The organism is Streptomyces chromofuscus, assembly GCF_015160875.1.
Taxonomy (GTDB): Bacteria; Actinomycetota; Actinomycetes; order Streptomycetales; family Streptomycetaceae; genus Streptomyces; species Streptomyces chromofuscus.
The window spans coordinates 3551556-3665479 of record NZ_CP063374.1 but is presented as its reverse complement, the minus strand read 5'-3'; the positions used below and the strand labels follow the sequence as shown (position 1 = coordinate 3665479).

The following is a 113924-nucleotide window of genomic DNA, read 5'->3' as shown; positions in this document are numbered from 1 at the left end:
GTCTCCAACTCTCCAGTACGGGCGCGAGCTTCCCGAAGCCGTCCGTCAGCGCCCCGAGCGCCGCGCCGATCCGCCAGGCGGCGCGGTCGCGCGGGCCGACCGGGTTGGAGACCGCGCGCAGCTCCAGCACGGGCGTGCCGTGCGCGGCGGCGGCCTCGGCGACGCCGAAGCCCTCCATGGCCTCGGCGAGGGCGCGGGGGTGGCGGGCGCGCAGGGCGGCGGCGCGGGCGGCGGTGCCGGTCACCGTGGACACGGTCAGGACCGTGCCGGGGCGGGCCCCGGTGGCGGTCGCGGCGTCCCGTACGAGTGCTTCCGGTGGACGGTGGGTGACGGTCCCGAAGCCCAGCTCGGTGACTGGAACGAAGCCTTCGGCGGTCTCGGCGCCGAGATCGGCGGCCGTGATCTCGTCGGCGACGACGAGCGAGCCGACGGGCGCCTCCGGGGCGAAGCCGCCCGCGATGCCGGCGCTCACGACCAGCGTGTAGGGCCTGCCGTGCAGGGCCGCGGCGGTGAGGGCGCTCGCGGCGCGGGCGGCGGCCAGGGCCGGGCCCACGCCGGCGGCTAGCAGGTCGGGGCCGGCCGGAAGGCGGTGCAGGACGGCGCCCTCGCCGGGGAGCGGGACCTCGGTGGCGGCTCCCGGGAACGCCTGCGCCACCGCGTCCCGTTCGGCGGGGACGGCGGTGGCTACGAGGACGTGTGGGACGGACCCTGCGGGGGACGTGGTCAGTCTTCCTTCTTGAGCTTGAAGGACCACAGGCCGGTGACCGCCTGGCTGTCCTTCTTGCCGTCGCCCGCCTTGATGGAGACCAGGGTGGTGTCGCCCTGTGCGCCGTACTGGGCGTTGAAGAACGCGTTGCCCGGGATCGTGCGGTAGGTCTTGTCGCTGTCGTCGGTCACCGGCTGACCGTTCAAGAGGATCGTCCAGCGCTCGTCGGCGACCTCGGGGTCGACGCCGAAGCCGATGGTCTCGTCCTGGCCGACGCTGATCGACTTGATGTCCTCGTTCTGCAGGCACTTGGTGAGGTCCGCGGGCTTGAGGACGTCGCCCTCGCCGCCGCAGGTGGCCTCGGCGCTGACCGAGGAGCTGCCGACGGTGACGGTGGCCATGGGCGTCGGCTTCTCGCAGGCCGACAGGACGAGCAGTCCGGCGGAAACGGCGCCGGCGGCGGCGACGGCGCGGCGGCGTCGCACAGCGGATTGCATGGTCATGGCCGAAGGCTATCGGGCACGTCCAGTCCCCTTCCCATGCGGGGTGCGGGGCGTGCCGCGTGTCAGGCCACCCGCGGACGGGTACGGCCGCCGTGGCGGGCGGAGCCGAGCAGGCCGCGCACGGTGGTCAGCCAGCCGGCGGCCAGTACGGTGGCGGCCACCGACATGCCCAGGGTGCCGTTCAGCGGCAGGGCGATGCCGATCGCGCCGCCGAGCACCCAGGACATCTGCAGCAGCGTTTCCGAGCGCGCGAACGCCGAGGTGCGCACCAGCTCGGGCACGTCCCGCTGGATCAGCGCGTCCAGCGACAGCTTGGCCAGCGCCTGCGCGAACCCGGCGACCGCTGCCAGGCACGCGACCAGGAACGCGCTGAAGAACAGCGCCGCCGTCACCGCGACCGCCAGCTCGACCGCGACGACCGTCACGATGATCATCTCCGGGGCCCGTGCCTTCAGCCACGCCCCGACCGCCGTGCCGAGCGCGTTGCCCACGCCGGCCGCGACCGCCACCATGCCCAGCGACACCGCCGCGCTCTGCCCGCTCAGCGGATGCTCGCGCAGCAGGAACGCCAGGAAGAAGATCAGGAACCCGGCCAGGCAGCGGATCGCCGCGTTGACGGCCAGGGCGTGCGTGACCGCGATGCCGACCGTGCGCAGGCCCGGGCGTTTGACCGGCTTGCGGTGCGGGCCGTGCAGATGCGCCTCGTCCGCCGCGAGCAGCGCCGTGTCCTCGCCCTTGGCCGAGTCGACCTTGTGCGGCAGGGAGAAGGAGAGCACCGTGCCGGCGACGAAGATCACGAAAGCGCCGTACAGCGGCCAGCGCGGACCGAGGACCTGCAGTCCCGCCCCGATCGGCGCGGCCACACCGGTGGCGAGCAGGCCGCCGAGGGTGACCCGGGAGTTGGCCTTCACCAGGGAGAAGCGGGGTGGGAGCAGACGGGGCACGACCGCGCTTCTGACCACGCCGTACGCCTTGGACGCGACCAGCACACCGAGCGCCGCCGGGTACAGCTCGATGCCGCCGGTGATCACCGCTCCGGACAGCACCAGCGCGAGCAGCGCCCGGGCCAGCATCGCGCCGGCCATCGCCGCCCGCCGGCCGTGCGGCACACGGTCGAGGAGGGGGCCGATCACGGGCGCGAGGAGGGTGAACGGCGCCATGGTGATCGCGAGGTAGAGGGCGACGCGGCCGCGGGCCTCGTCGGTGGGGACCGAGAAGAAGACGGTGGAGGCCAGCGCGATGGTGATCATGACGTCGCCGGCGCCGTTCACCGCGTGCAGTTCGATCAGCTTGCCGAGGCCGGACTCGCCGGCGCCGTGCGCGTGCGTGGCCTTGCGGATGCCGCGGGCGGTTCCGGTCACCGGGAAGTGCAGGGCACGCGCGATCGGGCGGAGCCGGCCGCCCGTGCGGTCGGCTCCGCCGCGTCGGTTGTTCCCCTTGACCCCACCCGTCCCGGAGGTGCCCTGGGGCGACCTTGCGGTTGCCACGACGTTCATAGTGCCCCGAGATGGGCGTCGGTAGTGCGGTTCCGGCGCGTATGGACGCGCGCTTCGTGGCGATCATGTCCCGTCGGTGTAGGCCCAGCGGCGGTGAAGGGGTAGCGTGCGTAGCGCGCCGTGGCGAACGTTCTCGGCCGCGCGCCTTCCGGCCATCCCGCAGAATGGATGACACACAGGTGCGCCCGAGCGCGACAGGGCGCGGACGTCGACGCGGTCCCCAGGTCCGCTCCGTCCGCCCCGTCGCCTTCCGGCAGGCGCACTGAGAGACGGCGTAGGAGAGAAGCGATACCTGTGAGCGCAGCGACAACGCGAAGCCGCACCCCCGACCGCCTGTGCGCCGAGGCCGTCGACCTAGCCCGCGCCGCGGCCGAGGAGGCCGCCGCGCCCGGCGTCGTCGGGGAGCACGTCGAGGTCGCCTCCGAGGGCGATCGCGTTGTCACGCACTTCTTCGAGTGCAAGGAGCTCGGGTACCGCGGCTGGCGCTGGGCCGTGACCGTGGCCCGCGCGTCGCGCGCGAAGGTCGTGACACTGGACGAGGTCGTGCTGCTGCCCGGCCCGGACGCGCTGCTGGCGCCGGAGTGGGTGCCGTGGAGCGAGCGGCTGCGGCCCGGCGACATGGGGCCGGGCGATCTGCTGCCCACGGACGCCGAGGACCTGCGGCTGGAGCCGGGCTGGTCCGGCGAGGAGGAGCCGCCGCCGAACTCCGCGGTCTCCGCGGACATGGCGGAGCTGGTCGAGGCCGAGGACGCGGAGGTCACCGCCGGACCGCCGGCCACGCTGCCGACCGCTCCCACGCGCGGCTCCATCGCGGCGGTCGCGGAGGAACTGGGCATGCGGCGGGCCCGGGTGCTGTCGCGGTACGGGCTGCACGTGGCCGCCGACCGCTGGGAGGAGGCGTTCGGGGCGAAGACGCCGATGGCGCAGGCGGCTCCCGCGGCGTGCGTGTCGTGCGGCTTCCTGGCGCCGATCGGGGGCTCGCTGGGGCAGGCCTTCGGGGTCTGCGCGAACGAGTTCTCGCCGGCCGACGGCCGGGTGGTGTCGCTGACGTACGGGTGCGGCGGGCACTCCGAGGCGGCGGTCATGCCGAAGCCGCCGCAGCCGGCTCCGCCGGTGATCGACGAGACGCGGGTGGATCCGTTCCCCCTGCGGCCGGCGCGGGATTCGGGCTCCGTGCCGGACGTCTCCGACGAGTCGGCCGCCGAGTTGGGGCATTCGTAGGCGCGCGGACGCGCTGGGGGCGCTGTGCCCGGGGCCGCGCCCCCGGACCCCTCGTCCGTCGGCCTCCGGCCTCGTATGCGTACGCCGGGCGGGCTGCGGAGTGGGGTGGGTGGCGGCGTCCGGGGCTTTCGTAGGCGTTCGGACTGCGGTGGGGGTTGCCGTCCCCCGGGGCTGCGCCCCGGATCCCTCGTCCGTCGGCCTCCGGCCTCGTATGCGTACGCCGGGCGGGCTGCGGAGTGGGGTGGGTGGCGGCGTCCGGGGCTTTCGTAGGCGTTCGGACTGCGGTGGGGGTTGCCGTCCCCCGGGGCCGCGCTCCCGGATCCCTCGTCCGTCGGCCTCCGGCCTCGTATGCGTACGCCGGGCGGGCTGCGGAGTGGGGTGGGTGGCGGCGTCCGGGGCTTTCGTAGGCGTTCGGACTGCGGTGGGGGTTGCCGTCCCCGGGGGCGCGCTCCCGGACCCCCGTCGGCCTCCGGCCTCGTCTTCGAACGTCGGCGGGCCGGCGGTGTGGCGGCGTTTGGGGCGTTCGTAGCGTGTGTGTCGCGCGTGGGCCCCGTCCCCGGGGGTGCGGCCCTGCCCCTGCCCCTGCCTCCGGCATCGTCCGCGAACGCCGGGCGGGCTGGACGTGCGGTGGGCGGCGACCGCGTCCTGTGACGGCGGGCCGGCGTGGTCCGAAGGGGCTGTGGCGGGGATGACGGGTCGGCTCGGGCGGTGCTGAGCGGCGCCGTCGGGCGAAGCGGTCCCGCCGAGACGGCGAAGCCACCGTCGTCGCGTGCTCGCGATACCTTCTCCTCACGGCGATGAGGAGAGTGAACCGTGAGCAAGTTCGTGCGGCCGGCGGCCGAGGGAGCCGATCCGTTCGGGACCGCCCGTCTGCGGCGCGGGGTGCTGGACGCGTGGGCCACCAGCCCGGCGCGGTTCCGCGAGGACGCCAACGCCGAGGAGGACCTCGTACTCGGCGGCTACCGGGACCGGCTCGTCGTCGAGCTGGCCCAGAACGCCGCCGACGCGGCCGCCCGCGCCGGCGTGCCCGGCCGGCTGCGTCTCACCCTCCGCGACGGGGTCCTGGCCGCCGCCAACACCGGCGCCCCGCTGGACGCGGCCGGCGTCGAGTCGCTGGCCACGCTGCGGGCCTCCGCCAAGCGGGACACCCCGTCGATCGGCCGGTTCGGCGTCGGCTTCGCGGCCGTGCTCTCCGTCACCGACGAGCCCGCCGTCGTCGGCCGGCACGGCGGTGTCCGCTGGTCCCTCGCCGAGGCCCGTGACCTGGCCGCCGAGACCGCGCGGCACAGTCCCGGCCTGGGCGACGAGATCCGCCGCCGGGACGGTCACGTACCCCTGCTGCGGTTGCCGTTCGCCGCCGAGGGCACCGCGCCGGACCCGTACGACACCGTCGTCATCCTCCCCCTGCGCGACACGGCCGCCGCCGACCTCGCCGAGCGCCTCCTGCACGCCGTCGACGACGCCCTGCTGCTCACCCTGCCGGGACTGGAGGAGGTCGTCGTCGAGATCGGCGCGGACGCGCCCCGCACCCTGCGCCGCAGGGCCGAGGACGCGCTGACCGTCGTGGAGGACTCGCGGGACGGCGCCACCCGCTGGCGCACCGCCGCCGCGCACGGCCTGCTCTCGCCCGAACTGCTCGCCGACCGGCCGGTCGAGGAGCGGCTGCGCCCGCACTGGTCGGTCACCTGGGCCGTGCCCGTGGACGACGACGGCGCCCCCGCACGCCCGCGCACCAGCCCCGTCGTGCACGCCCCCACCCCCAGCGACGAGCCCCTCGGCGTGCCCGCCCTGCTCATCGCGTCCTTCCCGCTGGACACCACCCGGCGGCACGCCGCGCCCGGCCCGCTGACCGGCTTCCTGGTCGAGAAGGCCGCCGACGCCTACGCCGAACTGCTCGCCGGCTGGCGGCCGGTGACCGAGGGGATCATCGACCTCGTGCCCGGACCGCTGGGCAAGGGCGAGCTGGACGGGGCGCTGCGGCAGGCGATCCTTCAGCGGCTGCCGCGCACCTCCTTCCTGCCTCCGGCCGGTACGGGCCCCGACGAGGACCTGCCCGAGTCGCTGCGGCCGCGCGACGCCGAGGTGGTGGAGGGCGCCGGCGCCGAGACCGTGCGCGTGCTCGCCGAGGTGCTGCCCACCCTGCTGCCCGCCGGGCTGGAACGCCGGGTGGAGCTGCGGACGCTGGGCGTCGCCCGGGTGCGCCTGAGCGACGCCGTCGACCGGCTGGCCGGGCTGGAGAAGGAACCCGGCTGGTGGTGGCGGCTGTACGACAGCCTCGCGGGCGTCGACCCCGACCGGCTCACCGGCCTGCCCGTGCCGCTCGCCGAGGGCCGGACCAGCATCGGGCCCCGACAGGTACTGCTGCCCACCGCCGACACGGCCCGCATCGAGCCCGAGACGCTCGCCCGGCTCGGCCTCAAGGTCGCCCACCCGGACGCCGCGCACCCGCTGCTGGAGAAGCTGGGCGCGCTGCCCGCGACGCCCCGCGCGGTCCTCACCACGCCGCAGGTGCGTGCCGCCGTCGCCGCCTCCCTCGACGACGAGGGCGGGACGTCCTGGGAGGAGGACACCCTGGACGCCGAGGAACTGGCGGACACCGTCCTCTCCCTGGTCCGCGACGCCGGTCTCGAACCCGGTGACGAGCCGTGGCTCGGCGCCCTGGCCCTCCCCGACGAGGAGGGGGAGCCGGCGCCCGCCGGGGAGCTGGTCCTCCCGGGCAGTCCCTTCGCGCAGGTCATGCGTGAGGGTGAACTAGCGGCGGTGGACACCGAGTTGGTCGACCGCTTCGGCGAACAGCCGCTGGCCGCCTGCGGCGTGCTGGCCGGCTTCGCCCTCGTCCGGGCCACGGACGTCGTCCTCGACCCGGACGAACTGGAGCCCCGCGAAGGCGACTACGCCGAGCCGGACGACCCCGGCCTGCTGGACGCGGTGGACGTGTGGTGCGAGGACATCCTCGACCGCTTCCCCGACTCGCCGGTGCCGCCGGTCGCCACCGAGCTGGTCGCCGTACGGGACCTGGACCTCGTGGACGACGACAAGTGGCCGCAGGCCCTGGCCCTGCTCGCCCGGCCCCCGCTGCGGGACGCGCTCACCCAGCCGGTGCGGATCCTGCTCCCCGACGGCACGCACGAGGTCGTACGGCCGTACACGGCCTGGTGGCTGCGCGGGCACCCGGTGCTGGACGGCCGCCGCCCCGCCGGTCTGCTCGCCTCCGGCGGCGACCCGCTGCTGCGCGGCCTGTACGACGAGGCCGACGCGACCGGTTTCGACGACGAGCAGGTCCTGTGGGCCCTCGGCGTGCGCACCTCGGTGGCGGCCCTCCTCGACGAGCCGGGCGGCGCGGCCGAGCTGCTGGACCGGCTCGCCGACCCCGACCGGCCGGTCACCGGGGCGCAACTGCACGCGCTGTACGGCGCGTTGGCAGAGCTGGACCCCGAGCGGGTGACGCTCCCGGACGAGCTGCGCGCGGTCGTCGACGGCCGGGTCGAGGTCGTGGACGCGGCCGGCGCGGTGGTCGTCGACTCGCCCGACCTGCTGCCCTTCACCGAGGGCGTGCCCCTGCTGCCGGTGCCGCCGGACCGGGCGGCCGATCTGGCGGAGCTGTTCCAGGTACGGCGGCTGAGCGAGTCCGTCACCGGCGGGGTCGACTCCGAGGGCACCGAGCACGACGTGCCGGAGGCGGTGCGGGTGCTGCTGGGGTCGCGGACCCCGGACACGTACGTCGAGCACGAGGAACTCGTCGTGGACGGCGTGGAGATCGACTGGCGGCTGACGAACGACGGCGTCCTGCACGCCGCGACCCTGGAGGGCGTCGCGGCGGGCCTGGCCTGGGCGGCGGGCCAGTGGCCACGACGGTTCGAGGTGGCGGCACTGCTGGAGGACCCGTCGCGGACGCAGGAGTTGGCGCGCGACCGGTGGTTCGACTGAGCACGGACCTCGTGCCGCCGACCCGGCGGTTCCTGGGGCATGCGCCACGGAGGTGAAGGGTTCCGCGTGCCTCCTTCACACGTCGTACAACCTTTGAGGAAAGGCGCGGGTCTGATCGCGTGAGTCAACAGACTCCACGATCGCTCGGGTCTCGCCGCGCTCACGAGCCGCGCAAGGAACGAAGGGCAGCGAGGCCCCTCTCCTCATGGGGAACGCATGCGTATACGAGCCACTGTGGCCGCCGTCTCCGGCGCCCTGGCCCTGTCCGCCCTCACCGCACCGCTCGCGCAGGCCGACGCGCAGGGTCCCGACCTTGACCGGCCGAGCGTCGCCGAGCGCTTCGGCTCCTCCACCGCCAAGCCGACCTCCCAGGTCACCACGGCGGCGGCGCCCACCGTCACCAAGGTGACGGTGAACAACGCCAAGAACGTCGTCGTCGGCACCGGCACCAAGACGTTCAACGTGTACGTGCAGGCCAGCCACCCGAGCGGCATCGCGGACGCCTACCTCGACCTGTGGCACGGCACCGACCCGGCGCTCGACCTCGACGGCTGGCTGCCGCCGAACGAGGAGGTCGCCTCGTGCACGGCCAACAGCGCCACCACGTCGACCTGCAAGCTCAGCATCACCGCCACGGCCGGGCTGAACAACGAGGGGGTGGGCGACCTGTACGCCAACATCCTCGCCGGCACCTGGCACGTCGCCGTCGGTGTCCAGGCCAACGACGGTGAGTTCTTCTACACCGACTTCTACAACACCCACAAGGTCCAGCGCTTCTCGGTGCTGACGGTCAACGCCTCCCCGGAGCCCGTGGTCAAGGGCGGCACCCTCACCGTCAGCGGCAAGCTGACCCGTGCCGACTGGGCGGCCCGCAAGTACGTCGGCTTCAGCGGCCAGAAGGTGGCCCTGCAGTTCCGCAAGGCCGGCCCCACGAGCTACGCCAACGTCAAGGGCATCACGTCCGCCACGGGCGGCGCGCTGAAGACCACCAACAGGGCCTACTACGACGGCTACTGGCGCTTCAACTACGCGGGCATCCCGAGCACCGGCGCGGCCGTCGCCGCCGGTGACTACGTCGACGTGAAGTAGCCGACGCCGCTCCACCGGCCCCGGAAGCCGTCCGGGGCCGGTCCCGTTCTCCGCACCGGACCCCCTAGCCGCGGGTCGGGAAACGGCGGTCGACCCACCTCCACAGGATCTCCAGGGCGACCGCCGCGACGCCCGCGATCCCCACTGCGATCCACGGCACCGTCATCCCGACCAGCCTCAGCGCGAAGAAGTCCTGCAACCACGGCACCACCAGCACCAGGACGAACAGCGCCCCCATCGCCGCCACCAACGCGACCCGCCACCACGTGTACGGCCGGGCGATGATCACGAGCACCCACATCGCGATCAGGAACAACGTCAGCGTCGCGGCGCTCGTCTCCGCCGCCAGCGCACCGGGCCCGGTGTAGTGGTGGCGGGCGAACAGATACGTCGCGAAGGTCGCCAGCGCGGCCAGCACACCCCCGGGGATCGAGTACCGCATCACCCGCCGCACGAAGGCGGGCTTGGCCCGTTCCTTGTTGGGCGCCAGGGCGAGGAAGAAGGCCGGGACGCCGATCGTCAGCGTCGACAGCAGCGTCAGATGCCGCGGCAGGAACGGGTACTCGACCTGCCAGCACACCACCAGGATCGCCAGCAGCACCGAGTACACCGTCTTGACCAGGAACAGCGTCGCCACGCGCGTGATGTTGCCGATGACCCGGCGGCCCTCCGCCACGACCGACGGCAGCGTGGCGAAGCTGTTGTTCAGCAGCACGATCTGCGCCACCGCCCGCGTCGCCTCCGACCCCGAGCCCATCGCGACCCCGATGTCGGCGTCCTTCAGGGCGAGCACGTCGTTCACCCCGTCGCCGGTCATCGCGACCGTGTGCCCGTGGGACTGGAGCGCCCCGACCATGTCCCGCTTCTGCTGCGGGGTGACCCGCCCGAACACCGTGCCCCGGCCGAGGGCCTCGGCCATGCCGTCCCGGTCGGCCGGCAGCCGGCGCGCGTCCACCGTCGCACCGGCCAGCCCGAGCTTGCCGGCGACGGCCCCGACCGACACGGCGTTGTCGCCGGAGATGACCTTGGCGCTGACGTTCTGCTCGGCGAAGTAGCGCAGGGTGTCGGCGGCGTCGGGACGCAGCCGCTGTTCGAGTACGACGAGGGCGGCGGGCTTGGCGTCCCGGGCGACCTCGGGGGAGTCCAGGTCGCCCGAGACGCGGGCCAGCAGCAGCACCCTCAGGCCCTGCTCGTTCAGCCGGTCGGTCTCGGCGAGGGTCGGGTCGTCCTCGCGGAGCAGGACGTCGGGGGCGCCCAGCAGCCACGTACTGGACTCGCCGTTGCCCTCGCTGAACGACGCGCCGCTGTACTTGCGGGCGGAGGAGAAGGGCAGCGCCTCGACGCAGCGCCACTCCTCGGCGTCGGGGTAGGCGTCGATGATCGCCTGCAGGGAGGAGTTGGGGCGCGGGTCGGACTCGCCGAGGGCGCCCAGCACCTGCCGTACGTACGCCTCGTCGTGGGCGTCCAGCGTGCGCAGCTCGGTGACGTCCATGCCGCCCTCGGTGAGGGTGCCGGTCTTGTCGAGGCAGACGGTGTCGACGCGGGCGAGGCCCTCGATCGCGGGCAGCTCCTGGACCAGGCACTGCTTGCGGCCGAGCCGGATCACGCCGATGGCGAAGGCGACGGAGGTGAGCAGCACCAGGCCCTCGGGGACCATGGGGACGATGCCGCCGACGGTGCGGGCGACGGAGCCCTTGAAGTCGGTCTGCTTCACCACCAGCTGGCTGATGACGAGGCCGATGGCGGTCGGGATCATCATCCACGTCACGTACTTGAGGATCGTGGAGATGCCCGAGCGCAGCTCGGAGTGGACCAGCGTGAACCGGGACGCCTCCTCCGCGAGCTGGGCGGCGTACGCCTCGCGCCCCACCTTCGTCGCCTGGAACGCCCCGCCCCCGGCGACCACGAAGCTGCCGGACATGACCTGGTCCCCCGGCCGCTTGACCACCGGATCGGCCTCACCGGTGAGCAGTGACTCGTCGATCTCCAGGCCGTCGGTCTCGACGCACACCCCGTCGACCACGACCTTGTCGCCCGGCCCGATCTCGATCAGGTCGTCCAGCACGATCTCCGCCGTGCCGACCTCGGCGGCCACCCCGTCGCGCCGCACGGTCGGCCGCACCTCGCCGATCAGGGCCAGGGAGTCCAGGGTCTTCTTCGCCCGCCACTCCTGGAGGATGCCGATGCCCGTGTTGGCGAGGATGACGAAGCCGAAGAGGCTGTCCTGGATCGGCGCGACGACCAGCATGATCGCCCAGAGCACACCGATGATGGCGTTGAACCGCGTGAAGACGTTGGCGCGGACGATGTCGGCCATCGACCGGCTGCTGCGCACCGGCACGTCGTTGACCTGCCCGCGCGCGACCCGCTCGGCGACCTCGGCGGCGGTCAGCCCGGTCGTGGGCGAGGGCGCGCGCAGGGGTTGCGCGGGAAACAGACCGGCGCCCGCGTCGATGTGCGTCATGCATTCGACGGTACGTGCGGATGTGGGCCTTCACCCCCCGAGTGCGGTGAAGATCCGACTACGGAAGGACGTTCGTAGTGCCTTGGCAGGACGGGGCTCCCCGTGGGCCGGGCGAAGGGCTACGGCGCCGGGGTCGTCCGCTCGCCCGCGACCGCCGCGCGCTTGATGGCGGCATCGCGCCTGCGCACGTACCAGATGCCGATCAGGCCCAGACCGCCGCCGGCCAGGCAGGTCCACAGCCACCAGGTGTGGCCGTGCTCGTCGTACCAGCCGTAGAAGGGCAGCTGGGCCACGAAGAGGACGAACCAGAGGATCGTGCCACCGGTGACGGTGCCGACCACCGGGCCTTCCAGGGGCTCCGGCGCCTCGTGCTTGGGGGTCCACTTCGCCATGGGCACAGCTTACGAGGCGGTCGCCCGGGGTGGTCGGGCGCGGGGGCGGGCCGGTGCCGGCCCAGGCGTCTACGCGCGGAGATGGCCACTTCGGCCCTCATATGTTCATACTGAAGCCGTTTGCCTTTGACCGGTTCTGTTCGTAGGAAAGACCAAATGCCCACCTCGGCCTCCCCCAAGGCACCCGCGCCCGAGCAGCCGGGCGGCGCGCCCGCGTACGGCGCCCTCGACCGCTACTTCAAGATCTCGGAACGCGGCAGCACCCTCGCCCGTGAGGTCCGAGGCGGCTTCGCGACCTTCTTCGCGATGGCCTACATCATCGTGCTGAACCCGATCATCCTCGGCAGCGCGAAGGACATGTACGGCAACCAGCTCGACAACGGACAGCTGGTCACCGCCACGGCGCTCACCGCGGCGTTCACCACCCTGCTCATGGGCGTGATCGGCAACGTGCCGATCGCGCTGGCCGCCGGCCTGGGCGTCAACTCGGTCGTCGCGCTCCAGCTCGCCCCGCGGATGTCCTGGCCGGACGCGATGGGCATGGTGGTGCTCGCCGGCTTCGTGGTGATGCTGCTGGTCGCCAGCGGTCTGCGCGAGCGCGTGATGAACGCCGTGCCGTACGGCCTGCGCAAGGCCATCGCGATCGGTATCGGCCTGTTCATCATGCTGATTGGTCTCGTCGACGCCGGTTTCGTCTCCCGCATCCCGGACGCCGCCCAGACCACCGTCCCGCTCCAGCTCGGCGTCGCCGGTCACCTCAACGGCTGGCCCGTGCTGGTCTTCGTCCTCGGTGTGCTGCTCACGCTGGCGCTCATCGTGCGCAAGGTGCCCGGCGCGATCCTGATCTCGATCGTGGCCATGACGGTCCTCGCGGTGATCGTCAACGCCGTCGCCACGGTTCCGTCCTGGGGCCTGACGACGCCGAAGTGGCCCGGCAACCCCGTCGCCACCCCCGATTTCGGCCTGGTCGGCCAGGTCAGCCTGTTCGGCGGCTTCGCGAAGGTCGGGGTGCTGACCGGCATCCTGTTCGTCTTCACGGTGCTGCTGTCGTGCTTCTTCGACGCCATGGGCACGATCATGGGCGTCAGCGACGAGGCCAAGCTGACCGACGCCCAGGGGCAGATGCCGGGCATCAACAAGGTCCTGTTCGTCGACGGCATCGCGGTCGCCGCGGGCGGTGCCAGCTCCTCCTCGGCCGCCACCTGCTTCGTGGAGTCCACGGCCGGCGTCGGCGAGGGCGCCCGCACCGGCTTCGCGAACGTCGTCACGGGCGGGCTGTTCGCCCTGGCGCTCTTCCTGACGCCCGTCGCCACCATGGTCCCGTCCCAGGCGGCCACGCCCGCGCTCGTCGCGGTCGGCTTCCTGATCCTGGCCGGTTCGATCCGGGAGATCGACTGGGACGACTACACGATCGCCATCCCGGCCTTCGTGACGATGCTGATGATGCCGTTCACCTACTCGATCACCAACGGCATCGGCATGGGCTTCATCGCCTTCGTGGTGCTGCGCCTGGCCTCGGGCCGCGGCCGGGAGGTCCCGGCGGCGATGTACGCCGTGTCGGCGGTGTTCGCCTTCTACTACCTGATGCCGGCGCTGGGTCTGACCTGAGCCGCGGGGTGCCCTGCCGCCCCGGTCAGGTGACCCCGTAGAACCGCTCCGTCTCCTCGACGGCGGCCTGGAACCGCTCGTCGAAGTCATCGCGCATGAGCGTCCGGACGACATAGTCCTGGACGCTCATGCCGCGTTTCGCGGCCCGGTGCCGCAGGCGTTCGAGCAGGTCACCGTCTATTCGCAGGCTGAGCACACTGGTCCCCATGCACACGAGGGTCGGGTGCGCTCCGGGCCGGCGGGTCACGTTCCGCAGCTGGATCACCCGTATGGGTGAAGCCGGTGGTGCGTGGCGCGTGTCACGTGCTTTCAGGCGTGTCGCGAGTGTTCCTTAGCGAGGGTAATGAGGTAAGCTAAAGAACATGCCGGACCTTACCCATGGCGACGACGCGGCCGCCGTGAACTCCCTGCGATCGGCCGTGATGCGGCTGTCCCGTCGGCTCAAGCACCAGCGGGTCGACGAGTCACTGAGCCCGACCGAGATGTCGGTCCTGGGCACCCTGGCCCGCTGCGGCACCGCCACCCCGGGCGAACTCGCCCGCAAGGAGCACGTGCAGCCGCCGTCGATGACCCGCATCGTCGCGTTGCTGGAGGCCAAGGGGCTGGTCAGGCTGGAGCCGCACCCCGAGGACCGGCGCCAGAAGGTCGTCACCCAGACGGAGCGGGCCGAGGCGATGCTCGAGGAGAGCCGTCGCAAGCGGAACGCGTTCCTGGCCTCGCTGGTCGAGGACCTCGACGAGGACGAGTGGGCGAAACTGCGCGCCGCCGCCCCCGTGCTGGAGAAGCTCGCGCACCTGTGACCGCACCGCTTGAGGAGGCGAACCCTTTTGAGTACGGGACCCGGAGCAGACTCCGCCCCCGCACCGACCGCCCACGACCCCCGGCCCATCCCCGAAACCCCCGCCGGGGACACCCGTAAGTCCTCGATGTTCAGCTCGCTGCGCATCCGCAACTACCGCCTGTTCTTCCTCGGCCAGGTCGTCTCCAACACCGGCACCTGGATGCAGCGCATCGCGCAGGACTGGCTGGTGCTCAGCCTCACCGGTTCCGCCACCGCCGTCGGCGTCACGACGGCGCTGCAGTTCCTGCCGATGCTGCTGTTCGGCCTCTACGGCGGAGTCCTCGTCGACCGCCTCCCCAAGCGCCCCGCGCTCATGGTCACCCAGACGGCGATGGCACTCACGGGCCTGGCCCTCGCCGCCCTGACGCTGACCGGCCATGTGCAGGTCTGGCACGTGTACGTCGCCGCCTTCGCGGTCGGCCTCGCCACGGTCGTCGACAACCCGGCCCGCCAGTCCTTCGTCAGCGAGATGGTCGGCCCCGACCAGCTCCAGAACGCGGTCAGCCTGAACTCCGCGAACTTCCAGTCCGCCCGCATGATCGGCCCCGCCGTCGCCGGCGTCCTGATCACCGGCGTGGGCACCGGCTGGGCGTTCCTCCTCAACGGCCTGTCCTACGTCGCCCCCCTCGTCGGCCTGCTGCTGATGCGCCCGCGCGAACTGCACGCCGTCGAGCGCGCGCCGCGCGGCAAGGGGCAGCTGCGTGAGGGCCTGGCGTACGTCGCCGGGCGCCCGCACCTGGTCTGGCCGATCGTGCTGGTCGGGTTCATAGGGACGTTCGCGTTCAACTTCCCGGTCTACCTCTCCGCCTTCGCGGGGGAGGTCTTCCACGTCGGCGCGGGCACCTACAGCCTGTTCAACACGCTCATGGCGGTCGGCTCGGTGACCGGCGCGCTGCTCGCCGCCCGCCGGGGCACGGCCCGGATGCGGCTGCTGGCAGCGGCGGCGCTGGTCTTCGGGACCGTGGAGATCGTGGCCGCGGTGACCCCGTCGCTGTGGCTGTTCGCCCTGCTGATGATCCCGCTCGGCGTCTTCGGCATGACGGTCAACGTCACCGCCAACACCGGCATCCAGATGGCCACCGACCCGGCGATGCGGGGCCGCGTCATGGCCCTGTACATGATGGTCTTCCTGGGCGGCTCCCCGGTCGGCGCCCCGGTCGTCGGCTGGATCACGGACACCTACGGCGCCCGCGTCGGCCTGGCGACCGGCGGCGCGGTCGCGGCCCTGGCCGCCCTCACCATCGGCCTGATCCTGGCTCGCGCCGGGGGCCTGCGGCTGTCGGTGGGCTGGCACCACGGGCATCCAAGGGTGCGCTTCGTCCCCCGTGAGCGGCAGGAGCAGCTGGCGCCGGCGGCGTGATCCGGCGGGGTCGGCCGCCGGTCAGTCCCGCGGGAACTCGTCGGTCTTGAGGACGAGGCCGACGACGGTGCCGGTCAGGTCGATCTCGTCGCCGAAGGGGAAGGTCACGTGTCCGTGGTACTCGCTGTCCTTCGGCAGGGTGTGCAGGTGCCACTCGCCCTTGTACGGGTCCACGATCAGGTACACCGGCACTTCGGACTCGGCGTAGGCGGTCTTCTTGGCGCCGTAGTCGTTGATCGCGGTGCCCCTGGAGATGACCTCGACGACGAACTCGACATCCTTGTGGTGCCAGCGGCCGTTGTCGTCCTCCTGCGCGCCGTCGGCGACCAGCGTGACGTCGGACGCGAACCCGTTGAGGTGGCCGGGGTAGTCGATGCGCACGTCGGACAGCAGCCGGGTGCGGGGGTACTTGGTCCTCAGCTGGTCGTAGACGGCTGCGATGATCTGCCAGTGAGTGCCGCGCTGCGGTGCCATGCAGATGTTCCCCCCGACGATCTCGGTCCGGTATCCCTCGGGGATGGGCATCTTCTCCAGCCACTCGAACATCGTGTCGAGCGTGAGCTCGTCGCCGCTGTCGTGTGCCATCTCGATCCTGTCTTCGAGGACGGTCATCGTGGCGCTCCTCCCCGGCTGCCGCTCACCCGAGTGCAGCCGCGCGGTACAACGATACGCACGGTGACGGGGACACGCCCGGACGTGTGGACGCGCCCGTGCAGACTGGCCCCATGAGACTCTTCGCCGCCGTACTGCCCCCCGAGGACGTCGCCCACGAGCTGGCCTCGGAAGTGGCCGCGTTGAAGGGGCTGCCCGGCGCCGACGGGCTGCGCTGGACCGGCCGGCCCGGCTGGCACTTCACGCTCGCCTTCTACGGAGAGGTCGACGAGGACCTCGTACCGGAGCTGTCGGCCCGGCTGGAGCGGGCCGCGCGGCGGACGCCGGCGTTCGAGCTGGCCGTGCGGGGCGGGGGCCGGTTCGGGCAGGGGCGGGCCCTGTGGGCCGGGGCGGAGGGCGACCTCGCGACGCTCCGGCTGCTGGCCGAGCGGGCCGAGGCGGCCGCGCGGAAGGCGGGGCTGGAGATGGGGGAGCACCGGCGGTACAAGGCCCATCTGACGCTGGCCCGCAGCCGGGACGCCAGGGACGTGCGGGCGTACGTCGACGCGCTGGCCGGGTTCACGAGCCGCACCTGGACCGTGGACGAGCTGGCACTGGTGCGCAGCAACCTGCCGACGTCCGGGGTGCCGGGCGAACAGCCCCGCTACGAGGCGGTCGCCCGCTGGCCGCTGGGCGGCGCCGGTTAGTCTCGGTACGTGGACCCGAAAACCCGGAACCGGATCATGGCCGGTGCGCTCGTGCTGATGTTCGTCGTCGTGGCCCTGGCCTCGGCCGTCAGGTAGCCGTCGGCGAACGGCATCCCGGGCGCGGGGACCGCGGACCGCCGGACGGTCGAGGGCCGTCCACGGCCGGTCACGCGGTCCCCGCGCCCCTGAGGTCGCCCACCGCACGCTGACGGCGGTGACTACCAGGCGAACGCCTCCGGCGACGGACCGGGACCCGGGAAGATCTCGTCCAGCCCGGCCAGCAGTTCCTGCGACAGTTCCAGCTCGACGGCGCGCAGCGCGGAGTCGAGCTGCTCGACGGTGCGCGGGCCGACGATCGGGCCGGTCACGCCGGGCCGGGTGAGCAGCCAGGCGAGGGCCGCCTCGCCGGGTTCCACCCCGTGTTTGTCGAGCAGGTCCTCGTACGCCTGGATCCGCTTGCGTGCCGCCGGGTCGGCGAGGGTCTCGGCGGCCCGCCCGGAGGCCCGGCGCCGGCCCTCGACCTCCTTCTTGAGCACACCGCCGAGCAGCCCGCCGTGCAGGGGCGACCACGGGATGACGCCGAGGCCGTAGTCCTGCGCGGCCGGGAGGACCTCCATCTCGGCGCGGCGCTCGTAGAGGTTGTACAGGCACTGCTCGCTGACCAGGCCGATGGTGCCGCCGCGGCGGGCGGCGATCTCGTTGGCCTGGGCGATCTTGTACCCGGGGAAGTTGCTGGATCCGACGTACAGGATCTTGCCCTGCTGCACCAGCACGTTGATCGCCTGCCAGATCTCCTCGAACGGGGTCGCCCGGTCGACGTGGTGGAACTGGTAGACGTCGATGTAGTCGGTCTGGAGCCGCTTGAGGCTGGCGTCGACCGCGCGCCGGATGTTCAGCGCGGAGAGCTTGTCGTGGTTGGGCCAGGGAGAGCCGTCCAGGCCCATGTTGCCGTACACCTTGGTGGCGAGGACGACCTTGTCCCGCCGGTCACCGCCCTGGGCGAACCAGTTGCCGATGATGCGTTCGGTGCGGCCCTTGTTCTCGCCCCAGCCGTACACATTGGCGGTGTCCACGAAGTTCAGACCCGCGTCGAGAGCGGCGTCCATGATGCGGTGGCTGGTTGATTCGTCTGTCTGCGGACCGAAGTTCATCGTGCCGAGGACGAGACGGCTGACCTTGAGTCCGGTGCGTCCGAGCTGCGTGTACTTCATGGTCCACAAGCCAACGGCCTGAAGTGGACTCAAGGCAAGCGGGTGGGACGGAGCGGTTCAGTCGCGGGGGAACGTGGCCGTGTCGAGGGTCAGGTCGAGCAGCGTGTGGGTGAGGTCGATCCGCTCGCCGAAATCGAACCGGGACTCGGTGCGGTACTCGCCGCCCTTGGGGTCGGTGAAGACGTGGCAGCGGCCTTGGTAGGGATCGGCGATGAGGTAGACGGGAACCTCGGCCTCGGCGTACGCGGCCTTTTTCGGGCCGTAGTCGTTCATCCCGGTCCCGCGGGAGATGACCTCGGCGACGAACTCGACGTCCTCGTGGCGCCAGCCGCGCTCCGGGTCGCGTTCCGCGTCGTCGCGCAGCTTCATCACGTCGGGGCAGAAGCCGTTCTCGAAGCCGGGGAAGTCGATGCGCACATCGGTCGTCACGTTGATGTCCCTGCCGAACCTGTCCTCCAGTGCATGGATGATCCGGCGGATGATCTGCCAGTGCGCGTCCCGTTGCGGCACCATGTGGACGGCCCCCTCGACGACCTCAGCCTTGATTCCCTCGGGGACCATCCGCTCCAGCAGTGCGAACCACTCGTCCAGACGCTGGGCGTTGTCGTCGGCCATCTCGATCCTGTCGGTCATCACGACGGTCATCGTGGCGCTCCTCCCCGGCTGCCCCACGAACGGGCGCAGCCGCGCGGTACAACGATACGCACGGGCTCCCGTGACGGGGAGAAAGCGACTGTGCCGGTCGCACCGCCGCCGACCCTCGCGCGGCTCAGCCCTCGTAGTCCCCGCCCAGCCCCCACCCCTGGTACATCGCCGCCGCGAACGCACCCGCGATCTTGTGCTCGCCGCTCGCGTTCGGGTGGGTGCCGTCGTAGGTGTCCGAGTGGATGTCGTACGACGCGGGCGGCGGCGCCGGCAGCAGCGACGAGCGCGGTTCGTCCAGGTCGGCGACGGCCTTCGCGAGGAGGTCGTTGAAGGCGGCCACCTGCTCGGCGAAGGGCGCGTCGGAGGCGCAGCGCACGTTGGGTATCACCGGGAGCACGACCATGCGGATGCGCGGGTTGGCCTCCCGCGCGCCCGCGACGAAGGCGTGGACGTTCTCCGCCGTCTGCTCGGCGTTCGTGTAGAAGCCCAGGTCGATGAGGCCGAGGGAGACCAGCAGGACGTCCGCACGGCAGTCGCGTACCGCGTCGCGGATCAGCGGTGCCATGTGCAGCCAGCCCTCGCCCCACCCGGCCAGGTGGGCGCGCGGGAAGTCCGGTTCGGCGTAGGCGTACGACACCGGTTCCTGGGCCGCCTTGTCGTAGAGCGTCTCGCGCGGGCCGACGAGCGTGAAGGGGCCGCCGTACGTGTCGCACAGGTGCCGCCACATCCGGTAACGCCATGTGTGTTCGCCCGCGCTGCCGATGGTCATGGAGTCGCCTACGGGCATGAACCTGAGCATCCGCTCATGATGGACGATCAGCGGGAAGGGTGGGGTGTGAGGCCCACCACCCCCGGTGAAAAGCCGTGCGGGATGGCAGTCTTGGGGCATGCGCCGATCCCTCGCCCTCCTCACCGCTGCCCTTCTCACGGGCGCGGTCGCCGTGCCGACCGCCTCCGCCGCCGACGGGGACGAGGGCTTCACGATCAAGGACCCGCGGATCACCGAGTCCAGCGGCCTGGCCGCCTCCCGCCGGCACCCCGGCGTCTACTGGACCCACAACGACAGCGACGACGGGGCCTACCTGTACGCCGTGGACAGCGCGACCGGAGAGACCGTCGCCACCCTCACCCTGACCGGCGTCGGCCGCCCCCGCGACGTGGAGGCCGTCTCCATCGGGCCCGGCGACCAGATCTACGTGGGCGACATCGGCGACAACCTGGGCGGAAGCTGGGACCACGTGTGGATCTACCAGTTGCCCGAGCCGAAGGAGCTGACGGACCGGACCGTCCGGGCCACGCAGTACGTCGTCCGGTACGCCGACGGCCCGCGGGACGCCGAGTCGCTCGTCGTGCACCCGAGGACGGGGCGGGTGTACCTCATCGACAAGAACGAGGCGGGCGGGCACCTGTACGAGGGCCCGGAGCGGTTGTCCGCCTCCGGCACGAACGTCTTCGAGCCCATCGCCCCCGTCGCCGACCTGGAGGCCACCGACGCGGCGTTCTCGCCGGACGGCGAGCGGCTCGTCGTGCGCAGTTACTTCGGCTCGCTCGCGTACGACTGGAACGACGGCCGGATCAAGCGCACCGGGCGGCTCGGCGTGCCGTCCCTGGGGCAGGGCGAGTCGGTGACGTACACCGCCGACGGCACGAAGGTCATGTTCGGCAACGAGGGCGCCGACAGCACGGTGGAGCCCATGGACGCCCCCGGCGCGTCCGACACCGCGACCAAGTCCCCCGCGCCGGACAGGACGTCACCCGAGAAGGACGGCAGCGACTCCTTCTCCCTGAGCACCGGCGCCATGGCGGTCCTCGCCGCCGGTGCCCTCCTGCTCGGCCTGCGCCGCCTGCGCCGCCGGGGCTGAACGGCCGACTCCCGCCGCCGGCCCACCGGCGTCTCCGGGCGTTGAGGGAAGCCGAGTCGGTGGCCGTACCACGGGAAGAGGCCCGGAGCGGTGCTCCGGGCCCCTTCCTCGCGCGGGTCGGTTACAGCTGCTCGATCACGTAGTCGACGCACTTCGTCAGTGCCTCGACGTCCGCCGGGTCGATCGCCGGGAACGTCGCGACGCGGAGCTGGTTGCGGCCGAGCTTGCGGTACGGCTCGGTGTCGACGACGCCGTTGGCGCGCAGCACCTTGGCGACGGCCGCCGCGTCCACCTCGTCGGTGAAGTCGATGGTGCCGATGACCTGCGAGCGCTTGGCCGGGTCGGCGACGAACGGGTTGGCGTACTTGATGTCCTCGGCCCAGCCGTACAGGGTCCGCGCGGAGGTCGCCGTGCGCCGCACCGCCCAGTCGAGACCGCCCTGGCCGTTGATCCACTCCAGCTGGTCGTTCAGCAGGAAGAGGGTGGCGAGCGCCGGGGTGTTGTACGTCTGGTTCTTGCGGGAGTTGTCGATCGCCGTCGGCAGGCTGAAGAACTCCGGCACGTGCCGCCCGGACGCGTGGACGCGCTCGGCGCGCTCGATCGCGGCGGGGGAGAAGACGCCGATCCACAGGCCGCCGTCGGAGGCGAAGGACTTCTGCGGGGCGAAGTAGTAGACGTCCGTCTCGGCGATGTCGACGGGCAGACCGCCGGCGCCGCTGGTGGCGTCCACCAGGACCAGCGCGCCCTCGTCGGCGCCGGCCACCCGCTTGATCGGCATGGCGACGCCGGTGGAGGTCTCGTTGTGGGTGAACGCGTAGACGTCCACACCCGCCGTGGCCTGCGGCTCGGGGTGCGTGCCGGGGTCGGCGGAGATGACGTCGGGCTCGGCCAGCCAGGGGGCCAGCTTGGCGGCCTTGGCGAACTTGGAGCTGAACTCGCCGAACGCCAGGTGCTGCGACTTGTTCTCGATCAGGCCGTGCGTCGCGATGTCCCAGAACGCGGTGGAGCCGCCGTTGCCGAGGATCACCTCGTAGCCGTCGGGGAGCTGGAACAGCTCACGGATGCCCTCGCGCACCTTCCCGACCAGGTTCTTGACCGGGGCCTGACGGTGGGAGGTGCCCATGAGGGACGTGCCGGTCGCGGCGAGGGCGTCCAGCGCCTCCGTCCGCACCTTGGAGGGACCCGCGCCGAAACGTCCGTCCGCGGGCTTGATGTCAGAGGGAATCCGGATCTCAGCCACGACCGGAGCCTAGCGGTTCGAAGAAACCGGGGCGAAACGTCGTCCGGCGGCTGAGACGAGCGGGACGGCGGGTGGACGCCGTGCGGGTGGGACGGCCGCGGACCGTCCGTCCCGCCGCCCACCCGCCGTCCCCCGGACGACCGTCCCGCGGGTCAGCTCCCGAGCCGAACCGGCAGTTCGTACAGGTCGTTCTGGGTGACCACCGGCTTGTTGCGCAGTTCGCCCGCCGGGACCGCGAGGTCCAACTCGGGGAAACGCGCGTACAGGGCGGGCAGGGCCACGCCCGCCTCCAGGCGGGAGAGGGCCGCCCCGGGGCACACGTGCGGGCCGTGACCGAAGGAGATGTGCCGGTTGGCGGTCTCCCGGGTGATGTCGAAGGCGCCGGCCGTCGGCCCGTGGGCCTCCTCGTCGCGGCCGATCGCGGCGTACGACACGATCAGCGCGTCGCCCGCTGGGAGGATCCGGTCCCCGACCGGTACGTCCTCGGTGGCGAACCGGATCAGCACGTGCGAGGTGGGGGTGGACCAGCGCAGGGTCTCCTCGACCACCGCCGACCAGTCCGCCTTGCCGGAGAGCACCAGCTCCCGCTGCTCGGGGTGCGTGGAGAGGTTGACCACCGCGTTGACGATGAGCGAGATCGTCGTCTCGTGACCGGCCGCGACCATCAGCTGGAGCGTGGAGACGATCTCCTCGTCGGTGAGGCGGTCGCCGTTCTCGGACGCCTGGATCAGCGCCGAGGTCAGGTCGTCGCCGGGCGTCTCGCGCTTGCGCGCGACCGTTTCCGCCATGATCCCGGCCAGCTCGGTGAGGGTCGCGACGACCTCCTGGGGCGGGGTCTGCGTGGAGAAGAACTTCTCGAACAGCTCCTTCAGCCGCGGCAGTCGCTCCTCCGCCAGCCCCATCAGGTCGGCGATCACGTACATCGGCAGGGGATACGCGAACACCGCCTTGAGATCGACGGTGTCCCCGGAGTGTTCGGCCAGCCGGTCCAGCAGACCCTCCGTCAGGTCCGTGATCCGCCCGCGCATTTGCTCCACCCGGCGGGGCGTGAGCGCCTGCGCGACCAGCGAGCGCAGCCGCCGGTGGTCCGCGCCGTCCACGGTGAGCATGGAACGGCCCGGGTTGGCCAGGCCGATCAGCGGCCAGTCGGGGGCGATCTCGCCGCGCTGCCAGGCGCCCCAGACGTTGATGTCCTTCACCAGCCGGGGATCGGTGAGCAGCTTCTTCGCCTCCGCGTGACGGGTGACCGCCCATACGGGTACGTCGCCGGGCAGCATCACGGGCGCGAGGGGCCCGGCGGCCCGCAACGCGGCGCTCTCCGCATCCAGGTCGGAGACGAAGGGGTCGAGGTGGATTCTGGCCGGTTCGGCGCCGGCCGGGGCCTTCGGGGCCTCGGCGGACGGCGGGGAATCGGGGGACGTCGGGGAATCCGTACCAGCGGTCATGCGAGTGTGCCTCCAAGGGCGGGCGTGGGAGTGAACGTGACCGGGAGTTCGGACAGTCCGCGCAGCCACGGCGACGGGCGGCGGGTCAGGGAGGCGGCCGGCACCGCGAGGTCGATGTCCGGCAGCCGGTCCAGGACGACCTCGATGCCGGTCCGGGCGATCACCTCGGCGATCTCCTGCGCCGGGAACGGGCAGCGGTGCTCCCCGTGGCCGAAGGAGAAGTGCGCGCTGTTGCCGCCCGTCAGCGCCGAGCCGTCGGTGCGTACCTGCGGATCGGAGTTGGCGGCCTGGAGGCCGAGGAGCAGCATGTCGCCCGCGCGGATGCGTCGCCCGCCGAGCTGGGTGTCGCGGGAGGCCCAGCGCCCGGCCACGTTCTGCGTGGGGGTGTCCTCCCACAGCACCTCGTTCATCGCCTCGGCGACGCTGTTGCGGCCCCCGAACAGGGAGGCCGCGAACCGGCCGTCGGTCAGCATCAGACGCAGCGAGTTGCCGATCCAGTCGGCGGTCGGCTGGTGTCCCGCCGCCATCATCACCATGAGGTCCTGGACGACCTCCTGCTCGGTGAAGCCGGAGGTGTCGGCGAGCATCCGGGACACGACGTCCTCGGCGGGCGCCTCCCTGCGGCCGGCCACCAGCGCCGTCATCGACGTGAACAGGTGGGTCTGGCCCGCCAGGGCCCGCTCCCGGCCGTCGATCATGTCGTTGAGGGCGGTGACCAGCGCGGGGCCCTCCTCGTCGGAGAAGCCGTAGAGCCGGGCCAGGACGCGCACCGGCAGCAGCATCGCGAACTCCGCGACGAGGTCCGCGCTGCCCTTGGAGCAGAGGCCGTCGATCAGCTCGTCGGCGAACCTCTCGGTGTAGCCGCGCAGTTCGAACGGGTCCACCGCCTCCAGGGCGGCGGTCAGCATCCCGGCCCGCAGGCGGTGCCGCTCGCCGACGGTGTAGAGGATCGACGGCTGCCTCCGGCCGATCATGGGCAGCAGCGGCCAGTCCTCGGGGATGTTCTCCCACTGGTTCCACAGCTCCGAGTCGCGGCTGAACAGCACCGCGTCCCCGGTGATCTGGTGCAGCTCGCGGTAGCCGAGCACCAGCCAGGCCGGTACGTCGCCGTCCAGCAGTACCGGGACCACGCTGCCGTGCTCGCGGCGCATCTCCCGGTACACCCGGGCCGGGTCCTCCTGGAGCAGGGACCCGCTGAGCGGAACGGGATCGGGGAGGGCGGCGGGGCTCACACCAGCTCCTGACGGGGGGCTCGGGAGGGGTCTGCGTACAGGGCCTGGATGTGCTCCACCAGCGTGATCAGGACCAGCTTGCTCGACTCCCGGGACCGCGCGTCGCAGGTGACCAGCGGCACGTGCGGATCGAGGTCGAGGGCCTCGCGGATCTGCTGGGTGGTGAAGGCCGGGCCGCCGAAGTCGTTGCAGGCAACGATGAACGGGGTGCCGCGCTTCTCCAGCCGGTCGATGGCGTACCAGGAGTCGTCGATGCGCCGGGTGTCGACCAGGACGACCGCGCCGAGCGTCCCGGAGAACAGCCGGTCCCACAGGAACCAGAAGCGCTGCTGGCCGGGCGCGCCGAACAGGTACAGCACGTTGCGCCGGTCCAGCGTGATGCGGCCGAAGTCGAAGGCCACGGTGGTCGCGGTCTTGCCGTTCACACCGCGCAGGTCGTCGACGGTCTCGCCGGCCTGGGTCATCGTCTCCTCGGTGTTGAGGGGACGTATCTCGCTCACCGAGCGGACCATCGTCGTCTTGCCGGCGCCGAAGCCGCCCACGACCACGATCTTGAGGCCGTTGTCGGCCGACGCGCTCAGCGGTGTGCGCGTCTCAGAGGTTGCGGAGTCCAACGAGCACCTGCTCCAGGATGTCGGGGTCGGGAACGGCGGCCTGGCGGGGGTGGCGGGCGGAGACCCGGCCCGCCGCGAGGAGGTCGGAGAGCAGGATGCGGGTGATGCTCACCGGCAGTTTCAGCTCCGCCGCGATCTCCACGACCGCCGTGGGGCGTTCGGTCATGCGCAGGATCGCGGCGTGCTCGGACTGCATGCCGGGCACGGGATCGCACTCGGCGACGACCAGGGTCACCAGGTCGAAGGGGTTGTCGGGACCGGACCGGCTGCGCCCTTGGGTGAGCGTGTAGAGCCGGTCCGGTGCGTCGTCCCTGCCGGGCCTGCTCATGACGTGCGCGGCGGGGCGGTCAGGTGCTCGCCGAGCTGCTCCACCAGCTCGCTCATGTTGTGCCCGACGAGCCCGGCGTCCGCGTCCTCGGTGGTGACGACGGCCAGATGGGCTCCCTCGCCGGCCTCCACGATGAACAGGACCCCGCCGTAGAACTCGGTCATCGCCGAGCGGACGCCCCCGCTGCCGTCGCCGAACTCGACCGAGGCGCCGTGGGACAGCGACTGGATGCCGGCCGCGATGGCGGCGAGCTGGTCGGCCTGGTCGGTGGTGAGCTCCGGGGTTCGGCACAGCTTCAGGCCGTCACGGGACAGCACGAGCGCGTGCCGTGCGCCCGGCGTGCGCTCCAGCAGGCCCTCTATGAGCCAGGTGAGCTTGTCGTCGGCGGTCGTCGTGCCGGTCATGAGGTCGTGTCGCCTTCCGGGGTCGGGGGTGTTGCGGGGGATACAGGGCAAGCGGGAGCCGACGCGGTGGGCGAGGGCGGTTCGTCCGGGGCCGACGACGTGGGGCAGGCCGGGACGTCCGGGGCGGCCGCGCGCACGGCCTTGCGGAAGCTGCTGAAGCGGGCCGTGCGGGCTTTCGTCTCGTGCGCGGTCGGGGCCGGCCGCGCGACGGGCGCCGGGCTGCCGGACCGGGCGCTCTCGGCCTCGGCGAGCGTGTGGCCACGGCGGCGGCGGGGGAGCGTGAGCGCGGGCGCGTCGGTGTCGCGGTCCGCGGACTCGTGCGTGGGCACCGGGTCGGGGTCGAGGTCGGAACCGGCGCGGGCCGCCGCGTACGAGGGGGTGGCGGCCGCTCCCCGGGTGAGTGCGTCCGTCGTCTCCCGCTCCGCCGGCCGGTCCTCGGCGGCACGGCCGTCCCGGCGGCGGGGGAGGTGCGGGACCGACGACGGGTCGGCCGCCGTGTCCGGCTCGGGGGCGTGCGCGGAGGGGGCCGCGGACGGGGTCCCGGTGAGTGCGGCCGGTGTGGCGGGGACGGCCGGAGTGGTGGCGGCGCGGGCGGCGTCTTCGGTGGTGTGCGTGCCCGGCGCGGAGGTGCCGCGGGCGGCGGGCGCCGGGCCGCCGGTGGCCCGCGCGGCGCCGGCGGTCGACGCCTTGGACGCCTCCGGCGGTACGAGGATGTCCTGCGGTACGAGCATCAGCACGCCCGTGCCGCCGCGGGCCGAGGGACGGTAGGAGACCTTGAGGCCGTACCGCCGGGCCAGCCGGCCGACCACGGCGAGTCCGAGCCGGGTGCCGGTCAGGCCCCCGAGTTCGGCGGACTCGCCCGAGACCGCGCGCTCGGCGCGGCGCAGCTGGGCCTCGCCCATGACGAGCCCGCTGTCCTCGACGGACACGATGACGCCGGCCGGCACCTCCTCCACGTAGACGTGGACCTCGGCGGTCGGCGGCGAGAAGTTCGCCGCGTTGTCGAGGAGTTCGGCGAGCGCGTGCATCACGCCCTCGGCGGCGTGCCCGGCGACGGCGGCGTCGCTCGCGGAGTGGACACGCACACGCCGGTATCCGTTGATCCGGCCCATGGCGCCGCGCAGGATCGACTCCATGCCGATGGGCCGCGCCCAACGGCGGCCGGAGCGGGCCCCGGTGAGGACGGCGACGGAGTCGGCGAGCCGGCCGGCCTGGGCGGTGCGGTGGTCGAGGTGGAGCAGGTCGGCAAGGACCTCCTCGTCGCTGTGCTTCTCCTCCATCGCGCGCAGGTCCGCGAGCATGCCGGTGGCCAGGGCCTGCAGCCGTCCGGCCGCGTTGGCGGTCGCGGACAGCGCGGCGGTGCGGGCCGCGTTGGCCTCGCGCAGCCGGGCGCCCAGCCGGGCGAGGTCCGCGGCGAGCCGGTCACGGTCCTCCACCAGGCGTGCCCGCTCCCGCTCATGCCGGTCGCGTCGCTCGGCGTGCTCCTCGGACAGCCGCTCCACGCGCGCGGTGTGTTCCTCGGTGAGCCGGTTCACCTCGGCGGTGTGTTCCTCGGTGAGCCGGTTCACCTCGGCGGCGTGCCCGTCCGTGAGCCGGTTCCGCTCCTCGGCGTGCTCCTGCGCCAGCCGGGCGAGGTCGGTGGCGTGCTGTTCGGTGAGACGTTCGCGCTCCGCCGTCAGTGTCTCGGTGAGGCGGGTCCGTTCCTGGTCCACGTCGGCCGTCAGGCGGGCGCGTTCCCGGGTGAGTTCCTTCGTCAGCCCCTCGTGCTGCCGGCGGGACTCCTCCGCCAGACGGGCCCGTTCCTGGAGCAGCCGGCCCAGGTCCTGGGTGACGGTGTCCAGCCGTCCGCGGGTCGCGCGCGCGGAGAGGACGGCGTGCGACGCCACCGTGACGGCCGCGCACAGCAGCAGGCCGGCGAGCGCCCCGGCCACCGTGAGAGCGGTGCGGGCGGAGTCCGGTGCGAGGAGCACGGCGGCGGTGACGCCGAGCGCGGAGAGGGCGGCCGTGATCAGCGGGGCGGGCAGCAGGCTACGGGGGGTGGGGCGGTCGCCGGGGAGCAGGCGAGAGGTCATCAGTCAGGGTCCTCGGTCGGGTCCGCGGGCGTACACCGTCGTCTGCGCGGTCCCCAGGCGGTCGATGGGGTCGTCGAGCTTCCGTTCGCGTGTCATTCCTTGAACCAGAGCCGACAATGGCGCGCAACCTTCGGTCACTATAGGGGAGTTCGTGATCGACATGGAAAGGTTCCGTTTTCGTTCCCTGGACCTTGGGCGATCTTTGCCCGCCGCTCCGTCGAATTTCCCGTCCCGTTCGGCATCGGTCAGGATCGTAAAGAGTTCACACACCTGACGAAGTCCATTACTGTGGACCTGGTAGTTCATCAAGCTGAACGCGAGCGCACCGTATCGAGCCGATCCCCTTGGAAGGCCCATGAGCACCCCCGGCACTCCCGGCACTCCCGGTACTCCCGCCGCCACCGTCGGCGCGGCACCGCCCCTCGTCGCCCCCGTGCCCGCTCGCGGGCCCTTCGCCGGATGGCGGCGAGGCGGTTCGCTGGGGCCGGTGGGACTGGTGCTGGCCGGGGGGATATCGGTGCAGTTCGGCGGGGCCCTGGCGGTGAGCCTGATGCCGCGCGCCGGTGCGCTCGGCGTCGTGACACTGCGGTTGCTGGTCGCCGCGATCGTGCTGCTCGTGGTCTGCCGGCCCCGGCTGCGCGGCCACTCCCGCGCCGACTGGGGCACGGTCGTCGCCTTCGGCGTCACCATGGGCGCGATGAACGGCCTCTTCTACCAGGCGGTCGCCCGCATCCCCCTCGGCCCGGCGGTCACCCTCGAGGTCCTGGGCCCACTGGCCCTGTCCGTGCTGGCCTCACGCCGGGTGATCAACCTCCTCTGGGCGGCGCTCGCCCTGGCCGGCGTCTTCCTGCTCGGCGGCGGAAGCTTCGACAGTCTCGACCCGCTCGGCGTGGCCTTCGCCCTCGGCGCGGGCGCGATGTGGGCGGCGTACATCGTCTTCAGCGCCCGCACGGGCCGCCGCTTCCCGCAGGCCGACGGGCTGGCCCTGGCGATGGCGGTGGCGGCCGTGCTGTTCCTCCCGCTGGGCCTGGCGGAGTCCGGCGCGAAGCTGGCCGACCCGGTCACCCTGGCGCTCGGCGCGGCGGTGGCGATCCTCTCCTCGGTGCTCCCCTACACCCTCGAACTCCTCGCCCTGCGGCGCCTGCCCGCGTCCACCTTCGCCATCCTGATGAGCCTCGAACCGGCCCTCGCCGCGGCGGCCGGTTTCCTGATCCTGGACCAGGCCCTGTCCACCGCCCAGGCCCTCGCGATCGCCCTGGTCATCGCGGCGAGCATGGGCGCGGTACGAACGCAGGTGGGCCGCCGCAGGACACCGGTCACGGCAACGCCTTCGTGAAGTTCGACGCCGCGCCGTGGGGCACCGGGGGACTGCAGTCGGACTGGCGGAAGCGGTGGAGCATGGTTCTCGCCCCCGTGCACGCCCGCCTCCAGCACTGGTCGGTGCTGATCGAGATCGAGCGCCGTCCTGGCACGGCCGAGGCGTACCACCGGGCCGAGTACCGCGCGCAACTCGCCGCCTCGCCCGAGCCGAGCTGCGCCGGCGTCAGCCTCGCCGTATCCCGGCAGCGCCGCAGTTCATAGCCGTAGTAGTCCAACGGCGACGCCCCGGGGTCCAGTTCACGACTCCGCACCCCCACCACCTCCCATGACCGAGCGTTGCCGCGTGGACGCGCACCGGCGTCGACCTTGTGAAGAACAAAATCATGCAAGCGTGCTTGATTTGTTCCGGGGTCGCTGCCACGCTCCTGCCCATGGCCGACCCGACCCCCGTCTTCGACGACCTGCGCGCGGAGAGCGACGAACTCGACCGGCTCGTCGCCGACTTGGAGCCGGAGCGCTGGACGCTGCCGACCCCCGCACCCCGCTGGACCGTCGCCCACCAGATCGCCCACCTCGCCTGGACCGACCGCTCCGCCCTGCTGGCCGTCACCGACGCGGACGGGTTCCGGACCCTGGTCGAGAAGGCCCTCGCCGCGCCGGACACCTTCGTCGACGACGGCGCCGACGAGGGCGCCCGGCTCCCGCCGGCCGAGCTGCTGGCCAGGTGGCGGGACGGGCGCACCGCCCTCGACGCGGCGCTGCGCGCGGCCCCGCACGGCACGCGTTTCCCCTGGTACGGCCCGCCCATGTCCGCCGCCTCCATGGCGACCGGCCGGATCATGGAGACCTGGGCCCACGGCCAGGACATCGCCGACGCCCTCGGTGTGGTCCGCCCACCGACCGACCGGCTGAAGCATGTGGTCCGCATCGGGGTCCGCGCCCGCGACTTCGCCTTCGGCGCGCACGGCCTGCCCGCGCCGGAGGAGGAGTTCCGCGTCGAGCTGACCGGCCCGTCCGGCGACGACGTGTGGGCGTACGGCCCCGAGGGCGCGGCCCAGCGCGTCACCGGACCCGCCCTCGACTTCGCCCTCCTGGTCACCCAGCGCGCCCACCGCAACGACCTGGCCGTGCGCGCCGAGGGCCCCGACGCCGACCGCTGGCTGGACGTCGCGCAGGCCTTCGCGGGTCCGCCCGGCAGTGGCCGCCCGCCGAAGGGGGACACCCGGTGACGCTGCGCATCGGCAACGCCTCCGGCTTCTACGGCGACCGCTTCGAAGCCCTGCGCGAGATGCTCACCGGCGGCGAACTCGACGTCCTCACCGGCGACTACCTCGCCGAGCTCACCATGCTCATCCTGGCCCGCGACCGCCTGAAGGACCCCACGGCCGGGTACGCCCGCACCTTCCTGCGCCAGCTGGAGGAGTGCCTCGGCCTCGCCCACGACCGGGGCGTCCGCGTCGTCACCAACGCCGGCGGCCTCAACCCGGCCGGACTCGCAGAATCCGTACGCCAGTTGGCCGACCGCCTCGGCATCCCCGTACGGGTCGCGCACGTCGAGGGCGACGACCTGACCGCCGCGTTCCCCGGCACCCTCGCCGCCCACGCCTACCTCGGCGGCTTCGGCATCGCCGCCTGCCTGGAAGAGGGCGCCGACATCGTGGTCACCGGCCGGGTGACCGACGCCGCCCTGGTCACCGGCCCGGCCGCCGCCCACTTCGGCTGGGAGCCGGGGGAGTACGACCGGCTCGCCGGCGCCGTCGTCGCCGGTCACGTCCTGGAGTGCGGGACCCAGGCCACCGGCGGCAACTACTCCTTCTTCCACGAGTTCCCGCACGAACGGCCGGCCGACCTGCGCCGCCCCGGCTTCCCGCTCGCCGAGATCCACGCCGACGGAACCTCCGTCATCACCAAGCACCCCGGCACCGGCGGCTTCGTCGACGTCGGCACCGTCACCGCCCAGCTCCTGTACGAGACCTCGGGCGCCCGCTACCCGGGCCCCGACGTCACCGCCCGCCTCGACACCGTCCGCCTCACCCAGGAGGCCCCCGACCGCGTCCGTGTCGAGGGCGTCCGGGGCGAGGCCCCGCCGCCGACCCTGAAGGTCGGCCTCAACCGCCTCGGCGGCTTCCGCAACGAGGTCACCTTCGTCCTGACCGGCCTCGACATCGAGGCCAAGGCCACGCTCGTACGGCAGCAGATGACGGACGCCCTCGCCAAGTCGCCGCCCGCCGACGTCCGCTGGGACCTCGTGCGCACCGACCGGCCCGACGCCGGCACCGAGGAGACGGCCAGCGCCCTGCTCCGGCTCGTCGTCCGCGACCCGGACCAGCACACCGCCGGCCGGGTCCTCGGCGCGGCCGCCGTCGAACTCGCGCTCGCCAGCTATCCCGGCTTCCATGTGCTCGCGCCCCCCTCGAAGGGCACCCCGTACGGCGTCTTCGAGGACGCGTACGTCCCCCATGACGCGGTCCCGCACACGGCGGTGCTCCACGACGGCCGGCGTATCCCTGTGTCCCGGCCCTCCGACACGCTCGTGCCGGAGCCGGTCGAGGAGCCGCCGCTCCCCGACCCCCTGCCCGCCACCGCCCCGACCCGCCGCGCCGCCCTCGGTCTCGTCGCCGGCGCCCGCAGCGGGGACAAGGGCGGGAACGCCAACGTCGGCGTGTGGGCCCGCACCGACGAGGCCTGGCGGTGGCTCGGGCACGAGCTGACGGCCGAGCGCTTCCAGGAGCTGATCCCCGAGAGCCGCCCCCTGCCCGTCACCCGCCACGTCCTGCCCCACCTGCGCGCCCTCAACTTCGTCGTCGAGGGCATCCTCGGCGAGGGCGTCGCCGCGCAGGCCCGCTTCGACCCGCAGGCCAAGGCCCTCGGCGAATGGCTGCGCTCCCGCCACCTGGACATACCGGAGGCCCTGCTGTGACCGTCCTGACCTCCGCCCTGGACACCACGAGCGCCGAGTACACGGCCCACCGCGAGGCCATGCTCGCCAAGCTCGCCGATCTGGACGCCGAGCACGCCAAGGCCCTCGCGGGCGGCGGAGAGAAGTACGTCCGACGGCACCGGGCGCGTGGCAAGCTCCTCGCCCGCGAGCGCATCGAGCTGCTCCTCGACCCCGACACGCCCTTTCTGGAGCTGTCACCGCTGGCCGCCTGGGGCAGCGACCACACCGTCGGCGCCTCCCTCGTCACCGGGATCGGCGTCGTCGAGGGCGTCGAGTGCCTGATCACCGCCAACGACCCGACCGTGCGGGGCGGCGCGAGCAACCCGTGGAGCCTGAAGAAGGCCCTGCGCGCCAACGACATCGCTCTCACCAACCGGCTGCCCTGCATCAGCCTCGTCGAGTCCGGCGGCGCCGACCTGCCCTCCCAGAAGGAGATCTTCATCCCCGGCGGGGCGATCTTCCGGGACCTGACACGGCTGTCGGCGGCCGGCATCCCCACCGTCGCCGTCGTCTTCGGCAACTCCACCGCCGGTGGGGCGTACATCCCCGGCATGTCCGACCACGTGATCATGGTCAAGGAGCGCGCGAAGGTGTTCCTCGGCGGCCCGCCCCTGGTGAAGATGGCCACCGGCGAGGAGAGCGACGACGAGTCCCTGGGCGGCGCCGACATGCACGCGCGCGTGTCGGGCCTCGCGGACTACTTCGCCGTCGACGAGCGGGACGCGCTGCGACAGGCCCGGCGCGTGGTGGCCCGGCTCAACCACCGCAAGGCGTACGAGGATCCGGGCCCCGCCGAGCCGCCCAAGTACGACCAGGACGAGCTCTTGGGCATCGTCCCCGGCGATCTGAAGGTGCCCTTCGACCCGCGCGAGGTCGTCGCCCGGATCGTCGACGCGTCCGACTTCGACGAGTTCAAGCCGCTGTACGGGACCAGCCTGGTCACCGGCTGGGCGACCCTGCACGGCTACCCGGTCGGCATCCTCGCCAACGCGCAAGGGGTGCTGTTCAGCGCGGAGTCGCAGAAGGCCGCGCAGTTCATCCAGCTCGCCAACCAGCGCGACATCCCGCTGCTGTTCCTGCACAACACCACGGGCTACATGGTGGGCAGGGAGTACGAGCAGGGCGGGATCATCAAGCACGGCTCGATGATGATCAACGCGGTCGCCAACTCGCGGGTGCCGCACCTGTCCGTGCTCATGGGCGCCTCGTACGGCGCCGGGCACTACGGCATGTGCGGACGGGCCTACGACCCGCGCTTCCTGTTCGCCTGGCCCAGCGCCAAGTCGGCCGTCATGGGACCGCAGCAGCTCGCGGGCGTCCTGTCGATCGTCGCCCGTCAGTCGGCCGCCGCCAAGGGGCAGCCCTACGACGACGAGGCCGACGCCGCCCTGCGGGCGATGGTGGAGCAGCAGATCGAGTCCGAGTCGCTGCCGATGTTCCTGTCCGGACGGCTGTACGACGACGGCGTCATCGACCCGCGCGACACCCGCACCGTCCTCGGCCTGTGCCTGTCCGCCGTCCACACCGCGCCCTACGAGGGTGTTCGGGGCGGCTTCGGCGTCTTCCGGATGTGAGGGATCCAGTGATCACTTCTGTGCTCGTCGCCAACCGGGGCGAGATCGCCTGCCGTGTCTTCCGCACGTGCCGTGAGGTGGGAATCCGGACGGTCGCGGTGTACTCCGACGCCGACGAGAACGCTCTCCACGCGCGCGTGGCCGACACGGCGGTACGACTGCCGGGTGCGACGCCCGCCGACACGTACCTGCGCGGCGACCTGATCGTGAAGGCCGCCCTCGCGGCGGGCGCCGACGCGGTGCACCCCGGCTACGGCTTCCTCTCCGAGAACCCCGGCTTCGCCCGCGCGGTCCTCGACGCGGGCCTGGTCTGGATCGGCCCGCCGCCGGAGGCCATCGAGGCCATGGCGTCCAAGACCCGCGCCAAGGAACTGCTCGGCGTCGCCCCCCTGCGGGACGTCACCGAGGCCGACCTGCCGGTGCTGGTGAAGGCGGCGGCCGGGGGCGGCGGTCGCGGCATGCGGGTCGTGCGGCGCCTCGCCGACCTGGAGGGCGAGCTGACCGCCGCCCGCGCGGAGGCCCTGGCCGCGTTCGGCGACGACGAGGTGTTCGTCGAGCCGTACGTCGAGGACGGCCGGCACGTCGAGGTGCAGGTCCTCGCCGACACGCACGGCACGGTGTGGGCGCTGGGCACCCGCGACTGCTCCCTGCAGCGCCGCCACCAGAAGGTGATCGAGGAGGCCCCGGCGCCCGGCCTGACGCCCGAACTGACCCACGACCTGCACGAGACGGCCGTGCGCGCCGCACGGTCCGTCGGCTACGTCGGCGCCGGGACGGTCGAGTTCCTGGTCGCCGGAGGCAGGGCGCACTTCCTGGAGATGAACACCCGTCTCCAGGTCGAACACCCGGTCACCGAGGCCGTGTTCGGCGTCGACCTGGTCGCCCTCCAGATCCGCGTCGCCGAGGGCCACCGCCTGGACGACGACCCTCCCACCGCGCGGGGCCACGCCGTCGAGGCCCGCCTCTACGCCGAGGACCCGGCGAACGGCTGGGCCCCGCAGACCGGGACCCTGCACCGCCTGGCCGTCCCGGACACCGTCCGCGTGGACACCGGTTACACCGACGGCGACCCGATCGGCGTCCACTACGACCCCCTGCTCGCCAAGGCCGTCGCCCACGCGCCCACCCGCGCGGAGGCCGTCCGCAAGCTCGCCGGCGCGCTGGCGGAGGCGGCGATCCACGGCCCGGTCACCAACCGGGACCTGCTGGTGCGTTCCCTGCGCCACAAGGAGTTCTCCTCCGCCGCCATGGACACCGGCTTCTACGAGCGCCACCTGCCCGAGCTGACCGAGCCCGCCCCCGACCCCCACGTCCCGCTCGCCGCCGCCCTCGCCGACGCCCACGGCCGTTCCCGCTTCGGCGGCTGGCGCAACCTGCCCTCCCAGCCGCAGACCAAGCGGTACGCGATGGCGGGCGAGGAACACGAGGTCGCCTACCGGCACACCCGCGCGGGCGGCCTGGAGGCCGACGGGGTACGGGTCCTGCACGCCGACGCCCGTCTCGTCGTCCTCGAAGCGGACGGCGTACGGCGCACGTACGCGGTGGCGCGGTACGGCGACGCCGTCCACGTCAACCAGACGGCCCTGCGCGCCCTTCCCCGCTTCCCCGACCCCACCGCCCAGAACGCCCCCGGCTCGCTCCTGGCCCCCATGCCCGGCACCGTCGTCCGCGTCGCCGACGGCCTGACCGAGGGGGCCGCCGTAGAGGCCGGCCAGCCCCTCCTGTGGCTGGAGGCGATGAAGATGCAACACCGGATCACCGCTCCCACGGCAGGAAGGCTGACGGCCTTGCACGCCGTACCGGGCCTGCAGGTGACGGTGGGCATGCTCTTGGCCGTGGTGGAGCCGGCTTAGGGGCGCGGCGCTGTATCGATATGCGGCTCCGCCGCGTGAGCGCGACCGACCACCGACCACCTGCAGCCCGAAGGAGCCCAGTGACCACCCTCATCGAATCCGAAGAACACAAGGCCCTGCGCAACGCGGTCGCCGCCCTCGGCACCCGCCACGGCCGCAACCACGTCCGCGAGGAACTCTGGTTTGAGGCCGGCAAGCTCGGCTACCTCGGCGTCAACCTGCCGGAGGCGTACGGCGGCGGAGGCGGCGGCATCGCCGAACTCTCCATCGTCCTCGAGGAACTCGGCGCCGCGGGCGCCCCCCTGCTCATGCTGATCGTCTCCCCGGCGATCTGCGGCACGGTGATCGCCCGCTTCGGCACGGAGGAGCAGAAGCGCGAGTGGCTCCCCGGAATCGCCGACGGCACCCGCACCATGGCCTTCGGCATCACCGAGCCCGACGCCGGATCCAACTCGCACCGCATCACCACCACGGCCCGCCGCGACGGCGCCGACTGGCTCCTCACCGGCCGCAAGGTCTTCGTCTCCGGCGTGGACATCGCCGACGCCACCCTCGTCGTCGGCCGCACGGAGGACGCCCGCACGGGCCGTCTGAAGCCCTGCCTGTTCATCGTCCCCCGGGACGCGCCCGGCTTCCAGCGCCGCAAGATCGACATGGAACTCACCGCGCAGGAGAAGCAGTTCGAGCTCACCCTGGACGACGTCCGGCTGCCCGCCGACGCGCTCGTCGGCGACGAGGACGCGGGCCTGCTCCAGCTGTTCGCCGGCCTCAACCCCGAACGGATCATGACGGCCGCGTTCGCGATCGGCATGGGCCGCTACGCCGTCGCCAGGGCCGTCGAGTACGCCCGCGAGCGCACCGTCTTCAAGTCCCCCATCGGCGCCCACCAGGCCATCGCCCACCCCCTCGCGCAGGCCCACATCGACCTCGAACTGTCCCGCCTGATGATGCAGAAGGCGGCCCATCTGTACGACGCGGGCGACGACGCCGGCGCGGGCGAGGCGGCGAACATGGCCAAGTACGCGGCGGGCGAGGCCTGCGCGAAGGCCGTCGACCAGGCCGTGCACACCCTCGGCGGCAACGGCCTCACCCGCGAGTTCGGCCTCGCCTCGCTGATAACGGCGGCGCGCGTGGCTCGTATCGCACCGGTGAGCCGGGAGATGATTCTCAACTACGTGTCCCACCAGACCCTGGGTCTGCCCAAGTCGTACTGAGCCGCAGCCGCTTGGAGGAGCCGTGTTCCGCAGCGCGTACGCCGACGTCCCGCCCGTAGAACTCCCCATCCACGACGCCGTCCTGAGCCGTGCGGCCGAGTTCGGCGACCGGCCGGCCCTGGTCGACGGCACCGACGGCACCACCCTCACCTACGAGCAGGTGGACCGCTTCCACCGGCGGATCGCCGCCGCGCTCGCCGACGCGGGCGTACGCAAGGGCGACGTCCTCGCCCTGCACAGCCCCAACACGATCGCCTTCCCCACGGCCTTCTACGCCGCCACGCGCGCGGGCGCCGCCGTCACCACCGTGCACCCGCTCGCCACCGCCGAGGAGTTCGCCAAGCAGCTGAGCGACTGTGCCGCCCGCTGGATCGTCACCGTCTCACCACTGCTGGACGTGGCCCGCAGGGCCGCCGAACTCGCGGGCGGCGTCCGGGAGATCTTCGTCTGCGACAGCGCGCCCGGACACCGCTCACTGATCGACATGCTGGCGTCCACCGCCCCCGAACCGCGGATCGCCATCGACCCCGTGGCGGACGTCGCGGCCCTGCCGTACTCCTCGGGCACCACCGGTACCCCCAAGGGCGTCATGCTCACCCACCGCCAGATCGCCACCAACCTCGCCCAGCTCGAACCGGCGATCACCGCGGGCCCCGGCGACCGCATCCTGGCCGTTTTGCCCTTCTTCCACATATACGGGCTCACCGCCCTGATGAACGCGCCCCTCAGGGTCGGCGCCACCGTCGTCGTGCTGCCCCGCTTCGACCTGGAGCAGTTCCTCGCCGCCATCCAGAACCACCGCATCACCGGCCTGTACGTCGCCCCGCCGATCGTCCTCGCCCTCGCCAAGCACCCGGCCGTCGCGCACTACGACCTGTCGTCCCTGAAGTACGTCATCAGCGCCGCCGCCCCCCTGGACGCGAACCTCGCCGCCGCCTGCTCCCGCCGCCTGAACCTGCCGCCGGTCGGCCAGGCGTACGGCATGACCGAACTGTCCCCGGGCACGCACGTCGTCCCCCTCGACGCCATGGCCGACGCCCCGCCCGGCACCGTCGGCCGGCTCATCGCCGGCACCGAGATGCGCATCGTCTCCCTCGACGACCCCGGCAAGGACCTCGGCACCGGCGAAGCCGGCGAGATCCTCATCCGCGGCCCCCAGGTCATGAAGGGCTACCTCGGCCGCCCCGACGCCACCGCCGCCATGATCGACGCCGACGGCTGGCTGCACACCGGGGACGTCGGACACGTCGACGCCGACGGCTGGCTGTTCGTCGTCGACCGCGTCAAGGAACTCATCAAGTACAAGGGCTTCCAGGTCGCCCCCGCCGAACTCGAGGCCCTGCTCCTCACCCACCCCGGCATCGCCGACGCCGCCGTCGTCGGCGTCTACGACGAGGACGGCAACGAGGTCCCGCACGCCTACGTCGTCCGCCAACCGACCGTGCCCGACCTCACCGAGAACGAGGTCATGATGTACGTCGCCGAACGCGTCGCCCCCTACAAACGCGTCCGCCAGGTCACCTTCATCGACGGGGTGCCCCGCGCCGCCTCCGGCAAGATACTGCGCCGCGAACTCCGGGAGAGCGCGTGACCCTGATCGGCCGCACCCACGACCGGGGAGTCGCCACCCTCACCCTCGACTCCCCGGCCAACCGCAACGCCCTGTCGGCCGCGCTGGTCGGCGAACTCGCCGACGCGCTGGCCGACTGCGGCAAGGACGGCGACGTCCGCGCCGTCCTGATCACCCACACCGGCACCACCTTCTGCGCGGGCGCCGACCTGCGCGACCCACCCCACCCCGACGCCCTGGTCGGCCTGCTCCGGCAGATCGTGGACCTGCCCAAACCCGTCGTCGCCCGCGTCACCGGCCACGTCCGCGCGGGCGGCCTCGGCCTGCTCGGCGCCTGCGACATCGCCGCCGCGTCCGACACGGCCACCTTCGCCTTCACCGAGGTGCGCATCGGCGTCACCCCCGCCGTCATCTCCCTGACCCTGCTGCCCCGCACCGACCCCCGCGCCCTCGCCCGCCACTACCTCACCGGCGAACGCTTCGACGCCGCCGAGGCCGCCCGGATCGGCCTGATCACCGCGGCCGGCGACGACGCCGACGCCGTACTCGAACCCGTCCTCGACGGCCTGCGGCGCTCCTCGCCCCAGGCCCTCGCAGAGACGAAACGGCTGCTCACGGCTAAGGTGCTTCAGACATTCGACCGGGACGCGGCGGAGCTGACCGCCCTCTCGGCCCGGATGTTCGCCTCCTCGGACGCCCGCGAGGGCATGACGGCCTTCCTCGAACGACGGGATCCTCCATGGGTGCTGTGAACCCGGTCGGCACGGTCACGGCGGCGACCGCCGCGGACCGCGTCGACCGCGTGCCCAAACAGGACCGCAGCCGGGCCACCCGGCAGCGGCTCCTCGAAGCCGCCGTGGCCTGCCTCGCCGAACACGGCTGGGCGGGCTCCACGGTCACCGTCGTCGCCGAACGCGCCGGCGTCTCCCGCGGCGCCGCCCAGCACCACTTCCCGACCCGCGAGGACCTGTTCACGGCCGCCGTCGAGTACGTCGCCGAAGAACGCTCGGGCGCCCTGCGGGAGCTGTTCCCCCAGGGCGCCGCGGGCGACCGCAGAGCCGTCGTGTCGGCCCTCGTCGACCTCTACACGGGACCGCTGTTCCGCGCCGCCCTCCACCTGTGGGTCGCCGCCTCCAACGAGGACCAGCTCCGCCCCCGCGTCACCGAACTGGAGGCCCGCGTCGGCCGCGAGACCCACCGCATAGCCGTCGACCTCCTCGCCGCCGACGAGACCCGCCTCGGCGTCCGCGAGACCGTCCAGGGACTGCTCGACATGGCCCGCGGCCTTGGCCTCGCCAACCTCCTCACCGACGACGCCCAGCGCCGCGACCGGGTGGTGACCCAGTGGGCCGCACTCCTCGACGAGGCGCTCGGCTGACCGCGGCGCCCGTCCCGGGCGGCTCGTCCGACGGGGAAGCCTCTCCTGGGCAGTCGGTCCGACGGGGCGCCCATCCCGGTCAGCCGGGCCCGGCTGACCACAGCGCCCGTTCCGAGCAGCCCGTCCGACCGGCCGGGGAACTCACCTCGGCAGCCCGTCCGACCGGCCGGGGACACCCCGGCAGCCCGTCCGGCGCGGCGACCCACCTCGGCGGCCCGCCCCGCGGCCTCACGGACTGAGCCGCTCCACCCGCCAGCCGCCGTCCGGCAGGAACACGTAACGCAGCCGGTCGTGCAGCCGGTTTTCCCGGCCCTGCCAGAACTCCACCGTCCGCGGGACCACCCGGAAGCCGCCCCAGTGCGGCGGGACCGGCACCTGCTCCCCCTCCGGATAGCGGGCGGCGAGTTCGGCGTAGGAGACGTCGAGCTCGGCACGGGAGGCGATCACCGACGACTGCGCACTGGCCCAGGCGCCGAGCTGCGAGCCGTGCGGGCGGGTCCGGAAGTACGCGGCCGTCTCGTCCCGCCCGGTCCGCCGCGCGACGCCCGCCACGATCACCTGGCGGGCCATCGTGTACCAGGGGAACAGCAGCGAGACGTGCGGATTCGCCGTGAGGTCGCGGGCCTTGCGGGAGTCGTAGTTCGTGTAGAAGACGAAGCCCGCGTCGTCGAAGTGCTTCAGCAGCACCGTGCGGGAACTGGGCCGGCCCTCCGCGTCGGCCGTGGACACCACCATGGCGTTCGGCTCGAACAGCCGCCCCTCCGTCGCGGCCTGCAGGAACCAGCGCGCGAACTGCTCGACCGGGGTCGCGGCCAGCTCGGCCTCGGACAGGCCCTCCTCCCGGTAGTGCTTGCGCATCGCGGCGGGATCGGGCGCTGCGGGATCGGGCGCTGCGGGGACGGCGTCTTCCTCGTTCACGCGGTCATCCTGCCGTATACACGGCGGCCGTTCGCCACGCGTGGCGTTCGTCACGGACTGGCACTGAGTGCCGCCACCCCTCCCCAGACGTGGCACCCGGGGATATCGTGCAGATGCGTTTCCGATTGGGTGACCGTGCCCCCCACGGGGCATCACCCCCATGACCGCCCAGGACCGCGAGCCGCAACCGACCGTGGATCCACCGGGCGATCACCCGTTTCCGCACCAGAAGCACGGCCGGCCACAACCGGCCACAACTGGACACCCGGTCCGCAGCCGGCCACCCGGCCACATCCGGTCCCACACGGGATGCCGCACCACACCCGTGGCCCACAACCAGCCTGTCGTCCACATCCGAGGAGCCGCCTGATGTCCGACTTCGTACCCGGACTCGAGGGAGTCGTCGCGTTCGAGACGGAGATCGCCGAACCGGACAAGGAGGGCGGCGCCCTCAGGTACCGGGGCGTCGACATCGAGGACCTGGTCGGTCACGTCTCGTTCGGCAACGTCTGGGGACTGCTCGTCGACGGCGCCTTCAACCCCGGCCTGCCGCCCGCCGAGCCCTTCCCCATCCCCGTCCACTCCGGCGACATCCGCGTGGACGTCCAGTCCGCCCTCGCCATGCTGGCGCCGGTGTGGGGCCTCAAACCCCTGCTCGACATCGACGCCGAGCAGGCCCGCGAGGACCTCGCCCGCGCCGCCGTCATGGCCCTGTCCTACGTCGCCCAGTCCGCCCGCGGCCAGGGCCGCCCCATGGTCCCGCAACGCGAGATCGACAAGGCCCAGTCCGTCGTCGAACGCTTCATGATCCGCTGGCGCGGCGAGCCCGACCCGAAGCACGTCGCGGCCGTCGACGCCTACTGGACCAGCGCCGCCGAGCACGGCATGAACGCCTCCACCTTCACCGCCCGGGTCATCGCCTCCACCGGCGCGGACGTCGCGGCGGCCCTGTCCGGCGCCGTCGGAGCGATGAGCGGCCCCCTGCACGGCGGCGCCCCCTCCCGCGTCCTCGGCATGATCGAGGAGATCGAACGCACCGGCGACGCCGAGGCCTACGTCAAGCAGGCCCTCGACAAGGGCGAGCGCCTCATGGGGTTCGGCCACCGCGTCTACCGCGCCGAGGACCCCCGCGCCCGCGTCCTGCGCCGCACCGCCCGCGAACTCGGCGCCCCCCGCTTCGAGGTCGCCGAGGCATTGGAGAAGGCGGCCCTGGAGGAATTGCACAACCGCCGCCCGGACCGCGTCCTGGCCACCAACGTCGAGTTCTGGGCGGCCATCGTCCTGGACTTCGCGGAGGTCCCCGCCCACATGTTCACGTCGATGTTCACGTGCGCCCGCACGGCCGGCTGGTCCGCCCACATCCTCGAACAGAAGCGCACCGGCCGCCTGGTCCGCCCCTCCGCCCGCTACATCGGCCCGGGCCCCCGCGACCCACGCGCCATCGAGGGCTGGACCGACATCGCCCAGTGACCCCGCAGAGGTCCTCCCCTGAAACGCAGGCGACCCGCGAGTCAGGTTCCTCCAAGGAGGAGCCGGCCGGACGTACCGGCGACTCGCGGGTCGGGTGACTGCTGGGATTGGGGCCGGCTGCACGCGTCTTTCACGTGCCGGTCCGGCACCGCACAGAGTGTGGTGACGGGCCGCTAGCCCGCAGCCACCTCACGCGTCCGGTATTCATACATCTGCCGAACCACCTCCCTTCTCGTGTACCGCCACCCTAAAAAACGGTTGCGGGTCCCATCAACCGTTTTTCCGAGAAGTTGCCCGCAGGAGCGTTTAGCGTGCTGGGCATGACAAAGCGGTGGGTGGTGCTCGGTGGGGGGTTCGAGGAGCGGATCGGGGGTGTGCGGGCCGTCGTCGACGGGGACTGGGTGCATGTGGCGGGGACCAGCGCGTTCGACAGCGCGGCCGCGTCCGTCCCGGACGACGTGGTGGAGCAGGCCGAGCAGTGTCTGCGGAACGTGGGCGCGGTGCTGGCGGAGGCCGGGTGCACGTTCGCGGACGTCGTGCGGGTGCGGTACCTGCTGCCCGCGCGGGAGGACCTCGAGGCGTGCCTGCCGGTGCTGCGCCGGGTCTTCGGTCCCGTGCGGCCGGCCGCGACGGTGATGGTCTGCGGGCTGGCGGACGCGCGCATGAGGATCGGCGTCGAGGTGGACGCGCGGCGCGGGCCGGTGGACGGGGTGCGCATCGAGGTCGTCGAGGGCGAGCGCATGCTCGAGCAGTGGCGGCACGTGCACAACACCGTCGTGCCGCCCGGCGCGCTCTCCTTGGGCGAGGTGCGGGAGCGGAGCGGGCGCTACCGGCTGGAGAACGCGTACGTCGGTGAGGTGCTCGTGGGGTGTTCGACCGTGCGGCCCGCCGAGCGGGAGGGCGGTGCGGTGACCGTGATCGCCCGGGTGCTGCCCGAGTGGCGGGGGCGGGGCGTCGGGCGCGTCCTGTACGAGAACGGGCTCGCGTACGCGCGCGTGCTGGGGGCCGGGGTGGTGGAGACGTGTGTCCTGGCGGCCAACGGGGACGGCTTGCGGTTCGCCGAGTCGCGGGGATTCGTGGAGGTTGACCGTTATGTGCTGCCCGAGGGCCTGGACGAGTGGGTTGACCTGCGACGTTCGGTCATTGAGAGGTAGCGGGCGGTTGTCGAGCGGTTTCCTCCGTACAACGATTTTTGCCATCTTGCGGGAACCATATGTGGGCTGCGTCACGTTCGAGTTGAATGATTGCAAGTGAGCGAACCGACGCGCCGTTCGTGCTGACGCAGCCTGCAGGGGGTCCAGGTGAGTGCTTCCCGGCGTAGTGGGACCACGGACGAACTCGGACCGGACGAGCCCGGGCCGGACGGCCCGGACGGACCTGAGGGTTCCGGTGGTTCGGATCTGCTTGCCGCCCTGCTGGACGGCATGGACGCGGCGCTGTGCGCCTTCGACGCCGACGGGGTCGTGACGCACTGGAACCGCGAGGCGGAGCGGATCCTCGGCTGGACGGCCGAGGAGGCGGTGGGCCGGCCCGGCTTCGCCGGGTGGGCGGTGCGCAGCGCCGACGCCGCGGAGGTCGAGGCGCGGCTGTTGTCCGCCATGCAGGCGCCGGGCCGCCAGGTGCACGAGTTCGCGCTGCTGACCAAGGACGGCGGGCGGGTGCTGGTGCGCACCCAGTCGGCGGCCGTGCTCGGACCGGACGGCAAGCCGGCGGGCGTGTACTGCGCCTTCAGCGAGGTGCACGCGCAGATCGACCTGGAGCGGTCCATAGCGCTGAGCGAGGCGCTGTTCGAGGACGCGAGCTGGGGTGTGGTCCTGGTCGACGCCGATCTGCGGCCCGCCGTGGTGAACGCGCACGCGGCCCGCGCGCTGGGCATGGGGCGTACGTCGGTGCTGGGGCGGCCGCTCGGGGACTTGCTGGCGCAGGGTGTGGAGGAGCTGGAGAGCGCGCTGACGCATGTGCTGGCGGAGGGCGCGCCGCCGGCGCCGGCCGAGATCTGGGTGAGTGTGCGCACACCGGAGGGCGAGAAGCGGCGCTGTTGGCGCAGTGGTTTCCTGCGGCTGGCCTCACCGCTGGCGGAGGAGCCGGTTCCGCTCGGGGTGGGGTGGCTGTTCCAGGACGTGACCGAGTCCAAGCAGGGCGAGCAGGAGGCGGCGCTGTTGCGGTTCCGCGGCAATCAGCTGCATCGGGCCGCCCGTGTGGCCGCCGAGTGCGAGGACCCGGCGGAGGCGGCGACCGTGCACCTCGACTTCGCGCTGGCCGGCTTCGCCGATCACGCGCTGATCGACCGGGTGGCGGGCGGCTCGCTGTCGGACGCCGAGTCCGTGGGGCCGGTACGGCTGGTGCGGGTGGCCGGCACGCCGTCGGGTGCGCCGGGGCCGAGCCTGCTCACGGGCCGGGCGGGGCTGCCGGCGCGGTACGGCGAGGGGCATCCGGCGTTGCAGTGCGTGCAGCGGATCGGCACCGTGCGGGCCGGCGTCGGCAGTGTGTCGGCCGAGCAGGCGCGCGCGTGGGCGCTGACGCGGCAGTGGCCGGCCGACGCGGTGCACGCGCTGTGCGCGGTGCTGCGCAGCCGGGGGCGGACGCTGGGCGTCGTGACGTTCCTGCGGGGGAGCGGGCGGAGCGCCTTCGAACGGTCGGACACGGTGTACGCCGAGGACGTGGCCGTACGGATCGCGGCCGAGCTGGACCTGGCGGCGGTGCTGGAGGAGCGGGAGGACCGAACCCCGCCCACGCGGGGGTGAACGCCGCGCTGCGAGAGGGGCGAACGCCGCCCCGTCCGGACCGACGCTGCCCGGGGTGCCCTGCCCGTCCCGGCCGGGAGTCACCGCACCGACGGGACTTCGCCGCCCCCGGCGGACCGGCCCCGGCCCACCGCCCGGCCGCCTCACCGGTGTCGGCCGCGGCGGACGAGGCGTTCAGTGCCGGTAGAAGATCCGGTCCCGGTACTGCTCCAGTACCCGGCCGTTCCAGTCGTGGCCGCCGTCCACGTTGCCCGAGCGCAGCAGCGGGGGTTCGATGCCCCGGTCGGCCAGGTCGACGGCCGCCGTGGCCATGACCGCCTGCAGCAGGGCCGCGGTCACCACGGTGGAGGCGGGGGCGAAGGGCGCGGGGACGGAGTCGTGGGTGAGTTCCGCGTCACCGACCGCGATCTTGGAGTCGAGGACGATGTCGCAGTGGTCCTTCAGGTACGTCCCGGAGGCGTGCCGTGACGTCGTCTCGGTGGCGTACGCGACCGAGGTCACGCCGATCACCCGGACGCCGAGGGCGCGGGCGTTGATCGCCATCTCGACGGGGAGGGCGTTGCGCCCCGACAGGGAGATGATCACCAGGACGTCGCCCGCGCGCAGCGGGGAGGAGTCGAGGACGGCGGCGGCGAGGCCGTCGACCCGCTCGAGCGCGGAGCCGAGCGTCGCGGGCATCACGTCGACACCGACGACACCGGGCACGGCGAGCAGGTTCATCAGCGCGAGCCCGCCCGCGCGGTAGACGACGTCCTGGGCGGCGAGCGAGGAGTGCCCGGCGCCGAAGGCGAACAGCCGGCCCCCGGAGGCGACGGTGTCGGCGAGGAGCGCGCCGGCGGACGCGACGGCCTCGGCCTCCTCCTCGCGCACGCGCTGCAGCAGACCGATCGCGGCGTCGAGATACCGGTCGGCGGGCGTGCTGTCGCCCATGTGAGCTCCTTCGCTCCGCTTCACGCACTGTGTCGCGGATCACGGTGCGGTCTGGACCAGTGGGATGTCAATACGGCGCGGGGCGGCCGTCGACGCGTGCGCCCGGCGTTCACCCCCCAGCATGCGATCCCCGGGTTCGGCGGCGCGGCACGGTTGTCGGTGGTATCCGGCAGAATTGAGGTCAGGGCCAGCGCACGCGCCGGAGAGCGGTCGAGCCTTCGGCAGAGCTATTCGAGGGGCACGTATGTCCGGACTGATCGACACCACGGAGATGTATCTCCGCACCATCCTCGAGCTGGAGGAGGAAGGTGTGGTCCCCATGCGTGCCCGCATCGCCGAGCGGCTCGACCAGAGCGGGCCGACGGTGAGCCAGACGGTGGCGCGGATGGAGCGCGACGGTCTGGTGTCCGTGGCCAGTGACCGGCACCTGGAGCTCACCGACGAGGGCCGTCGGCTGGCGACGCGCGTGATGCGCAAGCACCGTCTCGCCGAGTGCCTGCTCGTGGACGTGATCGGCCTGGAGTGGGAGCAGGTGCACGCCGAGGCCTGCCGCTGGGAGCACGTGATGAGCGAGGCGGTGGAGCGCCGGGTGCTGGAGCTGCTGCGCCACCCCACCGAGTCGCCGTACGGCAACCCGATCCCGGGCCTGGAGGAGCTGGGCGAGAAGGACGGCGCCGACCCGTTCCTGGACGAGAGCATGGTGTCGCTGGCCGATCTCGACCCGGGCTCGGAGGGCAAGACCGTCGTCGTGCGCCGGATCGGCGAGCCGATCCAGACGGACGCGCAGCTGATGTACACGCTGCGTCGGGCGGGTGTGCAGCCCGGTTCGGTGGTGAGCGTGACGGAGTCGGCCGGCGGGGTCCTGGTGGGCAGCGGCGGCGAGGCGGCCGAACTGGAGTCGGACGTCGCCTCCCACGTGTTCGTCGCCAAGCGCTGAGCCGCGCGCCCCGGGTTCCGCCGAGCGGGGTGGGCCGCCGTCGTCCGTCGACGGCCGCCGTCGTGCGTCGATCGCGTCGAATCCCGGACCCGGTGTGCCGAATCGCAGCGCCCGGACGTCTGTCGTGTCAGGCTGTCGCGTGAGGCGTCGGTCCTCAGAGGGCGGGGTGGGGATGTGCCGCAGTCGAACGGAGGGCCCCGGCGCCGTGTGGCGCCGGGGCCTGTCCTCCCCTGTTCTGACCCGGAGCCCCGAGCTCTCAGGGTCATCCCCCTCGGACCGTTTTTCCCCGAGCGGTCCGCCTCCCGCTGAAGATCTCCCCTGGGGCGGCGGGATCATGCCTGGAGCGGCGTCACTCGAACGAGGGGTGTTGCCCGCAGAAAGCCCATTCTCGAATGCCCTTTCGATAGTCTGCCGGGGCAGAAGCGGTCCCGTGAGACTGGCGGTACGACGAGTAGGACCAGTACGGCAAGTAGGACCGTAGGACGAGCAGCACGGCTAGCACAGGTACGAGCGGGTCCGAGCGGAGCTTGGGGGTGCCGGCATCAATGGCGCGACGCATCGACGTGACCGGGGCGGACGGCGTACGACTCGCGGCCTGGGAGTTCGGCGACCCACCCAAGGCCGACCCCGACCCGCCGAGGACCGAGGGCGACGCGGCGACGGCGGACGACCGGCCCGACCCGGCACCCGGCGTGCTGTTACTGCACGGTCTGATGGGCCGCGCCTCGCACTGGGCCTCCACCGCCCGCTGGCTCTCCGAACGGCACCGCGCCGTGGCGCTCGACCAGCGCGGCCACGGCCAGAGCGAGAAGCCCCCGCAGGCCGCGTACACCCGTGAGGCGTACGTCGACGACGCCGAGGCCGCCCTCGAACAGCTCGGCCTCGCCCCCGCCGTCCTGATCGGCCATGCCATGGGCGCGCTGACCGCCTGGCAGCTCGCCGCCAAGCGCCCCGACCTGGTCCGCGGCCTGATCGTCTGCGACATGCGGGCCTCCGCCCTCGGCGCCGCCTCGCAGCGCGAGTGGGCCAACTGGTTCGCCTCCTGGCCCGTCCCCTTCGCCACCCTGGCCGACGTCCGCAAGTGGTTCGGCGAGGACGACCCCTGGGTGGAGCGGCCGAATCCGGCCCGCGGCGCGTTCTACGCCGAGGCGATGCACGAGTCGCCCGACGGCTGGCGGCCCGTCTTCGACGTCCAGCAGATGCTGAAGTCCCGCGAGACCTGGGTGTACGACGCCCACTGGGACGAGCTGGCCCAGGTCCGGTGCCCCGCGCTGGTCGTCCGCGGCCTCGACGGCGAACTCGGCCGGGCCGAGGCCCAGGAGATGGTCCGCGTCCTCCCGCGCGGCGAGTACGCCGAGGTCGCCGACGCCGGCCATCTCGTCCACTACGACCAGCCGGAGGCGTGGCGCGCGGCGATCGAGCCGTTCCTGGAGGCGGCGTTCGGGCAGTGACGGACCCGGCGGTCAGCTCCGCTGACCGCGGCCGTCCCCACCCGTGCTCCCTCGTCCAGGGGAGAACACCAGGGGAGCGGTGCGACGGGAACCCGGGTCAGCGGTCCCGTCCGCAGGCGTACGCGAGGGGGGAGATCAGCTCCTCGGCGTCCGGCAGCCAGCGGTTGGCGGGGGTGGGGCGGCAGGCCCACTGCACGGCGCCGCGCGAGCCGTAGCGGGTGGGGGGCGCGGCGACGTAGGCCCCCTCGCCCAGCGCCGTCAGGTCGAGCGAGCCGATCGACCAGCCCAGCGTGCGCACCAGGTCGGGAACCTTCACCGACGCGCCCGGCAGCACGAAGAACTGCATCCGCCGGTCCGGGGTCAGCGTCACCGGCCCCAGCGTCAGCTCCATCCGCTCCATCCGGGCCAGCGCCAGGAAGCCCGCCGTCTCCGGCACGGAGATCGCGTCGAAGGTCCGCCCCGTGGGCAGCAGGATCGAGGCGTTCGGCTGCTTCTGCCACATCCGCCGCGCGACCGTCGCGCTGCCGGTCGCCTGCGTCGCCCAGTCCGGCCGTGCCGGATGCGCCCCCGGCGCACCGCACGCGGCGTCACCGCAGGAGCATCGCTGCACCCCGTCGACGGCTTCCAGCCAGGTGCCGGGGAACACGTCCCAGTGGCGTTCCTCGGCGTAGCGAACGGCGGTCTCCAGCAGCGATTCCCCGCGCTGCTTCGGAATCTGGGCGGCTTCGGTGGCCGGGATCGTCTCTTCCACGCCCCACTCAACTCCCAGCCCAACCTGGGGTTACGGCCCGACCGCGCGCGGGGGAGGAGCATCGATTCGGCATCCGGGGCGCATGGGTGCACGTCCGGGGGCGCGCAGGAGGAACCGCGGGGGGACCTGGGTAGCCAGGTGTGGGGTCGGCAACCGCCTTTACCCCGGCAATCCTCGCAAGCCTCGCATCTTCGGTATGTCCGCGGGGCATTGATCTTCACGGCCGGAATCACTCGCTGCCGAAAGGGGGCGGGGACCCGGTGGAAGAGACGACAACTCGGTGTGCGGGCAGGCACCGCAGCCTCAGGGGGTACGCCATGGCCGCAAGGCCTCTCGTCGCGCGGCAGCCGAACGAACGGCTGCAGGCGCTCATCCAGGAAGCGGGTTGCTCGAACGCCGGGCTGGCCCGCCGGGTCAACATGTGCGGTGCCGAGCACGGCCTCGACCTGCGCTACGACAAGACGTCCGTGGCGCGTTGGCTGCGCGGACAGCAGCCACGCGGACGCGCGCCGGCGATCATCGCCGAGGCGCTCGGCCGCAAACTCGGCCGTACGGTCACGATCGACGAGATCGGCATGGCCAACGGCAAGAACCTCGCCTCGGGGGTCGGCCTCCAGTTCTCGCCGACGGTGCTGGGAGCCATCGAGCAGGTCTGTGAGCTGTGGCGCAGTGACGTGGGGCGCCGGGACTTCCTGTCCGGTTCGTCCGTCGCGGCCTCCGCGCTGGTCGAGCCGAGCCGCGACTGGCTGATCTCCGGGCCCGACGCGCAGGTGGCGCGCTCGGCGGGGCCCCGGGTGGGGCAGTCGGACGTGGCGGCGGTGCGCGCGATGACGCAGGCGCTGGTCGACCTGGACCACCAGTACGGCAGCGGGCATGTGCGCCCGGTCGTCGTGCACTACCTCAACAGCGTCGTCTCCGGGCTGCTCGCCGGGTCGTACCGGGACGCCGTCGGGCGGGAACTCTTCGCGTCCGTGGCACGGTTGACCGAGCTGGCCGGGTACATGGCGGTCGACACCGGGCAGCCGGGACTGGCCCAGCGCTACTACATCCAGGCGCTGCGGCTGGCGCAGGCGGCCGGTGACCGCGGTTACGGCGGCTACGTGCTCGCCGCGTCCATGAGCCACCTGGCCGCGCAACTCGGCAACCCGCGGGAGATCGCCCAGTTGGCGCGGGCGGCGCAGGAGGGGGCGCGGGGGCGCGTGACTCCACGCGCGGAGGCCATGTTCCACGCGGCCGAGGCACGCGGGCACGCCCTGATGGGCGACGCGCGCGCCGCCCAGGCGGCCTCCGGGCGGGCGGTGACCGCCATGGAGCACGCGGACGACGCCTCCGGCGACGACCCGGCGTGGATCGCGCACTTCGACGAGGCCTACCTCGCCGACGAACTGGCCCACTGCCACCGCGACCTCGGCCAGGCGGAGGCGGCGGCGCGCTGCGCGCAGGAGTCCCTCGACGGCCACCCCGAGTCCCGCGCGCGCAGGCGGGCGATCGGCTATGTGCTGCTCGCCACGGCACAGGTGCAGCAGCGCGAGATCGAGCAGGCCTGTCACACGGGGCTGAAGGCGGTGGAACTGCTGGAGACCCTCCGTTCCAACCGGGGCGCCGAGTACCTGGAGGACTTCCAGCAGCGGCTGGAGCCGTTCCAGGAGGAGTCCGTGGTGCGGGAGTTCGGAGCCCGGCTGGATCTGCAGGCGGCGGCGTGACAGGGGCCCCGCGGGCGTGAACGGGCGGAGAACGCGGGCGCCTCAAAAGGGAGGTGACGTAAGCAGCGTGCCACGGGCCGGTTTTGTTACGGCGGTCACAGGGCAGGAGGTCAGGTCCTGTGCTGCGTGGCACCCGGCTCGGGGGACCCGGTAGCGTGAGCCGACGATTCCGATGGTCCCCCATTCGTAGGAGTCCCGGTGACGCAGAGTGGACAGGGCGAGGAGCCCTCGGCGCGGTCCGCGCGCGAAGGCATCGTGCTGCCCTCCGACGGTGGCGAACCGCTGCTGCCGGGCAGGACGGGCGGACCCGCCGGCCCGCAGCACGGTGCCCCTTCCGGCGCCCCCGCCCCGGCCTCGGCCCCGCCCCAGGGGCAGGCCTGGGGCGAGCCCTGGGGCCCCGGGCAGCACCAGGCGCCGGCCCCGCAGCCGGGCCAGGACTGGCAGACGCCGCCCGCCGAGCCGTGGGGGGCCCAGCAGCAGGCCCCGTGGGGCGCCCAGGACCAGCCGGGCCCGCTCCCGCCGGAGGGCGCGCCCGGACAGTCGTACGGCGGTGGCGCGCAGGCGTCGTACGGGGCCTACGGGGCGCCGGACCACGGTGCGCCCCAGCCCGCGCCCGGGGCCCCGGCGCCGCACGCGGGGTACGGCACGCCCGGCATGCCGCAGCCGTCGGCCGACGACGGGGCGACCCAGTACATCCCGCCGGTCGGAGCCGCCCCGTACCACGCCCAGGGCGCGCCCGGGAACGAGGGCGCGACCCCGTACGCCCCGCCCGTCGCCGGTGGCCCCGGTGACGACGGTGCCACGCAGTACCTGCCGCCCGTCCCCGCCTCCGGCTCCGTCGACGAGGGGGCCACGCAGTACATCCCGCCGGTGGGGCCCGGGGCCCTGCCGCCGGAGATGCCGTCGGGTCCCGGGGCCCGGCCCGCCGAGACGACGACGTATCTCGGTCGGGGCCAGGAGGGCGGCGCGGCGGCCGGAGCCATGCCGTCCGCCCCCGGCGCCGACGCCGAGGCCACGCAGTACCTCCCGCCCGTGCCCGGGCACGGCGGGTACGAGGACCGGCAGCCGCCCGCCGAGTTCGACAACCTCTTCCGCAGCGGTCCCGGCGGCGAGGACCGGGCCGGGGCCACCCAGCAGATGCCCCGCTACCAGGAACCGCAGGGCGCCGGGCACTTTGCCGCACGGCCGTCGTACGACGAGCCCGGCCCGGCACAGGGCCGGCGGGCCGCCCGGGACGGCCGGGGCCGCACCGGCTCGAAGGTGCCGCTCATCGCGGCCTGCGGCATCGCCATCGCCGTCGTCGGCATAGGCGCCGGCGCGCTGCTCGGCGGTGGGGGCGGCGGCGAGCAGGACGACGACCCCGAGACCGTCTCCGCCACGGCACCCGCCACGTCCGAGACCTCGGCGTCACCGTCCGCGGACGCGGCCGAGCAGCAGGCCGTCGCCCTGGACAAGCTGCTCGCCGACAGCGGTGACAGCCGGGCCACCGTGATCAGCGCCGTCAACGACGTGAAGTCCTGCAACAACCTCGCCCGGGCCGCCAAGGACCTGCGCGGCGCGGCCGAGCAGCGCACCAACCTGGTCACCCGGCTGTCCGGGCTCGGCGTCGACAAGCTGCCCGACCACGCCGCGCTGACCGAGGCACTCACCAAGGCGTGGCAGGCGTCCGCGTCCGCCGACAACCACTACGCCGCCTGGGCCGACCAGGTCGCCGCGGAGAAGGGCAAGCTCTGCAAGAAGGGGCAGGCCCGCAGCACCGGCCAGACCGAAGCCGGCAACCGGGAGAGCGGCGTCGCCACCACGCAGAAGGCCGAGGCCGCCAGGCTGTGGAACGCCATCGCCCGCGAGTACGGCCTGACGGAGCGCCAGCCGACCCAGCTGTGACGCGGGAGCCGGCCCCGGTGGTGCGGCCGGGCCGGCGCCGGGCGCCGTGGGGCGGGGTCGCTCAGGCCTCGCCCTCGGCGTCCTGGAGCGTCTTCGTCACGTCGATGGCGCCCTCGCGTGCCGCGACCAGCCGGCCGTCCCGCACCACCTGCAGGGTCACGTCGGTGTTGACCAGGCGCGGGAAGCCGACGGAGGCCAGCACGTCCTGGAACTGCCAGCGCAGGGTCGGCGTGAGCCCGTCCGTCGTGACCTTGAAACCGTCGTCCAGGCTGCGGCGCACCGTGTCGGAGGACACCTCGCCGTCGCCGAGCGCCTTCACGACGGCCTCCAGGACGGTGTAGGCGATCCAGGTGGTCTGCACGCCCGCGTCGGCGGGGTCGATCCGGGTGTCGGTGAAGGCCTGTTCGCGGATGACCTTCTTCATCCCGTCCCAGCGCTTGTCGGCCTCCACCGGGTACCAGCCGGTGATGTACGCCCCCTCGTACGGGCTCGACGCACCGCCGGTGGCGTCGATGACCGTCTGGTCGACGCTGCCGAGCACGGTGCCCATGCGGACCGCCGGGTAGCCCTCGCGGTCACGCCGGAAGGAGTCCATGAAGGTGTTGGTGCGGTCGCCCAGCGCCGGCACCACGCAGCCCTGCTTCGCCGGGTCCGCGGTGGCCGCGGTCAGGGCCTGCTCGGTCTGCGCGGAGAACTCGGTGGCGTCCTCCGCCGCCCGCAGGTCGTCCGCGTCCTGGTGACCGCCCGCCTGCAGGCCCGAGTTGAGCAGGTTGGGAAGTTCGTCACCCGCGATGGTGTCCGGCCGGACGAGCGCGACGGGACCGCAGCCGCTCGCGAGGTGCCTGCCGAGGCCGGCCAGCAGCGCGGGCTGGCCGCCGTTGACCGGGTAGGACAGCGGGCTGGTGAACTCGGCGTTCGTGATGCCGTAGCCACCTATGTACGGTATGCCCGTTCCCTCCAGGATCGGGAAGAACGTGTCGGCGAACTGGCTGTAGGAGCCGACGACCGCGACGGCCTTCTGCTCGACCGCGCGGCGCGCGCACTTCGCGGCGTGCACGCTGTCGTTGCGGTCGTTGCAGATCACGACCTTCAGCTTGCGGCCGTTGATGCCGCCGTGGGCGTTGACGTGGCGGGCGTAGGCGAGCGCCATGGCCGGCATGCCGGGCTTGTTCGTGGCGTTGGTGTCCTGCGGCGCCCAGGTCATGACGGTGATCGGGTCGTCGTCGGCGCCCCCCGAGAAGCCGGGGACGACCCCGCATCCGACGGCCAGCGACGCGCACGCCACCAGGACTCCCGCTGTGCGCAGGGCTCTGACGGGCCTGGTGAGGGCGTGGAGGAATGTGCTGCGGGTGCGTCGCCTGCCAGTCATGCATCCGCACGATTCCGCCACATCACTAACCTCCGAGTGACTGTCGGTCAATGACAGGTGACGGACAGGTGAATTGCGGGGTCCGGTGAACGGCGCGTGGCGAGGAACGTACGATCGATGACCGTGCAAGGTGTGCAAGGTCTACAAGGTTCGGCGAACTCTTCCCGCCGCGGGCATCGCTCATCCACGATGGGTGCCATGCCACTGAACGACATGCCGTGGTGGCGCTGGCGCAGCAATGTGCGCTCCGCGCTGCACATGCTCTCCGACCCGGTGTTCCAGCGGGACGTCTGGCTGGCCGGCGTCGAGGGGTACGGGGACGTCACCGACGCCGTGTACCGCCTGGTCGAGGACACCTGGCTGGACCACTGGTCCGCCGAGAAGTACGTCGGGACGATATTCCGGGACTCGCAGGAGGCGGCGCTGGTCGACACCGCGGTGCTGCGGGTGCTGCGGATCATGCACCAGGTGGGGCCGGACGCGCCGGTCTCCTCCTACGTCGAGCACCCGGCGTGGCCGGAGGCGGTGCGGGCGGCGCGGGACGCGCACGTCCGGATGGCCACGAGCGACGGTGAGGACCCGGACGTGGCGCCCCGCACCCTGGAGGTGCTGCGCATATTGACGCGGTCGGCCTAGCCGGGCGCGACCGGCTCGTTCCGCATGGTGGCCGGAGTTTCTGGCCGCTCGGCTCCGTGTGGGACCCTGTGCTGCATGAACGCGCAGTCCAACCGAGCCGCGGCCGCGCCGGCCGATCAGTACGTTCTCACCCTGTCGTGCCCGGACAAGAAGGGCATCGTGCACGCCGTGTCGAGCTACCTGTTCATGACCGGCTGCAACATCGAGGACAGCCAGCAGTTCGGTGACCACGACACGGGGCTGTTCTTCATGCGGGTCCACTTCTCGGCGGAGGCGCCGGTGACGGTGGACAAGCTGCGGGCCAGCTTCGCGGCGATCGGTGACTCGTTCCAGATGGATTGGCAGCTCGACCGGGCCGACGAGAAGATGCGCATCCTGCTCATGGTCAGCAAGTTCGGGCACTGCCTGAACGATCTGCTGTTCCGGGCCCGGATCGGCGCGCTGCCCGTGGAGATCGCCGGTGTGGTGTCCAATCACACCGATTTCGCCGAGCTGGTGGGTTCCTACGGGATTCCGTTCCACCACATCCCCGTCACGAAGGACACGAAGCCGGACGCCGAGGCGCGGCTTCTGGAGATCGTCCGGGAGGAGGGGGTGGAGCTGGTGGTGCTGGCCCGGTACATGCAGGTGCTGTCGGACGATCTGTGCAAGCAGCTGAGCGGGCGGATCATCAACATCCACCACTCGTTCCTGCCGAGCTTCAAGGGCGCGAAGCCGTACCACCAGGCGCACGCGCGGGGTGTGAAGCTGATCGGCGCGACGGCGCACTACGTCACGGCGGACCTGGACGAGGGCCCGATCATCGAGCAGGAGGTCGAGCGGGTCGCCCACGACGTCACCCCCGACCAGCTGGTCGGGGTGGGCCGCGACGTGGAGTGCCAGGCGCTGGCCCGGGCCGTGAAGTGGCACGCCGAGCGCCGCATCCTGCTGAACGGTCGCCGCACGGTGGTCTTCGCCTAGTCGGCGCACCGACCACCGGCCTGCCGGGCGGCGGCGACGCCGGACGCGCCCGCCTTCGGCTCACTGACGCCGGAGAGCGCTTGCACGAGCCTCGGCCTGCTGGGCGGCGACGCCGGGGTGAGCCTGCGTCCGGCTCGGTGAAGCCGGGTGCGGCCGCAAGCGGCCGCAGTGAGACGGGGGTGCGTGGACGTGCGGCTCCGGTGAGGCCGGGGTGCGTCCACATGCGGCTACCCGGGCTGCGCTACATGCGGCTCCGGTGAGGCCGGGGTGCGCTACATGCGGCTCAGCGACGCCGCCGCGTACAGGACGTCCCTGATGGCCTCGCGGTCGCCGAGCTGACCCGCCGCCGCGTCGTCGGGGGAGACATGGCCCGCCGCCAGGCGGCAGAACTCGACGCCGTCCAGGGCCACGTGGGCCACCTCCAGGTCGGCGGAGCCGACCGCCGCGGGGGAGTCCAGGGGGATCAGCCACTCGCCGCCGCCCGACCCCTCGATCTCCAGGCGCAGGGTGCGGCCGGGCTTGCCGGCGGGCACCAGGTGGCGGGGCGTCGGGGCGGGCGAGGCCAGGCCCGCGCGGCGGCGCTGCGCGAGTGTGCCCGGGAGCAGCCGGACCGCCAGGTCGATCATGCGGTTGAGGTGGCGGCCGGACGGAGGGTCGTACGGGTAGTCCACCGCCTCCGCGATGTCCTCCGCATGCACCCAGCACTCGAAGGCCCGGTCGATCATCGCGTCGTGCAGCGGCAGTGCGCCGTCGCCGTACGACACACCCAGCTTGCCCGCGCCGCCGCCGGTGAAGGACACCGTGCGCACGATGCCGTGACCCTGTTCCCGCCAGGGCGCCCGCACGGTGCGGGTCGGCGGGAAGTGCGAGGCCCGCCAGTACGCCTCCGTGCGGCCCGTCGGGGTCGGTGCGTCGGCGTCCGTGTCGCCGAGCGGGTCGTCGAGGCCGAGGGCGAGCGCGATCAGGCCGTCGACGGCGAGGAGGTGGGCGATGACGCCGGCGACGGTCGTGCGGCGGCTGGCCGGCCCCGTGCCGTCGAACCAGCGCAGCCGTACCGGCGCGTGCCACTCGGCGTCGCCGAAGTCCTGCAGGAGGGCGTCCAGGCGCGCGGTCTCGGCGTCGTAGGGCGTGGCCCACTCGGGTACCGGGATGCGCGGTGGGCGCCGGTCCAGGCAGGAATCCAGGACGCGCGTGCGCAGGCCAGGGTCCAGGTCGAGGCTGTCGGGGCGTTGCAGCAGGCCGACCGCCTCGCGCAGCCGCCGGGCCTCCTCGGCGCAGCTTCCGCAGGTGCCCAGGTGGTCCTCGACCGCAGTCGTCTCCTCGGGGGAGCAGGCCGCCAGCGCCCAGGCGCCCAGCAGGGACTTCAGTACGGGGTGCGGGAGGGACGGCGGTGGGGTGGGGAGCGCGTCGAGGGTGGGCAGGGGCAGGCCCGTGTCCTCGACGGAGGCCCTCGGCATCGGTATGCGCGGCTGGTCGGACGTGGCGCCCTTGCTGCTCCGGCCGGAACCGGAGTCGTACGGGGGCCGCTGGTCCCCCTCGTCCTTCTTCCCGCCGTGGTCCACGTGCTCGTCGTGCTTGTGGTGCTCGTCGTGCTTGTGGTGCTCGTCGTGCTCGTCGTGCGGTTCGTGGTGGTTCGGGTCGGTCACACCGCACCTCCGTATCCGGGCGGTGTGCCGACGTCGTGGGCCGTGGCGAGGAGCTGCAGCCCCAGGCGGAGGCGGCGGCGTGCCTCGTCCTCGGTGATGCCGAGGTCGGTGGCGGTCTGGCGGTAGTCGCGGCGCTGGAAGTAGGCCCGCTCCAGAGCGGCGCGCAGCGGGGCGGGCATGGACTGGACGATGTAGTCCGCACGGGCGGCGACCGAGGCGTGGCGGACCTTGCGCTCCAGTTCCTCGTCCGAGCCGTGGCCGCCCTCGGCGAGGGCGGCGGCCTCGGTGGCGCGCAGCCGTTGCACGGCCAGGCGGTGGGTGAGGGCGGCGACCCACGAGCGGAGCGGGCCCTGCTTGGGATCGTAGGCGTCGGGGTGTTCCCAGAGGTGGACGAAGACGTCACGGGTGATGCCGTCGGCGGCCCGCTCGTCGCCGAGCACGCGGTGGGCCACGCCGTGGACGAGGGAGGCGAAACGGTCGTAGAGCTCGCCGAGGGCGGCGGCCTCACCGCGTGCGAGTCGCTGCTGCATCTTGCGGTCCCAGCGGGGCGGTGCGTCCTTCTTCGCCATACGGCCCCCTCCCCAGCTCCGTCCCGGTGTCCAGCCTGCGTCCATCGCCACCTCGAATGTAGTCGGCACGTCGGACGACGCACGCCCCTTTGTGACAATGCGCGCCCCTTGGCGAGGCGCAGGTGGTAGTGCGCTTCCGGGCCGCGCCTACCCCATGGGCACAGGACCAGACCTGATCGAATCGGATTGAACTCGACGTAATCAAGCCTTTTTCGTTCGGGTCTCGTTTTCGGTGGAGTGTTTCAGGGAACGGCCGGTGGGCAGCCGCGCCGCAAGGAAACGTAGGAACTGGTTCCGTTTCCGGGTGGTTCCGTGCGGTTCCGGCTGTTTCCCGCACGTTCCGGCGACGAAGGGCATGGTGGTGGCGTTCAAAGTGACCGGCGGTGAGCAGGGCGACTGGGCCGTGCTCCACGTGTCGGGCGAGCTGGACCTGGTGACGTCGCCGGTGCTGCGTCAACGGGTGCACGACGCGGTGGCCGAGGGCCGCCACAGTCTCGTCCTCGACCTCTCGGAGGTCTGGTTCTGCGACTCCAGCGGTGTGGGTGTGCTGATCGCGGCCCGTCGGCTGCTGCGCTCCTGTCAGGGGCGGTTGCGGCTGATACTTCCGGCGCAGGGCGCGGCCGACGGCTCCCACGTCAACCGCGTGCTCGGGGCGCTGGGCGTGCGTCGGCTGTTCGACGTGCACGCCGATGTGGCTGCCGCGACCTCGGACGACGCCGGCCCGCTGTCCGCGTGAACTCCGCGCCACATCGTTGTCCCGAAATTCCCCCGGTCTTGGCACAACCGTCGTTTTCCCGCTCCGGAACCGCCACGGTCGTCGTACGCTCCCTGGCGAGACGCACCCCGACATGACGTGAGGCGGCCTGAAAGACATGGTCAGCAGCGAGTACGAGCGCAGGATCGCGGCCCGGTTCGCCACCTTCGACCAGGACGGCAACGGCTACATCGACCGCGAGGACTTCAGTGGCGCGGCCAAGGCGCTGCTCGCGGAGTTCGGCACGGCGTCCCGCTCCGACAAGGGGCAGGCGCTGTACGGCGGCGCGGAGGCCTTCTGGCAGGGCATGGCCGGGATAGCGGACCGGGACGGTGACCAGCGCATCACCCGCGAGGAGTTCGTCACCGGCGCGGTCAAGCGGCTGCGCGACAACCCCGACCGGTTCGCCGAGATCGCCCGCCCCTTCCTGCACGCCGCGCTCGCCGTAGCCGACCCGGACGGCGACGGCGCGGCCACGATCGAGGACATCGCGCGCGTGCTGCGGGTGCTCGGAACGCCCGAGGACACCGCGCGGGCCGCGGCCGGCGCGCTCGACGGCGACGGCGACGGCAAGGTGAGCGAGGCGGACGTCGTCGCGGCGTTCGCCCGCTACTTCACCGTGCCCGAGTAGCCGGGAAACGCTCCCCCAACCGGTACTTGAGCACCTCGCGCAGGGTGCCCTTGCACGGAAGGGCGTCGACCACCTCCAGCTGCTCCGGCAGTTCGTGCACCGGCAGCCCTTCCGCGCGCAGGTACGACGTGACCGCCGCCTGCGTCAATCCGGCGGCTGCCGACGGTTGTTCGACCACCGCGCGGACCCGTTCGCCCATGCTCGGCATCCGACAGGCCGATCACCGCGACGTCCGCGACCGCCACCTGCTCGACCAGCAGGACCAAGAAGCCGCACAGCAGCACCACCGTGTGGTCGGGGCCGCCCGTGCGGGCGCACCGGAAGGCGATCGAGCCCACGTCACCGGCGGTGGGGCGCAGGGCGTACACCGGGTAGCTGCCGCCGCGCGATCTGTCAACGGCCACCGTTCAGCGCGCCCTTGACGTCGGAGGTGGCGCCGGAGGTCCAGCGGATCCAGCGGACGTCGGTCCCCCGCACGGGCGGCGCGGCCGAACCCAGGGGCGCGGGGCCGTACCGCTGCGGTCGGCGGACCCGCGGGCCCTCCTGCTCACCGCGACCGAGCAGCTCGGCCCGGCCCGCGCGCGTGTGCGAGTCGGCGGCGCAACACGCCCGGACCCGAGAGCAGTTCGGGCGGGCGGCCGGTGCCTTCCGGGCCGTGCGGCGGCTGTGCGCGCGGACCCCGCTGCGGGTGGAGGTGGCCCGCGCCGCCGTGTGCGCGGCGGCCGCCACGGCGGACCCCGTGGAGATCGTCGCCGCCCGGCTGCCCGCCGACGAGACGGCCGTGCCCGGAGCCCGCGACGCGGCCTCCGGGTGCACGGCGGCATGGGCCTCACCTGGGAGGCAGAGGGCGGACCTGTATCCGATGCGGCGGTGCGCGCCCGAACCCAGAGTGCGCGTATCAATGCGCAGAGTGACCAAGGGCTCGCGTGTGATCCGCTGTCGAAACAGCCTGACGGGGCGCCGGCCTGCGGCATCGGCGAACTCCGGGACCTGGAGTGTCGCGGATTGTGGCATACCGGCATTACGGAGCGTTGATATCGCCTTGTGTCCTAGGTGTGACTCGTCACGTCCTGGAGTCGAAGGTCCGCTCCGGTACCTTGTGTGAGATGCGAGAGGTTCCGAGCACGAGTCACGCCGGTGACGGGCCTTGTTCCGCCGCCTGTTCGACTCTCCGCGACGAGCGTCGCACAGTATGCCGCACGGGTACTCCTTCGCGCTGGAATATGCCCGAAGCGCTTGTTGGGGTGACTGTACGTCAACCATGCTTTTGCGTACGGGATTCACGTTCCGTGATCCCTGCTCTGGCCGTTGTTCTGGTCATGCAGAAAATGGCTACGATCGTGGCCCTCATGAGGCGTGAGCCTCTGTGTCCACCGGTTCGGATGGTGTGAGCGGTGCAGGTGCTTCAAGTGCAGCTGGAGATCCGGCCCGACCCCGCGGAAGTGGGGCGCGCCCGGCGGTGGGCTCGCTCGCGGCTCGCCGGGTGCGGCATAGCGGCCGACGATTCGCTCGCCGAGACACTGGTCCTGCTCGTCTCCGAACTGGTCACCAACGCCGTCGTGCACACCGGCTGCCCCGCCGTGCTGCGCCTCTCCCTGCCCCAGCCGGCGACCGTCCGTCTGGAGGTCGCCGACGGCAGCACGCGCGCCCCGGTGCCCCGGTGGGCGGACGGCGAGGAGACCGGCGGACGCGGTCTCGCCCTCGTCGACGGGCTCGCCGACCGCTGGGGCTGGAGCCCCGAGGGGATCGGCAAGCACATCTGGTGCGAACTGGACCGCTACGCCGAACCGCCCGCGGCGGCGATGGCGTACAGCGGGGGAAGAGCCGCAGGCGAGGGCCTGGACGGGCTCGACGGACATGAGGGGTACGAGGGGGGTTACGGGGGGCTGGCGTACGAGGCCGTGTGAGGCGCCCGGCGTCGCGACCGGGGCACGGTGTCGCGACCGGGGCACGGTGGCAACAGTGCCGGGCCCGTCCGGGCCGGTGGGGGGATGTGCGCCCGTGTGTGCTTCCGTGCGCGCCTACGCCGAACGGGATGTGAGCGGCGAATTCCCGCATCGCTGTTGACGCGACGTGTCCGGTTGATCACGCTGGGGAGAGCGGTTCGTCGCGAGGGGACGGCGAGGGCTCCGGTGACGGGAGCCCTCGTCGAGTGCGAGTCGCGATTCGGCGTTGGTTCCGTCATCAGGGCAAGAGGAACCGGGGCGGGTGCGCCGGAGCCGGATGGTCGGCGTGTGGCGCCGCGCTCGGGGCGAGTGCGCACGCGCCGCCATCCGGAATCACCAGGGCCGCCCGCGATGCGCAGACACCCTCACGATTCACAGCAGGGCGACGGGCGTCACCGGCAAAGCGGCGCGCCCGCCAACGGCTCACGCATCGCCGTCATGAGAAGGCGAAGCGGCCGGTTCCTCCACAGCCTGTGGACAACTCTTCCGGATTCCGGCTCTGCCCTCGCGCGGCCGTCACCTTCTCAGGGCGACGTTCGCCGCGGCCCGGAACGTCCGCCGGTACGCCGTCGGCGTGACGCCCAGGGCCGCCTGGAGGTGCTGGCGCATCGACTGGGCCGTGCCGAAGCCCGCGTCGTGGGCGACCTGGTCGACGGACAGGTCGGTGGACTCCAGCAGGTGGCGGGCGCGTTCGACGCGCTGCTGGGTGAGCCACTGGCCGGGGCTGACGCCGACCTCCTCGCGGAACCGGCGGGTGAAGGTGCGCACCGACATGGCCACCTGCTCGGCCATGTCGCGCAGTTGGATCGGCTCGTGCAGCCGACCGAGCGCCCACGCCCGCGCGGTGGTCGTGGAGGCCTGCTGCGGATCGGGCACCGGCCGCTGGACGTACTGCGCCTGCCCGCCGTCGCGGTGCGGGGGCACGACGGTGCGCCGGGCCACCTCGTTGGCCACCGCCGTGCCGTGGTCACGGCGCACGATGTGCAGGCACAGGTCGATGCCGGCCGCGACGCCCGCCGAGGTCAGGACGTCGCCGTCGTCGATGAACAGGACGTCGGGGTCCACCCTGACGTGCGGGAAGAGCCGCTGGAGGCGCTCGGCGTCGGCCCAGTGCGTGGTCGCGGGGCGACCGTCCAGGTGGCCGGCGGCGGCCAGGACGTACACGCCCGTGCAGATGGAGGCGAGGCGGGTGCCGGGGCCGATGTGGGCGAGGGCGGCGGCCAGTTCGCGGGTGAGGACGCCCTCCTCGTACACCGGGCCGAGTTCGTACGACGCCGGGATGATCACGGTGTCGGCGGTGGCGAGGGTCTCGGGGCCGTGGGCGACGTGGACGGAGAAGTCGGCGTCGGTCTCCACCGGGCCCGGCGGCCGGATCGAGCAGGTGACGACCTCGTACAGGCGCCGGCCCAGGGCGTCCTTGGGACGGCCGAAGATCCGGTGCGGGATGCCCAGCTCGAAGGGGAGCAGACCGTCGAGAGCGAGGACGACGACGCGGTGGGGACGGAAAGGGGCGGCGGCCGTATCCATGGCCCGATCCTAACGAACACTGTCCTTCGGGTCACTCGATCGTGGGGTGCCCTGGCCGGAAGCTGTGTGTCGTGACCCAGACAAGCGAAACCGCGGCAGTCGTCCCCACCCCGCAGCCGGGTCGTGCGCGCATCCACCGCGCGTGGTTCGTCGCCGCCGTCACCTTCGTGACGATCATCGGCGCGGCGGCCTTCCGCTCCCTGCCGGGGCTGCTGATCGACCCCCTGCACCAGGAGTTCGGCTGGTCCCACGGCACGATCGGCGCGGCGGTCTCCGTCAACCTCGCCCTGTACGGTCTGACCGCGCCGTTCGCGGCCGCGCTGATGGACCGCTTCGGCATCCGGCGGGTCGTCGCCGGCGCGCTGACCGTGATCGCGATCGGCTCGGGCGCGACGGTGTGGATGACCGCGGCCTGGCAACTGCTGCTGTGCTGGGGCCTGCTGGTCGGCCTCGGCAGCGGCTCGATGGCGCTGGCGTTCGCGGCGACCGTCACCAACCGCTGGTTCACCGAGCGGCGCGGTCTGGTCACCGGCATCCTCACCGCCGCCTCGGCGTCGGGTCAGCTGATCTTCCTGCCGGTACTGTCCTGGATCGTCGCGACCCACGACTGGCGCCCGGCCGCCGTCACGGTGGCGCTCGCCGCCCTCGCGGTGGTGCCGTTCGTCTGGCTGCTGCTGCGGGACCATCCGGCGGACGTGGGCCTGAAGCCGTACGGCGCCGCGGAGTTCGTGCCGAAGCCGGTTTCCGTGCCGGGTGCGGCGCGGCGGGCGGTGACCGTGCTCCTCTCCGCCGTCCGCACCGGTCCCTTCTGGCTGCTGGCGGGGACGTTCGCGATCTGCGGCGCGTCCACGAACGGCCTGATCCAGACCCATTTCGTGCCCGCGGCCCACGACCACGGCATGCCGATCACGGCGGCGGCCTCGCTGCTCGCGGTCATCGGGGTGTTCGACGTGGTCGGCACGGTGGCCTCCGGCTGGTTCACCGACCGGTTCGACGCGCGGCGGCTGCTGGCGGTGTACTACGCGCTGCGGGGCGTCTCGCTCCTGTTCCTGCCCCTGCTCCTGGGCCCCGACGTGCGCCCGCCGATGATCTTCTTCATCGTCTTCTACGGGCTCGACTGGGTCGCCACCGTGCCGCCGACGCTGGCGCTGTGCCGGGAGCAGTACGGGGACGACAGCGCGATCGTGTTCGGCTGGGTGCTGGCCTCGCACCAGATCGGGGCGGCGGCGGTGGCCTTCCTGGGCGGCGTCGCGCGGGACGTGTTCGGGTCGTACGACGTGATGTGGTACGCCTCCGGGGCGCTGTGCGCGGCGGCGACGCTGATGGCGCTGGTGATCCGCAGGAAGCCGACGGCTCCGCTCGCCACGGCCCAGGGTCTGTCGTCTGCGGCGTGATCCGAACGACAGGCCCCAGGACGGCCGCCTGCTCCCCGGCCGCACCGCCCCGCGGATCGGCGCCCGCGCGGCAACCGCGGCCGGTGCCGCCCCCGCTTACGTGTGGCGGTGCACGTAACTGACACTCTGTCAGGATATGGCGGGGGCCGCAGGAGGGGCGCGGGTGCGTCGGTCAGCCGGGGATGCGGGAGACCTCGTCGGCGCTTTTCCGGGCGACGGCCCTGGCGATCCTCTCCGCGTCGATGGCGAGTTCGCGGAGCGTGCCGCTGATCGGGGTGGTGAAGCCGGTGAAGTACAGGCCGGGTGCGTTCCTCGGGGTGCGGGCGCCGTGCGCGACCGGTCCGCCCTGGTCGTCCAGGACGTCGAGGTGGCCGACGAGGGGGCCCAGGGCGCGGACGTAGCCGGTGGCCGCGATGACCGTGTCGGGGCCGGCGCGGTTGCCGTCGGCGAGGACGACCTCGTCGCCGTCGAAGGCCTCCACCGCGGCCACGATCTCGACCTTGCCCGTGCGGACCGCGTCGATGAGACCCACGTCCTGCACCGGGATCGCGCCCTCGGTGACCCTGCTGTAGAGGCCGGTGTCCGGGCGGGGCAGGCCGTGCTCGGCGAGGTCGGGCACGCTCAGCCTGGCCAGCGGCCGGGCGAGCCGGTCGACGAGGCCGACCGGGAGGCGGCGGACGAGGACGCCGGTGTACTGGGCGGCCCAGCCGGCGGTGGAGCGGCGGACGATGTGGGGCGCGGTGCGCACCGACAGCCGTACGCGCGAGGCCCCGCCCTCGACGAGGTCGACGGCGATCTCCGCGCCGGTGTTGCCGACGCCGACGACGAGGACGTCCCGGCCGGCGTAGGGCTCGGGGTTGCGGTACGCGCAGGCGTGCAGGAAGTCGCCGGTGTAGGTGTCGCGGCCGGGCCACTGCGGGATGCGGGGGGTGTGGTTGTATCCGGTTGCGACGACGACCGCGCCGCCGGTCAGCCGGCGGCCGCCGGTGGCGTGCAGCAGCCAGCCGGTGCCGTCGGGCGCGGGCTCCACGCGGGTGACCTCGACGCCGGTGACGATCTCCAACTCGTGGTGCTCGGCGTACTTCTCCAGGTACCGCACGACGTCGTCCCGGGCCACCCACCGCCCGAACCGGCGCGGCATCGGCAGTCCGGGCAGGGCGGACAGGCGCCGGGTGGTGTGCAGGTGCAGCCGGTCGTAGTGCCGCCGCCAGGAGGCGCCGACGCGGTCCGACTTCTCCAGCACGACGGCCCTGATGCCCCGCGCCCGCAGGGCCTGCGCGGCGGCGAGTCCACCGGGCCCGCCGCCGATGACGTAGACGGGCCGGTCGGCGGGTGCCTGTCGCACGCCACGACTCCCCTTCTGCCGCGGCACCTTCGCGCCGCCGGGGCCCCCGGCCTCCGCACGTGCGGACTCCGGACTCGTTGCCGTCGGCTTCGGGGCCTCGTCGTTGGTGGGCGCTGTGGAGTCGGGCATGGTCGCGAGCGTAATCACATGCCGGGTTGATGGGTCTCGGTCAAGACCGGAATTGGTTGCGGATCGATCACGGGTGGGCAAGAAGTGGGTGGGGCTTGTGGCGCAGGGAGATCGGTTGTGTGCGACGGGCCTTCTCCGCCCGCGCCGGCTGACGTGCTGTCAGATGTGAGCGGCGTGCTGCGTGCTGCCGACCTCAGGCAGGGCGTCCCGGTGTTCCGGATCCGCCCGGATCCGGGGTGAAGGCCGCAGTCCGACGGGATTGAATGGGGCGATGGCTCTCATGAACCCGCGCTACGTCGCCCACCCCTACCCCGAGCCGTACGGCCACGGTCTGCGCCTGCGCGGCTGGGACCCCGGCTCCGACGCGGACGTGGAGGCCTGGCTGCGCGGCATGTCCGACCCGGAGTTCCGCCGCTGGAACACCCCTCTCACCCCGGTCACCGACCTCGCCACCGCCCGCGCCTCGCTGCGCGCCAAGGCCGACAACGCGGCGAACGGCACCAGCGTGTCCTTCCGCGTCACCGACGCGGCAACCGGTGCGACCCTCGGTCACCTCGGCGTCAACGAGATCGACCACGTCTTCCGCGTCGCCCGGGTCGGTTACTGGATCCTCCCCGAGGCCCGCGGCCGGCGCGCCGCCACCCGCGCCCTCACGGTCGCCGCCCGCTGGGCCTTCACCGACCTCGGCCTGCACCGGCTGGAACTCGGGCACGCCGTGGGCCACGACGCCTCCTGCCGGACAGCCGGCCACTGCGGCTTCCCGTACGAGGGGACCCTGCGCGGCGCCATGGGGGAGTCCGACCGCCAGGACGCCTTCCGCGACGTCCACCTCCACGCCCGCCTGGCGACGGACCCGCCGGTGGAACACCCGTGAGGAACGGGCCCGTCACGGCCAGAGCAACTGCTTGCCCCAGCCCTCGTCGCTCCTGAGGTACTTGAGCCGCACGTGCCTGCGCCGCTCGTCCCCCTGGAAGAACTCGACCTCGTCCGGGCGGAGTCGGTACAGGGTCCAGGTCGGGGACGGGGCGCCTGGGTTCTCCCGGGCCCGGTTCCACGCCGCCTCGGACGCCCGCGCCAGGGCCTGGAGCGAGTCCAGCGGCTCGCTCTGCCGCCCGGTCAGCGCGGCGGCCAGCGCACCGGTGGAGCGGGCGTGCAGGTCGGCCAGGCTCTCGGCGGGCGGGGCCGTGGTGACCGGGCCGCGCACCCGGACCTGGCGGCCGTGGACGTGCCAGTAGAAGGTCAGCGCGGCGTACGGCCGGGCGGCGAGCTGCCGGCCCTTGCGGCTGGTCGCGTGGGTCGCGAAGGTCCAGGCGCCGGCCTCCGCGCCGTGCAGGATCACGATCCGCACGTCCGGGCGGCCGTCCTCGTCGGACGTGGCCAGGGACATGGTGTGCGGCTCCGGCTGGCCCGCCGCCACCGCCTCCGCGAACCAGGTGGTGAAGAGGGGGAGCGGGGCGGCGGGTGCGGTGTCGGGGTCGAGCGGCGGCAGGGACGTGACCTCCGGGTCCCACACCCGCAGCGACCTCAGCAGCTCGTGCAGATCCTCCGGTTCCATGCGTCGAGTATCGCGGGCGCCCCCGCCGCCGCGCGGCTACACCGTCCCGAGGTCCGACGACACCCACCGCTCCGGCCGCATCCGGACGACGACCATCTCCCCGTGGTTCTTCAACGAGAAGTCGACGTACTCCTCGACCTTCTCGGCCGGCAGGTACCGCGCCGAGATCTCGCGCAGCTTCTCGACCGTGCCGGGGGTGGTGTCCACGACCGGCCCCTCGACCGACACGTACCGCACGGTGGGCTCCAGCCGGTCGACCATCAGCGTGAAACGCCCGGCCGCGCCGATCAGCCGGTGCTTGCGGGAGTCCAGCCCCGTCAGGATCCACAGGTCGCCGCCGGGCTCGTACTGATACCAGATCGGCACGCTGAGCGGCGCCCGGCCCTCCTCCGCGGCCACGGCAAGCGCCGCGACGTGCGGCTCGGCCAGGAACTGCTCGCGTTCCTCACGGGTCAGTGCCATAGGGGATCGCCTCCAGCGGCGTCGTCGTCGAACAGCCTCTTCCCCACAACACCACCCGGAGGGCCGCTGTTCCGTCAGCGACCCGCCGTCGAACACGTCGGCGGGCATGAGCAGTTCGGGTGGCCCGCGGCTCGGCGTCCAGCCGCACGGCGGGCTCGCTTTCACCCGGGAGCGCGGCGCCCCCCGTACTTCGCGCGCGCGGCCGGCGGCGGGCTGCTCTTCGAGCGGGTGGAGGCGGCCGTCCGGCGGGGCGCCGGGATCGTCCGAGGAGAGCGGGCGGTGCGGGCCCTCCGGCCGCTACAGCGTCGCCAGCCGCTGCACCAGGAGGAACGCCCCGATCCCCAGCATCGCCGCCCCCGACGTCCGCGCCACCGCCCGCGCCGCCGCCGGGCGCGCGCCCAGGACCGCGCGCGCGGCGCATCCGACGCCGAGGTAGACAGCCGCACAGCAGGCCATGTGCGACAGCCCGAGGACGACCGTCTGGGCCGGTACCGGCAGATGCGCGTGGTCCGTGACGAGGAACTGCGGCAGCACCGAGAGGTAGAGCAGCAGCCCCTTGGGGTTCAGGCCGCTGATCGCGGCGCCCCGCAGGAAGACCCGGCCGCGGGACGCCGGGGCGTGACCGGCCTGCGGGGTGCCCGGCCGGCGCAGCACGCCCCACCCCAGCCACACCAGGTACGCCGCTCCCACCACCGTCAGCGCGGTGAGGAGGGCGGGCGATCCCGCCACCAGGACCGCCAGGCCGGCCGCCGCGAGCACCGTGTGCAGGGCGTAGCCGCTGACCAGGCCCGCCACCGCCGTGACCGGCGAACGGTCGCGCAGACCGGCCGAGATCACATACGCCCAGTCCGCGCCCGGCACGCACACCAGCAGCAGGTCGAGGGCGAGGAAGGAGAGCAGGATCGCGGAGTCCATGGGGGGAGATTAGTCAGGAAGTGCCCGAAAGTGTTCCCGAAATTTTCCTGTGGACACCGCTTCTCGGGGAGAATCTTTCCCATGGACGCAATCGACCGGAAGATTCTTGCCGAGCTGCAGCAGGACGGGCGGCTGACCGTGACCGAGCTGGCCGCGCGGGTGCGGCTGAGCGTCTCGCCGTGTCACCGGCGGCTGCGGGAGCTGGAGCGGTCGGGGGCGATCAGCGGATACCGGGCGGTGGTCGATCCGGGTGCCGTGGGGCTGACCTTCGAGGCGCTGGTCTTCGTGTCCATGCGCCAGGAGGACCGGGACACGGTCGCCGAGTTCGAGAAGGCGGTCGGTGAGGTGGAGCACGTACTGGACGCGCAGCGGCTGTTCGGGGAGCCGGACTACCTGTTGCGGGTGGCCACCGCGGACCTCGCCGCGTTCCAGCGGCTGTACGACGAGCGGCTCGCGACGCTGCCGGGGGTTCAGCGGCTCACCTCCACCCTGGTGATGAAGCACGTGGTCAAGGACCGCCCGCTGCCGGCGTGATACGTGACAGGCGGTGGCCCACCCGAGTGGACCACCGCCTGCCTGACAGGATTTGTGCGAGAAGAAAGAGAGAAAGGGGGCCGCCGCGGCTACCTGCTCGGCTTCTTGCCGGTGATGCCCAGATGCACCAACAGCGCCAGGTTCGGCTTGAGTTCGGCCTGCTTGACGCCCCAGCTGGTGAAGCCCTTCTGGTGCGAGGCGACCGCAGCGAGCATCGCGACCAGGGAACCGGCGATCGCCGCCGGGTTCACGTCCTTGTCGACGCGGCCCTTGGACTGGAGTTCGGTGACGGCGTCCACCAGGGAGTTGTTCACCGAGTTCAGGATCTTCATGCGGATCTTGTAGAACCGCTTGTCCCCCTCGGCGGCGCCGAGATCGACGACGCGCAGGATCGCGTCGTTCTTGCGCCAGAACTCCAGGAAACCGTCGACGAGTTCCTGGGCGGTCTGCCAGCCGGCCTTGCCGACCCAGGTGCGGCCTTCGAGCAGTTCCGTCAAACCGGCGCCCTCGGCGGCCATTTGCTCGGCGATCTCCAGGACGGCTCCCTCGACGTCCGGGAAGTACTGGTAGAAGGTCGCGGGCGAAGTGCCCGCCTTCCTGGCGACATCGATGACCTTGACGTCCCGGTAGGGAGAGGAGCTGAGCATCTCACTGAGGCAGTCGAGCAGCTTCTGCCGCGTCGCCTGCCCACGCCGGCCGGCCACGCGGCCGTCGACGGTACGCACTTGTCCTGTCATGTCGTCAGCTTACCGAGGGGTGATGGGAGCGCTATTCGGCCGACTGCAAATGGGGTGCACGGGGAAACGGAGCGTGGTGTGGCCGGTGAGCGGGGTGTCGGCGGCACCGTTACTTTGGCGGCATGGCCGAAAACAGCACATCTGCGCGCGAAGCGGCGTACACCGAGGGCGTCCCGTGCTGGGTGGACGCGCAGCTCGCCGACGTGGAGGCGGGCAAGCGGTTCTACGGTGATCTCTTCGGCTGGTCCTTCCAGCCGTCGTACGGCGGCACCGTGTGGGCCTACCACGAGGGCGAGCCTGTCGCCGCGCTCGCGCAGAAGGCGGACGGCCGGCTGCCCACCGTCTGGACGGTGTACTTCGCGACGCCGGACGCCGAGGCGCTCGCCGGGCGGATCAGGGCGGCGGGCGGGCAGGTGGTGACCGCGCCGGTGCCGGTCGGCGAGCTGGGCGTCGCCGCGCTGGTCACCGACGCCGAGGGCGCGGTGTTCGGCCTGTGGCAGCCGGGGACCCACGCGGGCTTCGGCCTGCGGCACGAGCCCGGCGCCTTCGTCTGGGCCGAGCTGTACACCCGCGACACCGCCGCCGCCAACGCCTTCTACGGCGGTCTCTTCCACGAGGCGCTGTTCGGGCCCGGCGCCGAGCCCGACGTCGGCCGCGCCCCGCTCACCGACATCTTCCCGGCCGAGATGCCGCCGCACTTCCTCGTCCATTTCGGGGTGGAGGACTGCGAGGCCACGCTCACCGAGGTGAACCGGCTCGGCGGCCGGATCCAGGCGGGACCTTTCGACACCTCGTACGGCACGGTGGCAGTGGTCACGGACGGCCAGGGGGCGTCGTTCGCGGTACTCCAGCGCTGACCCGGGCGACCTTTGCGCCACCGCTTGTCCCGGAATGCACCACTACTTGCCCTGATATGTGGTGAGACACCCCATATGTCACCGGGTTCGCAACCTGTGGCCTGGACAGGAAGAATCGGGGTGCGTGCCGCCGCGGCGGTGCGGTGGTGAGACGCTGCACGGGGTCGCGTACATATGTGGTGACGCGGCTCGTACGGGGAGGTGGCAGGCAAGTGGTGGATCAGCTGACGCAGCACGATCCGCGGCGGATCGGGCCGTTCGAGGTGCTGGGACGGCTGGGAGCCGGCGGCATGGGGCTGGTCTATCTCGCGCGCTCGGCGTCCGGCCGGCGCGTGGCGATCAAGACCGTCCGGACGGAGCTGGCCGAGGACCAGTTGTTCCGTGTCCGCTTCACGCGCGAGGTCGAGGCGGCCCGCGCGGTCTCCGGCTTCTACACGGCGGCCGTGGTCGACGCCGACCCGCGCGCCGCGGTGCCGTGGCTGGCGACCGCGTACGTTCCCGCGCCCTCCCTCGAGGAGATAGTGAACGACTGCGGGCCGCTCCCGGCCCAGGCGGTGCGCTGGCTGGCCGCGGGCGTCGCGGAGGCGCTCCAGTCGATCCACGGCGCCGGGCTGGTCCACCGTGACCTCAAGCCCTCGAACGTCCTCGTCGTCGAGGACGGACCCCGGGTGATCGACTTCGGCATCGCCTCCGGCGTTTCGAACACCCGTCTGACCATGACGAACGTGGCCGTCGGCACCCCCGCCTACATGTCGCCCGAGCAGGCCAAGGACTCGCGCTCCGTCACCGGTGCCAGCGACGTCTTCTCGCTGGGCTCCACGCTCGTCTTCGCCGCGACCGGCCACCCGCCCTTCCACGGCGCCAACCCGGTCGAGACGGTCTTCATGCTGCTCCGCGAGGGCCCCGACCTCGACGGCCTGCCCGACGAGCTGCGCCCGCTGATCGAGTCCTGCATGCAGATGGACCCCTCGGCCCGCCCCACCCCGGCCGACCTCCAGGCCCAGCTCGCCCCGCACCTGTTCGGCTCCGGCTCCGACGACAGCGGTACGGCCTCGGCGTGGCTGCCGGAGAAGGCCGTCGGCCTGATCGAGTCCCGCCGCGGCGGCCGTCCCGCCCCGCCCACGTCCGCCGCGGGCCGCGGCTCCGGCCGTCCGCCCGCCGTGCCGCCCCCGCCCCCGCACGACCCCGTCGTCCCGGCGCCGCCCGTCACCGCCCCGCCGGTGCCCGCCCCGGTCGGCGCCCCGACGCCGCCCGGTCCGGCTGGCCGGTGCCCCGTGCCCATCGGTCCCGGCCCGCGCGTCGCCGACGCCCGTGCCGCCGCCGTCAAGGCGCCCCCGCCCGAGGCGGGCCTGGCCGCCTCCTGGTCCAAGCCGCGCCCCGGGGTCAACGGCGCCGAGCCCGCCGTCCCCGCGCCGCCGCCCCCCGCGCCCGCGGAGAGCCCGGCGGGCTGGCGGCCCTGGCGGTTCCGGATGTCCAACGACGTCTGGGGCACCCCGGCCGTCGACGGCGACCTCGTGTACGTCACCTCCTTCGAGGTGCACGCCCTCGACGTGGCCACCGGCCGGCGCCGCTTCAAGACCCGGGACGTGGCCTGGTCGATGGCGGTCGCGGACGGCCGGATCCACGCCTCCGACGGCCCCACCCTGTTCGCCCTGGACGCCCGCGAGGGCACCGACCTGTGGCGGCTGTCCACGGACGCCTGGGTGTACTCCCTGAAGGCCGAGCGTGGCACCGTCGTCACCGGCACCCGCGGGGGCGGCGTGCAGGCCTGGGAGGCCGGCAGCGGCCGCAAGCTGTGGGAGGTCACCGGCTGCCAGAGCGACTTCGAGTCCCCCGAGGCCGGCCCCGCCCTGCACGACGGCACCGTCTACGTCTGGCAGGACGCCCGTCTGCGCGCCCTGGACGCCCGCACCGGCGACGAGCGCTGGTCGTACCCGATCGGCGACGCGGCCTCCTGCGGCGGCGTCCCGGTCCGGGTCGCACCCGCCTCCGACGGCTACGTCTACGTCACCGCGGGCACCCGCGTCCTCGCCGTCGACGTGGCCGGCGGGCACGTCCGCTGGCACTTCGAGGCGCCCGCGGTCTTCCTGTCCCCGCCCACCTTCGTGCCCGGCCCGGCGGTCACCGGCGGCGGCGTCTACCTCGCCGACTACCTCGGCACCGTGTACGCCCTCGACGCCACCGACGGCCGCGACCGCTGGCGGATCGCCACCGAGGCCCGCACGTCCGTCGAACCGGTCCTGGTCGCCGCCGGACATGTGCACGTCGGCAGCGGCACCGGCCTCTACACCCTGGACGCGGTCACCGGCACGCCCAAGTGGCGTTTCCAGGCGGGCGGCGACATCGTGGGCACCCCCTCGGTCGCCGAGGGCCGTATCCACTTCGGCGCCACCGACCACCTCCTGTACACGCTGAAGGCCGACGACGGCCGGCTGCGCTGGAAACTCGCCACCGGCGGCGAGATCACCGGCTCCCCGGTCGTCAGGGACGGGATCGTGTACGCGTGCAGCAAGGACCGCTGCGTCTACGCCCTGGACGCCGAGAAGGGCACGGGCACGGCCCGCACCACCTGACCGGCGCGCCGGCGACGGCCGTCGTACCGGGCGCACGGAAGGGTTGTCCGGACGGCGGCCGTCGCTCGGGCGAGCCCGGTGTTCACCGTGCTCACCCATGACGCTACAGCGGGTGCGCGACGGTCGCCATGTGGTGACATGGCCGTGACAGGTGATCCATAGCCTGACGGCATGGATCTTCGGGGGCGCAAGCTCAAGCTCACGGCAGTGGCGGCGTTGGTGGTCCTGACGCTGACCGGTTTCTCGACGGGACGCCACAGCGGCGGCAGCGGCGGCGGGGGAGGCGGCGGGTGCAGCAGCTCCGGCCAAAACCACGACAGTTCGTCGTCGACGTCCGGGGGAGGCACTTGGTCGGGGACGGACGACGGCGATGACGACTACGACTACGGCGGCTCGACCAGCGGCAGCGGCGGCTACGACGACTCCGACGACAACACCGGCTCCTCCGGATCGGGCTCCGCCGAGACGCTGCGGAACGCCTCGGTGAAGCTGGTCAAGTGCGTCACCGGCAAGGCCCCTTACTCCAGGGTCGAGATCACCAACCCCAACGCGAGCACGGCCACCTTCGCCGTCGACGTCACCTTCGAGAACCGGATGGGTGCCACCGTCAAGCAGGAGACCTGGTTCGTCGAAGTGCCCGGCGACGACACGATCACCGTCGACATCGAGTCGAGCAACAGAAGTCGCGCCGCCGAAGTGGCCGGCTGTGACGTCGACGAGGTCGCCGAGCCGGAGCAGTAGCCCTCACCGGTCACAGGACAAGTGCCGCGACAGGCAACGTTCCCCCCATTACCTTGTTGGTCAGTCCCCCGTCGCGGCGTCCGGCACGCCCTCTCGCCGCACCGGCCGGAGCGATCGGCAGGTCGAGCGGCGTCCGGAAGTCCCGCAGTCGCGTCCGTGGCCGCCCCCGGACCGGGACGGCCACGGCCGACACACCGACCAGCAGTGCGAGCCGCGTCGGGGTCAGGACGCCCACGAGCGGGTCGTCGGGGAAGAAGTCGGTGGCCGTGTCCAGGAACACGACGAACAGCGCCGCGAGCGGGACCGTCTGCCAGAACGCGTACGCAGGTCCGGGGTCCGCCGGCGTGCTCCGGTCGGTTGCCACGACGCCCGAGCGTGGCGGCACGGTGCGACGCCGGAGTGACCGGGGGGACAACGGAGGCGTGCGGGTGGGGGGACGGCGATTCTCCTGCCGGCCGGGTCCGGCGGACCCGGCCGGCAGGAGGGCGGAGCGGGGCGCCCCGTTGCGGAGGGTGCGGCCGGGATCAGCCGAAGGCGCGGACGGCCTGGTAGTAGGTCCAGGCGGTGCTGTTGCAGGCGGTCAGGGTCGCGCCGCCGTAGTTGTTGCAGACTCGCTTCAGGTCCTCGTAGAAGGCGCTGTCGAGACGGTCCTTGTTGGCGCTGAAGGTGCCGGCGGCCTTGTAGTTGCGGTAGCCGAAGTCGTGGCGCGCGCAGGACATGGCGAAGGGGAAGCCGAACGGGTTGTCCGGCGACGTGGAGCAGTAGTCGGTCGACCAGTCGAAGCCGTAGGCGGCCCAGGCACCCTGGTTCGCGCGGGCGGCGGCCCATGCGCTGTAGCTGGTCGCACTGGTCTGCGTCCAACTGGCGAGCACCTGCGGCTTGTCGGCCGGGGCGGCACTGGCGGCCGTCGCGGTGGCGACGACGGTGGCCAGGGAGAGGGTCGTGGTGGCGAGAGCGCTGGCGAGTCTGCGGTGCATTCCCACACCTCCATGAGGCTGTTGCCCGCCCGTCGGGCAACAGGTTCATGACAAGATGATTGGCTCGCGCACACCGCTTTCACACCGCGCGCACCGTAATGATCGCTGAACTCTCGGATCGAGCCGGGGATCGGAACGTGAACCTCCGGGGCGAAGGCGAACGCGCGTCCGCGGAGGTGAACACGCGTCAACCCACCTACGGCCGGGCGAAGTTCCCTCCGCCCGGCCGCCGTGCCGGACGACACGTCACCCCGCCTCGGCGACTCCCCTCCGTGCCGCCGCGGCCGTGTCCCCTGCGGAAGGCGTTACTTCGTCGGCTTGAACGGCTCCGACGTCGCGTGGATGTCCTTCGTCTCCAGGGGCTCCTCGGTGGCGTGGATGTCCCCCTGGGTCGTCGCACCGCCCTCGGTGTCCGACCCGGCGTCGGCCGACGCGGGCTCGGAAGTGGCGTGGATGTCCTGCGGCTTGACGACGGTCTCGTCGCTCATGATCGTTCGCTCCCGTGGAGTGTTGGTCCGTGGCTGAGGACCCGTCCGGTCACTCCCCCGCGGATGACCGGACGGGCGTTCGGGCCGCTCCCCCCGATGCGTCGGTCGGCGACCCGGTGCGGCCGGCCGTCTGCCCCCCGACGCGACGGCTCGGCCCGCACGTGAAGCATGGCCCAGGGCGATAAACGAATGATGAACACCCCGGCACCGCGGTCAGGCCGCGCGCAGGGGCGTCAGCAACGCGCGGACCTCCGCGGCCTCCGGCGAGCCCAACTCCTCGTAGACGCGCGCCGCTTCCTGCCAGCAGACCTGGGCACGCCCCGTGTGGCCGATGCCGGTCAGCGCACGGCCGAGGACGGTGAGGACGTTGGCCCGGCGCCATTCGCCCCCGATGCCCCGCAGCACGGTCAGCGCCATCTCCGCGTTCGCGGCGGCCTGCGGGAAGCGCCGCCCGGCGATGTCCACCTCGGCCAGCCGGAACAGCGTCATCCCCTCCCACAGGCGCTGGCGGCTGTCGCGGAAGACGCCGAGCGCCTCCAGCAGCCGGCCCGTGGCCGCCTCCAGCTGTCCGCTCTGCGTGAGCGCCATGCCCAGCGCGTAGCGGCCGTTGGCGCCGCGCATGGAGTTGCCCATGGTGTCGTAGATCTCCATGCCCTTCTGGGCCAGGGTGACGGCGCTCTGCGTCCGCCCGGTCGCCAGGTGGATGCGGGAGAGGTTGCACAGGGCGCTGGCCTCGCCGGGCCGGTCCCCGAGGACACGGAAGTGCTCGATGGCCCGGGACAGGTGCTCCTCGCCCTCCGCGTTGCGGTTCTGGTACAGCGCGATGACGCCGCGCGCGTTGTGGGCCCAGGACACGGGCAGCAGGTCGTCCGCCTCTCGCGCCCGGTCGATGACCTGCGCGGCCTCCCGGTCGGCCATGTCGAAACGTCCCCCGTCCAGATGCGCGGCTGCCAGCGTCATCAGCGCCCGCGCCTCCTCCCGCGCCCCGCCGACCTGCTGGGCCGCGTCCAGCACGGCCTTGGCGGTGGCCTCGTACTCCCGGGAGTTGGCCCCCGACTCGGAGAGGTCGTGCGCGGCCCACAGCAGATCGACGGCCCGGCGCAGGCAGCCCGGCCGGCCGGCGCTCTGCCGGGCGAACGCGAGCAGGCAGTTGGCCTCGGTGTAGAGCCAGTCCCGGGCCGAGGCGCCGTCCGGGAAGGCGAGGCCGGGACGGTCCGTGGCGGCGAGGTGGTCCACCAGCCGGTCCCCGGGCCGCTCGATGGCGTACACGGCCGCGGCCGTCGCCAGGTAGAAGTCCAGCAGCCGGGACATCGCCGCGTCCTGCTCGCCCGGCGGGTGCTCGTCGCGCTCCGCGCAGGCTCGCGCGTAGAGCCGTACCAGGTCGTGGAACCGGTAGCGGCCGGGGGCCGCCGACTCCAGCAGCGAGGTGTCGACCAGCGACTCCAGCAGGTCCTCGGTGTCGGCCGGCGCCAGATCCAGCACCGCCGCCGCCCCCGGCAGCGAGATGTCCGGCCCGTCCGCGAGCCCCAGCAGCCGGAACGCCCGTGCCTGGGCGGGCTCCAGTTGTCCGTAGCCCAGCTCGAAGGTGGCCTTCACCGCCAGGTCGCCGGCCTGGAGCTCGTCCAGCCGGCGGCGTTCGTCCGCGAGTTTCGCCGCGAGGACCGAAACGGTCCAGGTGCGGCGGGACGCCAGGCGGGACGCGGCGATACGGATCGCGAGCGGAAGGAAACCGCACGCCGCGACCACGTCCAGCGCCGCCTCCCGTTCGGCGGCCACCCGCTCCTCGCCGACGATCTTCGTGAACAGCGACAGCGCCTCGTCCGGGGACATCACGTCCAGGTCGACCAGGTGCGCCCCGGCCAGGTCCACCATCCGCACCCGGGACGTCACCAGCGCCGCGCACCCCTCGGTCCCCGGCAGCAGGGGCCGTACCTGCGCGGCGTCGCGGGCGTTGTCCAGCAGCACCAGCACCCGGCGTCCGTCCAGCACGGACCGGTACAGCGCCGCACGCTCCTCCAGGGAGTCCGGGATCGCCGAGTCGGCCGTGCCCAGGGCCCGCAGGAACGAGCCCAGCACCGTCTCCGGCTCCGCCGCGCGGGGGCCGGCGCCCTGGAGGTCGACGTACAACTGCCCGTCCGGGAACACCGACCGTGCCTGGTGCGCCACGTGCACGGCGAGCGTCGTCTTGCCGACCCCGCCGATCCCGGCCACCGCGGAGACGGCCATCACCCGGCCCTCCGCCGACCCCAGCACCTCGCTCAACTCGGCCACGAAGGACGCCCGGCCCGTGAAGTCGGGCACGGTGGCCGGGAGTTGTGCCGGACGCACCGGGATCGCGGCCGGCTCGGCGACCGGCGCCGACGGCTCCGCCAGTCCGGGGTCGGCCGTCAGGATCCGCTGCTGCAACTCCCTCAAGCCGGGCCGGGGGTCGACGCCCAGCTCGTCCACCAGCAGGCGCCGTGTGTCGGCGTACACCGCCAGCGCCTCCGCCTGGCGGCCCGACCGGTACAGCGCCAGCATCAGCAGCTCGCGCAGCCGCTCCCGCAGGGGGTGGGCCGCCGTCAGCGCGGTCAGCTCCGAGACGGCCTCCGCGTGGCAGCCCTGCTCCAGGTCCATGTCCAGGCGGGATTCGAGGAGTTGCAGCCGCCACTCCTCCAGCCGGACGCGCTGCGCCTCGGCGTACGGACCCGGCACCCCCGCCAGCGCCTCCCCGTCCCACAGATCCAGTGCCCGCCCCAGCAACTCACGGGCCCGGCCCGGGTTCCCGGCGCCCCGCGCCTTCTCCGCGTCCGCCGCGAGGTCCTGCGCCACCGTCAGGTCCAGGGCGCCCTCCCCGACCGACCGGATCGCGTAGCCGCCGGACTCGCTGACCAGCACGTCGGGGTCCAGCGCCTTGCGCAGCCGCGAGGCGTACGTCCGCACCGCCGCCAGCGCCTGCGACGGCGGCTCCTCGCCCCACAGCGCGTCGATCAGCTGTGCCGCGGTCGCCGTACGGCCCTCGCGCAGCAGCAGCGCGGCGAGCAGGGCCCGTTGCTGTGGGGATCCCGTGGCCAGCGGCTCGTCGCCACGCCAGGCGCGCACCGGTCCGAGCACACCGAAGCGCAGTGCGACGGGCTCCTCCGCACCGCCCGGACGCCTCCGCGCCGGCACCCCGTCCATAGCCGTCCCCCTAGACACCCTGAGCAATGCTGTCAGTTTGCCTTGCTCACGCGGATGCGTCAGCCGCCCGAGACCGCCGTCACAGCGGGGCGCACGGGATCCCACAAGCCCCACACACCCTCTCCGCACACTTCCGCACTGACCTGAGCGCGAAGTGCCGTCCGAGATACACCCCCGGCGCGCCCACGTGCCGAAGGCGCGGTCGCCGACTGCACGAACGACATGCCCGTGGCCCGCGTCGTCCTCGTCGACGACGGGGCCACGCCGTGTGTTCCGGGCGACGTGCCGGCCGGTCAGCGGCCCGGCAGGGTCTCGTTCAGCCAGTCGAAGACGACCTCGCAGTGCTGCTGCGGGGCCATCGGGGAGCAGTGCAGCTGCGCGCCGGTGGCCGCGGTGAGCTTCACGTAGTCCTTCGGTGAGGTGAGCTTGTCGAACATCTGCCGCGCCTGGCCGGGGTAGAACTGCTCGTCCTCGTAGTCGAGTACCAGCGTGGGCATCTTGATCCGGCCCACGACGTTCGTGATGTCCAGTGCCTCGATGCGCTTGGCGGGCGTGTAGAAGTCGGTGAACATCCTGCCCTTGCGGGCGTCGAGCATCGCCTGCACGGAGAAGGGCTCGAAACGCTTCTTCAGCGTCGCGGCGTCGGCCGCGGGCAGCTCGGGCACGACCTCCTTGTTCCAGACGGTGTTGGTCTCCTCCTTGCTCGGCTGGAGGATCTCCCGGACCTCCGGGGGGAAGCCCAGCCAGGGCGTCAGGCAGCCGGGCATCGCCACCACGGCGGCGAGCCGGTTCTCGAAGGCCGCGGCCCGGGGCGCCAGGTCGCCCGCCATGCTCAGCCCGGTCAGGGCGATCCTGTCCGGGTCCACGTCCGAACGGGCCGTCAGCCAGTCGACGAGCGGGCCGACGACCTTCTCCCAGGTCGGCGTGAAGATCACCTGGTTCACGAAGAGCAGCTGACCCTGACCCGGCCCGTCGTACACCAAAGCGTTCCAGCCGCGGTCCAGGGCGGCCCGGACGCCGTACGTCCACATGTCGACGTTCTGTCCGTCGCTGCCGTTGGTGAGGATGACGGTCGGGCGGCGCCGCGCGGACGTGTCGGGCCGGAAGAACCACACGGGCAGCGGCGTGCTGCCGTACGGGACGTTCGCCGTCACCGGCGCCGGGTCGGACAGGCGGCAGAACGTGTCCCATGCGCCGCGTCCGGCCTTGTACAGCCGCTCCTCGTCGCCGGGCTTGTCGGAGCCGAGGACGAAGAACAGCGCCTGGGCGTAGTACTGCGCGGCGCGCAGCGCACGCCACTGTCTCGTCCGGTCGTCGGGCTCGCTGCCCACGGGCGCCGCCATGAGCAGGTCGCCGAGCTTCTCGAAGGTCTCGACGTACGTCTGTGAGGACAGTCCCGCCTTGGTGATCGCGTTGACGGCGGTGAGCACCTCGCCCACCTCGCCCGCGCCCTGGCCGGAACCGCCGAGCGCCATCAGCGCGCTGAAGTTGAAGGCCGGGTCGTCGAACAGCGTCATCACGCCGGGGGTGGGGCCGCCCGGCGAGGCGGTGGCCGTCGCCGTGGCGCGGGCCGCGGGTGTCGCGCCCGTCGGGGTGCACCCGGTGGCCAGCACGGCCCCGGCACCGCCGACGAGCCCGGCGAGTGCGGTGCGGCGGGTGGGGGTGCGCGCGCAGTCTCCGGATACGTCCTTCATACGAGGTGAACGTAGGACTTCTCCGGCCCGGCCCCGGCGCGCCACGCGTCGGCCTCCCTCGAACGGCCGTCAGGCGGTGTCGCGGTCCGCCAGGTCCACCCGCACCGTCAGCAGGTTCGTGCCGATCGCCCGCACCGCCGCGCTGTTGACCCTCGGCAGGGCCCGCAGCCGGGCCCTCGGGTCGTCGTCCGCCAGGAGGTGAGCCGTGCCCTCGTACCACCGTCCGCCGAGCCGCACCCGCACCCTCCTGGCGAACGCGCCGCACGGCCGGTACGTCCTCACCGCCCGGGCGGCGTTCGCGCACCGGGGCGAGCAGTGGGCCGACCGCGTCACCACCAACCGGGCCGTGGCGTACCGCATCCACGAGGACACCGACCGGGGCCGCTGGTACCTGACCGCGTCGTGGACGATCCCACTGGTGCACACCGTGCCACTGGAGGCTGCCCGTGTCAGGGGCCTGATCGGTGTGGACACCAACGCAGACCACTTGGCCGCATGGCGCCTGGATGCCCACGGCAACCCGGTCGGCGAACCACTTCGCTTCGACTACGACCTGTCCGGCACGGCCGCCCACCGCGATGCCCAGGTCCGCCATGCCCTGATTCGCCTGCTGCACTGGGCCAAACGCCACGGCCTCGCCATCGCGATCGAGGACCTCGACTTCCAGGCGGAGACCACCCGCGAGAAGCACGGCCGGCGCAAGCGCTTCCGCAATCTCATCTCCGGCATGCCCGTCAGCAAGCTGCGGGCCCGGCTCGTGTCCATGGCGGCCGAACTCGGCATCCCCATCGTCGCCGTCGACCCGGCCTACACCTCCCGCTGGGGCGCCCAGCACTGGCAAGAACCCCTCAACACAAAACCAGGAAACCCACTCGCCACGACGCGGCAGCAGTGGCGATCGGCAGACGCGCCCTGGGGCACCCGATCCGGCGACGGACGGCACCGCCCCCACACGACCGGAGTGATCGTGCGGGGCATCGGACCGTCCAGGCCGAATCGGTGGCTCCAGGGCGCGAGGGAAACCGCTCCCGCATCCCCGGACCACGGACACGATCCGTGCGCGCCGGACGCAGAGCGAACGCGGTGGACCAGAACGCCCAACACCGTTCGGGGCGTTCGGCTGAGCATGAGCCCTGGCAACAGGACTCACTCCCGCTCAGTCTTCAGGAACGGTTGAGGACGCGGCGCTGGACGGTCGTGGCGGCGCGGAATCCGAGGTCGTCGATACGGCTCATCGGGGTGCGGTCTCCTGTGTCGTCACGGGGCCGGTGTTGCTTCAATGGTCCTCGGACGCGGTGCGACGAGGACGGTGGGCATGCAGGTCGTGACCTGGAACCTGTGGTGGCGGTTCGGGCCCTGGGCGGAGCGGCAGAAGGCGATCCTCGGCGCGCTGCGCGAGCTGCGCCCCGACGTCGTGGGCCTGCAGGAGGTGTGGGAGGCCGGGGGCGAGAACGTCGCCGAGTGGCTGGCCGGCGAACTGGGCCTGCACTGGACGTGGGCCCCCTCGCACGCCCCCGAACGCTGGCAGCGCCGCATAGGCGATCCCACCGTCGGCATCGGCAACGCCGTCCTCAGCCGCTGGCCCATCACCGAACAGGCCGTCCTCCCCCTCCCGGCGCCCACGGACGTCGACGACGGCCGCCTCGCCCTCTACACGCGCCTGGCCGCACCGTCGTACGGCGTGCCCTTCTTCACCGCCCACCTCACCTCGGCGGCGCACGCCTCGGCCACCCGCTGCCGTCAGGTCACCGCGCTCGCCGAGTTCGTCGCCGTGCACCGGGGCGGCACGCCGTTCCCGCCGGTCGTCACCGGCGACTTCAACGCCTCGCCCGACTCGGACGAGATCCGCCTCTTCGGCGGCCACCGCACCGCCCCGGCCGTCCCCCGCCAGGTCCTCGTCGACGCCTGGGAGTACGCCGACCCGGGCGCCCCGTCCCTCACCTGGGACCCGGCGAACCCGTACCTCGCCGCCGGCCACTCGCCCGGCGCCCGCATCGACTACATCCACGTCGGCCCGCCCGGCCCGGACGGACTCGGCCACGTCCGCTCGGTCCGGCGGGCGGGCGACGGTCCGGTGGACGGCGTCTGGCCCTCCGACCACGCGGCGGTCGTGGCCGAGCTGGCCTCCGGGTGACGCGGGACGCCGTTACCGTGCGCCCAGGAACACCGGGTTGGTGAACGCCGCCATCGGGCCAGGCAGGGGGCCCAGGGCCGCCTCGTGGCGCAGTTCGGCCCGTACGTACGCGGCGTACGAGGGCGTCGTACGCCACTCCACGGCCCCCGAACCGGCCACCGGCAGCGGCGCGCTGGTGTGCAGGACGCCCTGGTCGGTGACGAACCGCACGACGCAGCGCGGGGCCCCGCTCACCTCCAGGCGCACGGTCACCGGCGTGTCCCGGCCGACCTCCAGCCGCTCCCCGACACCGGCGTGCGCGCCGCGTCCGCCGGAGGCCGTGAGGGACAGGGACACGGCCGCCGACTCGGCGACGTACGACCGTCCCGCGCGGATGCCCTCCTGGATCGCCTCCCGGGTCAGGTCGTCGGCGAGGACGACGGTCTGCGGATGGCCGACGGCGTCCGGGGCCCGGTGGGCGTCGCTGCTGCCCATGGCCGGGATCCAGTCCCGCCCCGCCTCCCGCCCCTCGCCGCGCACGGACGCGACCAGCATGCTGTCCCAGTCGGCCAGCGCCATCTCGTCGTCGGGCGTCCAGGGACCGTTCCACACCTCGATGGCGTCCGCCTCGCCGAAGCCGAACTTCCAGTTGCAGCCGATGCAGGTGGCGTGCGGATGGGCCGGCACGACCAGGCCGCCCGCCTTGCGGATCTGCCGGGCGAACCGGCCGTAGCGGTTGTCGCGGGCCCGGTAGCGCCAGTCGACGAACGTGCCGGGGTCGGTGCCGATCGCGACCACGTGACCGTTGCGGGTCGTGACCTCCTCGCCCAGCATGACCAGCAGGTCGTCGCCCGCCACGTCCGCCCAGTGGGCGTGCGCGGAGTGCGTGTTGTGCTCCGAGCTGTTGACGAAGTCCAGTCCGGCCGCCCGCGCCAGCGCCCCGATCTCGGCGGGGGTGCGGCGGCCGTCGGAGTACCAGGAGTGCAGATGGCAGTCGCCCCGGTACCAGTCCCGGCCCCGGCCCTTCGCCCGGTCCGGCGGGTACACCGGCTCGACGGCGGTACCGGGCTCGCCGTACGTCAGCGTGATCGTGATCTCGTACGTCAGCCCCTGCGGCGCCACCGTGTACGGGCCCAGCGCGATGTGCCAGGTGCCGCTGCGCACCGGGCCGGGGAGGTAGCCGGGGGTCGCGTCGTCCGCGCGGAGGAAGAACTCCGTGCGGGCCCCGCCCGACCAGCCGCGGAAGCCCCGGCCGCCCAGCTCGGTGCCGCGTTCGTCGAAGATGCCGATGTCCAGGGCGTTGCCCGCCGTGCCGGCCGGGACGGCGGGGCGGTCGTAGGTGTAGGCAACCCTCAGCTCCCCTACGCCGGAGGGGACTTCGACCGGTAGGTACACGAAGTCGGGGGAACCGGGCGGGAGCGTGCCCCGTACGGTCCTGGTCTGCTGCCGGTCGGCAGCCGACGCGAAGCTCACGCTCGAGAGCGTCAGCGCGGCGGCGGCACCCGTCACGAACAGCGTGCGTCTTCCGATCCCTGCGTCGTCGTCACACATGCCGACCAGGATGGGCGCACGGAGTGAACTGCGGAACACCTCGGGGCGACACTCCTGAGCAATCCTGGGACGACGTGATACCGACTGGTCGGTATGGACAGATGGCCGTTCCCCCGGTAGAGATGGGGCATGCGCATCTCCGTCACCGTCTTCCTCACGGACGAGACCATCACCCCGACCAGGCTCGCCCGTGAGCTGGAGCAGCGGGGCTTCGCCGGGCTGTACCTGCCCGAGCACACCCACATCCCGGTCGAGCGGACCAGCCCGTACCCGGCGGGTGGCGACCTGCCTCCCGAGTACGGCCGCACCCTCGACCCGTTCGTCGCCCTCGGCCAGGCCGCCGCCGTCACCGAGCGCCTCGGTCTCGGCACCGGCATCACCCTGGTCGCCCAGCACGACCCGATCGACCTGGCCAAGCAGGTCGCGACCCTCGACCATCTCTCCGGCGGCCGCTTCACCCTCGGCCTCGGCTTCGGCTGGAACGTGGAGGAAGCCGCCGACCACGGCGTCGAGTGGCGGACGCGACGCGAGTTGGTCCGGGACCGGATGGGGTTGATGCGGGCGCTGTGGTCGGAGGAACCGGTCGCCTACCAGGGCGAGTTCGGCGGTGTGCGTGCCAGTCACGCCCACCCCAAGCCCGTGCAGAAGCCGCGCGGCCCGGTCGTCGGTCCCCGCACGCTCGTCGGCGGCGCCGCGGGCCCGAAGCTGTTCGCGCACATCTGCGAGTACGCCGACGGCTGGCTGCCGATCGGTGGGCGCGGCCTGTCCGAGTCGCTGCCCCGGCTGCGCGCCGCCTGGTCCGACGCCGGCCGCGACCCGTCCGCGCTCCAGGTCGTCCCGTACGCCGTCCACCCCGCCCCGGGCAAGCTCGCGCACTACGCGGAGCTGGGCATCGAGGAGGTCGTGGTGCAACTGCCCCCGGCCGGCGACGCGGAGGTAGTGCGGGTGTTGGACGCGTATGCCGAGTACGTGTAGCCGAGCGGACGGGCAGTCGGCCCGGGGCGCGGGACCGCATCGACGTGCGGCTCCGCCGCGACGGGGGTCCCCGCTCGAGCGAAGCCGAGAGTGGGGGAGCGACCAGCCACAACGAGCCCGCACCCGGCAACGCACCGCGGTCCCCGGAGCCACCCCCGGCCCCGCTGAACCGGCGGAGCTCGACCGTATGCTCGAAGAATGACGACTTCCGCGACCTCCGGAACCGGACCCACCGAGAACTCCCTGCGTCGCGCCCTCAAACGCGCCCGTGACGGCGTCGCCCTCGACGTCAGCGAGGCGGCCGTACTGCTCCAGGCCCGCGGCGAGGCACTGAAGGACCTCGCCGCGTCCGCCGCCCGGGTGCGGGACGCGGGACTGGAAGCGGCCGGCCGCCCCGGCGTCATCACGTACTCGAAGAGCGTCTTCATCCCCCTGACCCGCCTGTGCCGCGACAAGTGCCACTACTGCACGTTCGTCACCGTGCCCGGCAAGCTGCGCCGCGCCGGGCACGGGATGTTCATGTCGCCGGACGAGGTCCTCGACATCGCCCGCAAGGGCGCGGCCCTCGGCTGCAAGGAAGCCCTGATCACCCTCGGCGACAAGCCCGAGGACCGCTGGCCCGAGGCGCGCGAGTGGCTCGACGCCCACGGCTACGACGACACCATTGCCTACGTCCGCGCCGTCTCCATCCGCATCTTGGAGGAGACGGGCCTGCTGCCCCACCTGAACCCGGGCGTCATGACCTGGACGGACTTCCAGCGCCTGAAGCCCGTGGCGCCGAGCATGGGCATGATGCTGGAGACGACGGCCGAGCGCCTGTGGTCGCAGCCCGGCGGCCCGCACCACGGCTCCCCGGACAAGGAACCGGCCGTACGGCTGCGGGTGCTGGAGGACGCGGGCCGGTCGTCCGTGCCCTTCACGTCCGGCATCCTCATCGGCATCGGCGAGACCTACGAGGAGCGCGCCGAGTCCCTGTTCGCGCTGCGCCGCGTCTCCCGGGCCTACCACGGCATCCAGGAACTGATCATCCAGAACTTCCGCGCCAAGCCGGACACGGCGATGCGCGGCATGCCGGACGCCGAACTGGACGAGCTGGTCGCGACGGTGGCGGTGGCGCGGCACATCATGGGCCCGGCGGCCTGCCTGCAGGCCCCGCCGAACCTGGTGGACGCCGAGTACGAGCGGCTGATCGGCGCCGGCATCGACGACTGGGGCGGCGTCTCCCCGCTGACCATCGACCACGTGAACCCGGAACGGCCCTGGCCGCAGATCGAGGAGCTCGCGGCGAGGTCGGAAGCCGCCGGCTTCACGCTGCGGGAACGTCTCTGCGTGTACCCGGAGTTCGTCACCCGCGGCGAGCCCTGGCTCGACCCCCGTCTGCTCCCGCACGTCCGCGCCCTCGCCGACCCCGAGACGGGCCTCGCGCGCCCCGGAGCGCTGCCCGAGGGGCTGCCCTGGCAGGAGCCGGACGAGGCGTTCGTGTCGTCCGGCCGCACCGACCTGCACGCCACGATCGACACCGAGGGCCGTACGTCGGACCGCCGCGACGACTTCGACGAGGTGTACGGCGACTGGGGCGCCCTGCGCGAGGCCGCCGCCCCCGGCATGGCCCCGGAGCGCATCGACACCGACGTGCGCGCGGCGCTGAGGACGGCGGCCGACGACCCGACCCGGCTGACGGACGACGAGGCGCTGGCCCTCCTCCACGCGGACGGCCCGGCGCTGGACGCCCTCACCCGCATCGCGGACGACGTGCGCGCGTCGGTCGTCGGCGACGACGTGACGTACATCGTCACCCGCAACATCAACTTCACCAACGTCTGTTACACCGGCTGCCGGTTCTGCGCCTTCGCGCAGCGCCGCACGGACGCCGACGCGTACACCCTGTCGCTGGACCAGGTGGCGGACCGCGCCCAGCAGGCCTGGGACGTGGGCGCGGTGGAGGTGTGCATGCAGGGCGGCATCCACCCCGACCTGCCCGGGACGGCGTACTTCGACATCGCGCGGGCCGTGAAGGCCCGGGTCCCCGGCATGCACGTGCACGCCTTCTCACCGATGGAGGTGGTCAACGGCGCGACCCGGACCGGCATGTCGGTGCGGGAGTGGCTGACGGCGGCGAAGGAGGCGGGACTGGACTCCATCCCCGGCACGGCGGCGGAGATCCTGGACGACGAGGTCCGCTGGATCCTCACCAAGGGCAAGCTGCCCACCGCGACGTGGATCGAGGTCGTCGAGACGGCCCACGAACTCGGCATCCGCTCCTCCTCCACGATGATGTACGGCCACGTGGACCAGCCCCGCCACTGGCTCGGCCACCTGCGCACGCTGGCCCGCATCCAGCAGCGCACGGGCGGCTTCACGGAGTTCGTCACGCTCCCGTTCATCCACACCAACGCGCCCGTCTACCTGGCCGGCATCGCCCGCCCCGGCCCCTCGATGCGCGACAACCGCGCGGTGACGGCGATGGCCCGGCTGCTGCTGCACCCCCACATCCCCAACATCCAGACAAGTTGGGTCAAATTGGGCACGGAGGGGGCGGCAGAGATGCTCCGCTCCGGCGCGAACGACCTGGGCGGCACGCTGATGGAGGAGACGATCTCCCGCATGGCGGGCTCGTCGTACGGCTCGTACAAGTCGGTCCGCGACCTGGTGGCGGTGGCCGAGGCGGCGGGCCGCCCGTCCCGCCCCCGCACCACGCTGTACGGCGAGGTCCCGGAGGAACGGCGGAAGGCGGCGGCGGCCTCGGACGGCCACCTGCCGGAGCTGCTGCCGGTGCTGGACTGAGGGAAGGGCGTTCGGGCGCGCACAGTACGATGATCCGACCCTCGATGGCGGGGGTCGGAGACTGAGGAGATGCGTGCCCGTGCCTGCCCGACGGCTTCCCTCGTGGGCCTGGGTGTCCGGCCTGACCGTGGGGGCGATCGCGGCGGTCGTCGTGCTGACCGTGCAGGCCGAGCAGGGGCCGCGCCCCGCGGCCACGGCGACGGCGACCCGGCCCAGCCCCTCCGCGTCCGCGAGCGCCGCGCCCACGCCGAGCAAGCCCGCCCCGGCGGCCGTGCCCGACGGCTCGGGGACGGGGCGGCGGATCGTGTACTCGCTGGGGGAGCGGCGGGTGTGGCTGGTCGACGCCAGTGACAGCCCCCGCCGCACGTTCACGGTGTGGCCCGGCACGGTCGACCCCGACCCCGGCACGTACACCGTGGGCACCCGCACCGACGCCACCACCGGCTCCGACGGCGTGGAGATCGAGCACGTCGTCTACTTCGCCGCCAAGTCCGGCGTGAACATCGCCTTCTCCGCCGCGGTGGACGGCTCCTCGCCCCCGCCGGCCGCCGCCGGCACCCAGACCGGCGGTATCCGCATGAAGTCGGCCGACGGGTCGGCACTGTGGACGTTCGGGACGGCGGGGACGAAGGTGACGGTCGTCAAGTAGCCGGGTCGGCCTGCCCGCCGGGCAGGTGGTTCACGAGCAGCACGACCCCGCTCAGCAGGAACACCCGGGTCGCCGCGTCCAGCCCGTTCCAGTCCTCGGACTGCCACATGGCGAACCACTCGCCGCCGATCCCGACGAACCCGGCGCCGAACAGCAGCATCACCATCAGCAGGCCGTACGTCGAGATCCGCCGCGCCAGCGGGTGCGGGCCGCGCGCCCAGAACCACGTACCGGCAACGAGGACGAGCGCGGCGACCGTCTCCCACGCGATGATCGCGACGTACGCCGCGTCCTGGAGCGCGGTGTCCGTGACGGCCCGCCACATCAGGTCCTCGTCCTTGAACGTCGTGTCCATGGCCAGGACATGCCGGACGAAGTCCTGGTTGGTGCCGAAGTCCGTGATGTTCCCGAAGGCGACGAGGGCCATGTAGAGGGCCACGGTGCCGGTGAGGGCGGCGGCGGCCACGGGCAGCGTGCGTCTGGTGGTGCCTGAGATGGATGTGGACATGCCGTCTTCCTACCAACGTCGGGGCATGCCCACGCCCACCGAACCGAGGTGGTGCGACACCTGCCGTCAGTCGACGACCAGTTCGACGAAGTCGCGCCAAGCGCGCTGCCCGAAGGCGAGGGGGGCGCGGTGCCGGTCCTTGGAGTCGCGGACGTGGACGGCGGGGTGGGACATGGCGACCTCGACGCAGTCGGGCTCGTCGTTGCCGCTGTAGCTGCTCTTGAACCACGTCAGCGTGGAGGTGGTCATGTCTTCTCTCCCAGCATCTTCTCGATGAACGCCAGTGACTCCCGGGGCGACAAAGCCTGCGCCCGGATCATCCCATAGCGCATTTCGAGGATCTGGACTTCCCGCGGGTCACTGATCACCCGGCTGTGCATCTCGGCCGCTGAGTACGCGAGTGTCTTGCCGTCACGAAGTTTCAGTACGCGGAACGAGCCGCTCACGCTCGCGTGGTCCTCGCGGTCCGTGGGCATAACCTGGATCTCGACGTGCCGCAACCCGCCACATTCCAGGATGTGTTCGAGCTGTTGCCTCAGCACCATTCTGCCCCCGACCGGTCGCCGTAGCGTGGCCTCTTCCTGGACGAAGGTGAGGAGCGTACGCGGCACGCGCTCGAATACTGCCTTGCGGGCCATGCGCGCGGCCACGAGGCGGTCGATCTCCTCTTCTGTGTATGCGGGGCGACGCATTGCGTACAACGCCTCGGCGTACTCCGGAGTCTGGAGCAAGCCGTGAACGTGAAGCGCGGTGTACGCGCCCAGCTCGACCGCCTCGTCCTCCAAGTTCGTCAGGTCCCGCACATTTTTCGGGTACCGGGCCTTCTCCACGTCCTCCTTCATCACGGACAGCTTGCCGCCCGCCCCCAGCACCTCATCGGCCTTGTCCAAGAAGTCCGGCTTCGGAATGCGTCGCGCCCGCTCCACCGACGAGACCATTTCCTCGCCGTACCCGATCGCGGCCCCGAGTTCCGCCTGCCGCATCCCTGCGGCCTCGCGCCACGCCTTGATCTGGCGGCCGACCGCCCTGAGGACGGCCGCCGCCTCCTCGTCCTCCACGTCTTCCCCTCCCTCTGTACGGGCCGTACGACCTCGCCGAGCACCCGGACAGTCACGGACCGTACCGAGGTCGTCGCTGTTCAGGGTAGGAGCGGATGACCACGCTGGGTGACATGAGCCAGAAAATCCCCCCGCAAGTCGTCAGCCCCACGCACCACTTCACGGTTCTGCTCTCCGCCACCCGAAGGGGCGCGCGCCTCGCCCGTCTGCTCGCGGAGCGCCAACTGGAGGAGTGGGGGACGTACGTGGAGGGCTCGGCGCACGTCGTCGCGGAACTGGCCGCGAACGCGGTGACGCACGGACGGGTCCCGGGCCGGGACTTCCGCCTGACTCTGCTGCTGCGCGCCGACGGCACGCTCCGTGTCGAGGTGACGGACGCCCGGGGCGACCGGGTCCCGCGCATCGGGGACCCGGGCGGCGAGTGCGCGGAATCGGGGCGGGGGCTGCTGCTCGTCTCGGCGTACGCCGGCCGTTGGGGCGTCGACGGGGCGCCGGCCGGCGGCAAGACCGTGTGGGCCGAACTGGGGTCGGCGGGCGACCACATGTGACCCGGTACGGCCGACGCCGAGGATGGGTCCATAAGCGGCCAATCCTGATCACTTCCAGCACACCCCGCATACCGATCCGTTCCTGAACCGACCGTTCCCCGTCGAATACAGTGCTGAGCTGTCGTATGTGCGGACGGTGCCCTGGGGAGGTCTGGTGGATGCGACAGCGGGCGCCGTCTGGGGCCGCACCGAGCAGCAGGACTTCCGCAGCCGGGTGCGCGGCACGCTGCTCGGCGTGGCCGTCGGGGACGCGCTGGGCACGCCCGTCGCCGCGCTGGACATGGACGCCGTCAGGGCGGCGCACGGGCCGGACGGCGTCGTGGACCTCGCCCCGGCCTACGGCAGGCGCGGCGCCGTCACCCACCTCACCCAGCTCACCCTCTTCTCCGTCGACGGGCTGATCCGCGCCCAGGTCCGCCGCGACACCGGGGCCTGGCACCCGCCGACCGACGTGCACCGCGCATACCTGCGCTGGGCCGCCACCCAGCGCGACTGGGGCCCGGACGAGCGGCGCAAGGACGACGGATGGCTGGCCCGCGAGGAGTGGCTGTACGTCCGGCGGGACCCGCCCCGCGCCCTGCTGTTCGGGCTCGGCGACGAGCACATGGGTACGCCGGACGCGCCGAAGAACCCGGGGGAGGCGGGGCCCGAGGCCGCCGCCCGTTCCGCGCCCTTCGGACTGCTCGTCGGCTGGGAGCCGCAACTCGTCGTCCAGCTCGCCGTGGAGTGCGCCGCCCAGACCCACGGCCACCCCACCGCCTGCCTCGCGGCCGGCGCGTACGCCGTGATCGTGCACGCGCTGGCCCGCGGCGAGAGTCTCGACGGCGCGGTGCAGCGGTCCCTCGCCCTGCTCGCCGCCCGGCCCGGGCACCAGCCGGTGTCCGAGGCCCTGCAGCAGGCGCTGGGCGCGGTACGGCAGGGCATCCCGACGCCGGACCGGGTGGCAGGGCTGGCCGGCGACGGCACCGCCGGCCGGGTCGTCTCCGCCGCCGTCTACTGCGCCCTGGTCGGCGAGGACGTCCGGCACGGACTGCGTCTCGCGGTCAATCACGACGGGCCCTCCGCCGCCACCGCCGCCCTCACCGGCGGCCTCCTCGGCGTCCTGCACGGCGAGACGGCCCTGCCGCCGGCCTGGCTGGCCGAGCTGGAGGGCCGCCCCACGATCCTCGAACTGGCCGACGACTTCGCCATGGAGATGACCCAGGGCCCGGCCCTGCACACCCCGGCCGCCGCCGCCCCGGGGTGGCTGGCGCGTTATCCCCGGGCGTGAGACCGCACGAAGGGCGGCCGCCCCCGGGGGACGGCCGCCCTTCACCTCGTACGGATACCCCCTACTCCTTGCCGGGGGCCGCCCCCACCACGCCGTCCGTGGCGCCGGGCTGCGCCGGTACGGCCGCCGCCGCGCCGTCGCCGTCCGTGTTGATCCGCTCGATGACCGCCAGCCGCTCCGGGGTGTCCTCCGGCTTCAGGTAGCCGATGAGGACGTACAGGACCAGCGACACCGCCAGCGGGATCGACACCTGGTACTGGAGCGGCACCCCGCCCTCGACGTTCCAGTTGATCGGGTAGTTGACCAGCCAGAAGGCGAGCAGGCCCGCCGCCCAGCTGGTGAGCGCGGCCGTCGGACCGGACCGGCGGAACGGGCGCAGCAAACCGAGCATCATCGGGATGGCGATCGGTCCCATCAGGCCGGCCACCCACTTGATGACCACGGTGATGATGTCCTTGAAGGTCGGCGAGTTCACCTGCGTGGCCACCGCCATGGACAGCGCGAGGAACACCACGGTGGTCAGCCGCGCGCTGATCAGCCCGGACCGCTCCGACCAGCCCCGCGCCTTCGCCGACAGCACCGGCGCCACGTCCCGGGTGAACACGGCGGCGATCGCGTTCGCGTCCGAGGAGCACATGGCCATGGTGTGCGAGAAGAACCCGACGATCACCAGGCCCAGCAGGCCGTGCGGCAGGAGCTGTTCGGTCATCAGGGCGTAGGAGTCCGAGCCGTCCGGCTTCTGCGCCTCGACCAGCAGCGGCGACATCCACATCGGGAAGAACAGCACGAGCGGCCACACCAGCCACAGCACCGCCGACAGCCGCGCCGACCGCTCGGCCTCCTTGGCGTTCGGGGTCGCCATGTAGCGCTGGGCCTGGTTGAGCATGCCGCCGTTGTACTCGAACAGCTTGATGAACAGGAACGCGAGCAGGAACACCGTGCCGTACGGCCCCACCAGCGGCTTCTCGTGGCCGTCCAGCTCGGGCCGGTCCCAGACGCCGAAGATGCCGCCGTGATCGCCCAGTTCGACCAGGACCGCGAAGAACATCGCGAGGCCGGCCAGCAACTGGATGACGAACTGCCCGAGTTCGGTCAGCGCGTCCGCCCACAGGCCGCCGATCGTGCAGTAGATGCCGGTGACGACGCCGGTGATGAGGATGCCCTGGTTGAGCGAGACACCGGTGAACACCGACAACAGGGTCGCTATCGCGGCCCACTTGGCGCCCACGTCCACGATCTTCAGCAGCATCCCGGACCAGGCGAGCGCCTGCTGGGTCTTCAGGTCGTAGCGGTTCTTCAGGTACTCCAGCGGGGAGGCCACATGGAGCCGGGAGCGCAGCCGGTTGATCCGCGGGGCGAACAGCTTCGACCCGATGGCGATGCCCAGCGCGATGGGGAAGGACCAGGTCACGAACGACGTGACGCCGTAGGTGTAGGCGATGCCCGCGTACCCCGTGAACATCACCGCGCTGTATCCGGACATGTGGTGCGAGATGCCGGACAGCCACCAGGGCATCTTGCCGCCGGCCGTGAAGAAGTCCGAGACGTTGTCGACGCGCTTGTGCGACCAGACGCCGATCGCGACCATCACACCGAAGTAGCCGATGAGCACGGCCCAGTCGAGACTGTTCATGCGCCACCCTTCCAGGTCCGCCAGGTCCGCCTTGTGAACGGCCCGCTCATCGTGAGTGCGTCGACGCGGGCACGACAAGCAAGCGGAAGGTCAAGAGGAGGCAAAGATGTTCGGCACGATGACTTGTGTTCATAAGTATGAACGTCTCGCGGGCGGCCTCAGCCCCTCGGATCCTCCGTGTCGACCAGCGGCGACTGCCTGGTGAGGGCACCCCGGCCATGAGCGGGCCTCGACCGCCGGTACGAGGACGACCACATGGCGACCGCGGACGGGCGTCAAGCGCAGCCGGTGCGTGGACCGGCTGCGCCGATCAGCGCAGTTCCTCCGGGCAGGGCGTCCCCCGGGGCAGGTCGTACGGCGACGCCAGCCGGTACGTCCCGGCGCGCGGCGCCAGCAGCACCGTCCACCTGTCGCCCTCCGCGTCCTCCTCGGTCTCCATCAGACAGCCGTTGAGGTTGCGGTACGTCTTCGGCATGCCCTCGGGCCGGTCCTTGGAGGCCTCCGTCTCCTGCGGCGCCTCGACTCCCTCGCCCTCGGCGTCGACCAGTTTCAGCCACGGCGAGTACGGGACGCGGATCAGCACCCGGCCGGGCTGCCGCACCCGCAGGGTCATCTCACCCTGCTCCGCCCGCTCGACGGTGGCGGGAGGATCGGCGAGCGGGGCGGGGTCGCTCACCCTGAACAGCTGCCAGTTCGCGTCCCCCCAGACCTGCGTCAGATACGGCAGGCCGCGCTGCACCAGCTGCCGTTCCCGCTCACCGCCGTCGCCGTCCGGCTCGTCCTTGGGCAGTACGACGTAGTGCACGGCCCAGCGCTTGAGCCACTCGTGGTAGTTGGCCGAGTTGAGGGTGTCGTCGTAGAAGAGAGGGTTGCGCTCCATGTCGGCCTGCCGGTTCCAGCCCCGGGCGAGGTTGACGTACGGGGCGAGCGCCGAGGCCTCGCGGTGGGAGCGGGCCGGGACCACCTCGACGCGGCCCTTCTCCGCGCCGACGAGCTGGAGTTCGTTGACCAGTGGGGCCAGTTCGCGGGCCCAGGACGCCCGCGGAGTCGTGTGGACCACGTCGTCGACCGACTTGTAGCCGATCCAGGCGACGAACCCGACGAAGGCCACTACGATCGCGTACCACTTGCGCGAGCGCGGCACCGCGAACGGCAGCGCCGCCACCAGCGCCACGCCCGCGAACAGCATCGCCAGCCGCGTGATGTTCGACCCGATCTGCGAGCTGATCAGCCACACCAGCAGCACGGACAGCCCGTACACGGCGGAGGTGATGCGCACCGTCCTCCAGTCGTGCGGGACGAGGAGGAACACGAGGGCCGAGTAGGCGAGGGGCAGGGCGGCCGACCCGAAGGACATCGGCTGGGTGCCGGAGAACGGGAACAACCACGCCGACACCGCGACGACCGCGCTCGGCGCCAGGCCCAGCGCCCACGCCCCCGGCCGCCGCCTCTGGAGGAACAACGCGACCGCGACCAGTCCCACGAACAGCCCGGCGACGGGCGAGGACATCGTGGCCAGCGCGGCGAGCGGTGCCGCGCACAGCGCCTTCGCCCAGCGCTGGTGACGCCGGCGGTACGGCCAGCAGAACACCACCGCCACCGCACCGAGCGCGAACAGCGTGCCGAGCCCGAACGTCACCCGCCCCGACACCGCGTTGCCCAGCAGCCCGAACACCCCCGCGAGCCCCGGCCACAGCGGCTGCCGCACCACCCGGCTGCGCGTCAGGATCAGCGTCAGCAGCCCCGCGGACAGCGTCCCCGCGATCATCATCGTCGTCCGCACACCGAGCACCGACATCAGGTACGGCGAGACCACGCTGTAGGACACCGGGTGCATGCCGCCGTACCAGGCGAGGTTGTACGCCGAGTCCGGGTGCCGCCCGACGAACTCCGCCCAGGCGTCCTGCGCCGCCAGATCCCCACCGCTGTTCGCGAAGGTGAAGAACCAGATGAGGTGCAGCAGTCCCGCCACGGCGGTGGTGACGACGACGGGATGCCGCGCCGACCGCCTCAGCCGGTCACGTACGGTCACCCCACGGGATCCGCCGGGCGCCTGCTCGGACGGTCCGGCGGGCACGCGTATTCGCGGGCCGGATCCGGATGCCCGGCCCGGACCGGTGTCGTCGGTGCGTGTCGGCTCCGCAGTGGCCACCTGTCGGCACTCCCCGTGTCCCGTCTTCCTACTCGGCCGCACAGCCCGTTTCCCGGCTGTTCCCGGCCCTGTGACGAGGTGTTCCCGCTCTCGTCCCGTGCGCGGGCGGCCTGTCCCGTTTCGCGACGCTAGCACGCACCCCGCCGGCGGACGCCCGGGGAGGGCTCCGGCGACGGGGTGCGGGAGTGGGGGTGCGCGCCGGAGTCAGGCGACGCGGGTCAGCCTGTCCGTGAAGGCCGGTTCGACGAGGTCCGACTGGAGGGCCACCGGCACGTCGACCGCGCCGCCGCTGCCGTCACCGACGGTGAGCGTGCCGACCTTGGTGCCGGCCTTCGCGGTGTGCGGCACCTCGTCGGAGACGAAGGACAGCTCCACCTTCAGGCCGGCCCAGCCGACCGCGGTGACGTCCTGCGTGACGACGACCGGCGTCCGGCCGCCGAGCCGGTCGTCGACGTACCCGACGACATCGCCCTTCTTCAGGATCTTCGCCGGGGTCAACGCCTCCTGGGCGCCCAGCATCGCGGTCTTGCTGACCGCGTTGACGGTGTCGATGATCGGTGCCGTGTGCTGGCCGAGGATCGCGCCGACCACGGTGACCGTCTCGCCGCCGACCTCCTTGGTGGCGGCGAACAGCAGGTTGCCGCCGGCCGCGCTGGTGGTGCCGGTCTTGATGCCGATGGCGCCGTCGTAGGGCACCAGGGTGTTCCAGTTGCGCCACTTCTGACCGGAGGGGTCGACCCATTCGGGCAGCTTGGTGATCTCCACCAGCGCCGGGATCTTCACCAGCTCGTTGCCGAGCTTCACCTGGTCCTCGGCGGTGGAGACGGTGGTCTCCTTCAGCCCGGACGGGTCGGTGTACGTCGTGTTCGTCATGCCGAGTTCCTTGGCGGTGTCGTTCATCTTCTTGACGAACGCCTCCTCGGAACCGGCGTCCCAACGCGCCACCAGACGCGCGATGTTGTTGGCCGACGGGATCATGATGGCCGCGATGGCCTGCCGCTCGGTGAGCTTGTCGCCCTTCTTGACGGTGTTCAGCGTGGACTCACCCTGCTGGTCGTAGCCGCCCTCCGTCTCGGCCGTCGCGTCGACCTCGATCTGCGGGCCCTCCTCGCCGGCCTTCAGCGGGTGTTCCTTGAGGATGATGTACGCCGTCATGGCCTTGGCGACCGAGCCGATGGCGACGGGCTTCTGCTCGCCGAAACCGCCCATCGTGCCGACGCCGGTGACGTCCATCGCGCCCTGACCCTCGTTCGGCCACGGCAGGGAGACCTCGTCGCCCTCGAAGGTGTACGACTCCTCGGCGGTGAGCTCGAGGGTGGGCGTCGGCAGCGGACGTACGGCCTGCACGATCGCGAACACGATCGCCAGCAGCAGGACCAGCGGCGTCCAGATCTTGACCCGCCGCACCGCCGTCCGCAGCGGAGTCTCCGGCGGCGGCGGGGTGTTGGTCAGCTCGGCCAGCAGATCCAGCGGCGGCTTCGGCGGCAACGGCTGCTGCGTCGTCCGCTCCGGGCCGATCTGCGGCACGGCGGCCGTCTGCTGGTCGGCGGGCACCTTCGGCAGGGCGGTGGTGGCGTTCGCGGGCGGCGCGCCGGTCCTGTCGGCCGGGACCTTCGGCGGCGCGGTCGTCGCCTCGGCGGCCCGCGGGTGCCTGCGCGTCGACGGGTCGTCGAGGGGCTTCAGCGCGACGAACCTGCTGGTGCGCTCGGCATCCGACTCCGGTGCCGGAGCGGGCCTCTTGACGTCCCCGAGCTTCAGCATGGTGGTCGGCTGGTCGACGGCGGGCCTCGCCGGCTTCACGGCCCTGAAGACGGCGGTGGGCTGGTCCACGGGGGGCGCGCCGGCGCCGGGTTCGTCGTCGTCGCCTGCGCCGGGCTCGGCGTTCCCCGCGTCGTGCTCGGCGGCGTCCGCGGTGCCGGGCTCGGCGTCGTCCTGGGCGTCGTCGTCCGCGGCGGGCTCTGCGGCGTCTGCGGCGGGCTTTGCGGCGTCCTCGGCGTCCTGCGTGCCGCCGTCCTTCACGTCGCCCTTCGTGTCGCCCCGGGAGGCGTCCGGGGCGTCCTGCGCCTCGCCTCGGGAGCGGTCCCCGGCGTCCGCACCGTCCGCGCCCTCGTCGTCGTCCCGGGCGTCGGGCCGCGCGTCCTGGGCGGCCGTGTGCGTGTCCTCGGCCGTGGCGTCGGTGTCGCGTCCGCCGGAGGCGTCGTCACCGCCCGCCTCGGCCACGGGGGTCGTGGCGTCCCCGCGCGCGGCTTCGGCCTCGTCGGCGGTACCGCTCCCCGTGCCGGTTCGGCCCTCCTCCGCGCCCTCGTCGGCCCGCGTGGCCGCGGACTCGCCCTCGGCGTCCGGCTTCTCGGTGGACGCGCTCTCGGGAGCTTCCTCGACGGCGTCCTCCTCGCCGGACCCCCCGGCGCTGTCGGCCGTCGTGCCCTCGGCCCCCTGCGTCCCCCGGGCCCCCCGGCCCTTCCCGTCCGCCGACGTCACCCAGGCCGCCACAGCCGCGCGCAGCCGCTCGTCGCCCATGGGGCCGGCCTCGTCGGTCTCGGCGTCCGCGGCGGCCTGTTCGGCCGCTTCGCGCTCCTCGCGGCCCGCAGGACCCTCGGAAGCCGCCTCCCCGGCGGCTCGTTCGGTCTCCTCGCCGGCCACCTCGGTGTCGGCGGCGCCGTCCGGCTGCTTCGCACGCTCCCTGACCGAGAGCACGCGCGTCGCCGTGTCCGCCGGACGCCCGTCCCCGGACTCCCGCGCCACGGCGAGCCGGGGGTCACGGGGCGCGGCGGCGCTCCTGGCCTCGGGAACCGGACTCGCGCTCCCCGACGTCGGTTCTGCCGACGACTCGCGCTGCTTCGACCTGTCGGGGGACTCGCCCGCCACCGATGCCTCCTCCATGCGCCGCACGCCTCCGTGTGCGTACCCAACCGTGAACCGCTGCCCGGACCACCGCCCGCACACTGTCCGAAGCATTGTCCGAAGCACTGTCCGAACCATGTACCAGTGTCCTGTGTGCGGACCCGACCCACGCCGAAGACGAGAACGACATACTTACTGGTTCCCTCACAAACAGGTCACGCACCCTCGACAGACCAATGTGAGAGGGGTCACCCTGTCATTCATCCACGCGGGGAGGCATGGATGGGCAGGAGCCGCAGAACACTTCCGGAGGAGCTTCTGCTGCTGGCACTGGACCCGGCCACGGGTACCACTGCACAGCCGCAGTCGCTCGACCTCGGTCTGGCCGGAGCACAGCTAGTGGAGCTGGCGCTGGCCGGACGGATAGCCCCAGACGGGGATCGTATCGCCGTGGTGGTGCCACGGCCGACAGGAGATCCGACGTTGGATTGCGCGTTGGAGTTGCTGCGCAGGCGCGGCGCTCCGGTACGGGCGGTCCACTGGATCGGCGGGCCACGACTGGGGCTCCGCCAGACCTACCTCTCGCATCTGGAGCGGTGCGGCATGGTGCACGCCGTGGCCGGCCAGATGTGCGGGGTGTTGCCGACGACTCGCTACCAGGCGACGGACAACGCCATCAGCCGGGAGATCAGGGCCCGGCTGGACTCCGCGATCCGCACCGGCGTTCCGCCGGACCCGCGGACCGCGGCGCTCGCCGCCCTGGCCCACGCGGTCGGGCTCGGCAAGCACCTGTATCCGGGCAACGAGGGCCGCTCGTCCCGTTCCCGGCTGCGGGACCTGATCCGGCACGACCCGATGGGCGGCCTCGTGGCGCACGCCGTGATGGACGTCCAGAACGGCGTCGGGGCCCAGCCGCGCCGCAGCCCGGCCCCGGCGGGCCGCCAGGCCGCCGCCGGAGCCAGGACCGCGGAGCCGGCCCGGGCCGTCCCGGTGCAGCCGCACCGCGGGACGATGGCACGCGCCGTGGCCCACTGAGCCGCAGCCCACGGCAGCGCACCGTCCCACCGACACCGGTGCGACCGGCCGGCACCGGAACCGCACCACCCGCACCACTGCTCGACCAGCAAGGCCGCACCACGCACCGTCAGCGCCGCACCTGAGTCCCCAAGACCCGGTTCGGGAGCCGCAGCGGTCCGCGCGGGGTGACGGAAGCCGTCGTGAGGACGACGCACGGCTCCGCCGCCCCGCGCGGTCGCATGTCCGCGGACGTCGCACACGTCGGCACGAACGCGCGTACTGCCGTGTATCCGCTGCATATCCGGTGTTTCCCAGCGGTAAGTAGCTGCTTGGTGGCAGTCTGCTCAGCAGCACATACGCATAGTTGCAAGTTCTCGAGGCACGCAGCCGGAGGTGCACGTCCCGTGGCGTCCAATGTCAATCCCACCGTCAGGCGGCGCCGGCTGGGCCAGGAGCTGCGCAGGCTCCGCGAGCTCAAGGGCATGACGGCCGAGGAGGTGGCGGAGCGGCTGCTGGTGTCCCAGTCCAAGATCAGTCGGCTGGAGAACGGCCGGCGCAGCATCAGCCAGCGCGACGTCCGTGACCTGTGCGGCGTCTACGAGGTGGAGGACCACCGGATCGTCGACTCGCTGATGCAGATGGCCAAGGACTCGCGCCAGCAGGGCTGGTGGCACTCCTTCGGCGACATCCCGTACAGCGTCTACATCGGCCTGGAGACCGATGCGGCGAGCCTTCGGGTGTACGACCCGCAGGTCGTCCCCGGCCTGTTGCAGACCCGCCAGTACGCCGAGGCGCTGATCCAGGGCGCGTTGCCGGAGGCGACGCCGACCGACATCGACAAGCGCGTGCAGGTGCGGCTGCGCCGGCAGGAACGTATTGCCGCCGCGGAGCACCCGCTGCGCCTGTGGGCGGTGCTCGACGAGGCGGCCGTACGCCGGGAGGTGGGCAATAAACAGGTGATGATCGACCAGCTGGAACACCTGCTGGAGATGTCCCAGCTGCCGCACGTCACCGTGCAGTTGATCCCCTTCTCGATGGGCGCGCATCCCGGCGTCAGCGGCCAGTACGCGATCCTGGAGTTCCCGGACGCCGCCGACTCCAGCGTGGTCTACATCGAGGGCGTCACCAGCGACCTCTACCTGGAGAAGCCGCAGGACGTGCAGAAGTACAGCGTGATGTACGAGCACTTGCGGGCGCAGGCCCTCAATGCCGACCAAACCCGGGAATACCTCTCGGATGTGGCGAAGAGCTACGCCCGCTGAACCCTCGGGGCGCGGGGAGCGGCAAGATACACCGTCGCCCGGTCCGTATGGAAGACCCCACTGGAATATGCCAGCCGGTCGAGTGAATAGTCGCTCCGCGCAGCGATGTTGGCGAGTAGCGTCGATCACGCCATCGAGCAAGAACGTTGGCGCAATCACAGCAACTCAGCAACTGCTTACCGGAGCGAAAATGGCAATCAAGCAGGGCGCGACGGACGCGTGGGTCAAGTCCTCGTACTCCCAGGGCAACGGCGCGTGCGTCGAGATCAAGTCCCCTGTCCTGTCCGCAATCTCCGTCCGGGACTCCAAGGTGACCGAGGGCCCCGTCCTGGCGTTCCCCGCGACCGCGTGGAGCGTCTTCGTGGCCTCGGTCAAGGCGTAAGCAGAGGGACCTCCCTGACGCCGCCGCCGGACAACTGCACAGCAGGACCCACAGAGCCCTCTCGACCAGTTCGCCGTCCTAGCCGAGAGGGCTCGGCCCTGCCCCGGGCCCGGCTCGTCACCGCACGGGGAACGCCACGTCGCACACCGGGTCCTCGGCCCCCGCCGCCTCCCAGTCCGCGAAGTACACCTCACGGCACGAGCCGTCGTACGACAGCCCTTGCGCCCGCATCCACTCCTCGACCGCCTCGAACGCGGCCAGGATCTGCGGATGAGCCACCTGCGCCTTGGTGATCCGCGTGTACGCCAGCCGCCGCGCCGGCTCCACCCGCGCCGTCGCCTGGTGCGCCCGCCCGGCCGCCTCGGCCCACGCCCGCGCCGCCGCCTCGTCGGCGACCGGCACGCACGCCTCGACCGGCCCGTCGCTCTCCATCGACACCTCGGCGTGGTAGACGATGAACGGCGCGGCGACCACACCCCCGCACCCCTCGGCGGCCTTCGACAGGCGCCCCAGCGACGCCTCGATCCAGGCCGGCAACTCGTGCACCAGCGTGTGCCGGGTCTCGGTGATCACCACCTGACCGGGCACCTCGACCGTCTCGACCACGAACTTCCCGTACATCTCGGAGCTCCTCCCCGACAGCCGTCCACGGAGGTACTCGGCGAGCGTCCGCTGCCCCGCCACCCGCGCCTCGACGTCCGCCCAGTACGCGGCGAGCCGGTCAGCCGCCTCCGTACCCTCCGCCTCGACCACCTCGGCGATCCGCGCCAGCGGCATGTCCAGTCGGCGCAGCAGCGCCACCAGCCGGGCCCGTTCCACCTGTCCGGCGCGGTAGTGGCGGTAGCCGCTGGCCTCGTCGACGTACGCCGGGGTCAGCAGCCCGAGACGGTCGTACAGCCGCAGGGCCTTGGCCGACAGCCGGGCCCGCGCCGCGAACGCGCCGATGGTGAGCAGTTCTCCGTCCTGGGAGTCGGTCACCACGTCATCCTCCGTCACCGGGCGCCTTCCGCCCGGTGACAGGAGGCTGATGTCTGCCCCAGGGGCAGGGTCAACCCGCCAGCTGGGCCTCCACCGCAGCCACGACCTCCGCCGCCTCCGGGTCGGTCTGCGGCGAGAACCGGGCGACGACCCTGCCGTCCCGCCCGACCAGGAACTTCTCGAAGTTCCAGCGGATGTCCCCGCTGGGTCCCTCGCCGTCGGCGAAGCCGGTCAGCCGCTCGTACAGCGGATGCCGTCCCTCGCCGTTCACCTCTACCTTCTCGGTCATCGGGAAGGTCACGCCGTACGTCGCCGAGCAGAACTCGGCGATCGCCTCGGCGCTGCCGGGCTCCTGCCCGGCGAACTGGTTGCAGGGCACGCCGAGCACGGTGAACCCGCGGTCCGCGTACCGCTTGTGCAGCCGCTCCAGCCCGTCGTACTGCGGGGTCAGTCCGCACTTGGAGGCCACGTTCACGATGAGCACGGCCTGGCCGGCGTACTGCCCGAGATCGGCGGAGCCGCCCTGGAGCGCCTCGATGTCGACGTCGAGTACGGATGCGTGCGCGTCATTGGTCGTCATGGGGCGGATGCTACGCGGGGCGGCCGACAGAGCCGTTCAAAGGGGGCGACTCGGGGCTCCGCCGGTCGGCGGGCGGCCGATGACTTCGGCTGTGCGGGCGGCTCGTGTTCCGCCCGGGTTTGCCGCCGCCTCGCTCTGGGCCTCGCCGGTCGGCGGGCGGCTGATGACTTCGGTTGTTTGGGCGGCTCGGGTTCCGCCACGCGCTGACGGCCCGGCTGGGCCTCACACCCCGCCCACCGCGCACGTCCGCCCGCCCGTCCATGGCGGCGACCCGGCGCACGAACGCCCTCCTGTGGTCCTCCCGCGCCCGCCGCCACCTCTACCTCGCCCTCTGGGTCCCCAACGGCCTGATCGTCGGCTGCGAGTCCCTGTACGTGTCCTACGCCCCCCGGTCCGCGGGGGTGCTGTTCACCTGCGCGGCGCTCGGGATGCTGGTGGGGGACCTGCTGGTCGGCCGTGTCGTCCCGCCCGCTCGCCGGCGGCACCTGGGCGTCCCGCTGCTGCTGCTCCTGGCCGCGCCCTACGTCTTCTTCTTCCTCCGGCCGGGGTTGGCGGTGTCTGCGGTGCTGGTGGCGGTGGCGTCGGTGGGGTTCGGGGCGAGCCTGGTGCAGCAGGAGCGGCTGGTGGCGGTGACGCCGGACGAACTGGTCGGGCAGGCACTGGGGTTGCACTCCGCCGGGATGCTCACCATGCAGGGGGTCGCGGCGGGGGTCGCGGGGGAGCTCGCCGAGGTGACGTCGCCGGGGGTGGGGATGACCGTGATGGCGGGGGTGTCGGGCGCGGTGACGGGATGGCTGGGACGGGAGATGCGCAGAAGGGACGGTCGCGCGTCCGCCATCCGCACGGCTTCGTGACGTGTCCCTGCCCGAGTGGACGACGTCCGGGTCACCGCCCGTCGGGGCACGACGAACAGGCCCCGCGGGGACGATCCGCGGGGCCTGTTCGTCCTGTGTCGTCCCCTCAGGCCCGTCGGTCGGCCGGAGGATTCATGGGCGAGGTGAGTGGAGTGCTCACCTCTTGGCGAGCTGGAGCGTGCCGGTGTAGTCGGAGGTGATCGTGTGGCCGTAGAAGGGGTCCGTGCCGGTGGTGCGGGCGGTCACCGTGGCCTCGCCGCGCTGGAAGGGCACGGTGCCCGTGGGGGTTGCCTGCGCCGTCCACGGCGTCGGCTCGCCCGGCACGCACGCCACCTCCGTGCGGTACGAGCCACGGACGACGACACCCTCGACGGTCTGGCTCACCGTGCCGTACGACTGGACCGTCACGGGCGAGTTGCAGGTGACCGTGCCGTGGACGGTGGCCCTGCCGGTGTCCCTGTCGGCGACGCCGTCGGCGGCGACCTGGAGCCCGAGCACCGTCTCGGCGGGCGGCTCCGGATTGCTGACGCGGACCTCGCCGCGCAGCGACTCCGTCGCTCCCGGGCAGTGTTGCTCGAAGGAGGCGTCGAGGGACTTCACGTAACCGTGGGTCGCGAACTCCACGGAGCGGATGGTGAAGGACCCCTCGGCCAGACAGTCCCGGCCGTTGCCCCTGAGCTCGATCCGGGGCTCACCCGGGGCCGGATTGGCCTTGGCGCCGGTGTAGGTGCCGGGCACCAGCGGCTGGGACGGACCCCACGGCGCCTCCAGGTGCAGGGACCAGATGTCGCCGCTCGCACTGTCGACGAAGACGCCGACGCCGGTGCCGACGCCGTTGCTGGTGTAGCCCTGGACGGTCATGCCGTCCGGGGAGCCCTCGCCGTCGGTGTAGGCGTACGACTGCCCGGCGCTGATGTACTCGCCGGGGTCACCGCTGAAGGCGAAGCTGCCGGACTCGACCTCGTATGCCTGCGCCGTGCCGCCGCCCAGCAGGCCCGACGCGACGGCCGCGAAGGCCAGTGCGGTGGCCAGGCGGGCCGTGACGCGCGGGTGGGCGATCTTGCGCGTGCTGCGGAGTCTCAAGAATGCTCCAAAGGTAGGGAGTGGTGTGGAGTGTGGGCGAACCGAAGGGATGTCGCTGCCCGTTCAGCTCCGCCTAGCTCCTGCGGAGGGACACGTCGGCCGTCCCGAGGCCGGTGACGACCGTGTGCCCGTACACCGGGTCCGTCGCCTGTCCCTTGAACTCGACGACGGCGTCGCCCTTTTCGAAGGGGACCGAGCCGCTCGGTGTCGCCGTCGCCGTCCAGGCGGCAGGCGTGCCCGGGGCGCAGTCGACCCGCGTGTAGTACGAGGCGGTCGCCAGGCCGCTCCTGCCGACCTGGTCGATCCTGCCGTTCACCAGCACGTCTGCCGGTTCGGTGCAGGTCACGGTGCCGTGCACGGTGGCCTTGCCGTCGATGCCGACGGTGCCGGTGGCGGCCACGTCGACGTCCAGCGCCAGCTCGGCGGGCGGCGGGGGATTCGTGAGATGGACCTGACCGGTGAGTCCGGGGTCGTGGCCGACGCAGTTCTGCTCGAAGCTCGCGTCCAGGGCCTCCACGTAGCCACGCGGTCCGAGGACCATGCGGTCGATGGTGAAGGACCCCTCGGACTCGCAGCCGTAGAACGTGCCGCTGACGGAGAGCCGCGGCGCGCCGAACGCCGGGGTGTCGGACGCGCCGGTGTACGTCCCCGGGGCCAGCTGCTCGCCGTACGCGGCCCCCATCACGACGTCCCAGCGGTCGCCGTTGGCGCCCAGGACGATGACGGTGAGCCGGTTCATGGCGTCGTCCCACCCGGCGTACATGGCGTCGGCCGCGCCTTCGCCGTCGGTGTACGCGTAGGAGTAGCCGCCGCCGACGGGGTCCCCGACCTCGCTGACGACGCTGAAGGTGCCGGATTCCATCTCGACGGCACGGGCCGGGGAACTCACGAGAAAGCCCGTTGCGAGCGCTCCGACGGCCAGGGACGCGCCGATGCTTTTGCGGAGTCGGTTTAACGCGCGTGTCGTGACACGCATACTCATGTCCCCCCAAAGGGTGATCGACGAGCTCGTAGGAGCTCCTGCCGTGGGGGGCGGCGCGAGGAGTATGGCAACCGCGCGGTGATCTTCACAACCCCCAAGATCAGTAGCGGTGGGGGTTGGCCGGGGTGGGTGAGGGGGTTGGGCGCGTGGGCGTTCACCTGGGTCGACGTCCGCTGTCGTCGATGTCGGGCGCGGGTGTGAGCCCTCGCGGCTGGCGCCGTCGAGGCGTTGGAGCCGTCACCATGTCACCCGGAGGTCAGTGCTTGAGGCGACCGCACTCGGCCGGGTAGAGGGCGGAGCCCGGAGCGGGGTCCGGCGGCGTGTCCGTGAGGTGGACCCATGCGGCGCCCGACGCGTCGGCCGTCAGCGCGTCGATCCGGACGGTCGGTGCGGGGTGCCCGGAAGGCGGGGTGTGCAGTTCGGCTTCGACCGGTGTCCGGAACGCCGTGCCTTCGAGGACGGCGAGCGCGGCGATGCCGGTCGGACCGTCGCCGGGCTGCAGCTCCGTCTCTTCGACGGTCAGCCGCCAGTGAAGGTCCGCCTCCCCCAGGACGTGCTTGCCGTAGCGGCCGTGGGCGAGGAGAGCGCCGCGACGGCCGCGGATGAGCCGCGCGATGGCGCAGCAGAGCGGGACACCGGCGCCGTAGGGGGTGTCCACCCGGGTGTATCCGGCCGGCGGGAAGCTGTCCAGCGCCTCCGACAGGAGCCCCAGAGCCGCGTCCTTGACGCGTGGTCGCCGGCCGTGCTCGACGAGATCCAGCAGGGCGGGGGTGGCGGCGTGGGCCGCCGGGAAGACCATGCCGGCGTGACCGCAGACGAAGCCGCCACCGGCGAGGAGGGCCGCCGCGTCGCCGGTCTCGTTGGCGGTGGTGGAGACCGCCAACAGCCTCAGCGCGCGAGCGACCCGTTCGGGATCGTCGTACGAGCGCTGCGTCGGGTTGGGAATCGCGGACCAGTCCACGGCGTCTATGGCGTCAAGGGACACGCTCGCATTGTGCCTGACGCATCCGCAGTTGAACGCGTTCAAAAATGCTGCCAACATGGACTGCGTCGATCCAGGGAGGGGACGGCCGTGCGAATCCGCGCATCCGGCATCGCCGGGAGGCGACCCACGAGGTCCGTCGTCTGCCTGCTCGCCCTCGCCCCATCCCTCGCGCTCGCCCTCGCGGGATGCAACCCGCACATGTACGACAGCGTGCCCGCACTGCGTGACGCGAGCCGGCGGAAGTGACGGGATCCTGGCTGGGCTACGACCGGACGAACGTCGTCCTCCGGCCCGACGGAACGGCCGACATCCGTCTTCTGGACGGGCAGGAAGGGGACTTCTACGACAGGTGGCGTCTGACGGGGACGGGAAGCTGGAAGCTGACCGACGAACGGGTCGGTTGGACCGATGGCCAGCATGTCCGACTGACGCTCACCACGCGCCAGGCGGTGACGGTTCGCCCGCCGGAACGCGGCGAGAGGGCGTACTCGCCCGCGGAGCACCACCCGGCGCCCAGGACCCACACGTGGACGTTCGAGTTGATGCGCGACGACGAGGAGGCACTCGTGCTCTATTACTTCTTCGGCGACCCGGACTCGCGGAGCAGATACATCCTGGAGAGGCGGGAGTCCTGGTCGACACACACTCGCCGCGCCCGGCGCGCGCGTCCGCCGTCTGATCTTCGCGACGAAGGGCCGGCCAGGAAGGTCGAGGCTCCCCGGCCGGCCCTTCACCGTGCCCGCATCGGCTCTCCGTGGTCGTCCGGCGTCAGCCGTTCGACGTCAACGGCTCGCCCTCACCGCCTGCGACGTCGCCGCACGGAACGACTCGGTCGCCTCGAAGTGCGCGCGGAAGTAACCGCGTCCCGCCTGGGGGATGTCGACCGAGAAGGCGTGGGGGCTGCCGGACCCGGCCTCCGTCGTGAGCAGGTCCGTCCACTCCTCACCGTCACGCGAGTACTGGATGTGCACCGGGATGGTGGCGGGCGTCCAGCCGTCGGGGAAGTCCATCTCACCCTCGACGTGCACACCCTGGCCCTTCGTGCGGATGGCAGAGAACGAGCTGAAGACCGAGGCGCGCAGAACGGTGATCTCGGCGCTGTTCGCGGAGGCGGCGGCGATGAACGGGTCGTCGCTGTGCGACGCCACGCGGAAGCTGCCGGTCTCCCACGGGACGTGGTCGAAGGAAACCTTGCCGTCCGCACCCGTCGTGAAGTAACCGACGCTGGTGAACTGGCCGCCGGCGGAGGGCTCGAAGAGGACCCCGCCGCTCTGGCCCTCGAAGGGCACCCAGCCCTGCGCGGTTTCGCGCTCCAGCGTCGCCGTGAGGGTGACCTGCTGTCCGAAGTTGATCGTCCGGGCCTCCGCCGGGGACTGGACGGTCCAGCGCGTGGCCACCTGACGGACACCGATGGGTACCAGTGGGGACTCGCCGTACACGACGAAGGGGTGCTCGCCGGAGTGCCGGTAGACCGCCTGGATCGGCACCGCGTCGTTCACGGTGACGGTGCCGGAGAAGCGTCCGTCCGCGTCGGTACGGACGGTGCTCTCCGTCCAGTAGTCCACGTCCAGGTCCACCGCGTGGTCCGCCAGGGGCTTCAGCTCGCGGGTCCCCGGCCATCGCCCCTTCAGCGTTCCGTCGACGCGCACCTGACGGTTGTCGATGTCGACCTCCGCGCGGTCGGTGCGCACGTCCTCGAACACGGCCGCGACGTAGTAGGCGAGCGATCCCGCGGAGGTGTCGGTCGTACGGTCGCCGTCGGCGTCCGTGGCCTCGACGCCGACGGTGTAGTTGCCCAGTTCGGCGAGGCTGACGGGCTGCTTCGTGTGCCATACGCCGTTGTCCGGCGTGCCGGAGACGAGAGCGAAGGCGTCGTTCTCCAGGACGGCCACTTCCTGCTGTGTGGCGACGGAGACGAGGCGGGCCCTGATGTCCGTGATGGGGCTGTCGGAGCTGATACTGACGGCCAGGGTGCCGAGGTCCTCCGACACGCTGCTCGCCCAACGGACCTCAGGAGCCTGACCCTCTGCGGAGTGCGCTGCCGGTGTGCCGGCCAACAGAAGTGCGACGGTGCCGATGGCGGCCCACGCCGCCCGTCTTGTGAACATCGATCCCCCCAGGGACGGTCGAAAAGCGAGGCGCGATCCGCGATCCCCCCCGCGTGCCGGCGGCGGCGTCGCGACTGAACGCCCTTTCTATCGCACGGGCGTGCCATCGGGCTCGTGAGTTTGCGTCATGCACCGCGCCTGCTCCCACGGCGTGGAGCAGGCGCCCGGCGTCCAGGTGGGCGCACCACGTCCGCGGCGCGGATTGTCAGTGGCTCCGGCTAGGGTCTCGTCCGCGCGGTCGGCTTCCGAGGTGTCCAGCTCTGTAGAGCAGCTGCATCCCCGATTCTGTCCGGGGGCGGCCCGGGTTCGACCCGGGACCCAACCGACGGTCGGGCATCGTCGATGGCCAAGAGTGAGACCTGTCAGCGCCGGCCGCCCACCAAAGCCGTACGCGACGTGCGGCCGCGCGGACGGCCGGACGAGGACGGGGCGATGCGTCACCGGCGTCGGCTTGGCGTGCTGTGCGACTGAGGATGGCGGGGCGCATGCGCGAGTGAAGGTCCTGCGCGGCAGGCGTTCGTCGCCACCAAGCACTGGGCAATGGACGCACCGGCTGGGGCGCTTGCCGATCGGAGGATGATGTGCGGTATGGCGAAGGTGGCGGGCTCGGGTGCTGATGACACCCAAGGGTGGGCACGGCGTTTGGCGTGGGCTCACGATCTGATCGCACCGGAGGCCGCCGAGCGTGCGGCTGCACTCGTACGCCTGGCCGGCGCTCGCGCCGAGGTCCGCAGTGCTCGGGCTCGCTTCAACAGGGCCTGGCGACTGACCTCGCCTCTGGGACACGAGGCGCAGTACCGGGATCCGGTTCTCGTGGCCGCGCTGGAGGCTTGTGGCGAGGCCGAGAGTCGTTGTCTGCCGGAAGCGCTGTGGAGGACGCCGATCTCCGGAGGTGTCGAGACGTGGCCGGGGCTGCCCTTCGCGCTGCTCTTCCTGGAATGGGAGGCTCGGTTCCCGCAGGAGTGGACGCAGCACGCCAAGGCATGGGGTACGAAGCAGGCACTCATACGGAGATTGGCGGCCAGTGAGCACGGCGAAGCGCTCGAAGGCAAACTCGTCGATCTCGTGGATCTCGTGGTCCAGCGTGCCTACCGGTGCAAGGACCGTGAATACGTGCGTCTGGCACGGGCCGTGGACGGAGCCGATGTGCGCGGCAGACTCGACAGGGCTCGCCACTCGGACAATCCGTGGGCGCAGCTTCACGCGCGTTACGTGCTGCGGCTGCTCGACCATCCCGAGATACCCAACACCCGACACGTCTGGCGCACATGGCTCGCTGATCCCGGTCCGTAACCACGTGCATGACCAACCGCCCGCGAGGGGTGCGTCCGGCTGTGGACGAGGCTGCGGCGCCCGGAAGTTCCGGCGCGGAGGGCAGACGAAGTCAGATGACCAAGGGCCACCTGGGCACGTCCCGGGCGGCCCTTGTCGTCGAGGCGAACACCCTTACTTGAGGCTGAACGCTTGCGTTTCTGTGGTTCCCGGCGGCCTCGTGATCTTGAAGCTCTTGCCGAACGTGTGCTTGTCGCCGTCGTCATCGACGCAGGTGACCTTGGCGTTGGCCGACAAGCCCTTCTTCGGAACCTGGGTGAAGGTCAGCGAGAAGGATTCCGCAACGTCCTCGCCCGGGAGTTGGTCGGCCTTGGCCGTCTTGCCCTTGGGGGTGATCGTCACCGCGTCCGGTGACGCGTCCTCGAACCGCTCACAGCTCACGGTTCCGGATACCTTGACCCTTCCCGAATTCGGGTCGGCCTGTGCGGTACCGGTTGCCGCCAGGGGAACGGCGACTCCCAACGAGGCCACGGCCACAGCGGAGCCGATCAACCTTTTCGTCCTGCTGCTGAAACGCATGTCAGTCTCCACTCATCTGCTTCGGACCGCGTTGACGAGGACACCCTGCGAAGTGGACTCGGGGCGTCGTGTCAAGTCGCCACATTCGGTGTGTCGTCGCGTGAGTTCGCGCGCTTGACACGAAAAGCCCGTGCCCGACCTCGGCCTGCTCGTTCGTGGAGGCGGTCGTGCTACGCACTGGATGGCGCTGAGTGCCATGTGGCCGGTGCCTTCCGGCCTCCGGCGCCGACACTCTGCCTCTTGCCGGCTACGGCTACTGCAGACGCGGCGCCTGTCATTCGACCGTATCCAGCGCACGTCGGTATGTCCACTTGTGGGCTAATCGACACAAATTGATTCCTCAACTGTCCCCACATGAACGAGGAGAGGGCGATTTCAAAGCGCTCGGTAACGCAGTGACGCGCGACTACTTCCCGGAACCCGCCGCAGCAAGCCAGGAGACCTGATGCCCCGCGAGGGCGAGGCGTGGGGGCCACCGCTGCGTCCGCGCCGCCTGAGCCCCGCATCCGCTCACGGTGGAGCACGTACGGCACTGGCTGCCCGAGTGCGAGGACAGCTTCGCCAACTTGCTTCGGGCGCGGCCTGGTTCGCGGACGACGTGGCTCACCCGCTCGGCCGTTGCCCTTCCGGCCGTCCAGTGCGTCGGAGTGGGATGGCTTTCCGTCACCTGCTCCGAGTTCCAGGACTTCGGCGCGGTCCGTCCGGTTGCACCTGTGCCGACCGGTCAAGGGGAATGCTGAGGGCAGAGGCCATGCGGACTCACGGCGCGCTCCGGCACGCACATGGAGAGCCCGGGCCCTGCCTGCCATCCCGTTGGGTCGGGCACGCGACGGGGGCGGTCGGGTCGCGGCTCACCGTCCGCGACGCCGGCACCCCCACCATGGTCCACCCTTCGAACCCGGAGCGGAGGACGACCAGCACGACCGACCCGCGGGTCGGTCTCCGTCACCGTCGCCCGTCAGCCTTCGTCGGTGTCGCTGAACCGTTGCAGAGCCGCTTGCAGACGCTCGGCACGGTGGGGCGCGAAAGCAGTCGCACGTGACTTGTGAGCGTGCTCGGGAACCGGTGTACGGCCGACCGCACGGCCCTGTCGACCACCGGGGCATCGGCGGCGTCAGCCCTTCCTCAGGTCGTGGCCGCTGAGCCTGCCCGGCAGAGTCCGAGTGGTCGGACCGCGTGGCCCTCCAGCGGTGCGCTCCGCGGTCTGGACATCGGGGGCGCCCGCCCGCCTTCCATTTCGATGCATGTCACACATACAGCACGTGCCTTGTCATAAGGGCTGACAGCAGGACGGAACCTGTGGCCCATGATCGGCTTCCCCATGACGTGCGGCAGCACCCCGCCCTGCTGCGGCCATGTCCACCTGTCCGGATGTGGCTGGAATCTCCGCCTCGAAAGGGCCCTCCATGAATCTTCACGCGCGTTATCGGCGTGCCCGCACTCCTCTCACCCTCATAGCCACGGCGGCTGTAGCCACCGGCCTCTTCGCTACGTCGGTCGGCCCGGCGAGCGCCGCCAAGACCGCTGCCTCGAAGGCCGACAAGCCGACCGTCGTGCTCGTCCATGGCGCGTTCGCCGACTCCTCCAGCTGGAACGGCGTCATCGAGAGGCTGAAGGAGGAGGGCTACCCGGTGGTGGCCGCGGCCAACCCGTTGCGGAGCCTGAGCAAGGACGCCGCCTCCGTCAAGGACCTGCTGGCCACCATCGACGGGCCGGTGATTCTTGTCGGGCACTCCTACGGCGGAGCGGTGATCAGCAACGCCGCCTACGGCTCCGACAAGGTCAAGGCACTGGTGTACGCCAACGGCTTCGCCCCCGACAAGGGCGAGAGCGCCAACGAACTGGCGAGCAAGTTCGAGGGCAGCGTCATCGGCGACGTTCTGCGTCCGGTCCCGATCACCAACCCCGACGGCTCCAAGGACGTCGACCTCTACATCGACCAGTCCAAGTTCCACCAGGCGTTCGGTGCGGATGTCCCGGCGAAGACCGCCGGTCTGATGGCGGTCACCCAGCGTCCCGGGACCGGCACGGCCCTGAACGAGCCTTCCGGTGAGCCCGCCTGGAAGGCCATCCCTTCCTGGGCCCTCGTGGGCACCAATGACAAGATCATCCCGCGGGAGCTTCAGGTCTACATGGCCGAGCGCGCCAATGCCCACATCAAGGAGATCGACTCCTCCCACGCTGTGACCGTGTCCCACCCGGACGCCGTCACCGACATCATCGAAAAGGCGGCGCGAACGGTCCGCTGACCGGCACGCCCAGCAGGGCGGGGTGGTGAGCGGTGCCGCCCCGCCCGCTTGTCGTGAACTGCCACCGGTGCCGATGAGGGCCTGCAGGCCGGCTGGTCTCGTGGTGGTGCTTGAGTCTCCGGCGGCGCTGGCGCGCCCGGCCTCGAGCGGCATGTCCCGCCCCACGGTCAGGTGGTCGAAGCTGAAGGGGCGGGCGAGCAAGGGGAGGCTGAAGCCCTGCCCAGTACGGGCAATCAGGGGTACCCCAACGCCAGCCGCCATAGGGGCGCTTGGCAAAGGCCCTGGACCATGATCGGTCCGGGGCCTTCCGGCTGGTGCCCCGGCAGGATTCGAACCTGCGACACCCGCTTGAGGAGTGGGATCGAATCCTTGCCGGGCGGTGCCTGGCACTGCCGGGCGGTGCTGTTTCCCCTGGTCAGAACCGCGCGGCGAGCCACTTGATCCGGCTCATGCCGCCCTGTGCCGGGCCGTCCGCTCACGCGCTGCCGACTGCGGAGCAGTGCGTGGGTCAGACCTGGCCGAGGTCGATCTCCACCGGGAAGGGGGCCGCTGCCTTGAGCACGCCGGTGAACACATCTCCGTCCCGGTAGGTCTTCGTCGCGGGGTCAAGAACGTAGGTGTACACGAGAGGAACGCCTGTCGCGGCCTGCTCGATCCGCCAGTAGAAGCCGATGCCTGCCTTGGCGTACTGGTCGACCTTCACGATCCGGTCGGTGGTCTCCGAGCCCGGCGACACCACCTCCGCGACCAGCAGCACGTGCTCAGGGCGGGTGGGGGTGATGTCGATCGTGTTTGCGCGGTACACGATGACGTCCGGGCGGCGATTGGTGAGCGGGACGTCTTGAAGCCGGACGTCGAAGTCAGTGTCGGCGTTCCACTCCGTGCCCGCGGCGGCATCCAGGGCGTTCGCCAGAATCCGGGCGAGCCGGTTGTGCCGCTTGGACGCGCTCGGACTCACGACGACCATCCCGTCCACGATCTCGATGCCGGCGCACTGCTCCTCGGACCAGGAGTCGTACTCCTCCGCCGTGATCTGCTCATGCATCCATGCCGGGGCCACCATCTCGGCCGTCATGAAGCACCTCCTGGACGCTGTGCTGCGGGCCCGATCCCACTGGACTCAGCGTACTGTCTGCCACCCGTCCGGCATGCTGCTCTCGAGCGCGCCCACCGAGCCTTCGTCGAGAAAGTACGGGGTGTTCACTTCACCGCCCCAGCCCCGGCCCCGGCCCGGCGCTCTACTGATCGTCGGCGGTGTGGGGAGCACGTCCGTGCGGGCCATGCAGGAGGAGGCGACCGGCGACGTCGTGGTGCTGC

The 113924-nt window shown here is 72.4% G+C and carries 98 protein-coding genes and 5 pseudogenes (2 of these 103 cut by a window edge); 50 read left to right on the top strand and 53 right to left on the bottom strand.

Features of this window, described 5'->3' with window-relative positions; all coding sequences use genetic code 11:
* The 3 genes from IPT68_RS16380 to IPT68_RS16370 all read right to left on the bottom strand — a co-directional run.
* Positions 1-754, bottom strand: partial view of a futalosine hydrolase gene (locus IPT68_RS16380; RefSeq protein ID WP_189700279.1) — the 5' portion only. 8 nt of this gene lie to the left of the window's left edge; 754 of the gene's 762 nt are visible here — the first part of the coding sequence; the start codon lies at positions 752-754; its stop codon lies beyond the left edge, outside the window.
* Entirely contained in the window at positions 724-1191 is a 468-nt protein-coding gene (locus tag IPT68_RS16375) for a DUF2771 domain-containing protein (protein ID WP_189700350.1), read from the bottom strand. The genes IPT68_RS16380 and IPT68_RS16375 overlap by 31 nt, the downstream gene beginning before the upstream one ends.
* 80 nt (positions 1192-1271) lie before the next feature.
* Positions 1272-2696: an MFS transporter gene (locus tag IPT68_RS16370; RefSeq protein ID WP_189700278.1), complete on the bottom strand. Its 1425-nt coding sequence runs from the start codon at positions 2694-2696 to the stop codon at positions 1272-1274.
* 303 nt (positions 2697-2999) lie between these two features.
* Here IPT68_RS16370 and IPT68_RS16365 point away from each other — a divergent pair, with 303 nt between their 5' ends.
* The 3 genes from IPT68_RS16365 to IPT68_RS16355 all read left to right on the top strand — a co-directional run bounded on the left by IPT68_RS16365 (position 3000) and on the right by IPT68_RS16355 (position 8942).
* Positions 3000-3926, top strand: coding sequence for a DUF3027 domain-containing protein (locus IPT68_RS16365; protein ID WP_189700277.1), 927 nt, complete (start codon positions 3000-3002; stop codon positions 3924-3926).
* A gap of 813 nt (positions 3927-4739) precedes the next feature.
* Entirely contained in the window at positions 4740-7853 is a 3114-nt protein-coding gene (locus tag IPT68_RS16360; RefSeq protein ID WP_189700276.1) for a sacsin N-terminal ATP-binding-like domain-containing protein, read from the top strand.
* A gap of 216 nt (positions 7854-8069) precedes the next feature.
* Positions 8070-8942, top strand: a complete 873-nt coding sequence (locus tag IPT68_RS16355; RefSeq protein ID WP_189700275.1) for a calcium-binding protein — start codon at positions 8070-8072, stop codon at positions 8940-8942.
* A gap of 64 nt (positions 8943-9006) precedes the next feature.
* On the opposite strand, the gene IPT68_RS16350 is transcribed toward IPT68_RS16355, so the two are convergent.
* On the bottom strand, positions 9007-11406 hold the full coding sequence (locus tag IPT68_RS16350) for a cation-translocating P-type ATPase (protein WP_189700274.1): 2400 nt from the start codon (positions 11404-11406) through the stop codon (positions 9007-9009).
* A 119-nt stretch (positions 11407-11525) separates the two neighbouring features.
* Positions 11526-11798, bottom strand: a complete 273-nt coding sequence (locus tag IPT68_RS16345; RefSeq protein ID WP_189700273.1) for a DUF2530 domain-containing protein — start codon at positions 11796-11798, stop codon at positions 11526-11528.
* A gap of 156 nt (positions 11799-11954) precedes the next feature.
* Here IPT68_RS16345 and IPT68_RS16340 point away from each other — a divergent pair, with 156 nt between their 5' ends.
* Entirely contained in the window at positions 11955-13406 is a 1452-nt protein-coding gene (locus tag IPT68_RS16340) for an NCS2 family permease (RefSeq protein WP_189700272.1), read from the top strand.
* A 25-nt stretch (positions 13407-13431) separates the two neighbouring features.
* Here IPT68_RS16340 and IPT68_RS16335 read toward each other — a convergent pair whose 3' ends face one another.
* Positions 13432-13614, bottom strand: a complete 183-nt coding sequence (locus tag IPT68_RS16335; protein ID WP_189700271.1) for a ribbon-helix-helix protein, CopG family — start codon at positions 13612-13614, stop codon at positions 13432-13434.
* Between the two features lie 154 nt (positions 13615-13768).
* Here IPT68_RS16335 and IPT68_RS16330 point away from each other — a divergent pair, with 154 nt between their 5' ends.
* Complete coding sequence (locus tag IPT68_RS16330) at positions 13769-14206, top strand: MarR family winged helix-turn-helix transcriptional regulator (protein WP_129803609.1); 438 nt, start codon at positions 13769-13771, stop codon at positions 14204-14206.
* A gap of 27 nt (positions 14207-14233) precedes the next feature.
* Positions 14234-15607: an MFS transporter gene (locus tag IPT68_RS16325; RefSeq protein WP_189700270.1), complete on the top strand. Its 1374-nt coding sequence runs from the start codon at positions 14234-14236 to the stop codon at positions 15605-15607.
* A 21-nt stretch (positions 15608-15628) separates the two neighbouring features.
* Here the strand turns inward: IPT68_RS16325 and IPT68_RS16320 are convergent, their stop codons facing one another.
* Positions 15629-16219: a Uma2 family endonuclease gene (locus IPT68_RS16320; protein WP_189700269.1), complete on the bottom strand. Its 591-nt coding sequence runs from the start codon at positions 16217-16219 to the stop codon at positions 15629-15631.
* A gap of 113 nt (positions 16220-16332) precedes the next feature.
* Between IPT68_RS16320 and thpR the strand changes: the two genes are divergently transcribed.
* Positions 16333-16905: an RNA 2',3'-cyclic phosphodiesterase gene (thpR, locus tag IPT68_RS16315; RefSeq protein ID WP_189700268.1), complete on the top strand. Its 573-nt coding sequence runs from the start codon at positions 16333-16335 to the stop codon at positions 16903-16905.
* Between the two features lie 218 nt (positions 16906-17123).
* On the opposite strand, the gene IPT68_RS16310 is transcribed toward thpR, so the two are convergent.
* The 3 genes from IPT68_RS16310 to IPT68_RS16300 all read right to left on the bottom strand — a co-directional run bounded on the left by IPT68_RS16310 (position 17124) and on the right by IPT68_RS16300 (position 19560).
* On the bottom strand, positions 17124-18116 hold the full coding sequence (locus IPT68_RS16310; RefSeq protein WP_189700267.1) for an aldo/keto reductase: 993 nt from the start codon (positions 18114-18116) through the stop codon (positions 17124-17126).
* Between the two features lie 57 nt (positions 18117-18173).
* Positions 18174-18761 carry a Uma2 family endonuclease gene (locus IPT68_RS16305; RefSeq protein WP_189700266.1) on the bottom strand — a complete coding sequence of 196 codons (588 nt, stop codon included), beginning with the start codon at positions 18759-18761 and terminating at the stop codon, positions 18174-18176.
* 124 nt (positions 18762-18885) lie between these two features.
* The gene (locus tag IPT68_RS16300; RefSeq protein ID WP_189700265.1) at positions 18886-19560 is read right to left on the bottom strand and encodes a GDSL-type esterase/lipase family protein; all 675 of its coding nucleotides are present in this window, start codon (positions 19558-19560) and stop codon (positions 18886-18888) included.
* A gap of 88 nt (positions 19561-19648) precedes the next feature.
* Here IPT68_RS16300 and IPT68_RS16295 point away from each other — a divergent pair, with 88 nt between their 5' ends.
* Complete coding sequence (locus IPT68_RS16295; RefSeq protein WP_189700264.1) at positions 19649-20623, top strand: WD40 repeat domain-containing protein; 975 nt, start codon at positions 19649-19651, stop codon at positions 20621-20623.
* A 121-nt stretch (positions 20624-20744) separates the two neighbouring features.
* On the opposite strand, the gene serC is transcribed toward IPT68_RS16295, so the two are convergent.
* From serC to IPT68_RS16260, 7 genes are all read right to left on the bottom strand, one after another.
* The gene (serC, locus tag IPT68_RS16290; RefSeq protein ID WP_189700263.1) at positions 20745-21863 is read right to left on the bottom strand and encodes a phosphoserine transaminase; all 1119 of its coding nucleotides are present in this window, start codon (positions 21861-21863) and stop codon (positions 20745-20747) included.
* A 152-nt stretch (positions 21864-22015) separates the two neighbouring features.
* Entirely contained in the window at positions 22016-23308 is a 1293-nt protein-coding gene (locus tag IPT68_RS16285) for a cytochrome P450 family protein (protein ID WP_228040495.1), read from the bottom strand.
* Positions 23305-24540, bottom strand: a complete 1236-nt coding sequence (locus IPT68_RS16280; RefSeq protein ID WP_189700262.1) for a cytochrome P450 — start codon at positions 24538-24540, stop codon at positions 23305-23307. The genes IPT68_RS16285 and IPT68_RS16280 overlap by 4 nt, the downstream gene beginning before the upstream one ends.
* The gene (locus IPT68_RS16275) at positions 24537-25154 is read right to left on the bottom strand and encodes a GTP-binding protein (RefSeq protein ID WP_189700261.1); all 618 of its coding nucleotides are present in this window, start codon (positions 25152-25154) and stop codon (positions 24537-24539) included. The genes IPT68_RS16280 and IPT68_RS16275 overlap by 4 nt, the downstream gene beginning before the upstream one ends.
* Positions 25135-25482, bottom strand: a complete 348-nt coding sequence (locus tag IPT68_RS16270) for a DUF742 domain-containing protein (protein WP_189700260.1) — start codon at positions 25480-25482, stop codon at positions 25135-25137. The genes IPT68_RS16275 and IPT68_RS16270 overlap by 20 nt, the downstream gene beginning before the upstream one ends.
* The gene (locus IPT68_RS16265; RefSeq protein ID WP_189700259.1) at positions 25479-25886 is read right to left on the bottom strand and encodes a roadblock/LC7 domain-containing protein; all 408 of its coding nucleotides are present in this window, start codon (positions 25884-25886) and stop codon (positions 25479-25481) included. The genes IPT68_RS16270 and IPT68_RS16265 overlap by 4 nt, the downstream gene beginning before the upstream one ends.
* Positions 25883-27958 carry an ATP-binding protein gene (locus tag IPT68_RS16260; RefSeq protein WP_189700258.1) on the bottom strand — a complete coding sequence of 692 codons (2076 nt, stop codon included), beginning with the start codon at positions 27956-27958 and terminating at the stop codon, positions 25883-25885. Before IPT68_RS16260 ends, IPT68_RS16265 begins: the two co-directional genes overlap by 4 nt.
* A 355-nt stretch (positions 27959-28313) precedes the next feature.
* On the opposite strand from IPT68_RS16260, the gene IPT68_RS16255 reads away from it, so the two are divergent.
* The gene (locus IPT68_RS16255; protein ID WP_189700257.1) at positions 28314-29294 is read left to right on the top strand and encodes an EamA family transporter; all 981 of its coding nucleotides are present in this window, start codon (positions 28314-28316) and stop codon (positions 29292-29294) included.
* 190 nt (positions 29295-29484) lie between these two features.
* Here the strand turns inward: IPT68_RS16255 and IPT68_RS34065 are convergent.
* Positions 29485-29589 (bottom strand): annotated as a pseudogene (locus tag IPT68_RS34065) (XRE family transcriptional regulator); the annotation flags it as partial.
* Between the two features lie 120 nt (positions 29590-29709).
* On the opposite strand from IPT68_RS34065, the gene IPT68_RS16245 reads away from it, so the two are divergent.
* The 8 genes from IPT68_RS16245 (at position 29710) to IPT68_RS16210 (ending at position 39808) form a co-directional block, all read left to right on the top strand.
* Entirely contained in the window at positions 29710-30507 is a 798-nt protein-coding gene (locus tag IPT68_RS16245; RefSeq protein ID WP_189700255.1) for a TIGR03084 family metal-binding protein, read from the top strand.
* The gene (locus IPT68_RS16240; protein ID WP_189700254.1) at positions 30504-32198 is read left to right on the top strand and encodes an acyclic terpene utilization AtuA family protein; all 1695 of its coding nucleotides are present in this window, start codon (positions 30504-30506) and stop codon (positions 32196-32198) included. The genes IPT68_RS16245 and IPT68_RS16240 overlap by 4 nt, the downstream gene beginning before the upstream one ends.
* The gene (locus IPT68_RS16235) at positions 32195-33793 is read left to right on the top strand and encodes an acyl-CoA carboxylase subunit beta (protein WP_189700253.1); all 1599 of its coding nucleotides are present in this window, start codon (positions 32195-32197) and stop codon (positions 33791-33793) included. The genes IPT68_RS16240 and IPT68_RS16235 overlap by 4 nt, the downstream gene beginning before the upstream one ends.
* 8 nt (positions 33794-33801) lie before the next feature.
* A complete protein-coding gene (locus IPT68_RS16230) occupies positions 33802-35646 on the top strand; it encodes an acetyl/propionyl/methylcrotonyl-CoA carboxylase subunit alpha (RefSeq protein ID WP_189700252.1) in 1845 nt (614 codons plus the stop codon).
* Positions 35647-35726: 80 nt separating this feature from the next.
* On the top strand, positions 35727-36860 hold the full coding sequence (locus tag IPT68_RS16225) for an acyl-CoA dehydrogenase family protein (RefSeq protein ID WP_189700251.1): 1134 nt from the start codon (positions 35727-35729) through the stop codon (positions 36858-36860).
* A 22-nt stretch (positions 36861-36882) separates the two neighbouring features.
* The gene (locus IPT68_RS16220; RefSeq protein ID WP_189700250.1) at positions 36883-38451 is read left to right on the top strand and encodes a 4-coumarate--CoA ligase family protein; all 1569 of its coding nucleotides are present in this window, start codon (positions 36883-36885) and stop codon (positions 38449-38451) included.
* On the top strand, positions 38448-39182 hold the full coding sequence (locus IPT68_RS16215; RefSeq protein ID WP_189700249.1) for an enoyl-CoA hydratase family protein: 735 nt from the start codon (positions 38448-38450) through the stop codon (positions 39180-39182). The genes IPT68_RS16220 and IPT68_RS16215 overlap by 4 nt, the downstream gene beginning before the upstream one ends.
* Entirely contained in the window at positions 39170-39808 is a 639-nt protein-coding gene (locus IPT68_RS16210; RefSeq protein ID WP_189700248.1) for a TetR/AcrR family transcriptional regulator, read from the top strand. The genes IPT68_RS16215 and IPT68_RS16210 overlap by 13 nt, the downstream gene beginning before the upstream one ends.
* A gap of 228 nt (positions 39809-40036) precedes the next feature.
* Here the strand turns inward: IPT68_RS16210 and pdxH are convergent, their stop codons facing one another.
* Positions 40037-40726, bottom strand: a complete 690-nt coding sequence (gene pdxH / locus IPT68_RS16205; RefSeq protein WP_373300683.1) for a pyridoxamine 5'-phosphate oxidase — start codon at positions 40724-40726, stop codon at positions 40037-40039.
* A 369-nt stretch (positions 40727-41095) separates the two neighbouring features.
* Between pdxH and IPT68_RS16200 the strand changes: the two genes are divergently transcribed.
* The 3 genes from IPT68_RS16200 (at position 41096) to IPT68_RS16190 (ending at position 44940) form a co-directional block, all read left to right on the top strand.
* Entirely contained in the window at positions 41096-42196 is a 1101-nt protein-coding gene (locus IPT68_RS16200; RefSeq protein WP_189700247.1) for a citrate synthase 2, read from the top strand.
* A gap of 320 nt (positions 42197-42516) precedes the next feature.
* Positions 42517-43350 (top strand): GNAT family N-acetyltransferase, encoded by an 834-nt coding sequence (locus IPT68_RS16195; RefSeq protein ID WP_189700246.1) that lies wholly within the window; start codon positions 42517-42519, stop codon positions 43348-43350.
* A gap of 147 nt (positions 43351-43497) precedes the next feature.
* Entirely contained in the window at positions 43498-44940 is a 1443-nt protein-coding gene (locus tag IPT68_RS16190) for a PAS domain-containing protein (protein ID WP_189700245.1), read from the top strand.
* Between the two features lie 174 nt (positions 44941-45114).
* Here the strand turns inward: IPT68_RS16190 and IPT68_RS16185 are convergent, their stop codons facing one another.
* Entirely contained in the window at positions 45115-45870 is a 756-nt protein-coding gene (locus IPT68_RS16185) for an SIS domain-containing protein (RefSeq protein WP_189700244.1), read from the bottom strand.
* Between the two features lie 244 nt (positions 45871-46114).
* Here IPT68_RS16185 and IPT68_RS16180 point away from each other — a divergent pair, with 244 nt between their 5' ends.
* Both IPT68_RS16180 and IPT68_RS16175 read left to right on the top strand, forming a co-directional pair.
* Positions 46115-46807, top strand: a complete 693-nt coding sequence (locus tag IPT68_RS16180; protein ID WP_189700243.1) for a metal-dependent transcriptional regulator — start codon at positions 46115-46117, stop codon at positions 46805-46807.
* Between the two features lie 545 nt (positions 46808-47352).
* On the top strand, positions 47353-48258 hold the full coding sequence (locus IPT68_RS16175) for an alpha/beta fold hydrolase (RefSeq protein ID WP_189700242.1): 906 nt from the start codon (positions 47353-47355) through the stop codon (positions 48256-48258).
* 97 nt (positions 48259-48355) lie between these two features.
* On the opposite strand, the gene IPT68_RS16170 is transcribed toward IPT68_RS16175, so the two are convergent.
* Positions 48356-49009, bottom strand: coding sequence for a bifunctional DNA primase/polymerase (locus tag IPT68_RS16170; RefSeq protein ID WP_189700241.1), 654 nt, complete (start codon positions 49007-49009; stop codon positions 48356-48358).
* A gap of 317 nt (positions 49010-49326) precedes the next feature.
* Between IPT68_RS16170 and IPT68_RS16165 the strand changes: the two genes are divergently transcribed.
* A complete protein-coding gene (locus IPT68_RS16165; RefSeq protein ID WP_189700240.1) occupies positions 49327-50712 on the top strand; it encodes a transcriptional regulator in 1386 nt (461 codons plus the stop codon).
* 198 nt (positions 50713-50910) lie between these two features.
* Positions 50911-52596 carry a hypothetical protein gene (locus IPT68_RS16160; RefSeq protein ID WP_189700239.1) on the top strand — a complete coding sequence of 562 codons (1686 nt, stop codon included), beginning with the start codon at positions 50911-50913 and terminating at the stop codon, positions 52594-52596.
* A 61-nt stretch (positions 52597-52657) separates the two neighbouring features.
* On the opposite strand, the gene IPT68_RS16155 is transcribed toward IPT68_RS16160, so the two are convergent.
* Positions 52658-53965: an ABC transporter substrate-binding protein gene (locus IPT68_RS16155; RefSeq protein ID WP_189700238.1), complete on the bottom strand. Its 1308-nt coding sequence runs from the start codon at positions 53963-53965 to the stop codon at positions 52658-52660.
* 117 nt (positions 53966-54082) lie between these two features.
* Between IPT68_RS16155 and IPT68_RS16150 the strand changes: the two genes are divergently transcribed.
* A complete protein-coding gene (locus IPT68_RS16150) occupies positions 54083-54601 on the top strand; it encodes an SCO4402 family protein (RefSeq protein ID WP_189700237.1) in 519 nt (172 codons plus the stop codon).
* Between the two features lie 75 nt (positions 54602-54676).
* Positions 54677-55561 (top strand): formyltetrahydrofolate deformylase, encoded by an 885-nt coding sequence (gene purU, locus IPT68_RS16145; RefSeq protein WP_189700236.1) that lies wholly within the window; start codon positions 54677-54679, stop codon positions 55559-55561.
* Positions 55562-55833: 272 nt separating this feature from the next.
* Here the strand turns inward: purU and IPT68_RS16140 are convergent, their stop codons facing one another.
* Entirely contained in the window at positions 55834-57024 is a 1191-nt protein-coding gene (locus IPT68_RS16140; RefSeq protein WP_228040561.1) for a maleylpyruvate isomerase N-terminal domain-containing protein, read from the bottom strand.
* Positions 57025-57203: 179 nt separating this feature from the next.
* Positions 57204-57776, bottom strand: coding sequence for a sigma-70 family RNA polymerase sigma factor (locus IPT68_RS16135; RefSeq protein ID WP_189700235.1), 573 nt, complete (start codon positions 57774-57776; stop codon positions 57204-57206).
* A 355-nt stretch (positions 57777-58131) separates the two neighbouring features.
* Between IPT68_RS16135 and IPT68_RS16130 the strand changes: the two genes are divergently transcribed.
* Complete coding sequence (locus IPT68_RS16130) at positions 58132-58512, top strand: STAS domain-containing protein (protein WP_189700234.1); 381 nt, start codon at positions 58132-58134, stop codon at positions 58510-58512.
* Between the two features lie 136 nt (positions 58513-58648).
* Positions 58649-59161, top strand: coding sequence for an EF-hand domain-containing protein (locus tag IPT68_RS16125; protein WP_189700233.1), 513 nt, complete (start codon positions 58649-58651; stop codon positions 59159-59161).
* On the opposite strand, the pseudogene IPT68_RS35000 reads toward IPT68_RS16125, so the two are convergent.
* A pseudogene (locus tag IPT68_RS35000) lies at positions 59145-59421 on the bottom strand (AMP-binding enzyme); the annotation flags it as partial. The gene IPT68_RS16125 and the pseudogene IPT68_RS35000 overlap by 17 nt on opposite strands.
* 170 nt (positions 59422-59591) lie before the next feature.
* Here IPT68_RS35000 and IPT68_RS34995 point away from each other — a divergent pair.
* Positions 59592-60266, top strand: coding sequence for an acyl-CoA dehydrogenase family protein (locus tag IPT68_RS34995; RefSeq protein WP_373300686.1), 675 nt, complete (start codon positions 59592-59594; stop codon positions 60264-60266).
* A 304-nt stretch (positions 60267-60570) separates the two neighbouring features.
* Positions 60571-61068, top strand: a complete 498-nt coding sequence (locus IPT68_RS16110; protein WP_189700346.1) for an ATP-binding protein — start codon at positions 60571-60573, stop codon at positions 61066-61068.
* Between the two features lie 555 nt (positions 61069-61623).
* Here the strand turns inward: IPT68_RS16110 and IPT68_RS16105 are convergent.
* Positions 61624-62634 (bottom strand): GlxA family transcriptional regulator, encoded by a 1011-nt coding sequence (locus tag IPT68_RS16105; protein ID WP_189700231.1) that lies wholly within the window; start codon positions 62632-62634, stop codon positions 61624-61626.
* A 71-nt stretch (positions 62635-62705) separates the two neighbouring features.
* Between IPT68_RS16105 and IPT68_RS16100 the strand changes: the two genes are divergently transcribed.
* Positions 62706-64028, top strand: coding sequence for an MFS transporter (locus IPT68_RS16100; protein WP_189700230.1), 1323 nt, complete (start codon positions 62706-62708; stop codon positions 64026-64028).
* 172 nt (positions 64029-64200) lie between these two features.
* On the opposite strand, the gene IPT68_RS16095 is transcribed toward IPT68_RS16100, so the two are convergent.
* Entirely contained in the window at positions 64201-65502 is a 1302-nt protein-coding gene (locus IPT68_RS16095) for a flavin-containing monooxygenase (protein ID WP_189700229.1), read from the bottom strand.
* A 271-nt stretch (positions 65503-65773) separates the two neighbouring features.
* On the opposite strand from IPT68_RS16095, the gene IPT68_RS16090 reads away from it, so the two are divergent.
* Entirely contained in the window at positions 65774-66376 is a 603-nt protein-coding gene (locus IPT68_RS16090; RefSeq protein ID WP_189700228.1) for a GNAT family N-acetyltransferase, read from the top strand.
* 12 nt (positions 66377-66388) lie between these two features.
* On the opposite strand, the gene IPT68_RS16085 is transcribed toward IPT68_RS16090, so the two are convergent.
* The 3 genes from IPT68_RS16085 to IPT68_RS16075 form a co-directional block, all read right to left on the bottom strand.
* Positions 66389-67057 (bottom strand): pyridoxine/pyridoxamine 5'-phosphate oxidase, encoded by a 669-nt coding sequence (locus IPT68_RS16085; protein WP_189700227.1) that lies wholly within the window; start codon positions 67055-67057, stop codon positions 66389-66391.
* A 36-nt stretch (positions 67058-67093) separates the two neighbouring features.
* Positions 67094-67519 (bottom strand): pyridoxamine 5'-phosphate oxidase family protein, encoded by a 426-nt coding sequence (locus IPT68_RS16080; protein WP_189700226.1) that lies wholly within the window; start codon positions 67517-67519, stop codon positions 67094-67096.
* A 297-nt stretch (positions 67520-67816) separates the two neighbouring features.
* Positions 67817-68434, bottom strand: coding sequence for a LysE family translocator (locus IPT68_RS16075; protein ID WP_189700225.1), 618 nt, complete (start codon positions 68432-68434; stop codon positions 67817-67819).
* Positions 68435-68515: 81 nt separating this feature from the next.
* Here IPT68_RS16075 and IPT68_RS16070 point away from each other — a divergent pair, with 81 nt between their 5' ends.
* Positions 68516-68968, top strand: coding sequence for an Lrp/AsnC family transcriptional regulator (locus IPT68_RS16070; protein WP_189700224.1), 453 nt, complete (start codon positions 68516-68518; stop codon positions 68966-68968).
* Positions 68969-69057: 89 nt separating this feature from the next.
* Here the strand turns inward: IPT68_RS16070 and IPT68_RS16065 are convergent, their stop codons facing one another.
* Positions 69058-69693 carry a TetR family transcriptional regulator gene (locus tag IPT68_RS16065; protein ID WP_189700345.1) on the bottom strand — a complete coding sequence of 212 codons (636 nt, stop codon included), beginning with the start codon at positions 69691-69693 and terminating at the stop codon, positions 69058-69060.
* A 134-nt stretch (positions 69694-69827) separates the two neighbouring features.
* Between IPT68_RS16065 and IPT68_RS16060 the strand changes: the two genes are divergently transcribed.
* From IPT68_RS16060 to IPT68_RS16050, 3 genes are all read left to right on the top strand, one after another.
* Positions 69828-70562: a VOC family protein gene (locus tag IPT68_RS16060; protein ID WP_189700223.1), complete on the top strand. Its 735-nt coding sequence runs from the start codon at positions 69828-69830 to the stop codon at positions 70560-70562.
* 212 nt (positions 70563-70774) lie between these two features.
* Positions 70775-73135 (top strand): outer membrane protein assembly factor BamB family protein, encoded by a 2361-nt coding sequence (locus tag IPT68_RS16055; protein WP_194074101.1) that lies wholly within the window; start codon positions 70775-70777, stop codon positions 73133-73135.
* Between the two features lie 171 nt (positions 73136-73306).
* The gene (locus tag IPT68_RS16050; protein ID WP_189700221.1) at positions 73307-73876 is read left to right on the top strand and encodes a hypothetical protein; all 570 of its coding nucleotides are present in this window, start codon (positions 73307-73309) and stop codon (positions 73874-73876) included.
* Positions 73877-73886: 10 nt separating this feature from the next.
* Here the strand turns inward: IPT68_RS16050 and IPT68_RS16045 are convergent, their stop codons facing one another.
* The 6 genes and pseudogenes from IPT68_RS16045 to IPT68_RS16020 all read right to left on the bottom strand — a co-directional run.
* Positions 73887-74240 carry a hypothetical protein gene (locus tag IPT68_RS16045; RefSeq protein WP_189700220.1) on the bottom strand — a complete coding sequence of 118 codons (354 nt, stop codon included), beginning with the start codon at positions 74238-74240 and terminating at the stop codon, positions 73887-73889.
* A 160-nt stretch (positions 74241-74400) separates the two neighbouring features.
* Complete coding sequence (locus IPT68_RS16040) at positions 74401-74853, bottom strand: phospholipase (RefSeq protein WP_189700219.1); 453 nt, start codon at positions 74851-74853, stop codon at positions 74401-74403.
* Positions 74854-75158: 305 nt separating this feature from the next.
* A complete protein-coding gene (locus tag IPT68_RS16035; RefSeq protein ID WP_189700218.1) occupies positions 75159-75341 on the bottom strand; it encodes a hypothetical protein in 183 nt (60 codons plus the stop codon).
* Between the two features lie 213 nt (positions 75342-75554).
* Positions 75555-78500: an AfsR/SARP family transcriptional regulator gene (locus IPT68_RS16030; RefSeq protein WP_189700217.1), complete on the bottom strand. Its 2946-nt coding sequence runs from the start codon at positions 78498-78500 to the stop codon at positions 75555-75557.
* Between the two features lie 293 nt (positions 78501-78793).
* Positions 78794-80194, bottom strand: coding sequence for an alpha/beta hydrolase family protein (locus IPT68_RS16025; protein ID WP_189700216.1), 1401 nt, complete (start codon positions 80192-80194; stop codon positions 78794-78796).
* A gap of 69 nt (positions 80195-80263) precedes the next feature.
* Positions 80264-80440, bottom strand: a pseudogene (locus IPT68_RS16020) (nitroreductase/quinone reductase family protein); the annotation flags it as partial.
* 1 nt (position 80441) lies between these two features.
* On the opposite strand from IPT68_RS16020, the pseudogene IPT68_RS16015 reads away from it, so the two are divergent.
* Together IPT68_RS16015 and IPT68_RS16010 are read left to right on the top strand one after the other, a co-directional pair.
* Positions 80442-81314 (top strand): annotated as a pseudogene (locus tag IPT68_RS16015) (IS200/IS605 family accessory protein TnpB-related protein); the annotation flags it as partial.
* 195 nt (positions 81315-81509) lie between these two features.
* Positions 81510-82328, top strand: a complete 819-nt coding sequence (locus tag IPT68_RS16010) for an endonuclease/exonuclease/phosphatase family protein (RefSeq protein ID WP_189700215.1) — start codon at positions 81510-81512, stop codon at positions 82326-82328.
* A 12-nt stretch (positions 82329-82340) separates the two neighbouring features.
* Here IPT68_RS16010 and IPT68_RS16005 read toward each other — a convergent pair whose 3' ends face one another.
* Entirely contained in the window at positions 82341-83858 is a 1518-nt protein-coding gene (locus tag IPT68_RS16005) for a CehA/McbA family metallohydrolase (protein ID WP_189700214.1), read from the bottom strand.
* Between the two features lie 129 nt (positions 83859-83987).
* Here IPT68_RS16005 and IPT68_RS16000 point away from each other — a divergent pair, with 129 nt between their 5' ends.
* The 3 genes from IPT68_RS16000 to IPT68_RS15990 all read left to right on the top strand — a co-directional run bounded on the left by IPT68_RS16000 (position 83988) and on the right by IPT68_RS15990 (position 88266).
* Complete coding sequence (locus IPT68_RS16000; protein WP_189700213.1) at positions 83988-84833, top strand: LLM class F420-dependent oxidoreductase; 846 nt, start codon at positions 83988-83990, stop codon at positions 84831-84833.
* A 198-nt stretch (positions 84834-85031) separates the two neighbouring features.
* Positions 85032-87617 (top strand): bifunctional FO biosynthesis protein CofGH, encoded by a 2586-nt coding sequence (locus IPT68_RS15995; protein ID WP_189700212.1) that lies wholly within the window; start codon positions 85032-85034, stop codon positions 87615-87617.
* Positions 87618-87690: 73 nt separating this feature from the next.
* Positions 87691-88266 (top strand): hypothetical protein, encoded by a 576-nt coding sequence (locus tag IPT68_RS15990; RefSeq protein WP_189700211.1) that lies wholly within the window; start codon positions 87691-87693, stop codon positions 88264-88266.
* Here the strand turns inward: IPT68_RS15990 and IPT68_RS15985 are convergent.
* The 3 genes from IPT68_RS15985 to IPT68_RS15975 form a co-directional block, all read right to left on the bottom strand.
* The gene (locus IPT68_RS15985) at positions 88259-88774 is read right to left on the bottom strand and encodes a DUF2165 domain-containing protein (protein WP_189700210.1); all 516 of its coding nucleotides are present in this window, start codon (positions 88772-88774) and stop codon (positions 88259-88261) included. The genes IPT68_RS15990 and IPT68_RS15985 overlap by 8 nt on opposite strands.
* A 66-nt stretch (positions 88775-88840) precedes the next feature.
* Positions 88841-89023 (bottom strand): DUF397 domain-containing protein, encoded by a 183-nt coding sequence (locus tag IPT68_RS15980; RefSeq protein WP_189700209.1) that lies wholly within the window; start codon positions 89021-89023, stop codon positions 88841-88843.
* Positions 89020-89832 (bottom strand): helix-turn-helix domain-containing protein, encoded by an 813-nt coding sequence (locus tag IPT68_RS15975; RefSeq protein WP_189700208.1) that lies wholly within the window; start codon positions 89830-89832, stop codon positions 89020-89022. Before IPT68_RS15975 ends, IPT68_RS15980 begins: the two co-directional genes overlap by 4 nt.
* A gap of 113 nt (positions 89833-89945) precedes the next feature.
* Here IPT68_RS15975 and IPT68_RS15970 point away from each other — a divergent pair, with 113 nt between their 5' ends.
* Both IPT68_RS15970 and IPT68_RS15965 read left to right on the top strand, forming a co-directional pair.
* Entirely contained in the window at positions 89946-90380 is a 435-nt protein-coding gene (locus IPT68_RS15970; protein ID WP_189700207.1) for an ATP-binding protein, read from the top strand.
* Between the two features lie 154 nt (positions 90381-90534).
* Complete coding sequence (locus IPT68_RS15965) at positions 90535-91650, top strand: ADP-ribosylglycohydrolase family protein (protein WP_189700206.1); 1116 nt, start codon at positions 90535-90537, stop codon at positions 91648-91650.
* A gap of 61 nt (positions 91651-91711) precedes the next feature.
* On the opposite strand, the gene IPT68_RS15960 is transcribed toward IPT68_RS15965, so the two are convergent.
* The 3 genes from IPT68_RS15960 to IPT68_RS15950 form a co-directional block, all read right to left on the bottom strand.
* Positions 91712-93283, bottom strand: coding sequence for a sodium:solute symporter family protein (locus IPT68_RS15960; RefSeq protein ID WP_189700205.1), 1572 nt, complete (start codon positions 93281-93283; stop codon positions 91712-91714).
* Between the two features lie 310 nt (positions 93284-93593).
* On the bottom strand, positions 93594-95435 hold the full coding sequence (locus tag IPT68_RS15955; RefSeq protein ID WP_189700204.1) for a DUF2339 domain-containing protein: 1842 nt from the start codon (positions 95433-95435) through the stop codon (positions 93594-93596).
* Between the two features lie 204 nt (positions 95436-95639).
* A complete protein-coding gene (locus IPT68_RS15950; protein ID WP_189700203.1) occupies positions 95640-98315 on the bottom strand; it encodes a D-alanyl-D-alanine carboxypeptidase in 2676 nt (891 codons plus the stop codon).
* A 243-nt stretch (positions 98316-98558) separates the two neighbouring features.
* Between IPT68_RS15950 and IPT68_RS15945 the strand changes: the two genes are divergently transcribed.
* The 3 genes from IPT68_RS15945 to IPT68_RS15935 all read left to right on the top strand — a co-directional run bounded on the left by IPT68_RS15945 (position 98559) and on the right by IPT68_RS15935 (position 100937).
* The gene (locus IPT68_RS15945; RefSeq protein ID WP_189700202.1) at positions 98559-99311 is read left to right on the top strand and encodes a GOLPH3/VPS74 family protein; all 753 of its coding nucleotides are present in this window, start codon (positions 98559-98561) and stop codon (positions 99309-99311) included.
* A 386-nt stretch (positions 99312-99697) separates the two neighbouring features.
* Positions 99698-100555: a helix-turn-helix domain-containing protein gene (locus tag IPT68_RS15940; protein ID WP_189700201.1), complete on the top strand. Its 858-nt coding sequence runs from the start codon at positions 99698-99700 to the stop codon at positions 100553-100555.
* Positions 100556-100745: 190 nt separating this feature from the next.
* Entirely contained in the window at positions 100746-100937 is a 192-nt protein-coding gene (locus tag IPT68_RS15935) for a DUF397 domain-containing protein (protein WP_189700200.1), read from the top strand.
* A gap of 117 nt (positions 100938-101054) precedes the next feature.
* Here IPT68_RS15935 and IPT68_RS15930 read toward each other — a convergent pair whose 3' ends face one another.
* Positions 101055-101933, bottom strand: a complete 879-nt coding sequence (locus IPT68_RS15930) for a MerR family transcriptional regulator (RefSeq protein WP_189700199.1) — start codon at positions 101931-101933, stop codon at positions 101055-101057.
* A gap of 52 nt (positions 101934-101985) precedes the next feature.
* Complete coding sequence (locus tag IPT68_RS15925) at positions 101986-102495, bottom strand: glutathione peroxidase (protein WP_189700198.1); 510 nt, start codon at positions 102493-102495, stop codon at positions 101986-101988.
* A 200-nt stretch (positions 102496-102695) separates the two neighbouring features.
* Here IPT68_RS15925 and IPT68_RS15920 point away from each other — a divergent pair.
* Positions 102696-103349, top strand: a pseudogene (locus IPT68_RS15920) (MFS transporter); the annotation flags it as partial.
* A 156-nt stretch (positions 103350-103505) separates the two neighbouring features.
* On the opposite strand, the gene IPT68_RS15915 reads toward IPT68_RS15920, so the two are convergent.
* The 3 genes from IPT68_RS15915 to IPT68_RS15905 form a co-directional block, all read right to left on the bottom strand.
* Positions 103506-104432 carry a hypothetical protein gene (locus tag IPT68_RS15915; RefSeq protein ID WP_189700197.1) on the bottom strand — a complete coding sequence of 309 codons (927 nt, stop codon included), beginning with the start codon at positions 104430-104432 and terminating at the stop codon, positions 103506-103508.
* 73 nt (positions 104433-104505) lie between these two features.
* The gene (locus IPT68_RS15910) at positions 104506-105321 is read right to left on the bottom strand and encodes a hypothetical protein (RefSeq protein WP_189700196.1); all 816 of its coding nucleotides are present in this window, start codon (positions 105319-105321) and stop codon (positions 104506-104508) included.
* A 349-nt stretch (positions 105322-105670) separates the two neighbouring features.
* Positions 105671-106399: a hypothetical protein gene (locus tag IPT68_RS15905; RefSeq protein WP_189700195.1), complete on the bottom strand. Its 729-nt coding sequence runs from the start codon at positions 106397-106399 to the stop codon at positions 105671-105673.
* Between the two features lie 87 nt (positions 106400-106486).
* On the opposite strand from IPT68_RS15905, the gene IPT68_RS15900 reads away from it, so the two are divergent.
* Complete coding sequence (locus IPT68_RS15900) at positions 106487-106645, top strand: hypothetical protein (RefSeq protein ID WP_189700194.1); 159 nt, start codon at positions 106487-106489, stop codon at positions 106643-106645.
* Positions 106646-107181: 536 nt separating this feature from the next.
* Here IPT68_RS15900 and IPT68_RS15895 read toward each other — a convergent pair.
* Complete coding sequence (locus IPT68_RS15895) at positions 107182-108390, bottom strand: hypothetical protein (protein WP_189700193.1); 1209 nt, start codon at positions 108388-108390, stop codon at positions 107182-107184.
* A gap of 705 nt (positions 108391-109095) precedes the next feature.
* On the opposite strand from IPT68_RS15895, the gene IPT68_RS15890 reads away from it, so the two are divergent.
* A complete protein-coding gene (locus IPT68_RS15890) occupies positions 109096-109800 on the top strand; it encodes a hypothetical protein (RefSeq protein ID WP_189700192.1) in 705 nt (234 codons plus the stop codon).
* Between the two features lie 153 nt (positions 109801-109953).
* Here the strand turns inward: IPT68_RS15890 and IPT68_RS15885 are convergent, their stop codons facing one another.
* Entirely contained in the window at positions 109954-110358 is a 405-nt protein-coding gene (locus tag IPT68_RS15885; RefSeq protein ID WP_189700191.1) for a hypothetical protein, read from the bottom strand.
* Between the two features lie 1406 nt (positions 110359-111764).
* On the opposite strand from IPT68_RS15885, the gene IPT68_RS15880 reads away from it, so the two are divergent.
* Positions 111765-112607 (top strand): alpha/beta fold hydrolase, encoded by an 843-nt coding sequence (locus IPT68_RS15880; RefSeq protein WP_189700190.1) that lies wholly within the window; start codon positions 111765-111767, stop codon positions 112605-112607.
* 508 nt (positions 112608-113115) lie between these two features.
* On the opposite strand, the gene IPT68_RS15875 is transcribed toward IPT68_RS15880, so the two are convergent.
* Positions 113116-113682: a Uma2 family endonuclease gene (locus IPT68_RS15875; RefSeq protein ID WP_189700189.1), complete on the bottom strand. Its 567-nt coding sequence runs from the start codon at positions 113680-113682 to the stop codon at positions 113116-113118.
* A 45-nt stretch (positions 113683-113727) separates the two neighbouring features.
* Positions 113728-113924, bottom strand: partial view of a transposase domain-containing protein gene (locus tag IPT68_RS15870; RefSeq protein ID WP_194074099.1) — the final stretch only. Its footprint extends 1108 nt past the window's final position; only the last 197 of its 1305 coding nucleotides appear in the window; the start codon falls outside the window, past its right edge; the stop codon is at positions 113728-113730.

Coding starts and splice junctions, on each gene's coding strand:
- IPT68_RS16355 (WP_189700275.1), top strand. CDS start 8,070: ATGCGTATACGAGCCACTGTGGCCGCCGTCTCCGGCGCCCTGGCCCTG.
- IPT68_RS16350 (WP_189700274.1), bottom strand. CDS start 11,406: ATGACGCACATCGACGCGGGCGCCGGTCTGTTTCCCGCGCAACCCCTG.
- IPT68_RS16345 (WP_189700273.1), bottom strand. CDS start 11,798: ATGGCGAAGTGGACCCCCAAGCACGAGGCGCCGGAGCCCCTGGAAGGC.
- IPT68_RS16340 (WP_189700272.1), top strand. CDS start 11,955: ATGCCCACCTCGGCCTCCCCCAAGGCACCCGCGCCCGAGCAGCCGGGC.
- IPT68_RS16335 (WP_189700271.1), bottom strand. CDS start 13,614: ATGGGGACCAGTGTGCTCAGCCTGCGAATAGACGGTGACCTGCTCGAA.
- IPT68_RS16330 (WP_129803609.1), top strand. CDS start 13,769: ATGCCGGACCTTACCCATGGCGACGACGCGGCCGCCGTGAACTCCCTG.
- IPT68_RS16320 (WP_189700269.1), bottom strand. CDS start 16,219: ATGACCGTCCTCGAAGACAGGATCGAGATGGCACACGACAGCGGCGAC.
- thpR (WP_189700268.1), top strand. CDS start 16,333: ATGAGACTCTTCGCCGCCGTACTGCCCCCCGAGGACGTCGCCCACGAG.
- IPT68_RS16310 (WP_189700267.1), bottom strand. CDS start 18,116: ATGAAGTACACGCAGCTCGGACGCACCGGACTCAAGGTCAGCCGTCTC.
- IPT68_RS16305 (WP_189700266.1), bottom strand. CDS start 18,761: ATGACCGTCGTGATGACCGACAGGATCGAGATGGCCGACGACAACGCC.
- IPT68_RS16300 (WP_189700265.1), bottom strand. CDS start 19,560: ATGCTCAGGTTCATGCCCGTAGGCGACTCCATGACCATCGGCAGCGCG.
- IPT68_RS16295 (WP_189700264.1), top strand. CDS start 19,649: ATGCGCCGATCCCTCGCCCTCCTCACCGCTGCCCTTCTCACGGGCGCG.
- IPT68_RS16285 (WP_228040495.1), bottom strand. CDS start 23,308: ATGACCGCTGGTACGGATTCCCCGACGTCCCCCGATTCCCCGCCGTCC.
- IPT68_RS16270 (WP_189700260.1), bottom strand. CDS start 25,482: ATGAGCAGGCCCGGCAGGGACGACGCACCGGACCGGCTCTACACGCTC.
- IPT68_RS16265 (WP_189700259.1), bottom strand. CDS start 25,886: ATGACCGGCACGACGACCGCCGACGACAAGCTCACCTGGCTCATAGAG.
- IPT68_RS16260 (WP_189700258.1), bottom strand. CDS start 27,958: ATGACCTCTCGCCTGCTCCCCGGCGACCGCCCCACCCCCCGTAGCCTG.
- IPT68_RS16255 (WP_189700257.1), top strand. CDS start 28,314: ATGAGCACCCCCGGCACTCCCGGCACTCCCGGTACTCCCGCCGCCACC.
- IPT68_RS16245 (WP_189700255.1), top strand. CDS start 29,710: ATGGCCGACCCGACCCCCGTCTTCGACGACCTGCGCGCGGAGAGCGAC.
- IPT68_RS16210 (WP_189700248.1), top strand. CDS start 39,170: ATGGGTGCTGTGAACCCGGTCGGCACGGTCACGGCGGCGACCGCCGCG.
- IPT68_RS16200 (WP_189700247.1), top strand. CDS start 41,096: ATGTCCGACTTCGTACCCGGACTCGAGGGAGTCGTCGCGTTCGAGACG.
- IPT68_RS16195 (WP_189700246.1), top strand. CDS start 42,517: ATGACAAAGCGGTGGGTGGTGCTCGGTGGGGGGTTCGAGGAGCGGATC.
- IPT68_RS16185 (WP_189700244.1), bottom strand. CDS start 45,870: ATGGGCGACAGCACGCCCGCCGACCGGTATCTCGACGCCGCGATCGGT.
- IPT68_RS16180 (WP_189700243.1), top strand. CDS start 46,115: ATGTCCGGACTGATCGACACCACGGAGATGTATCTCCGCACCATCCTC.
- IPT68_RS16175 (WP_189700242.1), top strand. CDS start 47,353: ATGGCGCGACGCATCGACGTGACCGGGGCGGACGGCGTACGACTCGCG.
- IPT68_RS16165 (WP_189700240.1), top strand. CDS start 49,327: ATGGCCGCAAGGCCTCTCGTCGCGCGGCAGCCGAACGAACGGCTGCAG.
- IPT68_RS16155 (WP_189700238.1), bottom strand. CDS start 53,965: ATGACTGGCAGGCGACGCACCCGCAGCACATTCCTCCACGCCCTCACC.
- IPT68_RS16150 (WP_189700237.1), top strand. CDS start 54,083: ATGACCGTGCAAGGTGTGCAAGGTCTACAAGGTTCGGCGAACTCTTCC.
- purU (WP_189700236.1), top strand. CDS start 54,677: ATGAACGCGCAGTCCAACCGAGCCGCGGCCGCGCCGGCCGATCAGTAC.
- IPT68_RS16135 (WP_189700235.1), bottom strand. CDS start 57,776: ATGGCGAAGAAGGACGCACCGCCCCGCTGGGACCGCAAGATGCAGCAG.
- IPT68_RS16130 (WP_189700234.1), top strand. CDS start 58,132: ATGGTGGTGGCGTTCAAAGTGACCGGCGGTGAGCAGGGCGACTGGGCC.
- IPT68_RS16125 (WP_189700233.1), top strand. CDS start 58,649: ATGGTCAGCAGCGAGTACGAGCGCAGGATCGCGGCCCGGTTCGCCACC.
- IPT68_RS16105 (WP_189700231.1), bottom strand. CDS start 62,634: ATGGATACGGCCGCCGCCCCTTTCCGTCCCCACCGCGTCGTCGTCCTC.
- IPT68_RS16095 (WP_189700229.1), bottom strand. CDS start 65,502: ATGCCCGACTCCACAGCGCCCACCAACGACGAGGCCCCGAAGCCGACG.
- IPT68_RS16090 (WP_189700228.1), top strand. CDS start 65,774: ATGGCTCTCATGAACCCGCGCTACGTCGCCCACCCCTACCCCGAGCCG.
- IPT68_RS16085 (WP_189700227.1), bottom strand. CDS start 67,057: ATGGAACCGGAGGATCTGCACGAGCTGCTGAGGTCGCTGCGGGTGTGG.
- IPT68_RS16080 (WP_189700226.1), bottom strand. CDS start 67,519: ATGGCACTGACCCGTGAGGAACGCGAGCAGTTCCTGGCCGAGCCGCAC.
- IPT68_RS16075 (WP_189700225.1), bottom strand. CDS start 68,434: ATGGACTCCGCGATCCTGCTCTCCTTCCTCGCCCTCGACCTGCTGCTG.
- IPT68_RS16070 (WP_189700224.1), top strand. CDS start 68,516: ATGGACGCAATCGACCGGAAGATTCTTGCCGAGCTGCAGCAGGACGGG.
- IPT68_RS16060 (WP_189700223.1), top strand. CDS start 69,828: ATGGCCGAAAACAGCACATCTGCGCGCGAAGCGGCGTACACCGAGGGC.
- IPT68_RS16050 (WP_189700221.1), top strand. CDS start 73,307: ATGGATCTTCGGGGGCGCAAGCTCAAGCTCACGGCAGTGGCGGCGTTG.
- IPT68_RS16040 (WP_189700219.1), bottom strand. CDS start 74,853: ATGCACCGCAGACTCGCCAGCGCTCTCGCCACCACGACCCTCTCCCTG.
- IPT68_RS16035 (WP_189700218.1), bottom strand. CDS start 75,341: ATGAGCGACGAGACCGTCGTCAAGCCGCAGGACATCCACGCCACTTCC.
- IPT68_RS16030 (WP_189700217.1), bottom strand. CDS start 78,500: ATGGACGGGGTGCCGGCGCGGAGGCGTCCGGGCGGTGCGGAGGAGCCC.
- IPT68_RS16025 (WP_189700216.1), bottom strand. CDS start 80,194: ATGAAGGACGTATCCGGAGACTGCGCGCGCACCCCCACCCGCCGCACC.
- IPT68_RS16010 (WP_189700215.1), top strand. CDS start 81,510: ATGCAGGTCGTGACCTGGAACCTGTGGTGGCGGTTCGGGCCCTGGGCG.
- IPT68_RS16005 (WP_189700214.1), bottom strand. CDS start 83,858: ATGTGTGACGACGACGCAGGGATCGGAAGACGCACGCTGTTCGTGACG.
- IPT68_RS16000 (WP_189700213.1), top strand. CDS start 83,988: ATGCGCATCTCCGTCACCGTCTTCCTCACGGACGAGACCATCACCCCG.
- IPT68_RS15995 (WP_189700212.1), top strand. CDS start 85,032: ATGACGACTTCCGCGACCTCCGGAACCGGACCCACCGAGAACTCCCTG.
- IPT68_RS15985 (WP_189700210.1), bottom strand. CDS start 88,774: ATGTCCACATCCATCTCAGGCACCACCAGACGCACGCTGCCCGTGGCC.
- IPT68_RS15980 (WP_189700209.1), bottom strand. CDS start 89,023: ATGACCACCTCCACGCTGACGTGGTTCAAGAGCAGCTACAGCGGCAAC.
- IPT68_RS15970 (WP_189700207.1), top strand. CDS start 89,946: ATGAGCCAGAAAATCCCCCCGCAAGTCGTCAGCCCCACGCACCACTTC.
- IPT68_RS15960 (WP_189700205.1), bottom strand. CDS start 93,283: ATGAACAGTCTCGACTGGGCCGTGCTCATCGGCTACTTCGGTGTGATG.
- IPT68_RS15950 (WP_189700203.1), bottom strand. CDS start 98,315: ATGGAGGAGGCATCGGTGGCGGGCGAGTCCCCCGACAGGTCGAAGCAG.
- IPT68_RS15945 (WP_189700202.1), top strand. CDS start 98,559: ATGGGCAGGAGCCGCAGAACACTTCCGGAGGAGCTTCTGCTGCTGGCA.
- IPT68_RS15935 (WP_189700200.1), top strand. CDS start 100,746: ATGGCAATCAAGCAGGGCGCGACGGACGCGTGGGTCAAGTCCTCGTAC.
- IPT68_RS15925 (WP_189700198.1), bottom strand. CDS start 102,495: ATGACGACCAATGACGCGCACGCATCCGTACTCGACGTCGACATCGAG.
- IPT68_RS15890 (WP_189700192.1), top strand. CDS start 109,096: ATGGCGAAGGTGGCGGGCTCGGGTGCTGATGACACCCAAGGGTGGGCA.
- IPT68_RS15885 (WP_189700191.1), bottom strand. CDS start 110,358: ATGCGTTTCAGCAGCAGGACGAAAAGGTTGATCGGCTCCGCTGTGGCC.
- IPT68_RS15880 (WP_189700190.1), top strand. CDS start 111,765: ATGAATCTTCACGCGCGTTATCGGCGTGCCCGCACTCCTCTCACCCTC.
- IPT68_RS15875 (WP_189700189.1), bottom strand. CDS start 113,682: ATGACGGCCGAGATGGTGGCCCCGGCATGGATGCATGAGCAGATCACG.